The sequence below is a fragment of the Cellulomonas sp. URHE0023 genome (genome assembly GCF_000688475.1).
GTDB lineage: Bacteria > Actinomycetota > Actinomycetes > Actinomycetales > Cellulomonadaceae > Cellulomonas.
This window is the reverse complement of the sequence record NZ_JIAN01000009.1, coordinates 115343-230685: the sequence shown is the minus strand read 5'-3', so window position 1 is coordinate 230685 and position 115343 is coordinate 115343. Positions and strand designations below refer to the sequence as shown.

Sequence of the window (115343 nt, the reverse complement as noted above, 5' to 3'; positions counted from 1 at the left end):
CCGCGACGGTGGCCAGGCGCAGTTCGTCGACACCCCGCTGCCGTGCGATGCGGACACGCTCGCACCGCTGCTCGCCTGGATGGTCGAGAACCTCGAGACGGACCTCACCGTCCCGGACCTCGCCGCTCGGGCCTTCGTCTCGGAACGCACGTTCGCCCGCCGGTTCCGCGCGGAGACGGGAACCACGCCCGCCGCATGGGTCACCCGCCAGCGGGTCGTCCGTGCCCAGGAGATGCTCGAGCGCTCGGACGCGAGCATCGAGGAGATCGCGCGACTGTGCGGCTTCGGCACGGCGGCGGTCCTTCGCCACCACTTCGCCCGCACGCTGGGCACGAGCCCGCAGGCCTACCGACGCACCTTCGCGCTGAGCCCGGTGCGGTGAGCACGACGAAGGCCGCGCCCGGAGGGGCGCGGCCTTCGTCGAGCGGTGGTCAGCGTCGGAACGCGGTCTCCACCAGGGTGGCCTGCTGGGCCTGGTGCTTCTTGGCCGATCCCGCGGCCGGTGACGCCGACTCCTTGCGCGAGATGACACGCAGGGTGCGACCGAGCAGCTGGGGCAGGTGCATGGACAGGAACGTCCAGGGCCCCTGGTTGCCGGGCTCGTCCTGCACCCAGACCAGCTCGGCGTTCTCGAAGGGAGCGATCGCAGCCTGGGCGGCCGCGGCGTCGAGCGGGTACAGCTGCTCGAACCGGACGATCGCGGTGCGCTCGTCGCCCGACTTCACGCGCTCCGCGAGAAGGTCCCAGTAGACCTTGCCCGAGCACAGCAGCACGCGGTCGACCTGGCCGGCCTTCGCGGCGGCGAGGTCGTCGCCGATCACGGTCCGGAACGTCCCGGACGTGAAGTCCTCGATGGCCGACGCGCCGGCCTTCAGCCGCAGCATCGACTTCGGCGTGAAGACGACCAGCGGCTTGCGCGGGCGGTCGTACGCCTGACGGCGCAGCAGGTGGAAGTGCGACGCGGGGGTCGACGGCTGCGCGATGACCATGTTGTCCTCGGCGGCGAGCTGCAGGAACCGCTCGATGCGAGCCGAGGAGTGGTCGGGTCCCTGACCCTCGTACCCGTGCGGCAGCAGCAGCACGACCGACGAGCTCTGCGCCCACTTCTGCTCGGCCGACGAGATGAACTCGTCGATGATCGTCTGAGCGCCGTTCACGAAGTCACCGAACTGGGCCTCCCAGAGGACCAGCGCGTCGGGACGCTCCACCGAGTAGCCGTACTCGAAGCCGAGGCACGCGTACTCCGACAGCGACGAGTCGTAGACCCAGAACTTGGCCTGGTCGGCCGACAGGTACAGCAACGGCGTCCACTCGGCGCCCGTCTCGCGGTCGTGCATGACCGCGTGACGCTGCACGAAGGTCCCTCGACGCGAGTCCTGTCCGGCGAGCCGGACGGGGGTGCCCTCCAGGAGGAGCGACCCGAAGGCGAGCAGCTCCCCGAACCCCCAGTCGATCCCGCCCTCACGGGCCATCTGCTCGCGCTTGGAGAGCAGCTGGGCGAGCTTCGGGTGGACCGTGAAGCCCTCGGGCGGACGCACGTGCGCCCGACCGATGCGCTCCAACGTCCCGGCGTCGACCGCGGTCTTCCACCCGACCATCACACCGGCGTCCTCGAGCTGCGACTCCGGACGCTCCAGGCCCTTGACCGCCTCGGCGGGCGGCGCGTAGCCGTCGTCCCGCGTCTCGGCGAACACGCGCTCGAGCTGGTTCTGGTAGTCCTGCAGCGCCTGCTCCGCGTCGGAGATCGTGAGGTCTCCGCGAGCGACCAGCGTCTCGGTGTAGAGCTTGCGCACCGAGCGCTTGGCCTCGATCAGGTTGTACATGAGCGGCTGCGTCATCGACGGGTCGTCGCCCTCGTTGTGACCGCGGCGGCGGTAGCAGACCATGTCGATGATGACGTCGCGGTCGAACTGCTCGCGGTACTCGAACGCGAGCTCGGCGATCCGGACACACGCCTCGGGGTCGTCGCCGTTCACGTGGAAGACCGGCACCTGCAGGCCCTTGGCCACGTCGGTCGCGTACTGCGAGGAGCGCGACGACGACGGACCGGTGGTGAAGCCCACCTGGTTGTTGATGATCACGTGGATCGTGCCGCCGGTGCGGTATCCGCGCAGCTGCGCCAGGTTCAGCGTCTCGAACACGACACCCTGCCCCGCGAACGCGGCGTCGCCGTGGATGAGGATCGGCAGCACCGAGAAGCCGTCGCCACCGAGGTCGATGCGGTCCTGCTTGGCGCGGACGATCCCTTCGAGCACCGGGTTCACGGCCTCGAGGTGCGACGGGTTGGCGGCGAGGTAGACCGACGTCGTCGCGCCGGACTCGGCGGTGAACGTGCCCTCCGTGCCCAGGTGGTACTTCACGTCGCCCGAGCCCTGGACCGACTTGGGGTCCTGGTTGCCCTCGAACTCACGGAAGATCTGGCCGTAGGACTTGCCGGCGATGTTGGCCAGGATGTTCAGGCGGCCGCGGTGGGCCATGCCGATGCCGACCTCGTCGAGACCGTTGTTCGCGGCCTTCGACAAGATCGCGTCCAGGAGCGCGATCACGGACTCGCCGCCTTCGAGCGAGAACCGCTTCTGGCCGACGTACTTGGTCTGCAGGAACGTCTCGAACGCCTCGGCGGCGTTGAGCCGGCGAAGGATGCGCAGCTGGTCCTCGCGGGGCGTGCGGCTGTACCCGGACTCGAGCCGCTCCTGCAGCCAGCGGCGCTGCCGCGGGTCCTGCAGGTGCATGTACTCGATGCCCACGGTCCGGCAGTACGAGTCGCGCAGCAGGCCGAGCACGTCGCGGAGCTTGGCCCGCGGCTTCCCGGTGAACCCGCCCGTCGGGAACGTGCGGTCGAGGTCCCACAGGGTCAGGCCGTGCGTCTGCACGTCCAGGTCGGGGTGCTTGCGCTGCCGGTAGGCCAGCGGGTCGGTGTCGGCCATGAGGTGGCCGCGCGAGCGGTAGGCGTGGATCAGCTCCGCGATGCGGGCGGGCTTGATCGCCTCCCCGTCGGGGTCGTTCGACTCGCGGACCCAGCGCACGGGCTCGTACGGGACGCGCAGCGCGGCGAACACGCGGTCGTAGAACCCGTCCTCGCCCAGCAGCTTGCGGCCAATGATCCGCAGGAAGTCGCCGGACTGGGCTCCCTGGATGATGCGGTGGTCGTACGTCGAGGTGAGCGTCAGGACCTTGGACACGCCGATCTTGTTCAGCGCCTCCTCGGACGTGCCGGCGAACTCCGCCGGGTAGTCCATCGCGCCGACGCCGACGATGGTGCCCTGACCCTGCATCAGGCGGGGGACCGAGTGGACCGTGCCGATGGTGCCCGGATTGGTCAGCGAGATCGTCGTGCCGGCGAAGTCGTCGACGGTCAGCTTGTTCGCGCGGGCACGGCGCACCACGTCCTCGTACGCGGTCCAGAAGCCGGCGAAGTCGAGGGTCTCGGACTTCTTGATCGACGGGACGAGCAGCTGGCGGGTGCCGTCGGGCTTCGCAAGGTCGATCGCGATGCCCACGTTCACGTGCGCGGGCGTCAGGATGCTCGGCTTGTCGTCGGCCAGCGTGTAGGAGGCGTTCATCGCCGGCATCTCGGCCAGCGCCTCGACCATCGCGTAGCCGATGAGGTGCGTGAAGGAGATCTTCCCGCCGCGTCCCCGGGCCAGGTGGTTGTTGATGACGATCCGGTTGTCGACCATCAGCTTCGCGGGAACGGCCCGCACGGAGGTCGCGGTCGGGACCTCGAGCGACGCCTCCATGTTGGTGACGACGCGAGCGGCGGGCCCCCGCAGCTTCTGGATGTCGTCAGCGGCCTCGGTGACGGTCCCGTCCTCCTGCTGGGCGCGCTGGGCGACCTGCGCGTACGGAGCCGTCGACGGCTGGGCGGTGGCGATCGGGGAGGTCGTCGTCGGCGGCTCGACGAACGGGGCGGGTGCGGCGTGGGCGCCCTGCGGTCGCGACGGCGGGATGGGCGCCGGCGCCACGAGCGGGGTCGACTGGGCCGTGGCAGGTGCCCGAACCTCCGGGGCGGCGGAGCCAGCTGTGCCGTTGGCGGCACCTGGACGCGCGGGAGAGCCGTTCGTCGTCGGCGAGGTGGACGCGCCGTTCGTGGTGGCCTCGTCGGGCTTGTAGCCCTCGAAGAAGTCCCACCACGCGGGGTCGACCGCGTTCTTGTCCTTCAGGTACTGCTCGTACAGCTCGTCGACGAGCCACTCGTTCGCACCGAAGACGGCGCGCGCTGAGTCCGGATCGGCCTTCTGGGTCACGCTGGGATCGCCCACTTCCGCTGCGGTCTGAGACCGCGACTCTGCTGGTTTCAGGTGCTACTTCTGTTGATGACAACACTACGGCCTGGAGGCCCCCCGGCCTGCCTCAGGACCCCTCTGGGGACCGGATCCACACCCGTCTTCACCTCGCTGACACAGCCGGGTCAACGCGGGGCAACGAGGCAGTTCGGGGGACCTCAAGGCGAGGTTGTCGGCGGCCCTGCCAGGTCATGCTTCTCCTCGAGCGCGCGAACCGGCGAACCGGGCGGACTCACCCCTGCTTCGAGGGCAGCGTGACGCGCATGATGCAGCCCACGTCGGAGTCCGCGACCTCGATGCGCCCGCCGTGCAGATCGACCGCCCAGCGCACGATCGCGAGCCCCAGACCGGTCCCGCCCGTCGACCCCTGACCCGTCAGCGCCGGGCTGTTCCCCCGCACGAACCGCTCGAACACGTGGGCCCGCTGGTCGCGTGCGATGCCGGGTCCGTGGTCGACGACGTCGATGCGCACCTCGCCCCCCACGACGGACGCCTCGAGCCGGACCTCGTCGTCGACGGGCGAGTGCCGCACCGCGTTGTGGAGCAGGTTGGCGACGACCTGGTGCAGCCGGTCCGGGTCGGCCGGGACCGTGAGGTCCTCCGGGACGACCCGCACCGGGAACCGCAGGTGCTTGGCCGCTCCGACGAGCATCGCACCGTCGGCAGCCTCCAGCAGGAAGTCGTGCAGACGCAGGTCGGTGACCTGGAGGGTGACGTCCCCGGCCTCCAGCCGGGACAGGTCGAGCAGGTAGGTCACCAGCCGGCCGAGCCGCTCGGTCTGTGCGAGGGCGGCCTGCATCGTCGCCGGGTCCGCCTCGCTCACCCCGTCGACGATGTTCTCCAGCTGCGCCTGCAGAGCCGTCACCGGGGTGCGCAGCTCGTGGGAGACGTTGGCGACCAGCTCCCGACGGAACGTGTCGGCCTGCTCGAGGTCGTCGGACATGGTGTTGAAGGCGCTCGCCAGCTGACCGACCTCATCCATGCTCGTCGCGCGCACGCGTTGGCTGTAGTCGCCCGACGCCATCCGCCGTGCCGCCTGGGTCATCTCCCGCAACGGCGAGGTCATCCCACGAGCCAGGACCTGCGTCACGACGAGGGAGACGATGATCGCGAGCGGCAGCGTCCGAGAGGGTCCGAGCGTGAAGTAGGTCAGGCCGATCCAGGTGATGAACGCCGCGAGCGTGACGGTGGCGGCGACCAGCACCCCCAGCTTGATCTTGATCGAGCGGAACCGGTCGAGCGGTCGGACGTCGCGGATCCGCGACCTGCCGCCCTCGCCTCGTGCGTGTCGCGGTGCGTTCACGCGCCCTGCGTCGCCGGGTCGCCCGTCGCGCTGCCGTCGATCGGCTCGAACGCGTATCCGACGCCGTGCACCGTGCGGATCAGGTCCGGTCCGAGCTTGCGGCGCAGCGCCTTGATGTGCGAGTCGACCGTGCGCGTCCCGCTGGCGTCGACCCAGTCCCACACCTCCGCGAGCAGCCGCTCGCGGGTCAGGACGGTGCGCGGCGAGGCTGCGAGGGCGAGCAGCAGGTCGAACTCCGTCGGCGTCAGGTGCACCTCGGTCTCGCCGCGCATGACACGCCGCTGGGCGCGGTCCACGGTGACGTCGCCGAACACCAGCGGCGGGTCGGGCTGCTCGGCCGCCGCGATCTCGACCGCGCGCGCTGCCCGCTCGGTGCGGCGCAGGAGCGCCTTGGTCCGCGCGACCAGCTCGCGCATCGAGAAGGGCTTGGTCATGTAGTCGTCCGCACCGACGCCCAGGCCGATCAGCATGTCGGTCTCGTCGTCGCGTGCCGTGAGCATCAGGACCGGGACCGGTCGCTCCGCCTGGATCCGTCGGCACACCTCCAGCCCGTCGATGCCGGGCAGCATCACGTCGAGCACCACCACGTCGGGGCGGATCCGGCTCGCCGCCGCTACGCCCGCCAGACCGTCACCCGCCGACTCGACGATCCAGCCCTCCGCCGAGAGCCGGTGCACGATCGCCTGCGCGATCGCGGGCTCGTCCTCCACGACCAGGACGGTCGTGGTGGTCTCGCTGCCGGGTGCCGTCGTCGGCCCGCCGTTCACGTTCGCCATGCCGCCAGCGTGGCACACGGCATGGTGAATGACGCGTCCACCTCGCCGTTCGGTGCCGTCCCCACGCTGCCGTGCACGGGCAGCCGCCCGTATGATGTGGCGCACCATGAGCAGCTCAAGTAGCTGCCGGCGTCTCCATCGGGTCAGACCCGACGAAGACCTTGCCGGCCACCTTCTGTGTCGTTTGAACGGCCCCTCCGACGCCGACCCGCGGGTCGGCGTCGCGCGTCGTCCGGGGGTGAGCGCGTGAGCGCCGAGTGGCTCCTCGTCGCTCTCGGCGTGCCGCTCACGCTCGGTACTGCGGTGTTCGTCGCCAGCGAGTTCTCCCTCGTCACGCTCGACCCGGGCGTCGTCGAGAAGCAGACGTCCCCCGACGACCGTCGCTCCCAGTCCGTCCTCAAGGCCCTGCGCCGGCTGTCGACCGAGCTGTCGGGCGCTCAGGTCGGCATCACGCTCACCACGGTCCTGCTCGGCTACACCACACAGCCCGCGGTTGTGCGGCTGCTGCGCGGGCCGCTCGAGGACTCGGCGCTCGGTGAGGTGGCCGGGGCGGTGGTCGCGGCACTCGTCGCGATCGTGCTCGTGAACGGCTTCTCCATGGTCGTGGGGGAGCTGATCCCGAAGAACCTCGCCATCAGCCGGCCCTTGGCGACCGCGCGCGCGGTCGCACCGCTGCAGCGCGCGTTCACGAGCGCGCTGCGGCCGCTCATCATGTTCTTCAACGGGAGCGCGAACACGCTGCTGCGCCGGGTGGGCGTCGAGCCTCGCGAGGAGCTGTCCGGCGGTCGGTCGCCGCAGGAGCTTGCCGCGCTGGTGCGCCGCTCGGCGGAGGTCGGCACGCTCGACGAGTCGACCGCGACGCTGCTGACCAACTCCATCGACTTCACGGAGCTCACCGCGGTCGACGTGATGACGGACCGGCTGCGGCTCGTGGTCGTCGGGCGGGGCGACTCCGCCGCCGACGTGATCGCGCTCGCCCGTCAGACCGGGCACTCCCGCTTCCCGGTGATCGGTGACGACAGCGACGACATCGTCGGGCTCGTCCACCTGCGTCGGGCGATCAGCGTGCCGTACGAGCGCCGCGCCGACGTGCCCGCCGGCGCTCTCATGGTCGACGCGCCGCAGGTCCCCGAGACGGTCCACCTCGGTCCGCTCCTGGTCGGGCTGCGCGAGCAGGGCCTCCAGATGGCCGTCGTGGTCGACGAGTACGGCGGCACGTCGGGCGTCGTCACGCTCGAGGACGTCGTCGAGGAGCTGGTGGGGGAGGTGTCCGACGAGCACGACCGGCGCCGCGCGCCCGCGGCCCGCACTGCCGACGGGTCCTGGCTGCTCGCGGGCGTCCTGCGGCCCGACGAGCTGACCGAGACCACGGGGCTCGAGGTGCCCGCCGACGGGCCGTACGAGACGCTGGGCGGCCTCGTCATGTTCGTCCTCGGCCGTATCCCGGTCGAGGGCGACGAGATCGTCGTGGACGAGGTCCGGCTGCGCGTCGACGCGATGGCGGGACGTCGCGTCGAGCGCGTCCTCGTCCGAGAGGTCGCACCCGTCGACACCGAGGGCGACGAACGATGAGCCTCGGCGTGGCCTTCACCCTCGTGGCACTGCTGCTGGCGGCGAACGCGTTCTTCGTCGGCGCCGAGTTCGCGATCATCTCGGCCCGGCGGTCCTCGATCGAGCCGCTGGCCCGCGCGGGCGACCGTCGCGCCGGAACGGTCCTGTGGGCGATGGAGCACGTGTCGCTCATGCTCGCCTGCGCACAGCTCGGCATCACCGTGTGCTCGACCAGCCTGGGCGTGGTGGCCGAACCGGCGATCGCTCACCTGATCTCCGAGCCGTTGGAGTCGTGGGGTGTCAGCGCCGACATGACGCACGTGATCTCGTTCTTCGTCGCGCTCGCGGTCGTCGTCTACCTGCACGTGGTGCTCGGGGAGATGGTGCCCAAGAACCTCGCGGTCGCCGGTCCCGACCGGGCTGTCCTGTGGTTCGGACCGCCGCTCGTGTGGATCGCCCGCGTGGTCCGGCCCGTGATCACCGTGCTGAACTGGCTCGCCAACAACGTGCTGCGTGCATTCGGCGTCGAGCCCAAGGACGAGGTGGCCTCCGCGTTCACCGCACAGGAGGTGCACTCGATCGTCGAGCGGTCGCAGGCCGAAGGTCTTCTCGACGACGAGCAGGGCCTCCTCACGGGCGCGATCGAGTTCTCGGACCGGACGGCAGCCGACGTCATGATCGCCCCGGACGAGCTGATCACCGTCGGGGCGGGCAGCACACCCGAGGACATCGAGCGGCTCGTGGCCAAGACCGGGTTCAGCCGGTTCCCCGTGCTCGGCGTCGATGGTGTGCCGGCTGGCTACCTCCACCTCAAGGACGTCCTGTACGCCGATGGGGCCGACCGGTCGCGGCCCGTCCCCGGGTGGCGTGTCCGGCCGCTGGCCGTCGTCGGTCCGGCAGATGAAGTGGAGGAGGCGCTCGCCGCGATGCAGCGCTCCGGCTCGCACGTGGCGCGTGTGGACGCAGCCGGCTCGACCGTGGGCGTCGTGTTCCTGGAGGACATCCTCGAGGAGCTCGTCGGCGAGGTCCGTGACGCGATGCAGCGCGAGCAGATGGGCTGATCTGGGCACCTCGTCGGCGTGTCTCCCCGCGTGTCGCACCGGATTGTCCCGATCCCTCGTCTGGACACCCGTCCAGGGACTTGGATGCCCTGGAATCACCCGTTATGGTTTCGTGACCGCGGTCGAACAGGGACGTCGTTGCGGATCGGAACGACAACGCACGGTGGACAGGAGGTGTCGTGGGATCGCACAGCGTCGAGCCGTCGGCCGCCCCTCTGACCCGCCGCCGACTGCGTGAGGCCGAGCGCACCACCGACTCCCCGACCGAGGCCCAGCCCGGCCTGAAGCGGCCGGATCCTCACTCGCCCGTGTCCGTGCGCAGCGGGTCGACACCGGCCGTCGCTCCGCGCACCGGTCTCGCCGCCGCCGCAGGTCCGCAGTCGACGCCTGCCGCCGCCCCCCGTGGCGTGCAGACCCCGCCCGTCCAGGCCGAGCGGTACGTCTCGCGTCCGTCGGGCGAGCCCACCGGTGTCGCCCCGGCCCGCGCCACGCGCCCGCAGCCGACGCCCGCCCCACAGACGTCCCAGCCCGCTGCGACCGGTCGACGGGCTGCCCGCGCCGCCGCGGTGGACCCGGCGGCACCCGCACCGTCTCCCGTAACGCCTGCGACCGAGGCTCCCTCCGCGGTCGGCTCTCCCTCACGCCGCGACGCGCGGGCCCCGCAGAGCTCCATGGAGCCCGCAGCCGCACCCGTGCGCCGCGCGCGCCCCCGGGCACAGTCGTCGGTCGCGGTACCGGCGCTGCCCGACCGGGTGACCCCGAGCGCGGCCGTGTCAACGAGCGCCCCCGCCCCTCAGCCGACGCGCCCGACGGCTGGCCGCCCGACCAGCGTCCTGCTCTCGCGCACTGCGCCGGTCCCGGACGGCGCACGCGTCCGAGTACCCGAGGCCCCGGCCGTGGCCGTGCCCGCCATCGCGCCGCAGACCGACGTCGCGCCGCAGACCTCCATTGCGCCGCAGACTGACGTCGCGCCGCAGACCGAGGTTGCGCCGCAGACCGCCGAAGCGGCCCCGGAGCGCGCGACTGCGGCGTCGCCCGAGCACCGCGTCCACCAGCCGAGGCGCGTGGTCTGGACGACGAGCGCCGCCGACGAGACTGCGATCGTCCCTGCGATTCCAGCGGCCGAGCAGGAGCCGTGGGAGCTGGCAGAGACGGCACCGGTCGCGACGAGCCAGGACGCCGTCGCCGCCACCCCTACCCACACCGCATCAGCACGACGCGTGGGACGGCCCACCCGCGCCGCCGCGAGGCTCGGGGTCCTCGGCGTTCTTGCCGGCATCACGGTGATCGTCCCCGTGAGCCAGGGCGTCATCCCTGCCCCCGTCGCGTACGGCTCCGACGCGCTCGCGGACTCCACGCTGCCCAGCACGGTCACCGCGCTCGCCGGTTCCGACCTGTCCGTCCTCCCCCCCGCGTCGCTCGTCTCGGCCGACGGGGCACTGGCGGCGCGCGAGGTCACCACGGGCGCGAGCCGCAACGACATCCGCTCGAGCCTTCCCGGCTGCGAGGGCTCGGTGCGCGAGGCGGGCCAGAACGGCCAGCTCAAGGAGGCCGACCTCTGCGTCTTGTGGGACAACCACACCGAGCTGCGAGCCGACGCCGCCGTGTCTCTGGCCGAGTTCAACCAGGCGTTCGCCGCTCGGTTCGGCACCGACCTGTGCCTCAGTTCCGGCTACCGCACGCTCGCCGAGCAGAGGGCCGTCAAGGCGCAGAAGGGTGGCCTCGCCGCTGCACCCGGCAAGAGCAACCACGGCTGGGGCCTGGCGGTCGACCTGTGCCAGGACCAGACGTCCGGCGCGAAGTGGGCCTGGCTCAACGAGAACGGTCCCGCGTACGGCTGGGCCAACCCCGAGTGGGCCAAGCCCGGTGGCAGCGGGCCGCACGAGCGCTGGCACTGGGAGTACGTCTCGGGCGTCAAGAGCGACGGCGAGTACTACGACGGCTGAGCCGAGAGGCTGAGCCGACGGCCCGCACCCGCGGACCGTCGAGCCCCACCGTCAGACCAGCTGCAGACCCCACGTGAGCTCACGGCTCTCGCCCGGTGCGAGCCTGATCAGGTTCTCGCCCGTGCGGAACGCGTCGGCGATGCACGTCATCGGCTCGACCGCCACACCACGACGCTTGATCGCGGCCACGAAGTCGCCGGTGCACACCTGCCACGCCTCGAAGCCCGCGTCGGCCCACATGCTCACCGTGCGTCCGTCCGACCCCCCGAAGTGCACCCAGCTCAGCCCGTCCTCGTCGCGGACCAGCTGGAGCCAGGCGTCGTCGAGCGCGATCCCGCGCAGCAGCGTGGCTGACCGCAGGTCGAACCGGCCCGCGAGGGCCTCCGAGCCGGTGGGGAGCAGACGTGTGTCGACCGTGACGTGCCGCGTGGCGTCGACACGCAGCGTCGCCTCGTCGACGGGACCGTCACCGGGCGACAGCCACGGGTGGAAACCCAGTCCGAACGGGGCGGTCGACGTGCCGAGGTTGGTGACGTCGGTCTGCACCCGCAGGCCGGTGCTCGCCAGGGCGTACGTGACGCGCAGCCGAACCGGCCACGGGTAGCCCGACGTGGGAACGACCACGAGCTCGAGCGTGACCGAGTCGGAGCCCGCGTCGACGGTCGAGAAGGTCTGGTGCGCGACGAGCCCGTGCAGAGCGGTCTGCCGGTCGTGCTCGTTGAGCGGTACGTCGTAGGTCACGCCCTCGAACTCGTACAGGCCGTCGCGCAGCCGGTTCGGCCACGGCGCGAGCACCGTGCCCGAGAACGCCGGGGCCATGGCGTCCTGCGGGTAGGGGAGGACGACATCTCGGCCGCCCACCGTGTACTCACGCAGGCTGGCGCCGACCGCAGCGACGACGGCGCGCTGGTCGCCGAGCTCCAGGACGTGCTGGCGACCGGTCGGCAGGGGAGGCAGTGGAGTCGAAGTCACCGGGCCACGCTAGTGCGCCGCGGGTCCCGCCCGTAGCACCCAGCCCTCGGACGGGTGAACGAGTCTCGTCTGTGGACAGCCGGCTGCACGATGCGCGTTCGATCGCCTATCGTTCCGGCCATTCGTGCAGTCGGACATTGACGGACGAACCGGGCACGATGACAGCCGTCGAGGGGGCACTCGTTGGACAGTGTGGCGATCCTCGAGAACGAAGTGCGGGAGCTCATCCGCCGCCGGGGAATGGACCCCGCGCGGGACCGGCCCGGTGTCGCGGCCCTGGTAGCGGACGTGATCGCCGACTACGACGAGCGATCCGTGGTCGGTGCCGTGCCGCCGCTGATCGACCCTGCTGCCGCGCACAAGGCGGTGCTCGATGCCGTGGCCGGGCTCGGCCCGCTGCAGCGCTACCTCGACGACCCCGAGGTCGAGGAGATCTGGATCAACGGACCGACGCAGGTGTTCGTCGCGCGCCGCGGTGAACCCGAGCTGACCACCACGATCCTGACCGACTGGCAGGTGCGGGACCTCGTCGAGCAGATGCTCAAGGTCTCGGGACGGCGGCTCGACCTCAGCAGCCCGTTCGTGGACGCCTCCCTGCCCGGCGGTGAGCGTCTGCACGCCGTGATCCCCGACGTCACCCGCCAGCACTGGTCGGTGAACATCCGCAAGTACGTGGTGCGGGCGACGAACCTCGACGACCTCGTGACGCTGGGGTCGGTCACGCCGCACGCGGCCGCCTTCCTGCAGGCTGCTGTTCGGGCGGGCCTGAACGTGCTGGTGTCCGGCGCCACCCAGGCGGGCAAGACGACGATGCTCAACGCTCTGGCGGGCGCGATCCCGGCGCGTGAGCGGATCATCACGTGCGAAGAGGTCTTCGAGCTCCGGCTCGTGGCGCGCGACTGGGTGGCGATGCAGTGCCGCCAACCGAGCCTGGAGGGCACGGGCGAGATCCCTCTGCGGCGCCTCGTCAAGGAGGCGCTGCGCATGCGCCCCAGCCGCCTCCTGGTGGGCGAGGTCCGTGAGGCCGAGGCGCTCGACCTGCTCATCGCGCTGAACGCCGGCGTGCCCGCGATGTGCACGATCCACGCCAACTCGGCGCGCGAGGCTCTGGTCAAGCTCTGCACGCTGCCTCTGCTCGCGGGCGAGAACATCTCGGACCGTTTCGTCGTGCCGACTGTCGCGTCGGCGGTCGACCTCGTGGTGCACCTCGACGTCGACGCCGGCGGCCGGCGCGCGGTGCGCGAGATCGTCGCGGTCCCCGGACGCGTCGAGCAGGGGATCGTCGAGACGGCCGACGTCTTCGTGTCACGCAACGGGCACCTCCAGCGGGCAGACGGGTTCCCGCCGCACGCCGAGCGGTTCGCCCGGACCGGCACGGACCTCGCGGCGCTCCTGCGTGGGCGCGGCTGATGGGTGTCGTGGTCGGGCTCCTGCTGGGTGCGGGTACGGCCTGCGTCTGGTGGTCGTTCTGGGACCGGCCCGCCGGTGTCGGCATGCGGAAGCAGGACGGCTGGCACGCCAGGACCCGGGACATGCTGGTGCAGGCGGGGGTCGCCGGCGCGACGCCGGGTGGTCTGGTGGCTGCGTGCGCCGTCGTCTCCCTCCTGGTGCTCGTCGTCGCGCTGGCACTCACCCGCACGCCGGCGATCGCGCTGTGCTTCGCCGCGTTCGCGGCCGGAGGACCGTGGGCGCTGGTGCGGGGCCGCGCCCGGCGTCGCCGGACACGGTTGCGGCAGCTGTGGCCCGAGGTCGTGGACCACATGGGCTCGGGCATCCGCGCCGGGCTGGCACTGCCCGAGGCGCTCGCGCAGATCGGGGAGCGCGGGCCGGTCGAGCTGCGGCCCGCGTTCGTCGCGTTCGCGCAGGACTACCGCGCGACGGGGAGGTTCGGTGACTGCCTGGACGCCCTCAAGGCCCGGCTCGCCGATCCGGTCGCGGACCGGATCATCGAGGCCCTGCGGGTGACCCGGGACGTCGGCGGTACCGACCTCGGACGGCTCCTGCGGACGCTCGCGACGTTCCTTCGCGAGGACATCCGCACTCGCGGCGAGCTCGAGGCGCGCCAGAGCTGGACCGTCAACGCAGCCCGCCTCGCGGTCGCCGCACCGTGGATCGTGCTGGCCCTGCTCTCCACCCGAAGCGTGGCGGCTGCTGCGTACAACACGCCGGCCGGTGTCGCGGTCCTTCTGGGCGGTGGCATCTGCACGGTCGTGGCCTACGTGCTCATGCTCCGGATCGCCCGACTTCCCGACGATCCGCGGGTGCTGCGATGAGCCCCGTCGTGCAGGGTGCGCTGATCGGGCTGCTCGGAGGGCTCGGCGCGCTGCTCGTGGTCGCGCGGCTCCGCGCCCGGCGCGTGAGCCTGGACGACCGGCTCGCGCCCTACCTTCGTGCGCAGCGCACGTCGTCGGGACTCCTGCCCCCGACGACGGTCCGCGGCCCGTTCGCGACGATCGAACGCCTCGTGTCGCCGCTGATGTCCGATGCCGTGCGGCTCGTGACCCGCCTCGGGTCGCCCACCGCCGAGCTGCGTCGTCGGCTCGTGCGGGCTGGACGTGCGGAGTCCGTCGAGCAGTTCCGTGCCGGCCAGGTCGTCTGGGGGGTCGTGTCGCTCGCGGCCGGTCTCGCCCTCGCGCTCGCGATCGCGACGATCCGTGGCGGGAGCCCTGTGGGCCTCGCGCTGCTCGTCGCCGTCTGCGGTGTGTCCGGGGTGCTGCTGCGCGACTGGATGCTCTCGCGCGAGATCCAGGCCCGGGAGGCTCGGATGATGGCGGAGCTGCCGACCGTCGCCGAGCTCCTCGCGCTCGCGGTCGGTGCGGGGGAGGGGGCGATCGGGGCGCTGGAGCGCGTCGTCCGGACCACGCACGGCGAGCTGACCGGCGAGCTGGAGCGGACGCTGGCCGCCGCGCGCGCGGGCAGACCGCTCACGGCTGCGCTCGACGGGCTGGCGGACCGGACGGGGTTGGCTCCGCTCGCCCGGTTCGCGGAGGGCGTCGCGGTGGCGGTGGAGCGCGGAACGCCCTTGGCCGACGTCCTGCGCGCCCAGGCGCAGGACGTGCGAGAGGTCGGACGTCGCGAGCTCATGGAGGCGGGCGGTCGCAAGGAGGTCGCGATGATGGTGCCGGTGGTGTTCCTGATCCTGCCGATCACCGTCGTCTTCGCCGTCTTCCCGAGCATGGTGGTGCTGCGGGTCGGCCTGTGAGCCGTCCGGACAAATACATCCGCACGGCGATGCCGCAGCGGGCCGAGATCGACGAGAGGACAACGGATGAGGACCAACGCGGGGGGCCGGGCGCACCGTCTGATGGGTGCTGTGCTGGGGAGCGTCGCAGGAGCGGACCGCGAGCGAGGCGACGTGCCCGGCTGGGTCCTCGTCACGCTCATGACGGCCGGGCTGGTCACCGCGCTGTGGCTCGTCGCCGGGCCGACCCTGTCGGACGTGTTCGAGAGCGCGATCTCGGGCGTCACGGGCCCCTGACCGGTTCCAGGGCTGACCGCGGGTCGGCGGTCGTCGACTTCGTGCTGGTCGGTGCGCTGGTCACCGTGCTCTTCGTCGGGGTCGTGCAGCTGACGCTGGTCCTGCACGTGCGGAACACGCTCATCGACTCGGCGTCCGAGGGGGCGAGGTACGCGGCGCAGTCCGGCCACGGACCCGCCGACGGCGTCGCGCGCACACGCGAGCTGGTCGGCCAGTCGCTCGCCGGCTCCTACGCGCAGGGTGTGACGGCGAAGGCGACGCGTATCGACGGGCTCGACCAGATCGAGGTGGAGGTCGTCGCTCCGCTGCCTCTGCTCGGGCTGCTCGGTCCTGCGGGGTCGCTCACGGTGCGCGGTCATGCCCTGGTGGAGACCCCGTGAGGACGGTTCTGGACCTCGGCCGACGGGTGGCGCGAGGGCAGGGAGACGACAGCGGGAACGCGGTCGTCGAGTTCCTGGGTCTGGCACTCGTGCTCATGGTGCCGCTGGTCTACCTCGTCCTGGTGCTCGGCCGGTTGGAGGCGGCGTCGTTCGCGGCCGAGGGTGCGGCGCGTGAGGCGGCCCGCGCGGTCGTCGTCGCCGACACCTTCCAGGAAGGAACGGTGACCGCGGGCGCCGCGGCGGGCATCGCGCTGCGCGACCAGGGATTCGAGGACGACCCGATCGACGCGCTGACCCTGCGGTGCTCGTCGACGCCCTGCCTGGAACCGGGTAGTGACGTCTCCGCTCGCATCGACCTCACTGTGCCGCTGCCGTTCGTCCCGGGGTTCGTGCGCCACGTCGTACCGCTCGAGGTGCAGGTGAGCGCGGAACGTGTGGCACCCGTGGACGCGTACCGGGCACGCCGATGAGGCGGGCACGCGCCGGGGCAGACGACGGCCAGATCATGATCCTGACGCTCGGGTTCGTCGTGGTCGCGCTGCTCCTCGTCACGGTCGTGGCCTCGGCCGCCCACGTCCACCTGGAGCGCAAGCGGCTCCTCGCGCTCGCGGACGTGCTGGCGCTCGAGGGGGCGGACGCCGTCGCGAGCGACCGGTACTTCGCGCCCGGGTCGGACGAGCAGCCGGGTCTGCCGCTGACCGACACCGCGGTGCGGCAGGGGATCGAGGAGTACCTGCGTGACAACCCGGACGTCACGGGGCAGTGGGACCAGCTCGTCGTGCTGTCGGCGACGACGCCGGACGGGGCGTCCGCGCGCGTCCACCTGGGAGCGGTGACGCACCCGGTCCTGATCAGCTGGGTGCTGTCGCCGTGGCAGGACGGGATCGCGCTCGAGGCGGAGTCGGTCGCTCGAGCGTCGTGAGGGTGCAGGAGTGCAGGGGCGGTGCATGAGCGCACAGGCGGTGGGCGAGCGCAGGGGCGGCGTCGTGCCCCGCTCCGGTAGCCTGGACGGTTGTGGCCACCACCGACTTCAGCACCGCGATCCATGACTTGCGCACCACCCTCGGCACCATCCAGGCGGTGAGCGACCCGACGGCGCTCCAGGCGAAGGTCGCGCAGCTCTCGGAGCAGGCGTCCGCGCCCGACCTGTGGGACGACCCGGACGCCGCGCAGAAGATCACGAGCGCACTGTCTGCGACGCAGGCCGAGCTGGACCGCATGAGCAAGCTCGACGGCCGCATCGACGACCTCGAGACGTTGGTCGAGATGGCCACCGAGGAGAACGACGAGGACACCCTGGCCGAGGCCGAGGCGGACCTGCTCAAGATCAAGAAGGACCTGGGCGAGCTCGAGGTCCGCACGCTGCTGTCGGGGGAGTACGACCAGCGCGAGGCTGTAGTCACCATCCGGTCGGGTGCTGGTGGTGTGGACGCCGCCGACTTCGCCGAGATGCTGCTGCGCATGTACCTGCGCTGGGCCGAGCGGCACGGCTATCCGACGACGGTGCTGGACACCTCCTACGCGGAGGAGGCCGGTCTGAAGTCGGCGACCTTCGAGGTGAAGGTGCCGTACGCGTTCGGCAACCTGTCCGTCGAGGCCGGCACGCATCGGCTGGTGCGCATCTCGCCGTTCGACAACCAGGGCCGACGCCAGACGAGCTTCGCGGCCGTCGAGGTGATCCCGCTCATCGAGTCGAACGACTCGATCGACATCCCCGAGTCCGAGATCAAGGTCGACGTGTTCCGGTCGTCGGGCCCGGGCGGCCAGTCGGTCAACACGACCGACTCGGCGGTGCGCATGACGCACATCCCGACCGGGATCGTCGTCTCGATGCAGAACGAGAAGTCGCAGATCCAGAACCGCGCAGCCGCCCTGCGCGTCCTGCAGTCCAGGCTGCTGCTGGTGAAGAAGGCCGAGCAGGACGCGAAGAAGAAGGAGCTCGCCGGCGACGTGAAGGCGAGCTGGGGCGACCAGATGCGGTCGTACGTCCTGCAGCCGTACCAGATGGTCAAGGACCTGCGCACCGAGCACGAGGTGGGCAACCCGGCTGCGGTGTTCGACGGTGACATCGACGACTTCATCGAGGCGGGCATCCGCTGGCGGCGCTCGGCGGAGAAGTCCGCGTCCTGACCGCCGAGACCTGATTGTTGCCGGATCGAACATTGTCGCGCAGCGGCGCACACAACCCGCCGCCCGGCCGGTCACGGAAGAGTGACAAGGTCACGGTTTGACCACGAAAGACCTTTCTGACCTTGTGACAGATCGCGCGCCGGTCATATGTTGTCGCCCGCAACATAGTCCGAGCGCCCGTAAGCGCCGGGTGGAGACGAGCGCAACGGAGCGTCGTCACGAGAGGGAGCACAATGCGACGGAGCATGATCCTGGCGTCGGCGGCCGTGATGGCCACCGGACTCCTGCTGGCCGGTTGTGGCAGCAGCGACGAGCCGAGCAGCAACGACACGGCAAGCAGTGGTTCGAGCGACGCGGGAGCCAAGCCGAAGGTTGGCGTGATCCTGCCTGACACCAAGTCTTCGGCCCGGTGGGAGACTGCGGACGCGAAGTACCTCGAGGAAGCCTTCAAGGCTGCCGGCGTGGACTACGACATCCAGAACGCGCAGGGCGACAAGGCCCAGTTCCAGACGATCGCCGACGGCATGATCACCGAGGGCGTCAACGTCCTCATGATCGTCAACCTGGACTCGGGCTCCGGCAAGGCTGTGCTGCAGAAGGCACAGGCCCAGGGCATCGCGACGATCGACTACGACCGGCTCACGCTGGGCGGCGGGGCGGACTTCTACGTCTCCTTCGACAACACCAAGGTCGGCGAGCTCCAGGGTGAGGGCCTCGAGAAGTGCCTCACCGACGCCGGCAAGTCGACGGCGAACATCGCCTACCTGAACGGCTCGCCGACCGACAACAACGCGACGCTGTTCAAGGCCGGTGCCGAGAAGGCCCTCAAGGCCAAGGAGGACGGTGGCGAGTACACGCGCGTCGCCGACCAGGCCGTTCCCGACTGGGACAACCAGCAGGCGGGCACGATCTTCGAGCAGATGTACACGGAGACCGGCGGCAAGATCGACGGTGTCCTCGCGGCCAACGACGGTCTCGGCAACGCCGCGATCGCCATCCTGAAGAAGAACGGCGCCAACGGCACGGTCCCGGTGACCGGTCAGGATGCGACGGACCAGGGCCTGCAGAACATCCTTGCGGGCGACCAGTGCATGACCGTCTACAAGGCCGTCAAGAAGGAGGCCGACGCCGCCAGCGCGCTCGCCGTCGCGGCCGCGAAGGGTGAAGACACCTCGAGCCTCGCCACGGGCGACGTCGAGGACAGCGAGTCGAAGAAGAAGGTTGCCGCGGTCCTGCTGGACCCGCAGGCCATCTACTTCGACAACGTGAAGGACGTCATCGCTGACGGCTACACCACCAAGGAGAAGGTCTGCACGGCGGACTACGCCGAGAAGTGCACCGAGGCCGGCATCTCCTGAGCACGGAGCCGGGGTGGCCGATGCTGGCCACCCCGGCGCACAGGCGGGGCCGGCCGCGTGAGCGACCGGCCCCGGCCTGGTGCCTGCACGACCGCACAGACCCGCGACGGTGCGGGGTGAACCGAGTGACACGACGAGGTGGACGATGACCCAAGCAGCGCATGCCGCACCCGACCTGGCCCCGCCCCCGACGCTGGAGGTGCGTGGCGGCCGCAAGAACTTCGGCGCGGTGCACGCGCTGCGAGGTGTCGACCTGGTCGCCCGAGCCGGTGAGGTCACGGCACTCGTCGGCGACAACGGCGCCGGCAAGTCGACCATGATCAAGGGGATCGCCGGGATCTTCCCGTTCGACGCGGGCGAAGTCTTCTTCGAGGGCAAGCCGACGCACATCGCGTCGCCGGTCGACTCGAGCGCGCTCGGGATCGAGGTCGTCTACCAGGACCTGGCGCTCTGCGACAACCTCGACATCGTGCACAACATGTTCCTCGGGCGGGAGATCAAGAAGGGCTTCCGCCTGGACGAGTCGGCCATGGAGACTCGCGCAGCCGAGGTCCTCGCATCGCTGTCCGTCCGCACCGTCCGGTCCATCCGCCAGCACGTCGCGAGCCTGTCCGGCGGCCAGCGGCAGACCGTCGCCATCGCGCGAGCGGTCCTGTGGAACTCCAAGCTCGTCATCCTCGACGAGCCCACCGCCGCCCTCGGTGTCGCGCAGACCGAGCAGGTCCTGCAGCTGGTCCGTCGGCTGGCTGACGCCGGCCTCGCCGTGGTGCTGGTGTCGCACAACATGAACGAGGTCCTCGAGGTCGCGGACTCCGTCAACGTCCTCTACCTGGGCCAGACGGCCGCGCAGGTGCGCGCCAAGGACACGTCGCGCAGCGAGATCATCGAGCTCATCACCAGTGGCTCGGCCGCCCTCGCGCCGGCGGTCGCGGGCGCCTCCGCTGCGACGACCTCGACCACCATCGACGCACCGAACGGGAGCACCCCCGCATGAGCACCCCCACTGTCTCCCGCAGCGAGCGCAGCGACCGCAACGACGCCGCGCCGTCGCTCCTGGCCGGCTCGGTGGAGCAGCCGACGTTCGGCGAGGCCGTCAACAACTACGTGAGCAAGGTGCGCGGCGGTGACATGGGGTCGCTGCCGGCCATCCTCGCGCTGCTCGTGCTCCTCGCGATCTTCGTCATCATGAAGCCGAACACGTTCCCGTCGACGCTGAACATCGCCAACCTGTTCCAGCAGGGTGCCGTCGTCGCGACCATCGCCATGGGCCTGGTCTTCGTCCTCCTGCTGGGCGAGATCGACCTGTCGGCCGGCTTCACGTCCGGGGTCGCCGGCGCCGTGCTGGCCACCCTGCTGACCAAGCAGGGGGCCCCCTGGTACGTGTCCGTCGGCGGTGCGATCGTCGCCGGTCTGGTGGTCGGCCTGGTCAACGGCACGCTCGTCGCCCGGCTCGGCATCCCGTCGTTCATCGTCACCCTGGCGATGTTCCTGGCCCTGCAAGGTGTCGTGCTCCTGATCATCGGCACGGGCGGCAACATCTCGATCACGGACCCGGTGATCGTCGCGATCCAGAACAAGAACGTCCCGCCGCTGCTCGGCTGGGCGATCGGGATCCTGGCCGTCGTCGCGTACGGCGTGTCGAGCCTGCGCACCTGGCAGCTGCGTCGCCGACGCGGCCTGCTCGCCCCGCCGGTCGGCGTGATCGCCATCAAGATCTCCGCCCTCGGTCTGCTGGTGCTCGGCATGGTCGCGATCCTGAACCAGGAGCGGAGCAACAACCCGCTGCGCACCTCGATCATCGGCGTCCCGATCGTCGTCCCGGTGATCGTCACGCTCGCGCTGGTGCTCGGCTTCGTGCTCACGCGCACCGCGTTCGGCCGGCACATCTACGCAGTCGGTGGCAACGCCGAGGCGACGCGCCGTGCGGGTATCAAGGTCGCCCGTGTGCGGATGGCCTGCTTCATGATCTGCTCGGTGCTGGCCGCGATCGCCGGCATCTTCGCGGCCTCGCGTGCCACCTCGGTGGACCCGAACGCCGGTGGCTCGAACGTCCTGCTGTACGCGGTCGGAGCGGCCGTGATCGGCGGGACCTCGTTGTTCGGTGGCAAGGGCCGGATCATCGACGCCCTCATCGGTGCCGCGGTCATCGCGGTCATCGACAACGGGATGGCACTGCTCGGGTACTCCTCGGGCGTCAAGTACGTTGTCACTGGTGCCGTGCTCGCGGCTGCCGCCGCGGTGGACGCGATCTCCCGGCGACAGGCTCGGTCGACGGGTAGAGGCTAGAGGTACTGACAGCAGGGGGAGGCACTCGTGCGGCTAGGTGCTGGTCCGCCCGTGCGGCGAGCCGATGCCTCCGCGCAGGACGATGTCCGGCGGGCCAACCTCTCGGCCGTCCTGCGGCTGCTGCACTTCCACGGACCGGCCACCCGGTCGGACCTGGTGGCCAGCACAGGGTTCAACCGCTCGACCGTCGGGTCGCTCACGTCTGAGCTCGTCAAGCTCGGGCTGGTGCGTGAGCGACCCGGCGTCGTGCGGGGCAAGGGCCGGCCGTCGAACGTCGTCGAGCCGGTCAGCACCAGTGTTCACGTGCTCGCGTTCGACGTCACGGCGTCGAGCGTGGGCGCCGCGCGCGTCGGCCTGGGCGGCTACCTGCTGCAGGTCCGTCGGCGGCTGCACAGCACGTCCCCGCACGACGTGTCGGGGGTCGTGAGCCTGATCGCGACGCTCGCCACGGAGATGCAGGCGAAGGCCACCCCGGGCTCGATGTGCCTGGGGCTGGTGGTCTCCGTGCCCGGCAGCGTGCGTCAGCCTGACGGGCTCGTGCGCCGCTCACCCCCGCTGGCCTGGTACGAGGTGCACCTCGCGGAGCTCCTCCGGGAGGCGACGGGCGACGAGTTCCCGATCACGATCGGCAACGACGGCGACCTGGGCGTGGTCGCCGAGTACCTGCGCGGCGCGGCCCGCGGCTCGCAGGACGTGCTCTACGTGCGTGGCGAAGCGGGCGTCGGCGGCGGTGTCGTGGTCGACGGTGAGTTGCTCAAGGGCTCCGGCGGCTACGCCGGAGAGGTCGGGCACCTGCTCGTGAAGCCGGGCGGTCGCGTGTGCTCGTGCGGTGCGCGCGGGTGCTGGGAGGCCGAGATCGGCGACGCCGCGATCATCCGCTCGGTCGGTCGCGACCCGCGCGAGTCCGACATCGAGGACGTGGTCAGCGACGTCGCGATCGGCAACCGTCGCGCGATCGCGGGCGTGCGCAAGACGGGGGAGTGGGTCGGCCTCGGGCTCGCCAGCCTGGTCAACCTGTTCAACCCGCGGGTCGTCGTGCTGGGTGGAACCCTCGGTGCGCTCTACCCGACGATGGAGCCGACGCTGGTCCAGTCGTACGCCCGAACGCTCGGGCCCAACCGCGAGCAGGCTCTCGTGGTCCGCTCGGACCTCGGTCCGGACGCACAGCTCGTCGGCGCGGCCGAGGTCGGCTTCGCGGACGTCCTGGAGGACCCTGCGGGTGCCCTCGAGGCACTCCGCGAGCAGCCCGACGCGACCGCGACGGAGCTGGGCGAGGTGCACCAGATCCGGGCCGTCGGCAGCTGACGACGGCCACAGTTGGGGCATTTCGCCCCGGTGTCCGGTTCTCACAGGCACTGGTCGGCGTGTCACCACCGGCTGGTGCGCCTGTCGCTGCCTACTCTCGACAAGGCCAGCGCTTGACCCCTCCGTCGTCCCCGAACACTGGCCACGAGCACCGTGATCAGACTAGAGAACGTCACCAAGGTGTACGCGCGAGGCGCGCGACCCGCCCTCGACCGCGTCTCCTTGGACGTCGAGCGCGGGGAGTTCGTCTTCCTCGTCGGCGCTTCGGGCTCCGGCAAGTCGACCTTCCTGCGCCTGGTGCTGCGTGAAGAGCGCGCCTCGGCGGGGCGGGTCTTCGTCGCGGGCAAGGAGCTCGGCACGCTGTCGTCGTGGAAGGTCCCGCAGCTGCGCCGCCAGATCGGTGCGGTGTTCCAGGACTTCCGCCTGCTGCCGAACAAGACGGTGTTCGAGAACGTGGCGTTCGCGCTGCAGGTCATCGGCAAACCGCGGCACCACATCCTGACGACGGTGCCGGACACGCTCGAGATGGTCGGCCTGGCCGGCAAGGAGAAGCGTCGCCCGCACGAGCTGTCCGGTGGTGAGCAGCAGCGCGTCGCGATCGCGCGCGCGTTCGTCAACCGGCCCAACATCCTGCTGTGCGACGAGCCGACGGGAAACCTCGACCCGACCACCAGCCTGGGGATCATGCGCCTGCTCGACCGGATCAACCGCACGGGCACCACGGTCGTGATGGCGACGCACGACGACGAGATCGTGGACCAGATGCGCAAGCGCGTCATCGAGCTGTCCACCGGTGAGCTCGTCCGCGACCAGTCGCGCGGCGTCTACGGGTCGGACCGCTGATGCGCCTCCAGTTCATCCTCTCCGAGATCGGCCTCGGTCTTCGTCGCAACCTGTCCATGACCATCTCGGTGGTCCTGGTGACGTTCGTGTCGCTCACGTTCGTCGGGTCGGCCGCTCTGCTGCAGATCCAGATCGGCAAGATGAAGGACGACTGGTACGACAAGGTCGAGGTCTCGGTCTTCCTGTGCCCGCAGAACTCGTCGGCGCCGACGTGTGCCAGCGGCGAGGTGTCCGAGGACCAGCGCGCGGACATCGAGGCGGCCCTGGCATCGCCGGAGATCAAGCCCTACGTCGAGAAGATCTACACCGAGTCCAAGGAGGACGCCTTCACGGCGTTCCAGAAGCAGTTCAAGGACCAGGCGTGGACGGCCGCGGTGACCGTGGACGACATGAACTCGTCGTTCCGCATCAAGCTGACGGACCCGCAGAAGTACCAGCTGGTGGCGGACGTGGTGTCGGGGCGCGCGGGCGTCGAGGACGTCCAGGACCAGCAGCGCCTGTTCGACAAGCTGTTCTCGGTGCTCAACCACGCGACGCTGCTCGCGGGTGGTCTGGCGGCGGTGATGCTGCTGGCGGCGGTGCTGCTGATCACCACGACGATCCGCCTGTCGGCGCTCAGCCGCCGCCGCGAGACCGGGATCATGCGTCTCGTCGGCGCCTCGACGTTCTTCATCCAGCTGCCGTTCATGCTCGAGGGTGCGATCGCCGCGACGGTCGGTGCGCTGCTCGCCGTGGGCGGGCTCTGGATCGGTGTCGAGTACCTGGTCAGTGACTGGCTCTCGGAGTCGGTGAACTGGATCCCGTACGTCGACACCGCCGACGTGCTCACGGTGGCGCCGATCCTCATCGTCATCGCCATCCTGCTCGCAGCGATCTCGTCGCTGGTCACCCTCTCGCGCTACACCAAGGTGTGATGTGAGGGTCAACCGGATCTCGGTCGTCGCGATCGTCGCCCTGGTGGTCTCGGCAGTGTTCGCCGGGCCCGCCGGGCCGGCCTCCGCGGACAAGATCGACGACCGCCGCAAGGCGGCCGAGGCCCACAAGGCTGCCGTCGCGAAGGCGCGGGACGACCTTGAGGCCGCGATGGAGGGTGCCGACGCGAGCCTGCAGGCGCTCGCACTGCAGCTCGCCGACACGCAGGCCAAGATCGTCCCCGCCCAGGCGGCGGTGGATGCTGCGCGGGCTGAGCTGGAGAAGGCGCAGCGTGAGGCGGCCATCATCGCCGCACGCCTGAAGGACGCGGAGGACCAGCAGACGACGATCGCGACGACGATCACGACGGACGCGGCGAACGCGGACGCGATCCGGGCGGCGATCGGGCAGATGGCGCGCGAGGCGTACAAGGGCGGCGGCGGGAGCGTCTCGGGTATCGACGTGGTGCTCGACTCGCAGAGCGCGACGGACTTCGCGGAGCGGTACGGCCTCCTCTCGACGGCGCTGCGCACGCAGGGTCAGCTCCTCGATGCGCTCCGGGCCAGCGACGCGCTCAACAAGAACGCCGAGGCGCGGCTGACGGCCGTGAAGGACAAGATCACGCAGCTCAAGGCCGACGCCGACCAGAAGGTGGTCGAGGCGGACGCGGCGAAGGCGGCGGCGACCGCGGCCAAGCAGTCGCTCGACGACCTCCTGGCCCAGCAGGTCAGCCAGCAGCAGCAGCTCGACGCGCAGAAGGCGGCGCTCGAGGCCCAGCTCGCCGCGGCGGACGCCGAGGCGGCGGCCGTCCAGAACGAGCTGGTCGCGGCGATCGCGGAGCAGAAGGCCCGGGATGCGGCCGCGGGGAACCCGCATGGTCCGGCGGGCCCGATCGGCACGGCGCTGTTTGCCAACCCCACGAGCATCAGCCCGATCTACGTGACGTCCGAGTACGGGATGCGCATGCACCCGACGCTCCACTACGTGCGGCTGCACGCGGGCATCGACCTGCGCACGTACTGCAACACGCCCGTCTATGCCGGTCGGGCAGGGACGGTCACCTGGGCCAAGCAGCGCTTCGGGTTCGGCAACCAGGTGATGATCGACAGCGGCTTCGTGAACGGCAACGCGCTGTCCGCGAGCTACAACCACCTGACGAGCTTCGCGGTCGGCTCCGGGCAGCACGTCGAGCAGGGGCAGCTGATCGGGCGCTCGGGCAACACCGGGACGTCCGCAGCGTGCCACCTGCACTTCGAGGTGTACGTGAACGGCGCGACGACCAACCCGCGGCCGCTGCTCGGCATCTGATCGCAGCCCGCTGGTCCACTAGCGTGACCGTGTGGCCACGCCGCCGGCTGGGGGAGCGCTCCGGCGTCCCGGCGTGCTCGCCGAGGCGGTCCTGCTCCTCCTCGTGTTCGTGGTCTTCACGCGGTTGCACGCGGCAACGGGCCATGACCTGTCCGCCGCCGGGATCCACGCGCGCACGCTGCAGACCATCGAGCGTGCCCTCGGGCTGGACATCGAGCTGGCGCTCAACGGGTGGCTCGCCGGGCAGCCGGTCCTGATCACGGTCGCGGTGCTGGTCTACCGCTCGTACTACCTCGCGATCGTCGGGGTGCTCGTGTGGGTGTACGTGCGGCACGCCGAGGTCTACCTGGTGGTTCGTCGCACGCTCGTGGCGATGCTCGTCCTGATCCTGCCCGTGTACTGGGCGATGCCGATGTCGCCGCCGCGCTTCTCCCTGCCCGGGGTGGTCGACATCGTCGCCGAGCACGACCTCGTCGACCGCCCCGCGTCGAGCGGCTACACCGCGATGCCCAGCAACCACGTGGCGCTGTCCGCGTGGTGCGCGTACGCGGTCTGGCTCGCGCTGCGGCCCGCCCACCCGCGCCTGGCGCTGCTCGCGTGGCTGTTCCCGCTCCTGATGACCGCAGTCGTGTTCACCACCGGCAACCACTACGTGCTCGACGTGGTCGGCAGCGCTGCGCTGCTGGGGGCGTCGATCGGTGTCGCCACGCTGTGGGGGCGCCTCAATCCGCTGGCCCCGCACAGGTAGGCTCGGTCGGCGGCACAACGCGTGCCTGTGCAGACGCAAGGAACGGGGTTCGACGACGGTGGCCAAGGAGTCCGGGCGCAAGCTCATCGCCTCGAACCGCAAGGCCCGCCACGACTACGTCATCGAGGACGTGTTCGAGGCCGGGCTGGTGCTCGCCGGCACGGAGGTCAAGGCCCTGCGCATGGGGCGCGCCTCGCTCGTGGACGGCTGGTGCGAGGTGACCAACCACGAGCTGTGGCTCGAGGGCGTCCACATCCCCGAGTACAGCCAGGGCACGTGGACCAACCACGCCCCGCGCCGTAAGCGCAAGCTGCTGCTGCACCGCGACGAGATCGACCGCCTGGAGTCCAAGACCCGCGAGAAGGGTCAGACGATCATTCCCCTGTCGCTGTACTTCCTGGACGGACGCGCCAAGGTCGAGATCGCGCTGGCGCGAGGCAAGCGCGAGTACGACAAGCGCCAGGCACTGCGCGAGAGGCAGGACAACATGGAGGCCACGCGCGCCATCCGCGAGAAGCGCGACCTGTGAGGGCTCGTCTCGCCGGGATCCTGCTGGCGCTGGTGGCCCTGCTCGCGGTGGCGACTCCCGCCCTGGCCGCTCCCGACCAGTCGAGCGGCCAGGAGATCACGCGGTACGACGTCACGGCGGCGGTCGCGTCGGACGGGGTCGTGACCGTCGACCTCGACTTCGACTTCGACTTCGGCGACACCCCCGGGCACGGCCCGTACCTGACGTTCCCGACGCGCGTGTTCTACGACGACGAGCACGACCGCTCGTTCGAGTACTCGGACGTCACGGCGTCGAGCTCGACCGGTGCTCCGGCGCAGGTCAACAAGGAGACCACCGACACCGCGCTCATCCTGCGCATCGGTGACCCGGACGTGGACGACGTGTCCGGCGTCCAGACCTACCACGTGCAGCTCACGGTGAACGGGTGGCTCAACCCCGCGAACTCCCTGCACTCCGGCGACGAGCTCTACTGGAACGTCATCGGCGCAGGCTGGACCATCCCGATCGGCGACGTCACCGTGCAGGTCACCGGCCCGGCCGCGGTGCAGGCGCGGTCTGCTTCGCCGGACCGAACGGGTCGACGAACCCGTGCACCTCGGCCGTTCCCGCGGGCAACGGCGCCACGTTCACGCAGGACCTGGTGCCCGTCGGCGACCAGCTCACCACCGTCACCGGCTGGCCGGGGGGGACGTTCCCCGGGGTGGAGCCCATCCTCGTCGGCAAGCCCGACCCGCTGGCGCCCGTGCAGCCCGTCTCGCCGCTGGGCGTCGTCGCGCTCGTCGTTCTCGTGGTCGGGACGTTCCTCGCGGTCCGACGCGTGCGCAGGGCGGGGCGTGACATCGCGTACCTCGGCCTGACGCCTGGGCTGCGGCCCGCCGACGGCCAGCCCGGCAACACGGGCTTCCGCGACAAGCGGGGGCCGGTGTCGGTGCAGTTCCAGCCCCCGAGCGGGATGGTTCCCGGCGAGATGGGCACGCTCATCGACGAGAAGGCCGACCCGGTCGACGTCACCGCGACGCTCGTCGACCTGGCCGTGCGGGGGTGGCTGCGCATCGAGGAGGTGCCGCGCGACAACCCGAACAAGAAGGCCAAGGACTGGACCCTGGTGCAGCTCAAGAACCGCGACGGGTCGTTGCTGCCGTTCGAGGACATGTTGCTGACGGAGATCTTCGCGGGTCGCACGTCGGTGAGGCTCTCCGACCTGAAGACCACGTTCGCCGCGTCCATGGCCAAGGTGCAGACCGGCCTCTACGACGAGGTCACGAACCGTGGCTGGTTCCGCGCCAACCCTCACTCGGTGCGCTCCACCTGGAGAGTCGCCGGCGTCGCGCTGGTGATCCTCGCCGGGCTCCTCGGCATCCTCGCGTTCAACGTGCTGTCCGACGTCCGCGGCAGCCTTCTCGTCCCCATCGCGATCGGGATCATCGGGGCCGCGGTGTTCCTGATGTCGAGCGCCGCCCCGGCCCGCACCGCTGACGGCACCGCCGCACTCGCGCAGTCGATGGGCTTCCGCCGGTACCTGGCCACCGCCGAGGCCAACCAGCTGAAGTTCGAGGAGGGCGAGGACATCTTCAGCCGGTACCTGCCGTACGCGATCGTGTTCGGACTGGCGGACCGCTGGGCTCGCGTGTTCAGCGAGCTCGCCGCGCAGGGCCGTGCCGTGGCGCAACCCGGCTGGTACGTCGGCGGCTACTACCCGGGCTCCAACATCTACTGGGCCTCCGCGTTCGCCTCGTCTCTGGACCGCTTCTCCAGCATCGCCACCGAGTCCATCTCCGCCCCCACGCCCGGCTCGTCGGGCGGCTCGGGGTTCAGCGGCGGGTTCTCCGGGGGCGGCGTCGGGGGCGGCGGCGGTGGCGGCTGGTAGGAGACGTCAGCGCCGCAGGCGGTAGACGTGGAGGTAGTCGAACTGCGAGGTGGCACCTACGCCACCGAGAGACAGCAGCCCGACCTTCAGGTCGGATCCCGCGGGGAAGGTCCACACCCCTCCGGCCACCCAGGTCTGCCCGTCGGTACTCGTGAACGCCTGCACCTCGTGCTCACCACCGTCGTCGGTCCGGTGCACCAGGCGTAGCCACGTGGTCTCGTCGGGCGGTCCGACGATCGTGCCCCCGAACGAGAGCCGGCCGGCGAACGGCTGCTCGTGGCCGAACTCCGTCTGGCGGGTGTTCCAGATGGCCACGTGCGACAGCCGCGACCAGAGGTCGTCGTCGACGTAGGCGAGGATGCCGCCCTGCTGGTAGTTGCGGACCGTGTCCGTACCGAGGTCGATGGTCAGCCGCGTCTCTGCCACCCACGGGGTCTCGGGCACGTCCTGGAGCAGGAGTCCCGCGTCGTTCCCCGTGCCGACGATGTCACCGGCCTCCGTCGGCCACCGAAGGAACCCGCCCTCCACCGTGACCTGCGGGTCGCGCACCGTCGTCCACCGCGGATCCAGCGCGGGGCCGTCGAACTCGTCACTGAAGGCGGGGTCGATCGGGCCCAGCAGCGGCTGACGGATCCCCTTGTCGACGGGCCGGGCTGCCGGCAGCGCGCTGAGGTTGTCGACGTGCACCCCCGGACCGCCCGCGAAGGCGCCGGCACTCCGACCGGCCCCGGTGCCGCCGCGCACCTCGAGCGAGACCACGGCGAGCGGATCACCGAGACGTGCGTTCGTCAGCTCGGCCGTCGCGACGCCGTCGCGGACCGTGAGAGCCAACGAGTGCCACGCCGACAGGTCGACGTTCGCGGGCACCGCTGCAGAGGACCTTCCGGATGCCGCCTCCACGACGAGCTGGCGTGCCGACGGATCGACGGTGGCCGTCACGCCGTGCCCGCGTCGGCCCGTGTCCCAGCCGCCGCGCTGCACCTGCGCGCCGGCGACGAGACCGAAGGGGGAGGTTCCGCCGGGGTCGAGACGCAGGTCCGACTCGACCCGGACGTCCCGGAGAGAGGGTGCGCGGGTGGTCAGCGCGCCGGCTCCTTGGGACACGGCGTTCGACCCGGCAGCGGGGTCGGACGCGGTCGTCCACGGCCCCGTCGTCGTCCATCCCCGGGGGATGCCCTGCTCGAACCCGGTGACCCCGCCGGTGCTCGGACCGTCCTCGCAGCCCTCCGACGCCCAGGCCCCGGCGCGCACCGTGGGCCAGCCGTCGATCCAGTCGAGCCGGTCGATGAGCATCGGGCGCTCGTTGATGCCGTCGGTACCGGTGAGGTACGGGTCCTCGCGGTCGATGGCGTGGTAGACCATCCAGTCCTGGCCGGCCAGGTCGGTGACCACGGCGTTGTGGCCGGTCCCCACCCACCGGTTCCCGTTCGGCGCGAGCACCGGTGTGCCGCCCGCCCGCGACTGGTCCAGCGGGACACCTTCCCGGTCGACGTACGGGCCGGTCAGGTCGCGCGAGCGGCCGACATGCACGCTGTACCCCGTGGTCGGGCCGGCGCAGCAGTTGGCCGACGACGCGAACAGGTACCACCAGCCGTCACGCTGGACGACGTACGCGCCCTCGTACTTGTTGTCGATCGCTACCCGGACCGGGTCGCCGACCGCCGTCCGGCCGTCCTGCGACAGCGCCGTGGCCCAGATGCCGCCGTAGTACGACCCGTAGAACAGGTACTCGGCGCCGTCCGGGCCGACGACGTGCGACGGGTCGAACGTCCACAGGAAGTCGCCCGCTCCGCCGCCCCCGTGCCGCGGCCCGACCACCGGCGCATCCGTCGGCGTCCACGGCCCGGTCGGTGTCGGCGCCGTCGCGACGCCGACCGCGTTGTCGTTCGGCTCGCCGGTCACGGTGGTCTCCGTGACGACGAAGTACATCCGGTACTCCCCGTCGACGTACCGCACGTCCGGCGCCCACAGCGCCGCCCCTCGGTCACGGTCCGCCCACGCCGGGACCGCGTCCTCCGCGAACGCATCGCCGACGTACTCCCAGTTCACCAGGTCCGCGGAGCGGGACATCGGCACCAGGTGGCGGGTCGCCTCGCCTTCCCGCAGCGGGTCGGTGGTCCCGTAGGCGTACCACCACCCGTCCTTGCCGCGGATCACCGATGGGTCGGCGAACGTGTCGGCGAAGCCCGCGCTGACCGGGTTCGTGTACGAGGTGGTCGCGGACCTGTTCGGTTCACCGCCCGCCGACGCCGGGCCGGCGAGCGCGAGGCTCGTGGCGAGCGCGAGGGTGAACGCGACGGGTGCGCGGTGGACGGTGAGAGTTCGCATCCGGGTGCCGATCGTCGTCGAGTGGCCGTGGGTCTTTTGTACGCTGACCGCTTTTCTGCCGCACTTTTTCTGCCGCACGCTTTTGTCGCACGCCCCCGCGCCGCGGCGACCCGACGGGGGACGTCGGGGGCGCCTGGTAAGACTGGGTGCCATGACGCTTCCGGTGATGCCGCCCGTGGATCCCATGCTCGCCAAGTCGGTTCCCAAGATCCCGGCCGGCAAGCTGTACGAGCCCAAGTGGGACGGCTTCCGGGCGATCGTGTTCCGCGACGGGGACTCCGTGGAGATCGGGTCTCGCAACACCAAGCCGATGCAGCGGTACTTCCCGGAGGTCGTCGAGGCGGTCCTGTCGCACCTGCCGGAACGGTGCGTCGTCGACGGGGAGATCATCGTGCCGTCGTCGCGGCACACCGGGCTGGACTTCGAGGCCCTCCTGCAGCGGGTGCACCCGGCCGAGTCGCGGGTGCGGCTGCTCGCTGAGACCACCCCGGCGCGGCTGGTGCTCTTCGACCTCCTTGCTCTGGACGACGAGGACCTCACGGGTCTGCCGTTCGCCGAACGCAGGGCGCGCCTGGAGACGATCGTCCGAGGTTCCGGTCCGGTGTCGGTGACCGCCCAGACCTCCGACCTTGAGGTTGCGGAGCGGTGGTTCTCGCAGTTCGAGGGCGCCGGGCTGGACGGGATCGTCGCCAAGGATCCGTCGGGCCTGTACGAGCCGGGCAAGCGGACGATGCAGAAGATCAAGCACGAGCGGACCGCCGACTGCGTGGTCGCCGGCTACCGGCCGCACGCGTCCGGGCCCGATGCGGTGGGGTCGCTGCTGCTGGGGCTCTACACGTCCGAGGGTGTGCTGGCGTCGGTGGGTGTCGCGGCGTCGTTCCCGATGGAGCGGCGCCGGGCGTTGGTGACCGAGCTCGCGCCCCTCGTGACCTCACTGGACGGTCACCCCTGGAACTATGCCGCCGAGGGGCGGACGCCCCGCGAGGCCGAGGGCAGCCGCTGGTCACGCGGCAAGGACCTCTCGTTCGTGCCGCTGGAGCCGTCGCGCGTGGTGGAGGTGGCCTACGACCACATGGAGGGTGAGCGCTTCCGGCACACCGCGCAGTTCCGCCGCTGGCGCCAGGACCGCACTCCTGAGTCCTGCACCTACGCCCAGCTCGAGGAGCCGGTCAGCTACGACCTGGCCGACGTGCTGTCGGCGGGCTGACGGGGCGGCGGTCTGACGCGTCGGCCGGCGACGACCCGGCCGACGTGCGCTCGGCAGCCGACGGGGCGGCGGCGTGACGCGTCGGCCGGCTACGACCCGGCCGACGTGGTGTCGCTGCGCGGAACCCACCGAGCGCCGAGCTCCGCCGGGGTCGGAGGTGACTCGGGCAGCGGTGCCGGGGAGGCCCGTAGACCCTGCAGGTGGATCTCGACGTAGCGGCGGCGCAGCGCGGCGGTGCGGTCGGCGTCGCCGAGCCGGATGGCCGTCAGCTGCTCCCAGATCATCGCCAGGTCCTGCGGGTCGAGGTCGTCGCGGACCACGCCTGCCGCGTGAGCCGCCGCGAGGATCTCCTCGGCTCGCACACCCGACTCGGCAGCCAGGCGCCTGTGCTCGTCGGAAGGCATGAACCGCCCTGCGAGTTTGACGGTGAGCCCGTGCACGTCAGCGGCGACGATCCCACGGACGAAGGTGGCGAACGCCTCCCACGGGTCGGTCGCGGTCTGCGCCTCACGCGCGATGACGAGGTACTCGTTGAGCCCATCCAGGCACAGCTGCGCCAGCAGTGCCTCCTTGCTGGGGTAGCGGCGGTAGAGCGCGCTGATCCCGACACCGGCGGCAGCCGCGACCGCCGAGACGGCCGCGGTGGGGTCGGCCGTCAGCACCGATCGGGCCGCGTCGAGGATCGTGACGTCATTGCGCGCGGCCTGCCCGCGCCGTCCGCTGAGAGCCGCCATGAGCGCGAGGGTAGCACTTGAACGGAACGGACCATTCCGCTACGGTGTAGATGCGGAATGAAGCGTTCCGTTCCCGAATGGAGGTTTGATCATGAGCACTGGATTCGACGTCCTCGACCGAGCCCACGCCGCGCTGCGCACCACCGCGGCGTCCCTCGTCCCGGCCGACCTCACCCGTCCGACACCCTGCGAGAAGTGGGACGTCGCACAGGTGCTGCAGCACGCGGCGGGGGACCAGCGCGCTTACGCCTTCTTCCTGACGGGTGCCGACGGGCCAACGGGAGACCCCTTCGCACCCGACGGGAACCTCACCGTCGAACCGCTTGCGCTCGTCGGGCCGGCGCTCGACGCCAGCGCGCGCGCCTACGCAGGCGTGGACCCGGACGGCACCGCCCCGACCCCGCTGCCGCAGGGCGTCCTCCCCGCGCAGACCGCCGCCGGAGCAGCCGCTCTGGACGCCGCCGTCCACGCGTGGGACATCGCCATGGCGGCAGGTCTCGGCTCGCCGCTCGACAACGAGCTCGCCGCGATGATCCTTCCGACGGCCCGGGCACTCGTCGAGCCGCTGCGGCAGTGGGGCGCCTACGCCGCCGAGCTCCCCGCGGTCGACGACGGTCCGGCGGCCGAGCTGCTGCGCTACCTCGGGCGCGACCCGTTCTGGGCCGCGCCGACGGCACGCTGACGCCCACAGGTTCCTCTCGGGTGCCCCCCAGCGCCCTCCCCGGAACGCCGGGTTATCTGATCCCAGCAGCCACCACCGAGGCGGCCGCGAAGGAGATCAGGACCATGAACGAGACAACCGCCGACGCCGCTGCAACGCCCACGACCGGGCTCGGTCGCCACCGGCTGCTCCTGGGCCTGGCGGGCGGAACGCTCGTGCTGGGTCTGGTCGCCGGCGCCGGCACCGGCTTCGCCCTCGACGGCCGCACAGCGGCGTCGCCCCCCACCGCCACGGGCGCCCTCGTCCAGGGGGCATCCTTCTTCCCGCCGGAGGCGTCCCGGACAACCCGCGGTGGCGCGACCCAGGCTCAGACTCCGGCGGTCGCCGCGTCGGCCGACCAGCAGGTCGGCGTCGTCACGATCGACACGGTGCTCGGCTACCAGGGTGCGGCGGCGGCCGGCACCGGCATGATCCTCACGTCCGACGGGCTCATCCTCACCAACAACCACGTGGTCGAGGGCTCCACGGACATCACGGTCACCGACGAGACGACCGGTCAGACCTACGCCGCCACGGTCGTCGGGACGGACGCCACCCACGACGTCGCGCTGCTTCAACTTCAGGACGCGAGCGACCTCCAGACGGTGGCGCTCGACGACGACAACGGTGTGACCACCGGCGAGACCGTCACCGCGATCGGCAACGCCGAAGGCACCGGCTCACTCGTCGCCGCCACCGGGACCGTCCTCGCGACGGAGCAGAGCATGACCGCCTCCTCCGACGCCTCCGGCAGCAACTCGGAGACCCTCGACGGGCTCATTGAGTTCGCCGCGGCCGTCGTCGGAGGCGACTCCGGCGGTGCCCTGGTGGACGACGAGGGCGAGGTGGTCGGGATGACCACCGCCGCGTCGACGTCGCAGAGCTCCGTCGTCGCCTACGCGATCAGCATCGAGGACGCCCTGGCCATCGCGATCCAGATCGAGCAGGGCGTCGACAACGCCGACATCGTGCTCGGCTACCCGGCGTTCCTGGGGGTGTCCCTGTCCTCTGACGGCTCCGCCACCCTTGCCGGCGTCCTCCAGGGCACACCCGCGGCCGCTGCTGGGCTGACTGCCGGCGACACGGTCACGTCCGTCGACGGGGTCGCGGTGTCGACCGCGTCCGAGCTGTCCGCCGCCCTGGGCGCCCACGAGCCGGGCGACGCGGTGGCACTGACCTGGGTCTCGGGCGCCACCGGCGCGTCGTCGTCTGCGTCGGCAACCCTCATCGAGGGTCCCGCCGCATGAACTGGCGCACCCGTGTGGTGCTGGGTCGGGCGCGCCTCGAGAGTCGGCCCGGGGTCAGCCGTCTTCGCAGTCCGGCGGCGTCGGTATCGCCGTGCAGAGCTCGGCGACGAGGTGCGATCGGCGTTCCTCGACGGTGAACGCCGCGCTGGTGGCGGACGTAGCCGCCGTGCCGATGACGTCGCGCCACTGCGCGGTGCCGTCGACTCGGTACTTGGCGGTCCACGTGGTGGTCAGCGTGACCTGGCGGGTGCCGAGCCCGGTGTAGACGTGGAACGTGTCCTGGTCCGGGTACGCGTGGCCGGCGCTCCGGGTGACCAGGGGCGCCGTGCCGTCACCCCAGTCGTAGGTGAAGGTGTCGGGCGTCGCGACGACGTCGATCCCGCGCCCGAGCAGCTCCGTGCGAAACGTTTGCTCGGTCTTGTCGGTGGACACGATCGTGTCCATGTTGACGAGGACCCAGCCGCGGTCCGGTTGGAGGTGGAGCGGAGGGGGCGCGAGCGGGAGGCGACGGAAGTCGGCTTCGCTCAATACGGGCTCGAGCGTGGCCGGACATCCACCGGGTGCGACGAATGCGTAGTCGGACCATGGCGAATCTGCGGTCGCGCGGGTTCGCGCCCATAGCGGTTCCAGCGGTGCCTCGCCGCCGCACAGGGCCGGGTCCTCGTGGTAGACCCCGTCTGGGCACGGCCCATTTAGTGGCGTTGTCGATTTAAGGTCGACGGCTATGCACCGCGCGGCCCGTTGCAGCGCCACGAGCGGCGGTCCTGTCGCATGCGCCGCTGCCAGCCTCGCGAGCGCGGCCCCCGCCCGCGTTGCGTTGAGATCGAGCGCGGTGCGGTTGTCGGAGACCTCGCCGCCAAAGGAACCCAGATCTGCGGTGGGCGGTGGCTCGGTCGTCCCGAGCACAAGGGCAATTGCAACGACGAGCGCGACGCTCGTCACTTGGACGGCGTCGCGTTGACGTCGACTGCATCGATCTGCCAACCATCGTTCCAGGAAATGGCGAAGAACAAGTCGTGAGGGCCGCCCCCGCCCTCCGTTAGAACTCGTCCTGACCTATCCGACTCCTGCGATGGCGCCTCGTCGACGCGCAGCGTGGCTGTGTACCACTCTCCAGCGGTGATCTCGGACCCTGCCGATTCCAGCACGGAGACGGTTGCTCCGGTCACGGTGTGTCCAGCGTCTACCGCAGCCTTGACGCTGGCGCTCACCGCATTGCAGAACGTGCAGTCGTCAGCTGCGAGCGCGTTCCATTCTGAAAGATCGCCGGACTGCCGAGCGTAGGTGTAGACCGCCATGAAGTACTTGGCCGCAGCGACGGCTCCGTCGACAGTTGCAGAGTTTCCCGACTCCGGAAATGTAGGTCTTGGGATCGGTGCTGGCGTCGGGGTCAGGCTGTCGGTGACGGTCGGGGATGTGGCTGACGTCGGTTCGTCGGGGGCGACGACCTTGTTGGTGCACGCCGCAAGGGACAGAGCAAGCGCAAGTGCGGTTGCGGCGCGGACGGTGATCGACTTTCGCAGCCGCCTGCTCGTGTGCATGGTCGCGAACCTACCCAAACAGGACCCCGCGCGTGCGTTGGTCGCGGATCTGTGGACAACCGTGATCGGAGCTCTGTTGCTCTGCACGGTCAGATCGTGACCGGTCACTTGGGTCCGGCGATGCTCCAGGCGCACCAGCGAGATCGGGGCCGCATCGCCGGGAAGTTCGAATACGACGGTGGGGCCGCGCGTTCTGGCGGTTCGTGTTCCGCCAGCCGCCTTGATCGGAGGCACGAGCCGTCAGCTCAACGGTCAGGGTGAAGTCTTGATCTTCGGCGGCGTGCGCGGCAGAGAGGAGTCGTCGTTCGAAGGCGCCAGCGGTCTCCGGCGCCCTCAACGACGCGAACGCGGCCTTCCGGGTCCGGCCGGATCGTCGAGCCATCCGATCGTGGTCACGGTGGGGCCGAGGTTGGCGCCCAAGCGCGGCCGCTCCTCACGAACGGCCGAGCGGCGGGAATCTGCACGACGCGGCAGTCGTTGGGCAGTAGGCTGGGCTGTGTCGCCCCCGCCTCGGTGGGGACGGTGTTGAAAACTGAACATGGGGGTGATCGGTTTCGACGGTGATCGTCGAACCAGGAGAAGCGGGTCGAGGACGCACGGTTATCTCGTCAACGCTCCGTGCAAAACCATAGGTGCCAATACAAACCGCACCGACTTCGCCCTCGCCGCCTGAGCGAGCCCCGAAGTCCGTTGGCCTGAGTACGCTCTCGACTCAGTAACCAGCGTCATCTAGAGAGCCACTGCTGGAAATCCTCGTTGGTGGGGTTTCCGGGACTTTTAGCCAACTGAGCCCGTCCACGTACATGCCTGTGTGAGCGTGGGGGCCGAGAAAATCACAGCAGGCTGCACCCGGAGAATTCCTGGTACTGCGTCACCGGACGCGGGTTCGATTCCCGCCACCTCCACTCATCTGACCTGCGGAAACGCAAGGTCATGTTGACAGGAAGTAGCCGCTCGTTGACGCGGGGGGCTATTTTCGTGTCTATGGCCTCCATACGGGAGCGGGTCCGGGCCGACGGGACGCGGTCCTTCGCTGTGCTGTGGCGAGACCCGGACACGAAGCGGCAGAGCTCCCTGACGTATGACGACGAGAACGACGCCCGGGTGGCGAAACAGCTCCTCGAGGTCACGGGTGGCCACACCGACGAGGCCGCGCGAATCGCCGACGCCGTCCGGCACCACGGTCCGTCTGTCGTCGAGGCCGTCTCGGAGCACATCGATCTGCTGACCGCTGTAGGTCCGGACACACGTGCCAGCTACCGCACGCAGCTTCGCCGGCACATCGCGCCGACGCTTGGGGCGTATCCAGTTTCCGTGATCTCATACCGGCATGTTGCTGGGTGGGTTCGCTCGATGAGCGACAGTGGCCTGTCGCCCAAGACAATCGCGAACATCCACGGACTGCTCTCTGCCTCGATGTCGACGGCCGTCCGGCTTGGGTACCGGGCGGACAACCCTTGCGTCGGCGTGCAGCTCCCCAAGTCGCAGCTGACGCAGGACGAGATGACAGTGCTTACTCGGGGCGAGTTCGCCCTCCTGCTGTCGCATGTCCAGCCGCACTACCAGCCATTGGTCCTGCTACTTGTGGCGACTGGCCTGCGATGGGGGGAAGCAACGGCTTTGACCCCAGGAGACCTTGATCTGTTTGCCAGCCCGCCAACGTTGCGCGTCACAAAGGCCTGGAAGCGCGACGGCGACCGTCATTGGTACGTCGGTCCGCCGAAGACAAAGCGGGCTCGGCGGACTGTGTCGCTTCCTGACGAGCTCGTCGACGTTTTGATGCCGTTGGCCGCCGGGAGGGCTTCGGACGCGCTCCTGTTCACAAACACCGTCGGTCAACAGATTTCCTCCTCGCGCTTCTGGACCACGACGTGGACGCCGGCCCTCGACGCCGCGAGTCGTCCGCGTGGCGCCGACGGCACACCCGATCCCGATGCTGGCCGGCTGGTGAGGCGTCCTCGCGTACACGACCTACGTCATACTCACGCATCCTGGATGATCGCGGCGGGCACAGACCTGTTCGTGCTGCAGCGCCGACTCGGACATGAGTCGATCACCACGACGACTGAAACGTATGCGCATCTGTTGCCTGATCAACAGACAGCAGCCGCGGCTGCAGCGAGCCGGGCGCTTGAAGGGCTCGCCTTGCCTTCCTTCGTGCAAACGGACGGTTGATCAAGTAGGAGGACCGTCTCGATCGCTCCGGTGGTCGCGTCCGTCGGCCGTGCCTGATGGTGCTCAGATGCAAGGATGCGCTGTGGGCACCGAAATCACGCTGTCGCTGAACGACATCGACATCGACTGGGGCAAGAACCGCTACTGGAAGAATCACCACTGGCTCTTCCCACCCGGGAGCCTGAGGGACGTCGAGTACCGCTACGCAGGCGGCGTCACCAAGACGAAGCCGGCGTTCGAGACAACCCTGGACGAGGCCTACTTTCGGCTGTGCCACCTCGGCTACTCCAGTCATGAGGCGAAGACGAAGTTCGAAAGCGCGGTCGAGCGCTGGAACCGCACGGCCGAACTGCGGCTCTCATTCGACGAGTTCCGCGACGCCCTGACGAGCATCGACTTTGCGGCGCTGACGTCGGCTGACCTGGAACCCTATATCTGGGACTTTCGCGCCTTCGTCGTGAACCTGCTAGGAGCATGGGGCACGGATGGGTCATTCCTCGAGGACTTCATCGCGGGCCTGGACTTCGCGCTCACACTCCGAGTGCTCGCCGATCGGCCGGAGAGCCGCTCGCTTCCGCTCCGGTGGCACTATCAAGATCTTGTCGAAAGTGGTTGGGCGTCCCTCGAAGACCTCACTGACATCGACCGGCAGGCATTCATCATCAATCACACGGCTCTGTTCGGGCGCCTGCAGGACCACGCTGGTGCGGCCACAGTCAGAGCTTTCGATAGATGGCTCACAGACCGCGGACTAACCCAGGTGACGAACTACGGGAGGACTACGTCGAATGGCGGGGTTGCTCACGAAACGACGACGTTGCCGACCTCCGTTCGCAACATGATCCATCACCCGGAGAACCCGCATAACGTTCTGTCGGACGACGACCTTCGCCAGAGCGTCGAGTGCCTTCTGGAGATTGCACGACTCCTGCCAAGTCCACTTCCCGGGCTGACCTAGCAGGCCGCCGACGGCTACGGCGCGACGCACTGACTGATGCAAGCGAGGTGACGACGACGCCTCCGCATGCAACCTCGGTGGCATGTCCTGGGACGCGGTCGGGCCGGATTCTGACCCTGCCTACCCGCTCCTAAGGTTGTCGACATCTTCAGAAATGGACCTCCTGGTGCGGGCCGAACGTGAGCACGTATCCATCGAGACAGCCAGCTCTTGGTGACGATGCCGGAGGGCGTCGTCCGCGATCGGATGGCGCCCCAGGACGATGACCGAAGCGCTACCCACGCAAGCTAACTTGGCGCGGCGTCCCGTTCACCTGGTCGGCAGGGCGTCATGATTGCGGACATGGCCGGTTTCGACTTCGCGTTCACACTCGACGGAGCCGAGGCCATGGTGTCGACTCGTCCAGTGACGGTTCCAGGCGAGCGCTGTGGACGCGTGGGTACGCGCCGACGGTGTAGATAGGTCCGAGCCGGGCCTCAGGCCGAGCAATGAATGGTGTCGGGATGGCACCGTCGGTGCGAGCCAGGACATGCGTTGAAGGAGACGACAACAGTGCAGTTCGATGCGGATCGGCGCGTGCCCTGGACCCAGCCCGAGGCGCCCGTAGGGATTGTTCCGCGGGCCGTGTTCCTGGGACCCGATCCCGACGGGCTCGGCAGTCTCCAGGTTGCGACGGCGGAGGCGGTCGCTACGCCCTCTCGGACGGCGCTTCGGGAGCTCTACATGGCACGCAGGGGACGCCGTCAGATCACTCTTGTCGTCGCGGTCACTCACGGTGACACTGCATACCTCTTTGGCCCGGACCCGCAGGCCGCCACCGTCGAGCTGCCGGTCGAGGCCGCCCAGCGGCAGCTGCAGTCAGCGCTTTACGAGCCGGACGTCGAGCTCGCGTCCGAACGGCTCGCCAACTTCCGCCGGGCGCACGAGTCGACGGCGCCAGGGTTCACCAACTCTGGGCTCTTTGCTACACACCACGTGATGACGAGCCTGCCGACACGCCCGGACTGGGCGTCCTTGGGCGAGGCCGGTCGAGCGATCCTGGCACAGCGGGACGCCGACCTCATTAAGGCCCTCGGCTTCCGCACAACTCGCCACACAGCGAACGCGCTGCTCCTCGTGAGCGACGGGCACTCGCCGCGGGCCGTGGCGGTCCTCATCGACGCGACCGAGCAGTTCGACCAGAGGACGGCTCGCCTCAGCGGGTCGCCAGTCACGTATGGGCTCGCGATCGCTCTGCAGCAGGAGATCCCGTGGGTAGTGGTCATCCGCAAGGACCAGATCCGGCTCTACCCGGGCCTCGACGGCGTCGGAGTGGGCGCCAAGGGTCAGACGGAGACGTACTTCGAGATCGACCTGGCGACGATCGACGCCGACCACGCCGCGCTGCTCCCGCTCGTCTTCTCCGCCGCGGCACTCGCCGCCGGCGGCAGCACGGACCAGATCCTCGCCGATTCCGCCCGCTACGCCACGGAGCTTGGCAAGCGACTCCGCCAGCGCGTGTACGGCGAGGTGGTCCCGTCGGTCGCTGTCGAGGTCGCCCACCAGCTCGCCAAGCAGGGTCGCGCGCTCGACGCCGACGGCCTGGCGACGGCCTACCAGGTGACGCTCCGCATACTCTTCAGGCTCCTGTTCCAGGCGTACGCCGAGGACCGCGGTCTGCTGCCTGCGGGTCGCAACGAAGGCTTCGACGCCAACTCGCTCAAGAGCCAGGGGCGCCGCCTGCTCGATGCCGGTGCACTCGAGTTCGGTGACGCGGCGATCCTCTGGCGCGACCTGGAGCAGGTGTGGCTCGCGATCGACAAGGGTCAACCGCTCTGGCAGGTCCCGGCATACAACGGTGGGCTGTTCTCTTCAGACGCCGACCGATCGTCGGACGGTGCGCTCATCGCGAGTATCGAGCTGCCCGACCGGGTGCTCGCTCCAGCGCTGCGCGCGCTCCTCGTCGACCGCACGGACGACGGTACGGAGGGCCTCGTCGACTTCCGCTCCCTGTCGGTGCGCGAGTTCGGCACGATTTACGAGGGCCTTCTGGAGTCGTCGCTGTCCCGTGCGGATCAAGACCTCACGGAGGACTCGGAGGGTGCCTGGGTGCCCGCAGAGGACGGCGACGAGGCGCTCGTCGGCGCGGGCGGCGTCTACTTCCACTCCGCCTCTGGCGAGCGGAAGGCGACCGGCTCTTACTTCACGCCCAAGGTCGTCGTCGACCACCTCATCGAGCGATCCGTCGTCCCGGCGCTGTCGAAGCACCTCGACCGCATCGCCGCGCACCTGAGTGCGGGCGACGCCTCGGCCGCGGCGCGCGACTTCTTCGATTTCCGCGTCGCCGATCTCGCCATGGGCTCGGGCCACTTCCTCGTCGCCGCGATCGACAAGATCGAGGCGCTCATGCGCACGTTCCTCACCCAGCACACCGTGCCCGGCGTCACCGAGGAGATGCGTCGCCTCTCCGAGGTCGCCAAGGAGGCGCTTGGAACCGACGACGTCGCCAAGCTCGATGTCGACGAGGTCGGTCTGCTGCGACGCCAGATCGCGCGCCGCTGCATCTACGGCCTCGACATCAACCTCATGGCTGTCGAGCTCGCGCGGCTCGCCCTGTGGATTCACACTTTCGTGCCCGGCCTGCCCATGTCGAACCTCGACCACGGGCTCGTTTGCGCCGACTCCCTCACGGGGATCGGGACCATCGACGAAGCCGTCAACGCGCTCGCCAAGGTCGCCGAGACCACCCTCACGGCGTTTGAGCCCGTCGAAGCTACGTCGGACGACGACGACGAACTCCTGACCCTCACCCAGGACGTTCTCTTCGGCAGTGTCCAGCAGAGGCCCGCTCTCGCCCCGAAGCGCCCGATGGCGAAGGCGAAGCCGAGCGTCGGGTACAAGGCCGCGATCCGCGCGCTGCTCCGCGAGCACCTCGACCGGGTCACTCCGCTGCTGCTCGACGTCGCCAACGCCTCCGAGGCCACGAAGGCCGAAGTAGAGGCCGCCGCAACGCGACTTGCCGCCGCCCGAGAGGCGTCCGCGCCGATCGCGCGACTCTTCGACGCCGCCGTCGCGGTCCGGCTCGGCGAGTGGACGACGAACATCACCAACGAGTCGACGCTCCGCCGACTTACTGAAGCGACTGAGCCGTCGCGGATCGTCGCCCCGCTACGGCCCGCGCATTTGCCCATGCTCTTCCCCGAGGTGTTCGTACGCGAGAATCCCGGCTTCGACGTGCTCCTCGGTAACCCGCCATGGGAGGAGCTTGTGTTCGAGGAGCTGAAGTTCTGGACGCTGGCGTTCCCGGGGCTTAAGAGCCGAGCCGATGGCGAGCAGAAGGCGCTTGTCGCCGCATACCGCGAGTCGCGGCCGGACCTCGTCGCCGCAATGGAGCAGGAGCGCGCGTGGGCCGAGCGGCTCCGCCTGGCGTTGGCTCGTGGGCCATACCCGGGATTTGAGACCGGAAATGCTGACCTTTACAAGGCGTTCTGCTGGCGATTCTGGACCTTGCTTCGGCGCGGAGGGCGCGTGGGCGTCGTGCTTCCCCGCGGGGCACTGTCGGCCCTGGGGTCGGCGGAGTGGCGTCAAGAGATCCTTGCGAACGGGTCGTTCGCCGACGTTTCCTTCATAGTAAACTCCGCTCGTTGGGCCTTCGACATGGAGCCGCGTTGGACCATCGCTCTCACCGTCCTCGAAAAGGGGGAGAGCCAATTCGTTCGCTTCAGCGGTCCGTTCGCCTCCGAGAGTGAGTTCCGTGATGGCGTGGATAAGTCAACTGAGGTAAGCGTCAGCGACTTCTCCGCCTGGACCCCGTCTGCGGCGTTCCCTGCGATGCCCAACTCGGCGAGTTCACAGCCATTCCTTACGATAAGACAGTCGCCGAGTCTCGGCGGAGCCCGTTCGGATCTCTCGGTTCGACCCGCGCAAGGAGACTTCAACCAAACCACCGATGCCGCACTCTGGAACGTGGGGGACTCGACAGGGGATCTGCCGGTTCTCAAGGGCGGATCGTTCAACTTGTGGGACCCCGACGCCGGTCCAGTGCACGGATCGGCTGCGAAGACAACCATCCGGACGCGCGCAGAGGCAAAACTCCGGCGGCAGGTTCGAACCAAGTCGTCTGCGCTCTTTGGGGAGGACGCAGAGGGCCTGATCGAGCGGGGGCGCCTTCCATACCAGCGAACTAGGATTGCGTTCCGGGACGTTGCGCGCGGCACCGACTCAAGGACGATGATTGCTTGTCTGGTTCCGCCTGCTGTGCTGACCAACAAGGCGCCCTACCTGATTGACCTTCACGACAACGCAGCTGAGACCGCCTACCTACTCGGAGTCCTTTGCTCGATCCCGTTTGATTGGTACGCGCGGCGGTTTGTCGAGTTGAGCCTGAACTTCTACGTGCTCAACGCTTTGCCAGTTCCAATCTACGCACCCAGCGGAGCCACCAACATGCGCGTCGTGGAAATCGCCGGGCGACTGGCCGCTGTTGACGAGCGCTACTCGGCATGGGCCGCCGAGGTCGGCGTCCCCGTCGCATCGGTGACGTCCCAGACAATGAAGGACGACCTCATCGCCGAGCTCGACGCGCTCGTCGCGCTGCTCTACGGACTAACGGAGGAGCAGCTCACCCAGGTCTTCGCAACGTTCCACCGCGGCTGGGACTACCAGCCACGCCTTGCCGCCGTCCTCGCCCACTTCCGGAATTGGGGGTCCGAGGCATGACCGGGCTACCCGACTTCGCTACGAATCCGCTAGAGGGCGTCTTCGACAAGACCGTCGCCGACAAAGTCAACGAGCTGCTCTCGTCGGCGCGTGACAACAAGGTGGTCGCGCCGCCGGTCGCGATTGCGACGGCGTACGTCAACCCGGCCGGGTTCGTCCTCATCGCCGACGAGCTGGAGAGGGCGCCGCGGGTTCGGCTCCTCCTTGGCGCCGAGCCGGACGCCGAGTCCGTCCGCTCGGTCAATGCAGGCGACTCCGACGCCGTACAGCGCCGCGAAGCCGCCCTCAGCCGCCACCAGGCGTGGCTCGAGGCCGAGCGCGACACGATGGGCTTCGACTACACGCCGACGCAAGAGGCGCGACGGATGGTCCGGTGGCTTAAGTCGGTCGACACCAGCGGCACCGCGAAGGTTGAGGTGCGCCGGTACACACACGGGTTTCTCCACGGGAAGACGTACCTGGTCGAGGACGGCCCAGCTCAGGCGGCGCTCGCCGGGTCGTCGAACCTCACGTACGGAGGTCTCGCCCACAACGCGGAGCTCAACCTCGGCACGATGGGCGGCACCCACGCTGCCGCCAAGGTATCCGAGTGGTTTGAGCACTACTGGGCCCGCTCCGAGCTCTACGACCTTGCCGGTCTCTACGGTCGCCTGTGGGACCCGCATGCACCGTGGACCATTTACCTGCGCATGCTCTGGGAGCTGTACGGCTCGGCGATCGCCGAGGAGGAGCCGAACTCGCGCACACTTCTCGCGCTGACGCAGTTTCAGGCGGACGGCGTTGCCCGGATGGAGCGACTTCTCGTCGAGAACGGGGGAGTGCTCGTCGCCGACGAGGTCGGCCTGGGCAAGACATACCTCGCCGGCGAAGTCATCGCCCGGGCGTCGGCGAACCGGCAGCGGGTACTCATCGTCGCCCCTGCGGCACTCGTCACCTCGATGTGGACTCCGTTCCTCGACGATCCGCGGTTCTCCCGGTGGGTCGACATCTACTCGTACGAGAAGGTGCGCAACCAGGTCGACCCGACGCTGTCGACGTACGACGCCGCGTTCGCGGCGAAGATGGACGATTACTCGCTCATAGTCGTCGATGAGGCACACAACCTCCGCAACGCTGGAGCCCAGCGCTCCGCCGCGATCGATTCTGTAATCGCCGCGGGGGCGAGCCCGAAGAAGGTCGTGCTCCTCACCGCGACGCCGGTCAACAACTCCCTCGCGGACCTAGAGACCCTCGTCAAATACTTCATCCGGGACGACGCTCGCTTCGCCGGCATCGGCATCCCATCCATCAAGAAGTACATTCGCGCCGCTCAGGACGTCGACCCGGCGAACCTGACCCCGGAGCACCTGTTCGACCTGATGGACCAGGTCGCAGTCCGTCGCACCCGGAAGTTCGTGAAAGAGCATTACCCCAACGAGACGATCACCGGCCCAGACGGCAAACTGACCACCCTGAGATTCCCCCAGGCGAAGCCGCGACGGATTGACTATCCGATCGACGACGAGGGTGCGGCCCTCATCGACGCCATGGTCCAGGCACTCGACGACCCCACGGATCCGCACCAGCCGAACGCGTGGGCGCAGCGCGTCGTCGACCCCGAGCGCCTCATGCTCGCCCGCTACCTATCGAGCTGGTACACGCTCGAACACGACCTTGCGACGTACCAGATCACCAACGCCGGTCTCCTCCGCTCCGGCCTGCTCAAGCGTCTCGAGTCGAGCCCCGAAGCGCTCACGGCGTCCCTGGAACGCATGATCGGCTCGCACGAGGCGTTCCTCACGGCCCTGGCCGGTGGCTACGTCCTTAAGGGCGACGCTCTCGCGGACTGGACTTCGTCCGACAGCGACGACCTCGACGCGTTCGTCGAAACACTCGACGTCGACGAGCGCCCGGAGGCCGCCGCGGGCTACCACCTCGCCGCGCTCACCGCCGACGTCACCTCCGACATCGAGCTGCTGCGTCGCCTGCATGCGCTGGCGCATGGCGTTGTCACCTCGAGCGAGCGCAAGGCGACGGAGCTCACCGCGGCGATCGCGGCAGGCGTCGACACCGTCGACCCCGCGGACCCCCGGCTGATGTCGAAGGTCGGCGCGCTCGTGGTCGAGCTTGCGCGCATGGCGGAGGCCGCGCGCAGAATCGACGCTCGCGGTGTCTCCGGGCGCGACCGGCGCAAGGTGGTGGTCTTCTCGGCCTTCGCTGACACGGTGATCCCTGTCCATGACGCCGTCGTCGCCGCGATCAACGCCGCACCAGCAGGTTCGGCCCTGTCGGACTACCGGGGGCGAGTCGCCGAGCCGATCATGGGTGCCTACGCTAAGACGCTCGCCCGCGGTGCCACCGGCGGCGTCGACCAAGGCGGACGCGCCACCGTGATCGGTAGCTTCGCTCCAGAGACCGCGAGCGAGCGCGTCAACGGCAAGCCCGTCCACGACGACCTCTTCGACATCCTCTTGACCACCGATGTACTCGCCGAAGGCGTCAACCTCCAGCAAGCCGGTCAGATGATCAACTACGACCTGCCCTGGAACCCGATGCGGATCGTGCAGCGTCACGGCCGAGTCGACCGCATCGGGTCCAAGCACGACTACGTTCACCTCGGGCTGTTCTTCCCGGCGCGGCGACTCGACGAGATGCTTCGGCTCGAAGAGACGATCGACCGCAAGCTCGCCCTCGCGGATGCGGCCGTCGGTGTTGGCGACGTGCTCCCTGGCCGCGCGACAGGGCGCCAGATCAACTTCAATGACGCCGCCGCGATGGACCAGTTCGCGCAGCTTCTGGACAACGGTGGCTCCTCGGCGTCGCTGTCCGGAGAGGAGTACCGCCGGCGGCTTTTCGACGCTGTGCAGGTGGATGCGACCATGAAGTCCGACATGCTCGCGCTCCCGTACGGATCCGGCGCGGGATTCGTCAGTGAGGGCGTTCGGGGCAACGGGTACGTGTTCTGCGTGCGGATTGGCGCCGAGGCGAAGCCGTGGTTCCGCTACGTCGCGGCTGACGATGTGTGGAATGTCCGCCGGAGCACCGATGGTGTTCCTCTTGTCTCCTCCGACACGCTCATCTCGCTCCGGGTCGCTGATCCGGGCGCGCCCGTTCGTGAGCGTTGGCTTCCGGAGGACGTGTACGCCCAAGCCTTCGCAGCGTGGTCTGTCGCACGCGACGACGTCCACGCCGCCTGGACGGGGATGACCGATCCCAACGCGTTCGAGCCGGAAGTGCCTGCAGCCTTCCGGGACGCGACCGAACTGATCCGCGCACATGGCCGGTACCTCGACCGGGAGGCGAGAACCGCGCTGTTGCGTCGGCTTCGCAGCGTGCCCCCGGTCAAAGTCGCGAGGGCGGTGCGGCGTGCGCTCGCGGAGGGACGGACCGCCGAGGAGCAGATCACCAAGGTGATCGAGGTGCTCGACGCCGCGGGCGTTGTCGCGGCGCCGCCGCGCGAGCCGCTGCCCTCGGTCGAGAAGCACGAGGTCCGGCTCGTCGCATGGATGGCCGTTAGGGGAGAGATGGCAACGGAATGACGTTCAACGCATGACGCTCGATCGATGAGGGGGGTCCACCTCAGCTTCAAGGTGGCGTGGCTTGCCTCGTAGAGCAGCGATTGCAGTCCTGCCACCGGTCCGCAACGGGCTCGATGAACCCGGCAGCCGGCGTCCCTAGTGATGCTCATGACACCAGCCGCGACGAGGGGATCGACGTCCAAGAGCATACTGGCGCCGCCTATCGACGTCGCCACATACGATCTCGACTATGTCCCTAGATGGCGCCCTCTTCGGGGATGGCGACGCACGATTCTCGGCGCCAGTCGAACTCACCCCGCCCCCACCCCCCAGTGTTCCCGATTGGCTAGTGACTCAACTTCGACGATCACTTGACGCATGTGGAGTGGGCGAGATGGCCGAACGACAGCGGCTGGTCGAAAGCCTGGTGGGACGTCCAGTGCAGTCTCTCCGCGATCTGAACACGTTGGAGGCACAAGGCCTCCTGGCGGACCTGCATCAGCGGGCGTCCATGTCGTCGACGAATCGAGAGAGCCCTGGCTCCAGTTGGGACACCCGAGATGGGGACACTTGGATCGACCGGCTGTAATTCAACTCGGACCGGCTCGTGAGCGACCTTGACGAGCCTCGACCTCTAGGCTCCCTGACATGTTGTCGGCCGGACCCGTAGTTGAGTACTCCGACCTCGGTCCGCTATCCGTGAGGGAGCCACCGCTCAGTGCTCGGTTGCGAGTACACCAAGCCTGGTACCGGCGCACCATTCTCGGTCTCGAACGTTTCGGCGCGTTGCCGCCGCCGAGTGGCCGACCGCTGGGCAGCGTGCTTGCGCCGGCCGACGCGAGCGCGCATCTGAACTTTGTTGCCGAGCATGCGAGCTCGATGTATACATCGCGCAGGCACGCCGGTTGGGGACTAGAGCCATTCCGTTGCACGTCGGTCATGACGTCGAGTCAGACGTTGACCATCAATCTCTTCAGTACGTTGCTAAATTGGCCCGGCTGGACAGAATCGGTACTGTCCGAGGTCCTCGGCCTCCCTGTTTCGTCAATTCTGGATCGAGAGCTCGAATTCGCTCCGGCGCGCCGAAGCGAGTATTTGCACGACATGACGCGTGTGGACTTCCTCTTGCGCGTGCTCATTGATGACACGGAACGGCACATCGTCTTTGAAACGAAATATGCCGACCGACACGTGAGCAGAGTGCCACGCATTGGTTCGGCATACGCGGCACTCGCCGGCCGTCGATCTCTGTGGCGACCCGGAGCGCTGGAGCTCGTCCCCAGACGCCTCAACCAACCGCTGCGTTGCCATGCCCTGGCGGCCGCTATTTCGGAGAAGCTTGGTGTCGTGGCCGAGCCGATCTACGTTCTAGTCGCGCACGGTGCCGACCGCGACGCTCGCCGGATCGTCGATGACTACGCGAGCCTTCTCGCTGATCCGTCACTGGTGCGGCTGCTGCATCTTGACGAGCTGCTCGAGTCCATGGCTCGGACCCAACCATCGTCGGCCGCTGCGTCAGCCTGCGAAGCGCTCCGCCTGCGATACGTCGACCTGGAAGCGAGCGATGCGGTCTGGGCGCAGCGAACGACGACGTGAACGTGGTGGCAGCGTTGCGCCGGAAACTGCGCCCGGCAGTCATCGAGATGCGATGTGGGTCTCCGCTGGTTGACTGCGCGGGTCGCGATGGGTCCGCAAGGTGCCCCGTCGTACGCTGAGCCCGCCGCCGTCGAAGGAGCTTGTGATGTTCACGCCTGACCCCGAGAGCTCGTCGTCTCCCCGACGGTTCCCGGCCCCCCCGCATGGGCAGTCCATCGGTCCCGACGGCAAACTGAAGGACACGCCGGCCAACCGTGCGCTTCGACCAGTCACGGCATCAGCGGAGACTTTTGACGCAGCTTCCAACCTGCGGTCCGTCTCCTACGCCGACTCGAGGTCGATCCTTCTCAACGGCGACGTGGAAGCACGCTTGCAGGATCTCATCGACGTTGGACTGAAGGTCGACACGATCGTCACATCGCCGCCGTACTACGGGCAGCGTGACTACGGGGTTGACGGGCAGATCGGGCTTGAGGAGCACCCTCAGGAGTTCATCGATCGGCTCGCAAACGTCTTCGACCTATGCGGCGAACTTCTGAGCGACACGGGTTCGATGTGGATCAACATCGGAGACACCTACTGGAGCGGGAAGGGCGCTCACAAGAGCGCCGAAGTGAAGCAAGGGGCTAGGCGATTCGGCTTGCGCCCACAGGACAGGCCTGGCGACGGCCAGTGGACGAAGCCGAAGCAGCTGCTGCTCGTTCCTCATCGCCTTGCGATCGCGCTCCAAGACCGCGGCTGGTTGGTCCGGAACGACAACGTCTGGGTCAAGCCGAACCCGGTGCCCGACCAGGTCCGAGACCGCTGCTCCACCTCGCACGAATACGTCTTCCACCTGACCAGAAACCGGTGGTACTACTTCGACCAGGCGCCGGTCGGTCGAATGCAGCCGAGTGGCCGCATCCTGCCGCCCCTGGATACTTGGACCGTGAAGACATCCTCGGGCGGGGGGAGCCATCGAGCGTCGTTCTCGGAAGATCTGGTGAGAATTCCGATCCTGTCAACCACACCCCCGGGCGGTGTCGTGCTTGATCCGTTCAACGGCAGCGGCACATCCATGCTGTTTGCACGGAGGGCCGGATTCAGGTCGGTCGGAATTGATTTGAGCGACGAATACTGTGCCACGGCGGCGGCAGCCTTAAAGGAACTCGATGCAGATGAGGTCCTCGGCGTTAGGCGGGGTGAATAGAATGACCTCCTACTTGTCGGCAGAATCGATAAAGGCGGCACTGGACGCACTCGGAATCTCACGCGCACTGCCCGCCCTAACGGACTACCTGATTTTTAAGCGCGCCGTGGTTATTCAGGCGGGAGATCCAGACTTCGACCTGCCTCAGGAAGTTCGCACGGGGAAGAAATCTGAACCATTCTTGACCGCCGTTCGCGAGATGGCCGCGTGGAGGGATGATCTGGAGGTGGCTCCTGAGGAGGGCTCCCCATATCTCAAGCCATTCGGCTACGACCGAGACAAGACTGGCCGCGGATACGTGAGCCACCGCTACTGGTCAAACGGCCCATCGGACACCGTCAACAGTTGGCAGTTTCGGGAGCCGGGTCTGATCATTCGTGTGGCCGGCAAGTCGCCGATGACATTCACGTTTCCCGAGACCACGGATCCGGAAGCTCTACAAAGGATTCTCCTGCTCGGCAATGCGCAGATCCCCCTGCCGCGCCTGATTGATTGTGCAGTCTGGTGGTTCCGATTCGCGGACCTCGACGCGAAATTCGGCGTTTCGGAGCCAAGTGACGAGAGGCTGGTTGACCAGTTCGTGGCAGACCTCGGCCTCAACGATGTTGAGATCCGCACCCTATTCGATCGGGCTTGAGAGAGATGCCTCAGACTTTTGTGGCGCAACTAGCTGAGCGCGACGACTGGCGGCCCGCGCAGGCGGGCGACGCCGCCCCGCGTCCCGCTGTCGCGGCCGCGGCCGCCCAGCGCGATGCAAGCGCGCTCGTCGAATACTTGCGGGCGAAGGGGTTCGTATTTGAACCATGGCAGATCGCGGCGTTTGTTGCAGCGGTTCGGGCGAAGCCGTTTGTGATCCTTGCTGGCATCAGCGGCACAGGAAAGACGAAATTGCCCGGTCTCCTCGCGGAGGCAACTGGTGGCGAGGCAGTCGTGGTGCCTGTGCGGCCCGACTGGACTGACGGCAGCGAATTGCTCGGCTTTGAGCGCCTTGACCGGAGCTTTCGCCCGGGGGCGCTTCTCGAATTTTCGAAGCGCGCGCACGAGGCGCCCGACGTTGAGATGTTCTTTATTCTGGACGAAATGAACATCGCGCGAGTTGAGTACTATCTAGCCGAAGTCCTGAGCCGCATCGAGCAGCGAGGCGACGGGCGTGACGGATACGCGACCCCTCCGTTGCTTGATGGTGCACCGATCGTCGAGGACGTCGACTGGTCAACGGTCGGCATCCCGCCGAACCTGTGCCTCGTCGGCTCGGTCAATATGGACGAGACGACGTTCGGCTTCTCACGCAAAGTGCTCGACCGTGCTTTCGTCATCGAGTTCAGTAAGATCGACCTCAGGATGATCCCCGCTCTGACCGAGGCCGTCGCCGTCCAATGGACGAGCGATGAGTGGCGGGGCGCTGCGACGACGCTGACGTCGCACCCTGAGGCGCAGTCCCCGGACTTGCTCGAAGTCATCGACGTTCTCGTGCGGGTGAACGAGATCCTCGAGACTGCGCAGCTTCAGTTCGGCTATCGGGTCCGCGATGAGATCTGCCTGTTCTGGCTCGCTTCGCGCGACCTGCACGAACAGTTCGTCACAAGTGGCGGCGCGCAGGTCGATCCGCTGGACCTTGCTGTTTCTATGAAGGTCCTCCCTCGAATCCAAGGTGGCGGCGCGTCGATCGCTTTGGTCTTGGATTCTCTCCACGCGTGGGCGAAGGGTGCCGACCAGGGGGGCGCTGTGCGCGCCTTTCCGTTTGTGGCGGATCGCGTTGAACTGATGCAGAGCCGGCTGAAGGAGTCCGGCTTCACGAGTTACTGGCTCTAGCTCGATGGCAGCCGTCGAGCTTCTTCGAGTTGAGACTGACAGTGTCCTGTTGACGATTGTTGGTCCGACTGACAGTCCTACGGGTCAGTTCGCGGATGGGCCGACGACAGCCGATGCTCCGCTTGTCGTCGATGCGGGTGGCGAGCGGGTCGAAGTCTTTGTCGGCAGCGCCTCGGGTCAGGTTCCCTGGGAGAGGGGAAGTGCAGGTCCGCGGTTCTTCGAACAGACGACCTACAGAGTGCGGATACGGGCCCGCATTGACGAAATTCCCGTGCTCTCGGGCCGGGATCCGGGGCTCTTCAATTCGATTGACGCGTATCCCGAGGACCGGATGCTGTCGGGAACGATCAACTTTCAGAGACAGGTAGGGGCTGCCCAGCTCAGCGTCTCGGTGGGAGCGATTTCGCTCGACATAGCGCTCTCTGTGTTCCCGACGAAGATCGACTACTCCACCGACTACCAGGCGTGCGTTCTCGCGCTGTCGGGGGTAGCTCGTGGACTCGCCCTCGAGTACATGAAAGCGACGCACAGATCGTTGGGCCCATCGAGCGAGGGAGCCCAGCCATCGAACTTGGAGTGGATCACGATCCTGCGCGATCGCGTGCTGCACCTTGAACGTTCGATGCGCTACGTCAACGAACATCCGCACCGGATTCTCGAAAGGGTTTGGCAGCCCGTGCGGGCAGACAGGCTCCGGCGAGCGGCTCCCGCGACCGTTCGTGCGATCGCGTCGGGAAAGGGCCGCGGACCGTGGCAGAGCGTAGATGCGGTCGGTCCCATGCGCGAGCAAGTGCCGGCCGCGACCGTCGAGGAGACACTCGACACGCCTGAACACCGGTTCCTACGTCAGCAGCTGACCAACGCCAGACGAAGGGTCGCGACGATCCTGCAGGAGCATGAGGTGTTCATTGCCGCACTTCGATCCCAGGATCGAGACACCAGTCGTGCCGAGACCGAGGCCGCATCACTAGTCGACATGGAAGCCCGGCTCAACGCGATGGCATCTCTACCGGTCCTCGGTCAGTCAAACTCCCCACCGCCGCAGGGGTTTGCTTCGCTCACGATGCTGCATCGGCCTGGGTATGGAGAGGCGTATGCCTCTCTCCTAGCACTTCGACTCGCCTTGGGGCTCAACGAAGGGGAGATCCGCGCGAGCTTCTCCGACGTTAACGACATCTATGAGGCATGGTGCTTCATTGAGGTAGTTAGGACGTTGACTTCCGTCCTCGGCGCCGTGCCCGACCTCGGTGAAGTATTCGCGATCGATTCGAGCGGACTGCGCATCGGCCTGCGCAAGGGGGTGCAGTCCACCGTCAGCTTCGAAATGGCCGATGGGCGTCGGGGCAGCGTTACCTACAACAAGCGATACCACGGGCTCACCGGCGCGCAGAAACCCGATGTGGTCGTTGGACTTGCCTACGAAGATGGGCTTGAGCTCGTCCTCGTGCTCGACGCCAAGTATCGGCTCGATGCTTCCGGGCCGTATCTCAAGACATTTGGCGTTCCGGGGCCGCCGTACGATGCCATCAATGCGCTCCATCGTTACCGCGACGCGATAACGGTGGGGCCCAGCGGGAGTCGGCAGCGCCCAGTGGTTCGTTGCGCCGCCCTTTTCCCCCTCGGTAGTGGGCCCTCCGAGAACTTCGCCAGTTCGCCGTTGTGGCGCTCCCACTACGAATTGGGAGTTGGAGCAATCCCGTTTCTCCCGAGCAATACGGGCCATCTACAGCGTTGGCTGGAGGACGTGCTCGCGCTTCCACCCTGGGAGTTGTCTCGACCTGGGCCCCGCTTCGCGGGAGAACAGTATTGGGTTACATGACGTGAGCGAAATGCTCCGTTTGAGCTGGGGTACCAGGACTCGAACCTAGACTAACTGAACCAGAATCAGTCGTGCTGCCAATTACACCATACCCCACCGTCAATATGGGTCCTCGGTCCAACATGCATTCCCTTTGAGCGGCGAACCTAGAGTACAGCACGAGTACTGCCGACTCGGCTGCGACGCTTGCGAGGCAGGGCGTCTCGCCAGCGTCGCCTCGGCGTCGATTATCGTGTTCGTCCGATCGAGGATTGCGTCGGCGAGGCGTGCGCTGGCCAAGGCATCGGCGCCCGTTCAAGAGTTGGCCCCTGCTCGACGAGTGCTCCCGGCAGGTGTTCGGGAGCACTCGACGGGACCTTGGTGGTGGCGACATGGACGGTCTTGTACAGCGCGATCGTGTGGGCCCTCGTCGCGGCGGGGGCTTCGACTCGAGTCGCCCGAGGACGTCGAAGCTTCGTCGCCGCGATCTCCGGGCTATCGGTGATCTCGTCGCCGGTGAGGTCGCTCATTCGGACCTGCACCGCCCCGGAGGCGGCCATAGCCGAGAAGGTCGCCGCGTTCCACTCGGCGACCCGCGCCATGCTGCCGACCGCGCCGTTCACGACGGCCGCGAGGCGGCGCGTGACCGCGTCGTGGAAGCCGGACAGTCGGATCGGCTTCTGCAGAGGTAGCAGGTCATTGAGCAGTTGGCGCACTGCTAGGACGTCTTCGCGGATTCCCGGATCGGGTACTGCCGGGGCCAGGTAGCGGTGAAGGTCGGCTCCGACTCGTTGCCAGGCTCGTCCACCCGCGAGGATCCAGTTGGCTTCGGCGGGAGCCGGCGAGATGTCGACGGGCACGTCCTTGGGCCGGGCCTGGGACCGGTTCTGGGGAGCCGTCACATTGATGCCGTACAGGGTCGCAGCGTGCGCGTGCACGGCGACGCCCAGGCCGGCCAAGTCTCGCAGGGTGGCCATGGCGTGTTCCGGTTGGTAGCTCAGCGCCCAAGCCGCGTGGCGTAGTCGTGCGAGACGGTCGGTGAGCTCGTCGATGGGTTGCCCAACGCGCACGGTGTGCTGGTTGAGCGGGATGTCCCACAGTCCGTGGCCGGGGGTTGCCTGCTCGACGAGCTGTCGGAGTTGCTGTGCGCGTCGCAGTGGTTCCTGGATTCCGGGGAGCCAGTCGTGCAGTGTCGACCAGGGGATGCCGGCTTGGATCGCGCGGTGGCCGAGGGGTTGCTGCGCGGCGAGCTGGAGCTCGGTCAGTTCGGCGAGTGTCCCCAGCGCTGATTGGCGGCGCTCGTCCTCGAGGACGAGTCGGGCAAATTCGCTGCGCGGGGACAGGTGCGGGCCGACGTGGGTCGCGAGCAGGTCCGCGGCAGCATTGAGTTTCTGGTTGGCGTCGAGCCAGGGGTGGGTGAAGTCGAAGTCGGGGTAGGGGGTCTCGATCCGTCTCGGGTTGATCGCCCGGATCGAGGTGAACACTCCTGCCGCGTACCGGTCGATGTCGTCCGGCGCTTCTTCTGTCTGTTCGACCAGGAGATTGGTGCGGACGTGCTGGGGGTCGATGAGCGCCCAGGTGTGCGACCGCAGGGTGCACAGGGTGTCGTAGTGGGCGCCGATGACGTTGCGCGCGTGATCGGGTGAGTCGAACCCGTTGATCATGAACTGCAGGAATCCGGTGTGCAGGTCGGCGGCTGCCTGGCTGACGAGGTCGCCGTAGGTCGTCACGGCACTGGCCCGAGGATGGTGGCGCGGGCTGTGTAGACCTTGCCGGCGACGCGGCGAAGGCAGGCGGTCTCGGCCGGCGTGGTGCCGGCGTCGATTAGCGCGTAGGTGCGCTCGAGGATCGCGTCGGTGAGCCTGCCGAGGATCTGGCGGGCGTCGACATGCAGGTCGGTGGGGCGGAGGGGGCCGAGGTCGACGGCGACCGCGCCGGTGGTCAGGTGTTCGTGGAGCCATTCGAGCTCGTCGCGGGCTTCGCGGAGGTCCATGGCCGCGAAGGTCAGGTCGGCGCTGGTGGTCAGCGGGACGCTCAGGCTCAGCTTCACGGTGGCGTGGCTGGCTGCGTAGAGCAGTGACCACAGCCCTTCCCACCCATCCGCGACGTGCTCGATCAGCACAGCGGCCGGTGTGTCCCATGTCGTGCTCATCGCTTGCGCCTCTCTCGTCGTCCTACCGGGTTCGTCCACCGTGCTGCGCCCCTGGTGGTCGATGTGATCGATCGGCCGGATGTGTGGATGAAACTCGGTCACACGACTAGGTGCGCCAGGAGGTGTGTAAGACGCGAGGTCGGTTTCGACGGTGGTCGTTGGGACGGATGAGGGCCATGACACCTCTGGCACCACCGGATTGATCACGCGAGGTTCAGATCGCGTGTTACACGTTTTCGGGCGCACTACTACGCATGAGCGATGGGGCACGGTCGTCAGCGGGGCCGACGCGATGGTGATGACGTTGCACCGGCTGACGGCCGGCGCCGGCTACCAGTATCTGTTGCGCCACACCGCGACCGGAGACTGCGATCGCGCCGGTACGACGTCGTTGACGGCGTACTACACCGAGTCGGGGAACCCTCCTGGGCGGTGGCTCGGCGCGGGCCTGGCAGGTGTCGGGGGAGCCGACGCAGTCGGGCTCGCGGTGGGGGCGCAGGTGGAGCAGGAGCCGATGGCTCGGATGTTCGGTCGGGGCTGTGATCCGCTGACCGGTAGTCCGCTGGGACGGGTCTATCCCGGCTGTGAGCCCGTCGCTAAGCGTGTCGAAGCGCAGGTGCGCGCACTTCCGCCGGAGATGGACGACGCGGCAAGGCATTCGGCGGTCGCAGCGATCACCAGGGTCGAGCTCGCGCGTGGTACGCCGAAGGCGGTGGCGGGGTTCGACCTGACCTTCACGCCGCCAAAGTCCGTGTCTGCCCTGTGGGCGGTGGCCGACGACCGCACGCAGGCGACGGTTCTTGGGGCGCATCGCGCGGCTGCGGGTCAGGCGTTGGCGTTCTTGGAGGCCCGCGCCCTGTTCACTCGGACTGGGCATGCCGGGTGCCGCCAGGAGCGCACCCGCGGTGCAGTCGCGGTCGGGTTCGACCACTGGGATTCCCGGGCGGGCGACCCGAACCTGCACACCCACCTGGTGGTCGCGAACAAGGTGCAGGGTCTTGATGGCGTGTGGCGGTCGCTGGACTCGCGGGCGCTGCACCACGCGACGGTGGCGATCTCCGAGGTCTATGACGCACTGATGGCCGACGAGCTCGCCCGGCGGCTGCCCGTGCGGTGGGGGTGGCGACACCGCGGTGAGCGGCGCAGCCCGCGACTGGAGGTTGAGGGAATCGGCGATGCGCTGATGGGGGAGTTCTCCTCGCGTTCGACCCGGATCGATGAGGCGATGACCGACGAGGTCGTGCGGTTCGCCGCGGCCCACGGGCGCACGCCGAACCGGATCGAGATCACCCGGCTACGCCAGACGGTGACCCGGGCGACCCGACCGGCCAAGCATGTCCGCCCGCTCGGTGAGCTCCTGGCGGCTTGGCGTCGACGTGCATCGGCCCTGACCGGCCGGTCGCCGGAGGAGCTCACCGAGGCGGTCCTGGCCCGCGGACGAGCGGTCCCGCTACGTGCGGATGCGGTGCCCGCGCCGGTGATCGAGAGGGTGGCCGAGGCGGTGCTGGCGGGGGTGATGGAGCGGCGCTCGACCTGGACGCGGTGGAATGTGCTGGCCGAAGCCGCCCGGGTCACCCGCGGATTCGTCATGGCTAGCCCGAACGACCGGCTGGCGCTGCTCGACGCCGTCACGAGCACGGTCCTGTCCGGGGCCATTTCGACCGCTCCTCCTGCACTGTTCGTCCCGGGGCCGGCCTATCAGCGGCCCGATGGGTCGTCGGTGTTCGACCGTCCCGACGAGGAACGGTTCACCGGTCGCAAAGTCCTGGCTGCCGAAGCGCGGCTCCTGGACGCGGCCGGCGTTCTGGACGCACCGGCGACCTCGCCGGCTGCGTTAGTCGCGGCCGTCGCTGGGGAGGGTCAGACGCGGCTCGCGCCGGACCAGGTCGAGGTCGTGCGGCACGTCGTCACCTCCGGGCGTCGCGTGGACGTACTCGTCGGGCCCGCGGGGTCGGGCAAGACGACCACCTTGCGCGGTGTTCGCCGAGCCTGGGAACACACCTACGGACGCGGATCGGTGATCGGACTTGCGCCGTCATCGGCGGCCGCGGCCGAGCTGGCCCGAGCCTTGGGGATCACGTGTGAGAACACAGCCAAGTGGACCTTCGAGTCGACCGGGACCGGCGCCCAGCGGCGCAACCTCATCCGCGGGCAGTTGGTCAGCGCCCGAGACCTCGCCGCACACCGGGGCGACATTTGGGCGGTGCGGACGATCCAGACCGCCTTGACCGGGCAGGACCGAGAAGACGCGCGTTGGGTGATGTGCCCGGGGCAGCTCGTGATCGTGGACGAAGCATCTCTGGCCGGAACCCTCACGCTGGACACGATCGTCACTCAGGCAGGGCTGGCCGGGGCCAAGGTGCTGCTGGTCGGTGACCACGGGCAGCTTTCCGCCGTCGACGCTGGCGGCGCGTTCGCGCTGCTCGCGGAGCGCAGCAGACCCGCCCGACTCACCTCCCTGTGGCGATTCAGCCACCCCTGGGAAGCCACGGCCAGCCTCGGGCTGCGCGACGGCGACCCCACCGTCCTAGACGCGTACATCGACCACGACCGGGTGCACGCCGGAGCGGCCGAAGCGATGCTCGAGGACGCCTACACGGCCTGGGCCACCGACATCGACAACGGCGCCGACGCGATCCTGCTGGCCCCCGACGCCCGAACCGTGGCGGCGCTGAACGCCCGCGCCCACAAGGATCGCGTCGCCGACGGGCTCGTCGCACCAGCCGGGGTGACAACCGTGGCCGGGGAACAGATTGGGCCGGGGGACCGGATCGTGACCCGCCGCAACGACCGCACCCTTCGCCCCGACGGAGCCGGGCGGCACGCCTACGTGCACAACGGGGACCTCTGGACCGTCACCCTGACCCACCCCGACGGGTCGATCTCCGCGACGCGGACGCGATCCGCCACAGGCACCGCACCCGTATCGATCGTGCTGCCGCCGCACTACGTCGCCCACGACATCGAGCTCGGCTACGCGTCCACCACCCACCGCGCCCAAGGCATGACGGTGGACCGGGCGCATGTGCTGGCCCACCCCGGCATGGCCCGCGAGAACCTCTACGTCGCGATGTCCCGCGGGCGCCACGCTAACCACGTCTACGTCGCCCTCGACGCCGTCGACCCCGACTGCGACGACCTACCCGACGTCCCGACCAGCAGCGCCGGCCACGAGGTCGTCGCCACGATCGTCGCCACACCGGGCGCCGAGCAGTCCGCCACCGCGCAAATCGCCACCGAGCAGATCGCAGCAGGGTCCATGCATCGCCTCGAGCCCATCCGACGCACCTTGCTCGCCGAGGCATCCCGCACCCGATGGACCGCAGCGTTCACCCGTGCCGGACTGGACGACCGCGCTCTCCAAGACCTGGCCTCCGTCGAGGCGGGCGGCCTGTTCACGACCTTGGACCGCATCGCCACCCTCACCCCGCAGACCACGAAGGTCCTGCGCGAGATCGTTGACGCGACTGGCGAGGACGGCACCATCACCGAACTGACGAGCGAGGCAAACAAGTGGCTCCGCGCCCACGCCGAGCAGCCGCGAGACGTGCCCATCACCCGGAGCAGCGAGAGCCTCGACGAAGACGGCCTCGCCCTGATCACCACGATCGATGAGCTCATCGCTCAACGCGCCGCAGCTCTGACCAGCGCCGTACTCGACGACCATCCGGCCTGGCTCGATCGCCTCGGACCCGAACCCCGCGACCCGAACGCGCGAGCAGCCTGGCTCGCAGAGATCACCGCCACGATCGCCCACCTCGACCAACAACGACCCCAACACCTTCCCACCAGTCCACGCCAGCCGTACCCCGGCGCCGTGAGCCCCGTCCCGCAAGGAACGTTGATCCGATGACCCGCCCCCGCCGCCGACCGACGACTCAGAAGCAGGCGTTCTTCCCCAAGCGCGTGCTCACAGCGCCGATCGGACCACCCACCCCGATCGTCTGGTCCGCATTCAGCCCAGCCGACCAAGAGCTCCTGCTCGAAGAACTCGACCTGTGGGTCACCTGGCTTGTCGAGCGCTACCGCCTCGACCACCGCATCGTGCCCCCATGCTGGACGCAACACGGCCAACTCATCGAAGAGCTCTCTGCGCTGCAGCTGGCATGGCAGGGCGCGTTCGCATCAAGTGCCGTCGCAGACGCCCCGTTGAACTGGCACGAGCGCTTCGCCGTCGCACGCCAACGGATCGCCGACTGCGTGTCCCGAACGGGGTGCCGACCCGACGCACACCGAGAGCCCTGAGGCTGAACCTTCGTCGGCAGGTCGTGCCACGACGGCGGAGTCGCAGAGGCCCAGGGCGCTCGGGATCGCGTCCGGCGTCCCTCCGCGCTCGAGACGGTGCGCTGGACCGATCGCAAGAAGGTTTGTCGGTGGTCGCATCTAGCCTCCTGACCAGGACGATCGGGGAGGGACGGGGACATGCACGCTCAGCTAAGAGAGGTGCTGAGGCACCGATACGTCTATGTGCCACGCGGCACCGAGCAGGACACTCTCCAGCCGGGCAAGCGGCTCGGCCTGGCGGTGGCGCGAGAGCACGGGGCCCGCCTGACCGTGGTGGCTCCCCGGAAGGACTCGGCCACACACCATCCGGAGCTCGCAAAGCTGGAGATCGTTACCGAACGGAGCGGCTTCCCGCAAGACGGCGGGGTCGTACTCGCCTGGTGTCCGACCTACAAAGTCATGGAGAAGGTGCAGCACCTGGAAGGGAGTGTTGTGGTGCTGGTCGAATGGATCCCGGGAGAGCACACCGCCTGGGCGAAGCTGCACGGGGCGTACAACGCCGTGACCGGCGAGGTAATGGACGCGGGCCTGAGCTCCGAAGCCCTGAATGTGCTTGAAGGCATCGTGCATGAGGGATACAAGGGCTGGCACGACGCCATCGCCGTTGGACTGACGCAGCGCTACCTCGACGACCTGGCCGCGACGGACGCCTACGACCGCGAGATCGTGCTCGCGTACGCACGCAAGAGCAAGTCAGAGAACAGCATCGAGCGTCTCAAGAAGATCCTCGACAAATTCGAAGCGGTGAAGGCGACGACATCAGAGGGTCGAAGTCGTCCGATCCGCACGAGTCGAGAGTGGTAGTTCGAGGCCAAATTCCTGCTCGCCACAGGTCGTCGACGCTGCGCTCCCACTTCAGGTTTGGAGTGTCTTGGCCTGCACGAGCTCTGCGCTCGCGTCACCGCGGCCGAGGCGCGGGTCCAATCCATTTGTGCTGTCGACGTAGACAGACGCCGAGAGGGCACCGGTTGACGGAGCCCAGCCGTCCGTGACGTCAGGGACGCCGATGCCGCGGGCTCCCGTGATCACGTGGGCGGCTGATTCGCGCAGTGCCTCGGGGTGACCATCGGTCCAGCCGGCCAGATAGGGCAGCGAGTAGTTCGCCGTGTCCAGTCCGGCACTAGCCGCGACGAGGTACGCGATCGACTCCGCCTCGACCTCGGCTTGGCCGCGGCATTGCGCGCTGGTGGCGTAGTCGGGGAAACGGTGCTCGTGGTCGGCGCGGATGTGCCCGAGCTCGTGGGCCAGTGTCTTGCTGGCCTGTGCAAGTTCGACGTCGTCTCGCACCCGAACGGTCCGTGAGACGAACGACGTGTACCCATTCACGCCAGGCGGGCACGCACGGCGCTCAAGCGCGTAGGAGTCTGCTGTGACTTGAGCGGCAAGGTGTTCCCACAGGTGGTCGGGCGCGTCGCCGGTCAGCAGCTGTGGTTCGACGGCGGGCAGGGGCGGGCCGTCGGTCTGGCTGACGTCGAAGACGTGGACGACCCGGAAGCCACGAAGTTCGCGCATTGTGACTGACTCGCCGTCCACGATGCTCCCAATCATCGGTGGGTTACCAGCGGTGCTCGAGGCGTCGATGCCGACTGTTGATCGGTAGGTGCAAGGGGCCAGGATGGCGATGCCGTGTTCGCCCTTGATGACGTGGCGTCCCAAGCTGTTCCAGGTCCGGATCCCGGCGACCCGGGTGGCGTCGGGGCGTTGTGTGGCGATGAGCAGGACGTTGGACGGTGAGTAGGTCGGAAAGCGGGCGGCGGCGATCAGCATCTGTCGCCAGCGATCGGCTTCGACAAGGGCCGCGACGGCTGCGACGAGCTGGTCGTGAAGTGCGGCCAGGCGCTCATCTCGGGAAGGCGTGCTTCGGTCGATCATGATCATCGACCCGGAGGAGCGGGGTGGGTTGTGCCTGCGGGGAGCAGGGCTCCCTTGCAGATGGGCTCGGACCAGCCGAGGTAGCCGTGGCCGTGCAGGTACATCGCGGACAGGTGCGCGAAGCTGATCAGGTAGACGCCGCCGTGGTTGCCGGTGGCGGAGTCGAAGACCCCGTTGGCAGTGAGCAGGATCTTGTTGGGGTCGCAGCCGGGGTCGGCTTGCACGACCACGGAGGCGTGGCCGAAGGGCCGTCCGGTGTTCCAGAACGTGAACGCGCCCAGCGGCGGGCAGGGGTCCGCGGGGTGGGCGTATCCGGTGGCGACCACATGGGTCCAATGCGCCTTCGCGGATGGGAACCCGGATCCGACGTACCCGTAGGCGCGGCACGCGAGCCGGTCGCATAGCTGATGCCATCCGGAGGTGACACCGAGGTAGGCCATGGCGTTGTGCACGGCGGTAGCGACGTCCGCCGATGTGCCAGCCGGGACGACGACCTGGCCGTCGCCGAGGGATGGGAGGCAGCCGCGGCTGTCGGGTGTATCGGGCGGTGGGGATGTCGCGGGCTGCTCGCGGTTCGCGGTCTCGGGGATGGCGCCGGAAGTCTCGTCGGCGGTCCAGGTCGTCGCGTGCTGGTCGACATCGAGGACGAACTGGGCCGTGACGGCGGGGATGTTCGGATAGCTCCGAAGCCGGGATTCGCCCGCGTTGTGAGCGATGACCAGGGCATCCAGGATCGGGATGGCCGAGGAGGCCCAGTCGGGATGCTGAGCCCGGATCTGCCGTACGCCGTCGAGTCGGGCGCACAGGTACCGGCCGCCGACCGCGGCATGAGTGTTCGGGTCCTCGATATCCGGGTTGCCGTTGTAGTCAAGGTCGGCGTCCCATGGGCTGCCGTAGTGGGTGTGCCAGATGGCAGCGTTCATCTGCAGCAGACCCCAGGTGCCGCCGTTGGAGTCGTTGGCGTGGGCGTCAGGCCGAAACCCGGACTCCTGGGCCATGACCGCAGCGATCCACGGTTCGGGCAGGTCGGGGCAAGCAGCCTTGGTCTCGGCGACCCAGGTACGGGCGGCGGTCGGGATGGGGGCGTCCTGGGCCAGGGGCCCGCCAGCGGATGTGGCGATGCAGGCGTTGGCCGCTCCTCCGACGGCGACGGCGGTCAGGATCGCGACGGCCGGTACGGCCAGGAAGCCGAGCGCGCCGAGTGCGAGCTTGATCATGCGGGCACCGCCGTCCCGGTGGCGGTCGCGTGCTCGACGGCGCGTTGGTCGGCTCGCAGGTCGTTCGCGTCGCGTCGCGCAGTCCAAGCGGCCAGGTCGATGACGGTGGGTTTGGTTTGCCGCAGCAGCAGGACGCCGGTGCCGAAGGGCAGGGTGCGCAGCACCGAGGCGGTCATCACCGGGACCGTGCGCACAGAGGTCGAGGTGGAGTGGTCGCCGGTGCGGCTGCGGTTGCGGGTTTCGGTGAGCTCGTCGATCTCGCCGAGAAGGCGGGCGACGTCGTCCAGATCGCGGTACTTGGCCAGGCCGCCCAGGACGAGCTTGACGGTGGCGGCGTCCCAGATGGCGTCGGCGGCGTGTTCACCCCAGCGGGCGCGGGCCTGAGCCAAGGACTGCAAGACCGCCAGGGTCGTGATCCCGGAGCCCCCGCCTTCGGCCATCAGCGAGGGCAGTGAGGGCAGCGGGGTGAGGTTGGCGATCTCGTCGAGGGCCAACAGCAGCGGCGGGTCGAGCCGTGCCCCGGGGGAGCGGGCCGCCAGCGCACGAGCCGTCTCGGTGATGTCTTCGACGAACGCGGCCACCAGAGGTGCGCAGGACCCCGATGCGACGGCCGAGGCCAGTAGGTACAACGTTCCGGACTCGTGCAGGAATGCGATGGGGTCGAAGGTTTCGCCTGGCTTGGGGTCGACCGCGGCAAGGACGTCAGGGTCGGCTAGGGCTGCGAGCGATTGGCGCACGCCGAGCCAGATGGAGTCGCGGGTGCGGGGGTCGGAGTGAATGGAGGCTTCCAAGGCATCCGCCCACCCGTCGGCGGCGCCCGAGCTGCGGTTCAGGATGGTGATGGCGTCTTCGGCCAGGGCCGGGTTCAGCGACCACCGGTACAGGTCGACGGCCCGGCGATGATCCAGGGCGGCAGCGTGCAGCAGGCAGCGCAGAGCGGTCTCGGTCTGTCCGGCCCAAAAGTCGGAGTCCGAGACAGTGCGCCCGAACCCGGCGCCGGCGGCCAGGCCGCGGGCACGGACCAACGCAGTGCGCGGGGTCTCACAGCCGCGCACGGGTGACCAGGTCAGCCCACCGGGCAGCCCGGCCAGGCGTTGCGGGTCAAAGATCGCGACCGGACCGCGGGCTCGGCGTGCCCGCATCGTGATTGCGAGCGTGTCGGGGCGGGTAGAGGTCGCCACGACCGGGCCGGGGGCGTCGAGCACCCAGGGGATGACCACGTGCAGGCCTTTGCCCATCCGGGGGGGCCCGACCAGCAGGGCAGAGTCTTCGACGGTGCACCACAGGTCGACTCCGCGCAGCCGCCCGAGCCGGTAGCCGACTTCGTGGGGTCCGGCGGAGCGATCCAACGAGGGTCGAACGACGTTGGCGCGAGCCCGCAGGCTGCGGTGCCCGGCAACGGCGTACACGTCCCGCGGTGCTGCCATCCCGGGCAGGTCACGAAGAGCACGAGCGCTGGTGGTGTCGGGTCGCGTGAGGCGCCGCGACGCCCACCAGACGCCTGCCGTCGCGGCTGCGATCACGGCGATGGCCAACGCCGTCCCGGCCCAGTACGCGACCGGCCCGGGCATCTCCGAGGGTCGCGGCCAAACCGAGGCCGGATCGCGCGGGTGGGCGGCGGCGCGCAGCGCGGTCAGCAGCCCCGCCTCGGGCAAGTCGCGCGAGGTCAGGACGCACGCGAGCGCCGCACCGCACCACAGCACGCCGGCGAACATCAGAACGGCTGCCCCGGCGGTCAAGGCCCATGTCGTCACGTCGGGTGCACCGGTAGGCCCGGGCCGTGCTCGGTGTGGGCCGCTCATCGGGATACCGCGTCAATCTGCGGGGCACGCTGGAGCGGAACGGCGGCGGTGTGGGCCGGTTGGATCGGCATCGCCGTGGCCGTCCGGGTCAGCGCGGCGGTGAGCAGGTGGCCGGTGTCGACGAGGTCGCTGACCAGGACGCCAGGGTTGTTCGCACCGGCGAACAGCTGGGCGGCGCCGGCGTCGGCGAGGTGACGGACCTGGTCGCCGGCGACGGCCTGGATCGCCGGTCCGAGCTGCCTGGACCAGCCCTCATCCACGGCGGCGCGCAGGTCGTGCAGGCCGGGGACCGGTTGTTCGTGATGGGCGTGGACGCGGGTCGCCCAGGCAATCGTGACGACGTCGACGTGTTGCCCGAGCTCTACCTGGTCGAGCACCGTGCCGTAGACGAGGCGCCATCCCGGGTCGGTGATCCGCCTCGGCGGCAGCCACTCGGCGACCGCTGCCGCCCGGTCGGGCTGGGCTATTAGGGCCCCGATCAGTGCGGTGACGTTGCGACGTTCGCTGGCGGCGTCGCGTCCGGGGTGGGCGCTCAGGTACTTGTCCGCACCCGATCGGGCCTCGGTCGTCGGCAGCGAGGCGCGCAGGGCGAGAGGGACGACGACCTCGTCGTGCGGTTGGCCCGTGGCCTTGGCCCAGCGTGCGTCGGCGCAGTCCAGGGCGGCGTCCACGATGGCGCAGGTGGCGGTGATCGGGCGAGACATGCGGTCGGCGGCACACTGGACGGCTGCCGCCCGCAGCAGCACACCCGTGCCAGCGATCTCGCGACGCAGGCCACCGTCGGCAACCATGCGCGCATAGGTGACCGCATCGGGGTTCGGTGGGGTGACGTGCAGCAGGTCCGCCAGACGTGGAAGGTTCGCGCGCCGGACACCGACCCGTTCCACGAGGGCGTCCGCCAGATGGTTGGGGTCGATCGGTTCTCGGGCGACCCGCCGCTCAAGCAGAGAAGTGAAGACCTGCGCGTGCCACGTGTCGGCGAAGTCGCCCGCCCGCAACCAGCGTTGGACCTCGGCGAGAGCGGCCGGGTGCAGCAGGAGCGCGCCGAGCGTGGCTTGCTCGGCGAGCCGCGTGATGTCGTCGCTCATCCGGACCACCCGCCTGTTCTTTGGTTGGTGTCGTCTCGCATGGCCGCGTCCGTGTCGACCACGTCTGCTTCGAGGGGGTGCAGGAGGTGGTGCACGACGTGGGTGCGGCGCGGCATCTTCCACAGCCCGGTGCCCCGCGGCAGGACCGGGAGCAGGTCCTGCTCCGGTCGGGTCAGCCCGAGCAGAGCCGCGGTGCCGGCCAGCTGGTCGGCCTCCTGGCGGTAGATCACCCGGGTCGAGCAGTCGGCCAACAACCCCTCGGCCAGAGCGCGGGCCTCCGAGCCGCGATGCCCGATGGCGTCCAGGTCGGACAACCGGTGCAACACCATGAGGTTGGCGATGCCGTGCGCGCGGGACAGCTTCCACTGCGACTGCATGCGACGAACCAAAGGAACGTGCCGCAAGACGCGCCAGGCCTCGTCGTAGACGACCCACCGCGGCAGGGCGCTCCCCGCGAGCGTGCCCTCGAGCCAGGCTGACCCACACGTCATGGCCAGCGCGAGGGCGTCCTCGTCAGACCCAAACAGGGACAGATCCAGCACGACTATCGGTGCGCTCGGATCCAGCCGCTCGGTGGTCGGCCCGTCGAAAAAACCGGCCAGGTCGCCACGGACCAGGCGCCGCAGCCCATGGCTGACCTCACGGCCCTCCAGCTTGCGGTCCTCGACCCGGACATGGTCGTCGTGCGACGCCCGCGCGTCCGGAGTCACCAGGGCCTCGAGCACGGCGGCAAGCGTCGGTACGGGCCGCTGACGTTCGGCCAGAGCCAAGGCGGCGTCCAGCGCACCGTGCTCGGCTGCGCCGAGCTCGCGATGCAGCGTCAACGCCGCCACCGCAGCCAGCAGACGGACCCGAGGACCGTGCGAGTCAGTGCCAGCGGTGACGTCCAACGGGTTCAGCCGTGTGGACTGTCCCGGCCCGAGTCGCAGCACGGTGCCGCCAACGGCCTGCGCGACCGGTGCCCACTCGCCCTTCGGGTCGCCCGGCACGTACACGGAGCGCCCCGCAGTGATCGAGCGCATCGCAATCGACTTGGCCAGCGAGGACTTGCCCTGCCCGATGACCCCAGCCAGCAGAACGTTCGGGTTGGTCAGCTCTCCGGACCCGTACAGCGCCCACGGGTCGAAGCAGAACGGTGCACCCGTCAGTGCGTCCAACCCGACCGGCACCCCCAGGTCGCACGGCCCGGCCGTCAGGAACGGGTAGGCACCTGCGAGCGTCGCCGAAGACGCCCGGTGCGCCGGTAGGCGCAGCCGAGGCCCCGCCAGGTAGCGCCCCGCGCGGGTGCGCATCCGCGTGTCGCCGCCGCTCTTCACAGGACACCTCGCGCGAGCGGGAGCATCGCCGCCAGGTGCGCGTGCCCCTGCTGGCCGACCAGGCGCCGCACGTCGCACATCGCCTGCGCCGCGGCGCTCTCCATCGCCGCCGTTCGCTCGTCCAGGGTCGCGACGTCGGGGGCGGAGACCGTGATTAGGCCGGTGAAGCGCAGGTCACCGTGCCCGGCGACGAGCTCGGATTCGCGCCGGTCCAGGTCCGCGATCTCGGCCCGGGTCGCCTCGGTCTCGATCTGCCCGATCCGTGCGCGTTGCGCCGCGTCGGCGACATGCTCAGCCTTGGCCCGGCGGATCTCCCGCAACGCCTTCCCTGTGCCCACCGGCTCGGCGCTCACGGTCAGCGTCCGCGCGGTGGCCTCACCCAGCAGCAGCGGCTGCAGGAACGCGGGCTGCACCTCCTGGCGTGGCCACTCCGCCACCCAGTAGGTCGCATGCGCGGCGGTGTCGGTGCGCAACCGTGACCACTGCTCACGGATCCCGACCGGCCCCACCAACCCGCTGGCGCAAGCGAGGTCCGCGCGACCGGCTGCATCGGGGTCGTACGCGGACCGCACCACGCCCGCCAGGTCGGCCCGGTCGAGCCAGCCGTCCGTCGTAACGCCGGCGGCAGCTAGCGACGTCGCGACCGACTCGAGCTGCTTCGCGACCACCGCGACATCGGCGTCCGAAAGGCGGCGGCGAGTGTGCGGCAGGCGAACGGCTACGGCGAGCAGGGTGTCGCGGACATGCGGACGCCAGAACCCGGCGTCGAGGATGCCCGCGAGTGCAGTGGCGAGCTCGCCGGTCGGTGCACCGCAGTGCTGCCGCCACCATGTCCTTGCCGGAGCTAGCCCGCCCGGCGTCGTGCGCATCATCAGCTGTACCCGCACGATCGAAGGCTGCTGGCACATCCCTGCCAGGACTCGAGCCCACCCGGCGACCTTGTGTTCCTGCGAGCCGAAGTCGTCCAGCACGAACCCCGAGCCGGCCGTCCGCACGACAGCCGTGGCCGTCCCCGCACGGCGATCGACCAGCAGCACCGCACCTAAGGCCTCGCATGCCACTAGATCCATTGGGTTCGCCATCCCCGGCAGCCGCAGCCCATCCCGCTGGCCACGAGTCGAGGCCACAGCGGTCGTGGAGCCGATGAGCTGGCGCGCTTTCCACTGCGCCAGGAGCGGCACCCAGCTCGCCACCGGACGGCCACCGACGCTCACCGTGCCCGCCACGAGCAGCAGGACCCACACTGGAGCAGCCGCCACGAGACCGGCCGCACCTGCCGTGTAGACGACCGCGACTGCGACGGTCGCGGCGGCGGCGACCAGGGCGAGCTGCGCGGCGGTCAGGCCGAGAAGCACCCCGCGACGCTCCAATCTCCCGAACCGTGTCGTAGGACCGGTCGCGTCGATCGGCCCGCTCACGGGACCTCACCACCCCGCGTCGTGCGGCCGGGGACCGGCACCTGAGGCGGCAGCGGGCTCGGTTGCCGTCCGGTCCCGGTCCCGGTCGCGGCCTTTGCGGTGGTGGCGGACCGCGCGGCGGCCCCGACACCGCCTGTGACGCTGCTCATCACGGCCTGCTGGGCGGCGTAGCGGGTCGTGTTCGCCGTGCTGCGTGCGACCTTGCTCAGTGGGTTCGCTGCCACGTTGGCGTGCATCATCCCGGCGGCTTCCATCCCGGACCAGTGCACGAACCGCCACGTCAGCCACGGCGCCCACACCGCGATCGCCAACAGCAAGATCCCGACCAGGGCATCCGAGAGCCCCGCCACACCCTCAGCGCGCGTAGTAGATGCTGGCTCACGAGGGGTAGCCGGGCCGATGCCTGTGAACGCGGACGCGCCCACGACGAACGCGACGACGATCACGATCTTGGAGAACACCAAGGCGGCGACGATCTCGATCCACCGCCGCGTCCAGATCCGGGTCTGGTCCCACGCCGATCCGGCGAACGCGATCGGTGCGAACACCGCCACCAGCACGAGGGCCGCCTTGCGGAACAGCAGCACGCCCCACATCAAGACGAACCCGAGCATGAGCGCGAGCCCGATCAGGATCTGCAGGGCAGGCGAGATCGAGGCGAGCGCCGAGAATGCGAAGAATTGCGCCGCTGCGGCGGTCACCGTCAGTCCAGCCGTCGAAGCGATGTACTCGCAGATCCCGTCGACCGCGGTCAGTGCGAGCTGCGTGAGGCCCAACGCCACGGCTGAACCAAGCATGGCCTTGCCGACCCCGAGCACCCCGCGCAGCAGCCCACCGGGCTCTCGGCGCAGCACCGAGGTCAGCACTTGGACCACGAACAGCCCGACCACGACCGGAAGGGCGATCGCCGCGATGATCGCCACGTTGGAACGGAACCAGCCGACACCCAAGTCCACGGACGTGCTCGTGTCGAGCGCGGACAGGGCTAGCTGACCGATCTGCTCTGCGCCGGCCAAGAACGCGGAACCGAGCCCTCCGAGCACGTAGTCCGACGCCGCGCCCTGCATGGATCCGGCGGTCTCGCATGCGATGGCCACTGGGCCGAAGCACGCATCGAGCGTGGGGACCGGCATCTCAGATCGACCCGCCGAGGCCGGAGAAGAACGCCACGATCGCGTTCGCCCCACCAATCAGCAGCGCGCCACCGGCCGCTACCAGTACGCCCGTCTTACCGCCCGACGCGGCACCGTAGTTGCCCTGCTGGCGGCCCACTGCCCACACGATGACCGAGATCACCAGGCCGGCGACACAGGCAACCAAGCCCCACGTCAGCAATGCCCCGACGATCTGCTTGACCACCGCCAGGCCCGGCAGGCCATCGTGATTCGCGGTGATGCCCGGATCTTCTGCGCTGAGCCGACCCAGGCTGACGGACGTGTACCGCATGGCGACCTCCGGACTCCGTGCGTCGACCAGGTGCCGACGGCTTCGCGAGTAGGTGCGCCAGAAGGTGCGTAACACGCGAGCACAAACTCGACGTGTTCGGTTCTCAACGGCGAGCACGGAATCGCGTTCGCGGCCGCGACTCGTTCGCAGACTGAGTGCAGCTTGCACTTGACACGGTTCGTGTGACGTGGACGAGCCCTTAGTCCAAGGGCGCTGGCGCACGCGCCCGTCGTGGATCTGTCGCACGGCGATGTCTGTGGCCAGACTGCAGCCCCGCTGTGTCGGCCACGTGGCGAAAGCCTTGTCGGTCGAGTCCGCAAGACCGCACGTCGGGCGGGAGTGCTCCGCTATGTTCGGTCGGTGCCTTCAGAGGAAGAGATCGACGCGGCGAAGTCGCTGGCTGGCGGTTGGAGCAGGACGCAGCTGGCCGCGGGGCCAACCGGCCGCCTCCTCGCGGATGGAGGGAACGGATCATCGGCGAGTCGTCTCGGATATCAATGCCATCGAGAACACAATGGGACGACGCATGCGCGAGGGCGTCGTGCTCGAAATAGAATTGAGGGGTAACGGTGCCGCCAGGCGTATCTGAGACGCGTCGCACTGTCCAAATCCGGCCGTACGCCCGCTTGCTAACGATGCTCGGCGATCAGCTTATTAAGAACGATCGGATCGCGCTAGCAGAGATCATCAAGAACGCCTATGACGCGGACGCGACATTGGTAGAAGTAGATTTCGACAACTTCGCCAGCGCTACGATGCGCGCACGACCGGAATCCGGGATCTCGATTCAAGATAACGGCGACGGAATGAGCGCGGCGATCGTACTTGAGCACTGGATCAACCCCGCGACACCTGGAAAGCTCGAGCGCAAGCAGGTCGTGCCCACCACGCCACGGGGCAGAGTGCTTCAGGGTGAAAAAGGCATAGGCCGCTTTGCAATCTTTAAGATTGGAAGTCGAGCAAAAGTTATCACTAGACGCCGCGGCGAACCGAGTGAGCAAGTCGTCACCTACGATTTGCGATTCTTGGATGAAGGTCAGGCGGGCGGTGAGGGCAACCTGAATGAGAGCCAGTCGGAGGCTGCCGCCTCGGAACAAAGCGAAACGCTGCCCCCGCCGAGGTTTCTAGATCAAATTCCCGTCGAATATCTCAGTCGAAGCCCCGAGGTCTTCGTTGGACCGGGAGCGGGTGGCACACGCATCGAGATCAGCAGTCTGCGATCTGGCTGGGGCGTCGCGGACATTCGGCGGGCACGGCAAGACGTATCTCGACTACAGCCCTTAACTATCGATGCACTCAAGTCGCGGACCTCTTCCACGGACAAGTTCGATGTGCACTTTCTGGCCAGCGGCGAGGAAATGAGTTTTGCTGCAGATATCGATGCGACGCGGAACGATTTGTTCGAAAACCGCGCCGTGCTTCGAGTGCGCGCTCATTTTGACGATCGAACTTCGACTTTCGATCTGACCGTAAACGGCGAACGACGCCAGGTTCGTCTTGACGATCCTGCGGTGGCCGGGCTTCTGCTGTTCCGCGAGTACTTCGGGTCCGTCGAGGGGAGGCGGGGGCCGCAGGATGTCGAGTGCGGACCGTTTGACGCTGATTTTTTCGTTTTCGATTTTCGACCATCGGCTCCCATGGAATATCGCCTAGACAAGGCGGATCGCGAACTCCTGCGCCAGCATCGTGTCTACTTGTACCGCGACGGAATTCGGGTAATGCCGTATGGCGATCCGGAAGACGACTGGCTGCGCCTGGACATTATTCGCGGCACCAAGGCTGCGCGCCACATATTCAGCAACGACCAGACTGTTGGGTTTGTGTGGATAACGCAACGTTCGAATCCGGACCTCCGGGATAAGACGAACAGAGAGGGCTTGGTCGACGCGGGCAATGCGTCAAGAGATTTCGTTGCGTTGCTAACCGTCTTGGTCAGTTATCTGCGGACGGCCTACTTCCAGTCTTACCTCGCTGCCGGAGAGCGACGTGAGGTCGTCGCCACCAATCGCGTGAGCAGCGCGCGGAGCTCTTTGACGTCCCTAGCTACCGACCCGCTACTACCCCCGGCTCGGCGGGCCGAAGTTCGAGACGCCGTCGGCGCTCTTGAGGTTCACCTCGCCGAGCTTGAGAGGCGCGTGCGGCTGACGGAAGACCTTGCAGGGGTGGGTATGTCGGTTGAATCCGCATCCCACGACATATTGGCGGCGGCGGGTCGCGCTGTGCGACTCGCTCACTCGCTTCGCGAGAGAATCGAAGACTTGGTGCCTGGCAACATGTGGCTGTTCAGCCAGATGGATGCTTTGATCGAAGACGCAACCTTTGTGAATGAACGCCTGACTGACGTGCAGGGACTGTTTGTATCGACGCGAAAGCGCCCCGGAAAGATGTCCGTGATTGACTACGTTAAGAGGACGCAGCGAATCTTTGCCGGCGCAATTGGGCGGGATCGCGTTCGAGTCCTTATTGAAGAGCCGTTCGGCCCCTTGGTGGTGAAGTCAACCGACGCGGCCCTGCTTCAAGTCTTTGTGAACTTGTTTGATAACGCGATTTACTGGCTGCGCGGCGAGGAGGATGAACGTCGAATTCATGTGCGAATAGATGCCAGTCGCGAGTGTGTGTGGTTCGGTGATAGCGGGCCTGGAGTTGCGGCTGACTATCGAGAGTTTATTTTCGAACCGTTCTATTCTGGTAAGGGTGATGACGGCAAGGGTCTCGGTCTTTACATCGCGAGGCAAGTTGGCATTCGCTCCGGATTTACAATTGCATTGTCCAACGACGCGCCACTCGATGTGAAGGGTGCGGTCTTCCAGATCTCCTTTGGAGAGGCGATATAGCGGTGGCGGAGGAGCTGCGTGACCTACTTGTTGGCCCAGCTGTAATTGTCGACGACGAAGTAAACGACACGGCGACAGAGATCGGTGCCATCCGTGCGGAGATCGAGAGGCAGCAGATTCCGGTGGTGGCGTACGTCGCGATACCCGACGACAACGCATTGCGCCACTGGCAAGTGAGTTCCATGATAATTGTCGACTGGGATCTGACGGGCGAGGAGCGGCTCCCCGGCGTCTCGACGCCGTCGGTGCTTGAGACGGGCATCGCGCAGTTCATCAAGAGATTGGTGGACAGTGTGTACGCGCCGGTCTTTATCTTTACCCGCGAGGACGTTGAGCTCGTTTGGCAGATACTGGAGGCGGAGTTTGATGCCGAGCGCGCCGAGCTGCAGCGCCGCATCGAAGTCCGAGCGAAATCTGCCGTAATCGCGGACGTTCTGGCGGCAGTTACGGACTGGTGGGTTAAGCACCCTGCGATGTACGCGCTAAAAGCATGGGACAGGTCGTATGCCGCTGCCCGGGAATCGACATTCCGTGAATTCGAGGAGTCGTCACCTTCTTGGCCGGGCGCGTTATGGGCGGCACTCGAGGCCGAGGGATCTAGCCCCGGTCCAGAGTTGGCTGATGTGATTGGTAGGAATGTCGTCAATCGATTGCCGTCCGATCTCTTCAACCCCGCGCATCTTCACACCGCCATGGACTTGGACGGTGCTTCGCTTCGCCGCATTTTGCACCGACAGGCCGTGATCGATGAGGTGTCGTTGGACGGTTCGACTATCTCGCCCGGCGACTTCTTCTTTGAGGAGGTTGCGGGTGATCGACCGCCGAGAATCCTGATCAATGTTTCGCCCTCCTGTGACACCGTCGCCCGTGCCGGCGAATCGCTTGATGATGTGCGATTGCTGCTGCTGATCGCGGAACCCATGGCGCCTGAGGTTTTGAAGCGAGCTAGGAAGGTTCATGAGTTGTATAGGGCGCAAAAGACGACCGAAGCGATTATCTGGCACGTCGATCCGCTGGGTTGGCCATACAAGGTTAAGTTCTCGTCTTGGAACACGCTTTCGTGGTCGGAGGTGAAGGAGATGCGGCGGGGCCGCTTGTTGGATCCGTACGCTACGCAGTTGCAGGAGCAGCTCGGGCAGTACCTGTACCGCCGCGGTTTCATGGCGCTTCCCGAGAGGGCGTTCGAGGGCCTGTCGTAGTGATCGCGTTGGGCGACCCGTCTTGTCCACGCGTGTGAGAGAGGACGACCCTCGCCTCGAGTGATCGATCTGCGCTCAGTTCCACCGATTTTGGGGGTCACCACCTTCCCCCCTTGCGCATGGGAGCGCGTGCGCAGTGCTTCCGAACGGCTCGGCGCGTTCGTGACCCGTCACAGTTCGAGGTCCGGATCCAGTGCCTCAAGTCGCACCTGGAATCTGTGGCGAAGGCGCTGGTACTCGCCGTCGTCGCCTCGTGCCGAAGCGGCCGCCAGCGCGTCCCGTTGCAGAAGCGCTGAGAGTGGATCGACGTCCAGGCCGAGGGTGGCGACTTGGATGGCTTCGACATATCGGCCGGCTTCGTGATGGGTGCGGGCCAGCAGGTGGGCGGCGTCCGCAATGGCGCTGACCATGTTCTGGATCTCGTGCTCGGCCCACGCGTAGTTCGCGTCATCGATCCCGAAGAATGGTCGGTTCCGCACGAGAGCCAGCGCGGCGGTGAGGTTCTCCACTCTCTCCTCCTCGTTGGAATCCAGCGCTCGTTGTGTCAGGGCCTGGAAGGTGGCCCAGTCGGTGACGACGTCATCCGTGACCCTGAGCGGTTCTCCGCGGCGGACGGGAGGCAGAGCGTCGTCTCCGACGAGTTGGCGGGTTCGGTACACGAAGGTGTTGCGGGTGCCGGTGACGTCTCGTTTGCCTGGCCAGAAGATCTCGTCAAGTTCGGGCCCGCTCGCGGAGCGTCGCAAGGCAAGGTAGACGAGTAGCTCGGTGGCGCGCGGTGGTGGTGCCGAGTGGGGCTTGGTCAGGCCATCGATCTGGATTGGGCCGAGAACATTGACGCGGATCCGTCCCTCGCGGGTTCCCGGAACGGTCGACCGCGTCTGCGCCGCGGCGCGCATCGCCTCCGCGACCTCGTCGGAGGTGGGCGAGTCCGCATTAGGGGAGTCGTGGTGGAAGTTCGAGCTCAGCGGTACGACGACTGGTGGTTGTGCCGTTTGTAGGAGTGAGGTCACGTGCTCGAGATCGGTGTCGCTGAGCCGCTGGGCATGCAGTGTGAGGCCGAGCGGGTCGAGTGTCGTAGCGCCGTCCCGGCCGACGGTGAGCGTCCATCCCTCGACTGCCTCGCGGGTGATCAGGACGGACCCAGTCCAGGGTTCGCAAGGTGGCGCGGTGCTCGGTGAGCGTTCGAGGTAGACGACCGGGAGCCAGGTGTCCTCGAGGACGCGGTCGGAGCGGGCTTCGAGGGTGTCGGCCAGTCCGGCGTCGTCAAGTGCCTGGGCGATCGCGTGGGTGCGGACGGCTTGTGGGCGAGTGTGGTCGGGTGCGCTGTGCATGCGGGCAGGCTCGAACGCCTCGGCGAGGTCGGCGAGCGACTCGTCGGTGACTAGGGCGACGCGCCCGGTCAAGTCGCTGGTCACGACCTCGACGGCGAGGGCGCGTAGCACGTCGTCTGCCGCGTGCTCGTCGCCCAAGACGCTCAGGGTGCCGGCGGCTTCCAGGTTGAGTAGCACGGTGGCGTCGGCGGTGTGGCCGAGGGGGACGAGGGCGGGGTACGGCTCGGAGCGACCGGGATCCTCGATCAGTTCGTCGGCGGCGAGGTCGCTCGTCGAGGCCGTCCAGCGGTCGCCGTCGGCGGTGAAGGGCGACACGGGGTCGGGGTCGTCATCCAGAAGGTGCAGGGTGAGTGTCCGTTCGTCGAGGCTGACTGCGGCGATCCGAGGCAGGTCGCGTTCGGCGGTGTAGCAGCGGGTGTCGATGTTCTGCAGGGCGTTCTTGAGCTGGGTCGCGGTCAGGGGTGTGGCCGCCCGCCGTAGTTCTCGCTCGACGGCGGCGGCCTCGGTGCCGGACTCGGGCATCGGGATGGACTCCCCGACGCGTCGTGCGCGGTGTTGCAGGTGTCGGCGGCGACCAAGCTCACCGACCACACCCGCGGCCGCCAGAGTGGTCAGACCGACGAACAGCGGTGCGTGGCTGCCGGTGTCCGTCGTACCGCTGTCGGCGCGCGAGGCCGAGGCCGCATCGGAGTTGGGTTGCGTCTTCGGGGAGGCGCTGGGCGTAGGTGCTGCCGGTTCCGGTTCCTGGGTATCGCTCGTCGGTCGTAGCTCAGATGTTGTCTGCGGCGGAGCAGGAGCCGGTGCTGGCGGCGCGACATTGAGCGCGGGAGGTTCGAGAACGGTGGTGTCCTGCGTCGGCAGGTCGAGTCGCCACCCGGGTTCGAGCGCGTTCGGGTTGGTGAGTGTGGCGCCGTCGGGCTGTGGCTGGCCGGCGTTGATGGCGTAGATCTCGGGGTAGCGGGCGCCGTCGCCCAGGTGTTCGTCGGCGAGTTTCCACAGGCTGTCGCCCGGTTCGACCACCACCTCGTGGGGAGGTTTCGGCGAGAGGACGCTGGGATCTGAGGGTATGGGGGGCGGTGCGAGGCCGGCGGCGTCTGCGGGGAGCAGGAGAGTCCAGCCGGGGTAGATCCAGTGGGAGTCGTTCAGTGCGAGCCCGTCGGGTTGGATCCGGTCGAGGTTGAGGGTGCTGATCTCGCTGAAACGTGTGCCGTCGCCCAAGTGCTGCTCGGCGATGTCCCACAAGGTGTCGCCGCGCTGAACCACGACGGTGGGCAGCGGCGCTGTTGCGGCGGGCGGGGTCTGCGGGGCGGTGGGCGCCGGTGCGGCGGCGTGGCGTGCAGCCTGTGGCGCGGCGGCTGGAGGGTCGGCCGCTGCGGGCGTGGCCGTGACGGTTGCCGCCGCTGCGGGAGTCGGGTTGGCGACGGTGGAGGACACCGCGAGCAGGATCCCCGCGGAGGCGATGAGTCGGGCGGCGGCCCACTGTGCTGAACCGAGCAATGGGATAGACGGTGTGGAGACGCGGCGCAGCCCGGCGATGACCTCGACCACGACGCTGGTGGTGAAGGCCGCCCACGCGACCCATCCGATCAGCGCGAGTGTTGCGAGCAGCAGCGATCCGTCGTCGGGAGAGGTCAGGGCTGTCCCGATCTGGTTCCACCTCGGCAGGTCGTCGGGCAGGTAGAGCGGTGCCAACGCGACCAGGGCCACTGGTGCGCCGACGACGAACGCCAGCAGCGCGAGCAGCGCTGCCAGCGCGTGTAGGACCTCGGGGCTGTGGTGCGTGCGGTGCAGGGTCGTGGTCATGTGCCACCTCCGGTGATGCCTTCGACGAGGTTCGCTTCGGCGTGCCCGGTGACCGTCAGGGCGCTGATGCCGATCAGGGACAGGAACGCGGTTGGTTGGGTGTCGGTGACGTCGACCTCGAGTCGGGTGCGGTCGTCGCTGATCGTGACGGTGCCGGTGTGCCCGGACTGGCGCAGGTAGGAGGTGGCTGCCGCAATGGCCGTGCTGCGGTCGACGCGGGTGCCGGAGCCGGCGATGCCGCCTGGTAGATCGAGGGCTTGGCCGCCGGCGCGGGCGGCCTCTGCGGCGACGGCATCTGCGCGTTGGGTGGCGCGCAGCTTGGCCCCGCCGTCGGCGACCAGCCCGATCAGCACTAGAAGCCCGAGCACGCTGATCGCGAGGAAGACCGTGACCGACCCGGCCTCCGGGTCTCTCGCGGCGGCGGGGCGTAGGCGGCAAGCGCGTGTGGTCATCGGGTGCGGTACCTGTCCAGCGGTGAGGTTGCGTGCGCGGTGATCGTGCGGGCGCCGGGCAGTCCGGGGATGGCCAGGTCGGCCATGCTCAGGGTGCAGGTCACGGTGGCCGTCACGGTCCCGTCTTGTCCGACGCGTGCGGCGAAACCGGTGGTGTCGATGGTGATGGTGGTGGCCGCGCACGACGTCGCGGTGAGCTCGCGGGTCGCGGCGGCTTGCCCTGCGGCGCGGGCCGCGTCGGGGGTGCGCGCGAGGGAGGCGTCACGGGCTGCCGAGCGGGCGGCCTGCTCGACGGCGCTGGCGGAGGTCTGGACGCGTCCAGCCAGCGCGAGGGTGCCGAGCAACAGGATCAGCGCCGGAGTCAAGATGGCCAGCTCGATGGTGATGGACCCGCGATCACCGTCGGGGTGCAGTCGCGTTCTCATGGGGCCTCCGTAGTGGTGAATCGCTCGAGGGGCCCGTCGGCAGACTGGGAGATTTCGATGCCCGGTGCACCGGGCAGGACGGACAAAGAGCGTCCGGAGACGACAACCTTCACGCTCTGGGGATCGGGTGTGGTGGCGACGGCGGCGGCGCCGGTGAGGGTGTCGGCGCCGTGGTCGCGGATGAACGCGAGTGCGGTGTCGTGGCCGGCTTGGGGGCTCGACCCGTAGGCGCGGGCCACGGCGACGCCTTCCTGGGCGGCGGCCAGGGCCAAGGAGCGGGCGTGGAACCACAGGCCGTACTGCACGAGTGCGGTCACCACGAGCAGCAGGGCCGGGAAGAGGATGACCAGCTCGATGCTGGCCGACCCGTCCTCCCGCCGGAGGGTGGGCATGGTCAGGTGATTTGGTCGACGCGGCGCTGGACGGCGGCGGTGATGGCCACGACCAGGACTCCGGCGACCCCGATCAGTCCCAGGATGATGATGACGAGCTCGAGGGTGGAGGCCCCGTCCTCGTCGTGCACACGCTCGCGGATGTGGTGTCGGGCGGTGATCAGGTAGCTGTTCAGGACGGCCAGGATCACGAGGGTGTTCATGGCGGGTGCTCCGTTCGGGTGTTGGGTTCAGCTGAGCAGGATCCGCACGAAGGCGGGGTAGCCGAGCAGGGCCATGAAGCACAGGCCGAGCAGGGAGACGGGGACGACCATGTGTTCGGAGGCGGCGTTCGCCTTCGCGGTCGAGGTGGCGAGCAGTTGGGTGCGTAGTGACGCGGCCCGGGCGCGCAGGGTGGCGTAGATTGCGGCGCCGTCGTGGCCGGCGATGCGCATGATGTCGGCCAGGTCTCCGAGCTCGGTGACCCCAGTGGATTCGGCTAGGTCGGACAGACCGGTCCAGGAGGGTTGTCCGGCGAGCTCGGCGCGTAGGAGGGCGTCGCGGATGCGCTCGAACTCAGCCGATCCGCCGATCGCTGCGGCCCGGTCGAGGGCTTCGGTTGGTCCGGCGTCAGCGAGGCGTTCCATCGCGACCAGCTCGAGGAACACGCACGTTGCGGCTCGCATCGACGCCCGAGCCGCGCTGGCCTGGGTGCGCAGGGTCAAGTCCGGCAGCCAGAAGAACATGGCGCCCAGGACGAGCCCGGCCACGGTGGGGATGGCGAACGGGAGCCGGACGCCAGCGACGAGCATGAGGGCGGACATCAGGGCGGGGAACGTGAGCCCGAGCAGGCCGTAGCCGATTTTGCGGGCTGCCAGGTCTTCGGGCTGCTGGTCGAGCACGTGCAGGTCCGCGGCGTATCGGCGCAAGCCGAAGCTTCTGACAGCCTGAGGCAGCACGGATCGCCGGACCCCGTCCCACCGCCCCGCCGGCGGTCCCGGGTTGGCGGGCCGCGATGCTGCCGAGGTGGGCAGGAGGCGGTCGATGGTCGCCGCGAGGTGGGGTCGGGCTGGGGCGAGGCCGGCGAGGGTGACGACGACTCCGGCTCCGACGAGTGCGCCGACGAGCAGCACGGTCCACAGCGTCATGGCGTACCCCCGGTGGTGGGTGAGGTCAAGAACCGCGGCTCGGGGGAGGTCAGGGTCAGGGCTCGGATCCACAGGAGGCATCCGGCAAACGCGGCCGCGATCGCGGCCAGCACCAACTGCCCGAGCCCGTCGCCATAGGGCTGTAAATAGGCGCCGTTGAGCATGAGCAATGTCGCGACACCCAGGGTGATCAGTGTGACCAGACGGGCTGTGGAGCGCGGTCGGGCACGTTCGGCTTCGACCTTGCGCCGGACCGCGACCTCGTCGGCCACCGAGCCGGCCACTGCGGTGAGTACGCCGGAAAGGCCAGGGCCCCGCCGTCGGGAGGCCAGCAGCAAAGACGCGACGACGAAGTCACCAGCGGCGTCGTCCAGGTCGTCGGCGAATGCGCGTAGCGCTTGCTCGGTGGGCCATCGCGCCGAAAGGCGTGCCGCGAGTGCGCCCACCTCGGTCGTCAACGGTGCGGGGCAGGTGGACAGGGACGCGAGGATGCCCTGCTCGAGGCCGACACCCGTGGCCAAGACGTCAGCCAGCCGCCGCGTCCATTCCTCGATCGCCTCGACCCGGTCGATGGCCGTGGCGGCGACCTTGGCCGAACCCAGCAGGTACGGCAGTCCGACGACGGCCACCACCACGACCAACGCGGCCACCGGCCACCGCGTGATCGCCCACGCCAACAGACCTGACGCCGCGGCCACGCCCCACCGCCAACGGCCCCACCACCCGACCGCCGGCCGCCGCCGCATGCCCACATGCGTCGGACGGACGGGGCGCGGTTCGGTGCGACGCAGACCGGCCACCATCACGAGCAGTCCGGCGACGAACAGGGCACCCACCAGAGCCGCCAGGAGCGCGGTCATGGCTGGCCCCCAACGACGGGTTCGGCCCAGGTGCCGGCTCGACGATCCAGCAGGCTCGGATCGAACCCGGCGCGCACGAGGTCGGGCAGGCACTGCGGACGGTGCAGGGGAATGGCCCGTCCGTCGCTGGCCGGCCCGAACACGGTTGTCGTTGCGGGACGGTTGGTCTCGCCCAGGCCGACGATCTCGACGACCTGGGACACGAACCGGCGCCGAGCGCCGCCGGTCGCGGTGTGGTCGAGGAGCTCGATGTGCACGAACAGGTCGACCGACCCGGCAAGCAACCGGTACGCGAACGCGTCGGTCATCGAGACGCCAGCGGACAGGCACAGGGTCACGATGCGGTCGACGGCATGCTGGGCCGAGCGCGAGTGCAGGGTGCACAAGGACCCGTCGCCGGTCGACATGGCCTCGAGCATCGGCAGTACCTCAGGTCCGCGGACCTCCCCGACGATGATCCGGCGCAGGTTCAACCTCAGCGCGTCGACCACGAGGTCCGACAACGTGATCTCGCCGGCCCGCCGCCCCGTCACGTCCTTCTCGGCGGAGCCTTCGCGTGCCTCGAGGGCAACGACGCGCTGGTGCCGGTGGGGCAGGTCGTGCAGGTGCAGCTCGTACTCCTTCTCGATCGTGGCGAACCGCTCCATGGGCGCGAACTCGTTGGCCAACGCCCTGATCAGGGTCGTCTTGCCGGCGTTCTGCAGCCCGGTCACCACGATGTTCTTCCCAGCCTGGACCGCGGCCCGCAGGAACGCAGCCAGCACGGTGTCGAGGGTCCCGAGGTCGATCAGGTCGTCCAGGTCGACGTCGCGGACCCTGTGACGACGGATCACCACGTGCGGCTTCGGGGTGGTCCACGCGACAGCGGCGAGCCGGGACCCGTCCTCGAGCCGCAGGTGCAACGCCGGGTGGGCCGAGGAGAACGTGCGTTCGGCGTTCCCGGTCCGGGCGGCGAGCAGCTGCAGGATCTCGATCAGCTCGGCGTCGGACTCGGCGATGGGCGGCATCTGCTGGTCGCGTCCGTCGGCATAGGACACCCAGACGTTGTCGTGCCCGTCGACCTCGATGTTCTCCACCGCAGGGTCCTCGATCAGAGGCTGCAACCGGCCGAGCCCGAACAACGCGGCCATCACGGCCCGCGAGGTCACCATCTCCACCTCGAGCGGCCAGGGGTCCTGCCCGCGACGCACCCGATTACGACCCCGCTCGGCCAGTTCGGCTGCGACCAGCGAGCGTGCCAGCTCGCGGCGGGCATCGGGGGAGTCGACCGTCTGCTTCCGCAACCGCTCCGCCAGCCGCTCGGCGACCAGACGCCGCACGTCGCGCACCACGGCGACATCCGGCGTCGGCAGCACGGGCCCGACGCCGTTGGCAAGACGGGTGGAGGTTGCACCAAACCCGTGAGTGCTCGCCGGCATCGCGGGGTCGGTCCAGGTGGTCTCCTCGACGCCGGTCACGATGACACCGCCAGGTCCCGGCTCGGAGCCAGCTGGGCGAAACGTTCGACAACGGCACGTGCCGTCCGCAACAGCGGGGACCGGTCGAATCGCCAGCCCAGTGCCCCACCCGTCTCGAACCGCGACGCGGCCCACACGTCCAGAGCCATCGGCAGCACGTGCGTCACGCCGAGCGCGGTCGTGATCTCGCTGGGGGAGTAGCCATGGCCGATCACCAACGCCACCGGCCCCGTCCGGCTCGCCCGCTCCGCTCGCAGCCTCCGCACTGCGGCGGCCGCCGGCACGAAGGAGGCCACGTCGCAGCGAGACGTCACGGCCACGACGTCGGCGGCCTCCAACAGGGGAGTCGCTTCAGACCGGTGCCCGAGCCGCCCGAGATCGACCACCACGTCGACCCCGAGGCCCCCCAGCTCGTGGCTGGCCTGGGCCAGCGCCGCCCAGGTGGGGGCCAGGGGCCGTGCCTGCACCGGGTCGGCCAGACCGGGCAGCGTCATGCACGCCGAGTCAGGGTCGATCGCGACCGCGCACTCGATCACCTGCTCGACGGACAGTCGCGCCCGTTGCGCGGCCAGGGCCAACACCCCGCTCGTGTCCGGCACACCGGACTGCAGGTACCCGGTCAGCAGCCCGGAGCCAGCCGGGTCAGCATCTACCAGGAGCACCCGCCGGTCTGGGTGCACGACGGGCCACATCCAGGTCAGCGCGAGCGCCGTCGTCGTGACCCCTGGCGCGCCATGGGCCGAGCACAACGCCACGACGCTCACTTCGACCCCTGCGGCGGAAGGACCACCAGGGCGAACCGTCCCGTCGCCGCGCGCGTCGCCAAGACCGGGCCATCCTCGGTCGTGGCGACCACGTCCGCCACGACCATGCCGTTGATGTCCGGTGCACTGACCCGAACCACGGTGGCCGCGGTCGAGGTTGGGGTGCCCGCGACCGGGTCGGCACCCTGTGCAGGTGCGTCCACCACGAGCACCCGGTCGCCGCCGGCCAGCCCGCCCGCAGGGACGCGCTCGGCGCTCAGCGGCAGCGGCACGAGCACTTCGTCGGCGCCCACGACGCCGTCCGATGTCAGGTCGGCACGCGCGAGCAGTGTTCCCCTGGGCAGCGACGTCACCGCGACCTGACCCACGAGGTCGCCCGCCTGTGCGGCGGGGATCGTGGCGACACTCGGGTCGACCGCGACCGCGGTCGTCGTGAGGTCGGTCGCGCTGATCGGTGTGCCGTAGGCGACGTCCCGGGCCATCACGACAACATGTGTGCGATGGCCGCTGCTGGACACCAACCACACCGCGGCCAGTGCGCCGACTACGACCATCACGATCCCGGCGATCACCAGCATCGGCCGTCGCCGACCCCGCGGGGACGCGATGCTGGGCGCATGAAGCGCGGCGCGGGCAGGCGCACCGTTCAGCGTGGTCTTCTGACTCGTTGCCGTCATGGCAACCTCCCCTGCAGGCGGGCAAGCCGCCGGGTGACTACTCCTGGGTGATGAGCACCTGCATCTCACCGATGCGCACGCTCGCCGTGGCCTGCCGCGTGACCGTCAGCGCGCCCGAAGCGCCACCACCCGTCCACGTCACGTCCCACGTCGTCGTCGCGGTGACCGGGAACGCCTCATTGGCCTGCCCGGCGGAAGACTGCTCGTAGATGTGCTGGCACGTCGGTGACGTGACACCACCGGTGTAGTACGGCGTTCCTGGGTTCTTGCACGTCTCGGCGCGCCCGTCGCCCATGTCCCAGACGATCTGGCGCGCCTGCGCCGAAGCGGTCACCGATAGCCCCGGAACCGCCGCCGTCGCGGAGTTCGGACCCCACGTCGTCGGCCCCACCTCGGTCCACAACCACAGCGGCAGGCCGACCAGGCCCATTTCGTCGCCCTCGATCGTCATCCGGATCGCGGGTCCGGTCAGCGCCATCCTGGCCAGCGCCTGCTGCGCTAGCTGCGCCGGCGTCACGCCGGTCCCTCCATAGCCCGGCGGGTCAGTCGGAGCCCAAACCCACCCATCGGTGCCGCCGGGATGAGTTGCCGCGCACGAGACCGCATAGATGGCGCCGTCGGGGTAGTGCCCGCCCCAGATCACGTCGGTGTCCGGCGGCTGCTGTTCGAGCTTTCGCCAGTAGCAGTCGTCCCTGTCGTTGAACCAGCCGAGCGGCCCTTGGCACGGAACGACTCGGCCGGTGCTGGACACGGTGCACTCTCGTACGACCACGTCGTGCCCAGTGCTGTCTGGGGGCGGGGCCGGCTGACCCGGCTGATCAACCTCGATGATGCAGAACGTCGTGTTCGGCGCACACGTCACGCCCGACGGCATGAGGGTGGTGACACTCATGCTGGCGATTACTGCGGCAACTCCGATGACGGCCGTCAGCATGGCGCTTCGCGATCGACGTTGGACGTTCGAATCGTCCAATGGTCCACGTAGTAGTAAGCCGTCGACGTCGTCAGCAGTCTCACAGCCTGTCCGGTTACTGCGGCCGACTCCCCACTCGCGGTGTAGATGGGCTGCCACCCCGTTCCGTCGACGCAGTCGACGATGGTGGCCGATCCACTGTCGCCTGTCACCACGTCGGAGACGGTCGGACTCAGGACGGGTCGACCGGTAACCGAGACGCCAGAGTCGCGGAACGTGAAGACGCTCGACGCGACGTCCGCGAACGCCTTGTCGACCGCGAACCTCTCGAGCTCGGGGCCGGGGTCCTTTGTCGGATCGGCGAAGGCGGCCACCTTGGCATCCCAGTAACCCTGGTAGGCCTCGAGGATCGCAGCCTCAGCTTGCGCGACGGTCGGGTCGATCGAAGGCGTGGGGCTGGGCGTCGGAGACGGCGTGGCCGTTGGCGAGATCGACGGACTCTGCGTGCGAACCGGAGCCGGGTCGGTGCACGCGGCGAGAAGAGCCGCGACGATGATCAGCGCTGTGGCCGCCACGGCCCCCTTGGTGATCTGTCGACTTCTCATCGGCAAACACCCGCCCCTGCGCGGAACCCGCAGGCGCAGGGACCGCTCGACGACAGCGTCAGAACACCCATTCCATACCCGAACCGGTGAACCGCGAAAGTCCTAGCGGTCAGGTGATTCGTGACTCGCTCGATTTCCATGCCCATAGGTGTGCCACAGAGTGCGTAACACGCGAGCAAGGTTCGACGAATCTGTGGACAGAGCTCAACTTGCATGGCGCTGTGGACAGGCGTCGGTGAGTTCCTGCTCGGCGCGACGTGCTGCGAGGACCGGGGAACGGTCCGAGCGGCGGCGGGTGGCCATCAACGCTGTGCGCACGATCGGGGAGTCGATCACCGACGGCCCCTCGGCGATGATCCGTGCCATCACGCCTGGCCAGTCGCTCGTTCCGCGCAGCGCGATGGTCAGTCGACGCGCTTGCCACGGCGGGATGCCGAGGGCCGCTGCCATGAGCCGCCAGCCCGGGAATTGGGTGCGCTCGTCGAGCCTGGGCACCGGCGCGTCGAGTACGGCCGCAAGGATCGCCGTTGCCTCCGTCTCACTCCACCCGACGAGGCAGAGTGCGCGACGTGCCGCCTCGACTAGCCCGGCTGTCTCGGGAGGTTCGCCGAAGGTCAGATCGTGGCTCTCCGGTTCCCAGCCGATCTCCAGGAGAACATCGAGGCTTACAGCGGGCCCGATCACGCCGTCACGCGAGGCGACCTCGAGTTTCCATCCGCGACGGCCGTTCGTCGCGAACCGGGCGGCGACAATCTCCCCGAGCAGCTGTCGCCGCGCGATCTGTCCGAGCACACCCCAAGGTGAGGCGACGGTGCGGAACGTCGGCTTGGTGAGCTCCATCCACAGCGCCTGCCACGCAGTGGCTTCGGCCTGCGATGCGGCAGCTCCGCGGAGGCCGACGCTGATGGCGAGTGGCCGCACGACGCGTTCGCGGAGGTACCTCAGGAGCACCGTGGCCGTCGGGCTGTCCCAGCCCTCACGATCGATCACGTCGAGCATCCGAAGAAGAGTCGCGCGGTTTCGAACGATGCGGGTTTCGTCTTCGGGTCCGCCGCCGGGTGCGGGATCCGGTGTCGTCGTCATGCTCTCCTCCGGTGCCGTAGGTCAACGGCACCGAGGCTGCTCAGACGCGATAGACGGATCGATTACAAAGTCGTTGACGCCGCGATGTGATCCGTTTGTCTATCGATGGATCACATCCGCGCCGCAATCGATCACCCATGCGCTGGCATGAGGCGGCGCCTGACGGTCGCCGCGCGAGAGCCCCGGGCGGGTAGGCACTAGGTGTGCGTGCAGTGCAGCAATCAGCCGTCGTGTGATTGGTGTGTCTATCGGCTGGAGCTTTGATGCGAATCCGGCCACGAGCTCTGTGGGCGGGTCTACGCCCGACGGGGATCGTCGAGGAGTGTCTTCCGCGCGCGGTCTCAGTAGCTGCAACGCGGCTACGATTCGAACGTGCGTTCTAGTCACAGCGTCGAACGAGTGCCAACCCACGAGCAGCCCGTCGATGCGCCCGCCGAGGCTCGCGCCGGCGAACGTATGGTGCAGCCCGAGTCGCCGCTGGCGGTCGTCGTGTGGGTGACGAGCGGGCGCGGCAAGTCATTCGCGGCCGACGGGTACGCAGTCGCCTGGACGAGCTCGCAGGTTCATGTGCGCTATGTCGACCCAGGCGGACGCGAGGGGTTCGCGTGGGTTTGGGCATCGGCCGTCGGCCGCCGATAGTGGCAGCCGGGTCGTCGATGAACGTCGGCGGGAAGGCTGCGACGGCACCTAGACCCGCGCTAACGCGTTGGCTGAGACTGGTTGCTCTCGGCTGCGACGGCAATACGCCTTGGGGTCGGCATCATCGGGGGCGCCTGGAGAGTTGGGCGCGTCCGGATCTCGAACCAGTGCATGACGATCTCAGCGGTCTCGGTGGGTTCGAGCAGGAGCTCATCCCGGGGGTTCAAGTGCCGTGAAGCTTGTGGGTGCGCGTGCGACTCTAGATGCCGTCGGCCGAGCGTTCGTCGGCATCGAACGCGTGCAGCGCGTACAACCGTATCCGGTCAATCAGCTCGCCCACATCGACGGCATCGCTTGCAACGGTCTCCGTCCAGCCGCCCTTTGGCATCTCCGTCGGGCCGACGTGTGGTGGTAGTAGGAGATCAGTACGCCACCACGTCAGGACGTCGCGTTCGACCGTCGCAGCAGTCTCGCCGCGCTCGAATCGCTCGATCGTGACGACATCCCAACCGAGGCTCCGGAAGGATGCGAGCCGCGTCGAGTGCTCGGCGGTCACGCCAATCTTCAGACACCCGAGTCCTTCATGCTTGAGCAGGTACAAGTGAGCAGGCACCGCGAAGTTGAAGCCACTGGTCTTGCACCAGTTGCATCCGCGCGTGGCGGACGACCCCTGTAGAAGATTCGACCACCGGACTGCAACCTGTCGGCCGCAGCGGCAGGTGCAGTTCCAGGGCTCGACCATCCCGGGGTACGGCTCAAGCGGTTCATAGCCGAAGCCTCGCAAGAGAACCTCGGCCATCTCGGCAAAGTTTTCTCTCTTCGCTCGGCCTTGCGCGGCGCGCCTGCAGGTTTCGCAGCCCCGACCGCCCGCCTTGACGTTGCTGTATCTCGGGGCACCAGCGCTGCCACATCGTGTGCACAGGCATGACCAGGGCTTGTTCGCACCAGGGAACGCTGCAAGTGGCTCGAGCCCTGCTGACCTCATGACAGCACAGGCGGTCGCCTCGAATCGCTCTCTGCGCTGGCGTCCGTTCGCCCGGGCTGCGCAGATTCGACAACCCGAACCCTTGCTCTTGACGCTCTCATAGCGCGGATTCGCGACGGCGCCACAGGTGGTGCAGCGACTCGGCCAGGGTTCCCGCGGCCCGGGGTACCGCGAAAGAGGCTCCCAGCCCGCAGTCAACAGGGTCGCTCGGGCGTTGTCGTCAGTGACATGGCGACGCTTGCCGCTGCACGTTTCACACCCGCGGGTGCGCGGGAGGTCCGCAACGCGGGTGCTCCCTTCCGTGCCACAGCGAAGGCACACGGCACGCCAATACGAACCGCTGTCGACGTAGGGCTCCAGTGGCTCCCAGTCCGAAGCGCGCATCTTCTCAACTGCAGTGGTAGCCATCGTCTGTCGCCTGGTCTCCACCATCCGGCGCGCGCGCCGTTCTTCGAGATCCTTGCACTCGCACCTAGGACGGTTGCGCCGGAGGGCGTGAAGCCGGGCCTGGACGTTGACTCCGCAGCCGTTGCAACGGAGCCACCAGGGCTGGTGGCTGCCTGGGTAAGTCTCCAGTGCCGCGTATCCGTAGTGCGCAAGGAGCGCAGTGGCCGTCTCGTTCGTGAACCGCGACGGCATCTATGTCAGGCTCGTCACGGGGTCACTCGCCACGAGTCGCCAGCGTCGAGCACCGCAAGCAATCGCTCCGCATGAAGTTCGGCGACGACAGTCGCCTTCAAGGGCTCAAGCATCGTCGCAGCCAGTCGACTCTCGAGAGTCATGGCTCTGCGCGATAAGTGTCCGGCGCCAGCCCGTTGGGGGTGGCCAGGTCACGCCCCCGTCTGCCAACTGGACGGGAGTCCATCCCCCTCCCGCAGGTCTGGCGGCTTCGATCTCCTCTGCTGACGGCACGGGCCGAAGGTATCGCTTAACCCCGCTGCGATGAGCGACGGATTTTGGACACCGGGCCACGCGAGTCGCGCCAATGTGTGATCGAAAGGTCTATCGCTGCCGCGGATCGTCGCAGACGCGCGCGAATTATCTGGCGTCGGCCGTGCCACGACGACCATCGGTCGTCGTGGTGGATGGGTCTACGTGTGATCGGTTGGTCTATCGCCTCGGAAGATCGTCATTCGTGTCATCTGCGACTTGCGCCTGTCGGACCGCGACAGGGTCGCGATGAGGAGCGGGGAGCGGCATGTCTATCCAATACAAAACCGTGACGCCCGAGGAGGTCGCGAAGTCGCTCGGCGCGTCGCCCTGGTGGGTCCGCGAACAGGTAAGGCGGGGCCGAGTGCCCCATCTCCGATTCGGTCGCGGCCGAATCCGGTTCCTCCCCGAGCACGTTGACGCTCTTGTGCGCCTCGTCACCGTTCAGGGGCGAAAGCCGGCCGATGATGCGCCGGCAACGTCCATGGTCGGTCTTCGGGCGCTCGGCGCGACCGCAAGGTCCATCGGCGCGCACGAGCGCCGGCCGCATGTCGAGGGAGATTCGTTGGGACAATGAGGTCGTCAGGATGCAGTTCTGGTGCTAGGCCGAACGCAACACATCGCAAGCCACTGCTGGACGGGTGAAGCACGCCACATGCAGCCGGCGATGGGCCTGTGGCAGCAGCTGGCCGAACATCGGGTGCGGCTACGCAGCGCCCTCGATGCTATTTGGGGCTGGGCGGCACCGCGCGGCGTGAAGCCGCCCGCACCGTTGCACTCGCGGTCGACATCGCCGGTGACGGTTTCGAACCCTCCGCGCCGGGCCTGCGCGACACAGGCCCGTAGGCGACGGTGTTGTAGCGGGCGAATGGTGGCGAAAGTCGCACCTCGCCAGGGCAGTGCGTGTCCCTCACACTGGGCACGTGGGCACAGACGGCACGGAGCACGCCAGCGATGAGCAGTCTCTGCGGACCCAACGAGGCCCTCGGTTCGAGTTGGGTGACACGTTCCGCGAGGTGCGCCTGGAGGACGCGACCCGGCCCGGCCCTGCGCCCGAGGACGGCGTGAGCGGTGTGCACATTCACGCAGAGCAAGCAGCCCGCAGCGCCCTGTCCGCCGAGTTCGGGTACGTGTCCCTGCTTCAGCTCGCGAACCGGGTGTCGCCCGGTGCACCTGAGATCTGGTACCCCGAGATCGTCAAGTGGCCTGAAGAGAAGAGGATCTTCAGCGTCAACCTGCTCGGCGTCGCCGAGGTCTTCCCGACGTTCCAGTTCACCGACGATGGGCAGCCGCTACCTGTCATCGAGGCCGTCATCCGGGCACTGGGCGAACCCCTTGGGGACACCTGGGCGCTCGCATTGTGGTTCACCACACCGTCGGCGACGTTGGACGGGCGTCGACCCGTCGATCTACTCGAGACCGACCCAGCTGCTGTCATCGCACGGGCAGAAGCGTTCGCCGACGATCTGCGGTCCGACCGGTGACCCCGGCACCGCCACCGCCACCACCGACCGACGAGCTCGACCCGCTGACCTACGACTGGCCGGCCGAGCGCCCATTCGTGCGGGTGTACCGGTCCCCACGTGACGTCGGCGCGTTCTGGCACGGCGCAGCCCCAGGGGTCGCCCCCACCAGGTTCGGACCAATCCTCGACGGCACCGGCAGCCCGGTGCCGCTGCTGTACGCCGGCGACACCCTCCTGTCCGCACTCGCAGAGTCCGTCTTCCACGACGTCCCAGTCGGCGGAACCAACAAGCGCGTGTTCTTCGCCTCGCTAAAGAGGCGCCTCGCTGGGGCCGTCGCACCAACCCGGGCACTGAAGCTCATCGACCTGACCTCCACCGGGCTGCACCGACTACGAGTTCCACGCACCACACTCATCGAGTCCGGGTCCACCCACTACGCCGACACCGCAGCATGGGCGCACGCCCTCCACGCGCACCCGGGGAACTTCGACGGGATGCTGTGGGTCTCCCGTCAGGAGGACACCACCCGGGCCGTCGTGCTGTGGGGTGACCGCATCGCCGACCGTGAACTCCCCCAGATCCCGCTCCCACCCCAGGACGGCGGCGGGGACGCAACCGCAGCCTCCTGGCCACTGGACTCCGGCCCCGGGCTCGAAGCGGTACTAACCCAAGCGCAACGTGCCGGCATCACCGTCATTGGCGTCCCGAAGCCCGCACCGACCAGCGCGACCGCGACCGTTACCGCCGGTGCGTCACTACAGGCACCACCGCCCTGAGCCCACGAGCACGAGCACACCTTGCCGCTGACGTCACCGAGTGCCGACCGTCACCCGGCCAAGCGTCGGCACTGACCGGTCACAGGCACGCGCGCTGGTCGACGAACGACCCCACCACAGGATGTGGCAGGGCCGTCCGGCGGTTGGCTGGGGTCAGGGCTGCGGGGCGTCCAGGCACGCCTTGGCAAGGTCGACGCTGTGGTCTGCGGTCGAGATCTTCGCAGCGGTCTCATCGGCGTGCGGGGCGACGGAGAACTCCTGGGCGAAACCGTCGACCGCCATCACGACACCCTGGTCCGGGCTGAGCGAGTTGGTCGCCCACACACCGACCTGGTCGTCCACACCGGTCGCGGAGAACCGCATCGCCACGAAGTACACCTCGGAGAAGTCAGGGGACAGCACCGCCGCAGCCGAGACACCCTTCATGCCGGTCCCCTCGACCGCGAAGTACACGAGCTTGTCGATCAGCGGCTGCTCGACGGGCAGGCACCCGGCCGGTGTCTCGTCGGCGACGGGTTCGGCCGACGCGGTGGCCTTGTCCGGCTCGGGGGGCTGCGGCGCGGAAGTCGAGGCGGCTGGTGCGGAGGGTGCGGAGGGTGCGGCCTTGGCGGGCTCGGTGTCACCGGAGGCGGCCGACGCGATCGCCCCGACGAGCAGCACGACGGCAACCCCAGCGATGACCTTGTTGCGGCGCGGCGCGAGCAGACGGGCGACGGTTTCCTTCACGGGTGGCACTCCTGGCGTTCGTTCGTGGATCCGGCCCGTACGGGCGGCGACCTGGATGGTGCCAGTCGCAACCCACACCGCACTCACCACGCCCACGGGCCGGTCGCCCGGCATGCGCCCAGGTCACGACCCTTCTGGTGGACTTGCGCCGGTTCAGCAGACCAGGCGGCCGCTGTTCGACAAGGGCGGTTGTCACTTCGTTGCTCCACCTGGGCGACAGGTGCACCGCACGGTCCGCAGACGGGTCGCAATGCCTGCCGATCGCCCTACCGTGCAGAGCGTGGCCCACGGACGCGACCTCATCGCCGACTTCACCAACGGCGAGACCCGCATGCTCTACGCCGGCATCAAGGACGCACCACTGGGTACCGACCTCGTCTACCTCGTCGACGGCACAGCAACCGAGCAGCGGCCCTACACCAAGGAGTTCCTGCGCTGCCTTGTGCCGACCTGTCCAACCCCTGCCATGAACACCGTTGCCCGCGCCCCGCGCGCCCGTGACGGGTTCCGCCACGAGACCGGCCGCGTCGACGACAAGGATCACCGCGAGGGCGCGTTCCACATCCAGGGCAAAGCCACACTGGCCCGCTGGGCTCGCGGCCAACACCCAGACGCAACCATCACCATCGAAGCAGTCCTACCGGGCCGCGAGCGCGTCGCGGACGTCCTTGTCACGTTCGCCTCGGGGGAGCGGGTGGCGTTGGAGGTTCAGTACGCAGGGCTGAGCGTGGCCGAATGGCAGGAACGGACCGAGTCCTACGAGCGGCTCGGTGTGAAGTGTGCGTGGCTGTTCGGGCACTTCGGTGAGCAGCTGAACCACAAGGACGATCGGGCGCACCTGAACGCGATCCAACGCCAGCTCGCAGAGGCCGGTGATGTGGTGCTGTGGTTGAACCCGTTGACTGAGCAGGTCGCGGTCGCGTACACGACGACCCGGGTCTGGCCGACGATCCCTGGGGTCGACCTGGGGGACGGGGGCCGGTACGACGACGTGACGTTCTACGTGCCAGCGACAACGATCGGGCGCCTCGAGGTGGAACCGCTCAGCGATGCGCGTCTGACCCCGGACGGGGTCTCGACGGTCAACTCGCGCAACCTGGTGCGCCAGCGAGCCCGTTGGGAAGCCGTCCAGGCTGGGCGCGCTGCTGGAATCGTCGAGCACGAGGCGCGTGAGCGTGCCCTGATAGCGATCAAGGTGGCCGAGCGCGCGGCCGCCGAGCAAAGGATGCGTGACCATCACGCGGCGATCGCGGCACGCCGTAAGGAGCTGCGCGCGCACCGGTACGCCGAACGTGGCAAGGCGCTCGCGGGTGTGCTGATGGAGCGATTCCCGGGTGGGCCGCCGCACTTCTTGACCGTGCCGACGGAGGTCACTCCGACGCAGCCGGCCGATCAGGCGCGGGTCTGGCAGGGGCATCTGTGGTCTCAGTGGGTGGATGTGCCGGTGGGGACGCAGGCGAAGGTCAAGTTGGTCGTGAAGGACCTGGACCGGTTAGGGCTCATTGACGAACGGCACGTCGGGTATGCGGCTGAACAGTGGTTGGCGTATTTGCACGCCCATCACATGGTCAGGCTCGAGGGAAGTCTGTTCACGATCACCGACCCAGTCGCGGAGGAGCCGGAGCGTTTGGCTGCTGTGGCGAGGGACCGGCAGGCACGCCTGAACGCTGTCAGTTCCGCACCCCCGTGGCAGCTGAACAAGGTGCAGGCCGCTGCGCCTACGGCATCGCAACCGTGCCGGCTGTGCGGCGAGCTACTCGCAGGGCTCCTCATTGACGGGGGCGATGAGTGGCATCCGTCATGCGCGAACAAGTGGTAACCGCGCCTCTCGTACGGCGGGCTCACGGACTGGGCGGTCGCGATGCAGGAGCGAACGAGACGACGTCGGACACGACGGGCGCCACCGAAGCCGAGCCCAGTTCGACGCCACCCCTCCCGCCGCTGAAGTGCGACCACGACGCGATCATCCGATCAGCCGTAGCCGCATTTCGCTCCGACTACCGGCGATGGCCGGACCCAGCCACCGACGGGCCGCACGACGACGTGCATGTCAGTGGTCGGGTCCCGTGCTCAGGAGTACATGGGATGCCACGTGGGGTACGGCGGACGAGTCCTCTGAGATCCGAACTCTTCGGCTGGCAGCATCCGAGCCTCCGGTCTCGGACCGCTCTCGAGGAGCGCCGCGCGGTCGGCGGCCGCGAGCCGCGCCAAGAGACGCATCCGAACCGGGCCGATGACTTCATCAAGCCCGTCAATGACCACCTCGACCAGGTCGATGAAGTCGCGCACTTGCTCAGGTGGCATCGTGCTGGAGACGTTGGGCGCGGAGACGTCGACGACCTCAAGTGTGTCGGCGTCGAGCACACCGATCGCGTAGGTGACCGACAGGTCTGACTGAGAGTGCGCGATCGTCCGATTGCGAAATTGCACGACGAGTTCGTGCGTCGCGGAGACCTGATCCGGGATGTCGACGAACGTGGTGATCGGTCGCCGCACCTTCGAGAGGAAGAACGTGCGGCAGTAGGCCATCGCCGCATTGGCGATGAGGGAACTCTCGGCGCCCTCGACCGGCGAATCAGCGACCTGGACGCTCTGCAGGGCCAGTGTGAGTGCGTGGTGGGCCTCGAGCAGGTCAACCGCGTGGCTGGACAGCTCGATGAACAAGCGCGCATCTGTGGAGTCCTCGACCATCACCAACTCAAATCGCCGCTCAGGAGACATTGCTCGAGTATGCGGGCAGTCCAAGGGCGACGAGGGAGTTCGATGGTTGCTGACTACCGAAGGGACAGCATCGATTGGTTTGACCCGAACGGCTCCGTGCAGCCGTGCTGGCCGGTTCCGGGCGGACCCGTGTCGGAGACGCCCGCTACGCTCCGGCCGTGTTCATTCTCGACGGGCAGACGATCGTCTACAGCGCTTCTGATCTCGCGAACGCGGCGGCGTGCGAGTTCGCCGTGCTGCACGCCCTGGACGAGAAGCTCGGCCGCATCCCGCTGGCCGGTCGCGCGTCGGACGCCATGCTCGAGCGGGCGGCGCGGCTCGGTGACAAGCACGAGGCGCGGGTGCGCGCGGACCTGGTCGCCAAGCACGGCACCTACGACCCCGCCACCGGCCGCGGCGTCCTGAGCATTGAACGTCTGGGGCGCCTCACCGTCGCGGGCCTCGAGGCCAAGAACGCCGAGACGCTCGACGCCCTGCGATCGGGCGTCGACGTGATCTTCCAGGCGGGGTTCTTCGACGGTCGCTTCTCCGGGTGGGCGGACTTCCTGGTCCGCGAGGGTCGGCACGCCCCACATCCGCCGCGGTACTCCGTCCACGACACGAAGCTCGCGCGGCACGAGAAGCCGACCGCCCTGCTACAGCTCGCTGCGTACGCCGACCAGCTGATCGCCGCCGGGATCGAGACGTCCGAGCAGGTCCACCTCATCCTCGGCACGAACGTCGTCACCTCTCACCGCGTCGTCGACCTGCTGCCCGTCTACAGAGACCGTCGGATGCGCTTGCAGGACCTGCTTGACGCGCACCAGGAGTCCGGCGCTGCGGCCGTCTGGGGTGCACCCGGCATTCGGGCGTGTTGGCGGTGCGACGTCTGCGGGCCGCAGCTCGAGGCGAGGCGGGACGTGCTGCTCGTCGCGGGCCTGTCGACCAACCAGCGGGCGCGCCTGGCCGTCGCCGACATCGCCACGATCGACCAGCTGGCCGCGTCCACCGGGGCGGTCGACGGCATCGGGGGAGCGACCCTCGAGCGGCTCCGGTCGCAGGCCGCGCTCCAGGTCGCGCAGGAGGCGGGCGACGTCGTCCAGTTCGACCTGTTCGACCCGGGCGCGGTCGCCCGGCTGCCGCGGCCCGACGCCGGGGACATCTTCTTCGACTTCGAGGGTGACCCGCTGTGGACCTCGGGCCACGACGGCGCCGACGCGTGGGGGCTTGAGTACCTGTTCGGCGTCGTCGAAGCACCACCGAGCACTGACGCGACGCCGGCGTTCGTGCCGTTCTGGGCGCACGACTGTGCCCAGGAGAAGCAGGCGCTGGTCGACTTCCTCGCCTACGTGGCCGAGCGCCGCGCGAAGCACCCGAACATGCACGTCTACCACTACGCCGCCTACGAGCGGTCCGCGCTGCTGCGCCTGGCGGGGCGGCACGGCGTCGGCGAGGACGTCGTCGACCAGCTGCTGCGCGAAGGCGTGCTGGTCGACCTGTTCGCGACGGTGCGTCGTGGGTTGCGGACCGGGCAGCGGTCGTACTCGCTGAAGAAGCTCGAGCCCCTCTACATGCCCGAGGCCCGCTCAGGTGAGGTCACCACCGCCGGGGACTCGATCGTCGAGTACGCCAACGCGTGCGCGGTGCGCGACGAGGGCGACCTGGACCAGTGGGCCACGCTCCTGGGGCAGATCGGGGCGTACAACGAGACCGACTGCGTCTCCACCCTGCGGCTACGGGACTGGCTGGTCGCCCGTGCCGCCGAGAAGGGCGTTGCGCCCGGCGACCCGGTCGACACCGGCGACGTCCCGGCGACCGGCGACGAGGCCGCCCCGGAGCAGGACCCGCTGGTCGGGCAGCTGCTCGACTTCGCCGGAGAGGACCGGGCGGACCGCACCGACGACCAGCAGGCCGTCGCGATGCTCGCTGCGTCCCTCGGGTACCACTGGCGCGAGCTGAAGCCGTTCTGGTGGGCGCACTTCGATCGGCTCATCTCCGACCCCGCCGACTGGACCGACCCGCGCTCCACCCTGATCGCCGACGGTGGCGGCGTCACCGTCGTGCAGGACTGGCACGTGCCGCCAGGCTCGAGGGCGCCACGGCGCGTCCTGCGTCTCGTGGGCCGGCTCGAGCCGGGCAGCGAGCTGCGCACGGGCGCGAAGTGCACCCTGATCTACGACCTGCCCGCACCGGAGGGGGCCACCGTGCCGCGCACCTCGGGGGTCCGTGGGGCGACGATGTCCGGGTCCGTGCTGTCCGCGACGGTCGAGGTCGTCGGCACCGCGACCCGAGATGAGCTGCTGGTCGAGGAAAAGCTGAAGGTCGGGGCCGACCAGCACCAGTACCGGCCGATGGGTCTCGGCCCCGACGCCCCGCCGAACACCGACGGGATCGCCGCGGTGCTGCACGAGCTCGGCACCACGGTCGCGGCCGGCCTCCCGGCGCTGCCGAACCACCCCGCGCTGGACCTCCTGCGCCGGGTGCCACCACGCACCGTCTCGGGGAACGCGCTGCCCGTGCCCGAGGACCACGACAACGGCACGATCGACGCGATCGTGGCCGCGATGCGCGACCTGGACGGGTCCTACCTCGCGGTGCAGGGCCCGCCCGGCACCGGCAAGACGTACACGGGCTCGCGCGCCATCGCGGCGCTGGTCGCCGGCGGGTGGAAGGTCGGGGTCGTCGCGCAGTCGCACGCCGTCGTGGAGAACCTGCTGACCACCATCGCGCAGGCAGGCGTCCCCAAGGAGCAGATCGGCAAGAAGCCCGTGGGGGATCCGGACCCCGCGAAACCGTGGACCGAGTTGAAGCCGAACAAGTTCGATTCGTTCATCGACACCCAGTCCGGCGGGTTCGTGCTGGGCGGGACCGTGTGGGACTTCACCAACGACAAGCGCGTCCCAGCGGGTCTGCTCGACGTCCTGGTCGTCGACGAGGCCGGACAGTTCTCGCTGGCGAACACCCTGGCGTTGTCCCGCGCGGCCCGGAATCTGCTCCTGCTCGGTGACCCCCAGCAGCTCCCGCAGGTCTCCCAGGGCACCCACCCCGAGCCGGTGGACCGGTCGGCGCTGGGCTGGCTCACCGAAGGGCACGACACCCTGCCCGACCACCTGGGCTACTTCCTCGCCCACACGTTCCGCATGCACCCCGCACTGTGCGCGCCTGTCTCCCGGCTGTCCTACGAAGGCCGGCTCGTGTCGGTCGACAGGACCGCGGATCGGGACCTGGACGGCATCGCGCCGGGCGTGCGGTGCGTGATGGTCGAGCACGAGGGCAACGCGGTCTCCTCTATCGAGGAGGCGGCGGTCGTCGTCGAGCAGGTCCGACACGTCGTGGGGCGCCGGTGGGTCGACCCGGACGGGGGCGCGGACCGGTCGCTCGAGCCGGCCGACGTCCTGGTCGTGGCCGCGTACAACGCGCAGGTGTGGACCATCCGGCGCGCACTTGAGGACGCCGGGCTCACCGAGGTGCGCGTGGGGACGGTCGACAAGTTCCAGGGCCAGCAGGCGCCGGTGGTGATCGTCTCGATGGCCGCGTCGTCGCCCGAGGACGTGCCCCGCGGCATGGAGTTCCTCCTCAACCGCAACCGCATCAACGTCGCGGTCTCCCGCGGACAGTGGTGCGCGATCATAGTGCGCGCCCCCGGGCTGACCGACTACCTGCCGAACAGTCCGGCCCGCCTCGAAGAGCTGGGTGCGTTCATCGGCCTGTGCGACGCGCTCTGAGATCAAGAGGGCGCGACGCGCCCGGTTCGGCATGAATGTCCGCGAGGCGCGTAGCGAGCCTGGTCAGAGTGCCGCGCTCATGAGCGAGTTTGGTTGCCGTTTGCTGTAATCGGCAATCACGTTGGTGACGGTCCGTGACGAGATTGACCTCATCGACGCCTACGCCACCGCAGCACCGAATGCCTGGTAGAGATCGCCGGGGAGCGGCGTCTGCAGTTCCCACGTAATCGCCATCGGTCGCTCACCTAGGTGTCCTCGGTAGGTGGCGGGGCCTAAGAACCAGAAGGCGCGGTCATCCGCGCGAAGCCGGGCGAAGAGCAGGATGGATCGTCCGTCGCGCTGGTGGCGCTGATAGCGCAGCCCCGTGGGTCCGTCGGCGCGTGTGCTCGACTGGCTCTCCCAGTGGATCAGCGACCGGTTGATCGCGTAGTCCCGGTACCTCGTCGTCGGCGAGAACCCACCGCTGCTCTTGTCCAACGTGAAGGCGAGGAGTTCAGCGTCGGCCGCCTTCGCCTCGAGGACGCCGCTCTGCCAGGCGAACGCCTTGGCGCCCGGAACGAGGCCTAGGGCAGTGAGGATTTCGATCCGGGAGTAGCGGGCGTGTACCTGGAGCGGCGAACTCACGTGTGTCGCGAGCGGCGTGTGGACGTGGTCGATCCCCGAGTCGAGCAGCTCGGACAACTCTGCAACCTCGGCGAGTACCTGTGGGTGCGACCACAGGAAATCGACGGCTTCCTGTAACGACGTCGACTTCGTGATTGCTTGGTCCGTGAGGACCGCGACCAGCATGTGCAGCAATCGCCGATCCGACTCGGTTAAAGAGGGAACGAGCGGAGCGCGGGCCTCCGAGGCCAACCGTCGATAGCCCGACGTCCGTGTCCGATCGTCGACGTGTAGAAGGCGCCCGACCGCGCGACGCAGTGCCTTCTCGTTGGGTCCTCCGGCGAAGCACGGGGCGCCGGACGCCGTCCGGAGGTCTGACCAGGAGTGACCACCGTCGTAGACGTCCACGAGGTCGAGCCCCGACTCCTCGAGGAACTGGGCAAGGCTCAGGTCTGGCTGCTGCCTGCGCAATGACCGCAGCTCCTCGACTTTCGCTGGCCAGCGCGACGGGAGGGCTTCCCGCAGGCTGCGCAGAATGATCTCCGACGACTGATGGTCGAGCTGCATGTGGCAGCCGGCTGGCAGGAAGGGAAACCCATTCGTGACGGCGCTCTCGATGTCTCGGCGGGAACCACCAAGGAGGGCGCGATAGCGGCGGTCGAATCGGAATTCAGCTCGGTGGGTGCCCACGAAATCGAGAACGGTGCAGGCGCCCTTGCCATGCGTCTTGCGGAGGCCGCGTCCGAGTTGCTGTAGGAAGAGCGTCGGACTTTCGGTCGGCCGGAGCATGACGATCGTATCGACGTCGGGAACGTCAACGCCCTCGTTGAAGAGGTCGACAGAGAAGACCATCCGAACTCGGCCGGCTGCGAGATCTCGCAGCGCCGCCTCACGTTCGTGCCGCGGGCTGTCGCCCCAGATCGCGACCGCGGTGATGCCGTGGCGGTTGAAATGCTCGGCCATGAACCTGGCGTGCTTGATGCTGACGCAGAAGCCAAGGCCCCGCATTGAACTCGTGTCTACGTGCTCGGCGACTTCCTTGATTACGGTCCGGGCCCAGGCATCGGAACTGGTGTAGAGGTTGGTCAGTCCATCGACGTCGTACCCTTGCCCCCGCCTCCAAGGGACGCTTCTGAGGTCGAGACCATCGTGCACGCCGAAGTAGACGAACGGGGCGAGGTGCTGCTGGTCGATGGCATCCCACAGTCGTAGCTCGGCAGCAATACGATCGTCGAACCAGTGAAGGATCGGGAGCCCATCACTGCGCTCCGGTGTCGCAGTGAGGCCGAGCAGCTGCTTCGGCCTCAGAAGGTCCAACACGCGGTTGTAGGACGTGGCAGCGGCGTGGTGGAACTCGTCGACGATCACGACATCGAAGTGATCCGGGTCGAGGGCGGCAAGGCCGTTGGCGTTGAGGCTCTGGATCGAGGCGAAGACGTGCTCGAATTCCCGCGGCCGCGAGTTTCCGACCCACTTCTCGCCGAACTGAGTCTCTCGGAGAGTGTGGCGGAAGGTGGCGATACTCTGATCCAGGATCTCTTCGCGGTGGGCGACAAAGAGCAGTCGCGAGCGGTCGAGCCGTTGTCGGAGAGCCGCGTAGTCGAGGGCAGCCATCACCGTCTTCCCGGTCCCCGTCGCCGAGACGAGCAGGTTCCGGTGATGTCCTTGTCCTCGTGCAACCTCCAGGAGTTCGAGCAGCCTCGACTGGTAGGGGTGAGGTCGGACTTCGAGCGGGCTCAACATGATCCTGGGACCCGGGTCCGTTCGACCGGCACGCTGTTGCTCGGCTTGGAACTGGTCCGCGTTGTACGGCACGAAATCGCCGCTCAACCAGTAGCTCTCGAAGACCGCCTCGAACTTGGCGATGACGTCCGGGTTGCGGGCGGCGGAAAGCCTGACGTTCCACTCGAGGCCCGTGACCGCCGCGGAGCGAGTCAGGTTTGACGAGCCGACGTAGGCGGTCGAGAACGGGCGCCGGTGGAAGACCCACGCTTTCGCGTGCAGACGCGTTGAGCTGAGGTCGTACGAGACCCGTACCTGGGCACCGAGATCGGCGAGCTGCTCGAGCGCCTCACGTTCGGTGGAGTCGGTGTAGGTCGTCGTGAGGATCCGCAGTGCGCGACCGCGCGCGCAGTGTCTTCGGAGTGCCGCGAGCAGGGGGGTGATGCCGCTGCGCCGGATGAACGCCATCACAAGGTCGATGGACTCCGCTGAGCCAATCTCAGATTCCAGCTGGCTCCAGAGCGTAGGTTCGCCCGGCGCGTTGGTCAGGAGCGTCGTGTCCAGCAGCGGGATCACGGGGGGGCCGATGTCCTCGACCTGACCATCCTGACGCCGTCGCAGGATCGCATGAAGAACGGACGCAGGCTCCGCGAGGTGAGCGCTCCCGTCGACCGGTACGAAATCGCCGAGGCGACTCAGAACTGCCTTCGCCACTCGAAAGGCGACGTCGACTCGCTCCTCTTCGCTGACATCCAGCAAGGCGCGCTCGATCTGCTTGCTGACGTGCCAAGAGATGCGGTCCGCGGCGTCGGCGCCGCTGAGGCCGCGATCGCGTTGGACCAGAGTGCCGGGCAGGTCATCGAGCTTCTCCCGCAACGCTTGCGTCACGAGGAGTTCGTAGAGTCCCGGCTCGAGGTCGGCCACGAGCTGGACAGTACACGCGGGGATCCGACCCACGAGCCGTTTCGTCCGGGCCGGTAGGCCGCGCCGGCGGTGTCGGGTCACGGCGTTGACGCCGTTGTGTCGATTGACGCAAGGCGCGTCGGATTACGATGAGAACCAGAAGGTGTCCGCCGCCCTCCAGGCGACCGGCACGGGAGGCGGGACCGAATCACTACTCCGGAAATTCAACGGGTGGTTCGGCCACTGGAATTCGGTCCGGCCGAAACCGATTTCGTCGGACCAGGAGATGCCTCACGTGGCGCGTGTTGATCTTGTCAACGGCCATGCCCGAAGCGACGAGATTCGCCTCGATCGGTCGAGAGTAAACCCGCAGGTGGCAGCCCCGGACCGACGGTTTCCGAAGGGTCCCGGCGCTTTCGATTCCCGCCACCTCCACCAAATAGTGCCCCTGACCCGCGCAACCTCCATCTCCCGCCCTGCCCGTCGAAGCGCCTTCGATTCCCGGCGCATGCATCGACGCGACGGAGCCTCAACGCGAGGGCATTCGATTGACGCCGTCCCGACCGCGGTCCAGCTTGCCTTCCGTAACGGCGAACGCCAGAGCCGAGGCGAGGCGCGCCTTAATGGAATCGGTTCGTCGTCGGCCTCCGAACATCTGTAGGGCGGCGAGCATGATGTCTTCGTCACCCATCCCACCGGACTCCTCCGCGGAGATTCGCATGGCGTTGACAATCTCGTTGAGCGAGATCTCCTCGAGGGGCCGGATCTCCCCAGGTGTCGGCACGCGCGCGAATGCCCACTCTGTAGGGTCGACGCCGCTCGGCCAGTAGAAGCCGTCCCCGTGTGCCGGCCTGTGCTCAGACGGCACGACGTGAAGGATGGCGCGCTTTCGGTCGTCGTTCACGCGGCTCAGCTGGAACGCGCTGGCGACCAGCTTGGCCAAGCGATCCGGCTGGATCGGGCCTTCCGTCTCGATAGCAGCCTGCGCGGCACGCGCGACTCGGCTCGCGGCACTCCGGTAAGGAAGTTCGTCGAGCACCGAGCGGTCCCCCAGTCTTTCGGGAACCCATTCCGCATAGTCACGTACGAGCGGGTGGCGCGTGTAGACGGGACGCGACGATGGGGCCGGCTGAGCTCGGAGAAGCCGGGGCGTCTCGATGTCTTGAACGAACGGCGCTGCCGAGTCGTCTGCGGTAGGCGCTGCCGACACCGCCTCGAGTGCATGCGTCTTCGCGTCTCGTGCGGCCACCATCGACGCTCTCAGGCGGTTCAGCGTGCCCTCGCGGTCCTGCATCCACTCCGGGAGCCAGAGCCGCTCGACGCCGGGCCATCGCATCATCGCTTTAAGGACGTCGACGGGCAGTCCATCCCGGTCAGCCACGGTTCGTCGAGCACGCCAGTTCGGTCCGTCCAGGAGGATCGCCAGCAGCGGCTGGTCCGGGTGGTCGGCGTCCGCGACCGAGATGTCGACGCGGAAGTCGGAGAGGCCGACGTCGGTGCGCGCGGCGAAGCCGGCAAGACGCAGCTCGTGCGCGATGTCGTCTCGGTGTCGGTCGATAACGGACTGACGGCGACCGGAATCCTGGACGGCGTCGACGCCACGGGCCGCGAGCTCGAGGTACGCCTTCAGATGCTTGGTGCCTACTTGAGTCGTTTCTTCGGCGCGGAGGTGGCCCGGATCGAAGCTCGCGTACAGCACGACCTGACGACGAGCCCGTGTCACCGCGACATTGAGGCGACGCTCACCGCCAGGCTTGGACAGCGGACCGAAGTTGAGCGGGACGATTCCCTTGTCGTTGGCGCTGAACGCTACGGAGAACAGGATGCAGTCGCGCTCGTCGCCCTGGACGTTCTCGAGGTTTTTCACGAATAGGCCGTCTGGCGTGTCGAGAGCGTGCACGATTCGGTCGTCGCCGCTGTCGCGCAGCAGGTTCTCGATCAGGTCGCGCTGCTGGGCGTTGAAGGTGATGACGCCTACGGACGGGACGACGTCAGGGGAGGCCCAGAACCGCTGACGCACGTCCTCGACGATTGCTTCGGCCTCGACCCGGTTGGTCCGCAGCGAACGGCCGCGGCCGCCGCGCTCGAAGGTGCCGTTGACACGGACCAATGAGATTCCGTAACCGTCGGGATGATCGCGAGTGTCGCGTGGTAGCGGGGCGGGAAACGAGGACAACCGGTTCTCGTAGTAGCGCTGGTTGCTGAACGCAATGAGCGACTCGTCCTGGCTGCGGTAGTGCCACGAGAGCCACTTGCTGGGCACGCGCGCCTGCACGCACTCGGTGAGGATCGACTCTTCGTCGACCACGTTCTCCGGCAGGTACTCCTCGTCGTCGTCCGCGCTGGCGCTCGCCTCGGCGAACTGTGTCGGCGGCATCTGCTTGCTGTCGCCGACCACGACGACAGATCGTGCGCGCCCCATCGCGCCAACTGCGTCCGCTACCCGGATCTGCGACGCCTCGTCGAATACGACGATGTCGAACAGGTCCGCGCGCGCCGGGAAGAAGCGAGCGACGGACTCGGGGCTCATCAGGGTGCACGGCATGATCTGCGTGATCAGCTCCCCGAAGTTGTCGAGCAATGCACGCACACTCATCCCACCTCGCTGGCGCTCGAGCTGGCGGCGTAGTCCACCCATCTGCCCGGTCGCAGCACCGGCGCTGAACCGGCGCGCTTCGAGGATGGCCTGGGGGAGTGCGCGCGGGAGCTCGCTTCGGATGGTCCGCGATGCGGTCGTGAACCGGTCGATGGTCCGGTTGTGGCTGGAGATGTCGAAGTCACCGAGGGCTGTCGCCTCGGTTCGCTCTTCGAGAGACGCGAGCGCGATGCCACGATCGAACGCGATCACTGCATCATCCGGTGAGGTCACCGTTGAGCAGCGCCTCGCGTGCAGACGTGAGGCCGTGAATGCGGAGCGGCTCGACGGCCCGGATCAGGTCGAGCCAACGCTGTAGAACCGTCGACGTCCCCACGTTGCGCTCGGCTCGGGTCTGCCACCACGTCGCCAGGAAGCCGGACGTTTCCGCCCAGTCCCCGGCCAGACTCTCGTCGATGGCACCGGTGCGCGTAAGTGCTGCCCATGCCGCGGCGAGCGCACTGAGTTCGGCGTTCAGCGCGCCGCGCTGCGAAGTCGCGTAGTACGTGCGAAGCGCATCTCGCCTCGGGGTGCCGTCGGCAACCAAGACGTCGCCTGTCCACGTCAGCCATGCAATCTCGTCGCGTACGCGCGCAGCCTGCTCGTGGACGGCCGGGTTCCAGGATGGATCGACAAGTGGGATCGGAACCTGCCGGGCAGCGTTTCGGGCAGCCGAGACGCGGGCAAAAGTGCTCGCCATGTCGGCCGTGAGAGTCGAGAGCGTCTTCACGTCGACAGCGGCCGCTGGGACTCGAAGCAGGTCGGCAAACTGCGCGAGTACGGCCCGACGTCGCTTCTTACGCCCGAAGAAGCCGGAGGCGTCGGCGGCGAGTGAGGCCTGGTGCAACGAAGGCACATCACGGTCCATCACCTCGGCACTCACCGACTGTCTCCAGACGCTCGCGTCTGCGGCCAACGCGTCGAGGTCGTGGTGCAGAGCGTCGAGATGGCTCCGCCAAGCCGGTGAATGCAGGGCGTCGATGGTGTCGATGGGATGGCGCGGCGCGCTGGCGAGCCGTGCCCAGGCTTCGCTTTCCTTCGGCGATGTGATGCTCTGCAGAAGGTCGACGACCGAAGCTCCTGTCGCCTCGATCCGCGTGAGTGCGTCGTCCAGCAGTCGTCCGGCGGTCGACACCGCCTCGGTATCCACTGGCGTCGCGCGCTCTTCAAGGAATCGCCACGGGTGCTGTCGCCGTGGGCGGGCGAGGTCTGCGTACTCAGGGACGCGACGGAGCGCCGTTCGGATCTCGTCCACCTGCTCGGCCGTTCCAGACGCGACGAGCGCGGGGGGCACGTTCATCGGGGGCACGCTGTGATCCGACGCGAGATCGAAGGCTCTCGCCGAGTAGAGGGAGTGTCCGACGCCGTTGGTCTCGTGCAGACGCTCCGCGTAGATGCTGAGCCGGCGGCGCGAGGCATCGACGGTCTCGATACCGGACTTCATGGCGTCCGCGTCGGCGCGCACCTGCAGCTCGAGCGCTGCGCGGATCTGGCCGCGGACGGCCGCGGGTCGGGCACCCTTGTCGTGCAGGTCGAGCGAGAGCTCGGCAAGACCGACTTCGCACAGCCTCTTCTTCACGACGTCGAGTGCGGCGCGCTTCTCGGCCACGAACAGGACGCGACGCCCGGACGCGACTGAGCGAGCCAGCAGGTTGGTGATCGTCTGCGACTTGCCGGTACCGGGAGGGCCCTCGAGGACGAAGGTCTGGCCCTCCACTGCGTCATGGACGGCTTCGAGCTGTGAGCTGTCGGCCGGTACCGGCACAAGCGCGCCGAGCTCGTCCAGATCGACTGCCGTTCCAGGTTCGACGGCGTCGACGAAAGGCTCGAGCGGCGAATAGATCAGGTGACGCACGAGCGGATTCGTCGACAGCGTGCGCCAGTGCTCGTCGAGGTCCTTCCACAACGGAAACTTGGCGAACTGCAGGATGGCGAGATCAACCGTCTCGTCCACGCGGAACGGCAGACCTGCGCGGACGACCGCTTCGCGCAGTGCCCCGAACGCAGCAGCGAGGTCGATGCCTGACGCGTCTTCCGCCGGGTTCTCGAGCGCCGGAACGTCAAGCCCGAAGCTCACTCGGAGTTTTTCAAGCAGGCAGTAGTTCGGTGTCGACGCCCCGGACTCGTCGATCGTCAGGCGGTACGTCTCACCGCGGCTCGTCGTCGACAATGTGACCGGCACGAGGATGAGCGGAGACCGCAGATCGCGTTCGGCGAACCGCCACCGAAGCATCCCGAAGGCCAGGTAGAGGTTGTTCGACCCCGTCTCTTCGACGATCGTCTTGGCCTTGTACGCCAGGTAGCGCAGCTTGGCCTTGTAGCTCGCCGACGTGATGTCAACGAATGCAGCTCGCTTGTCCGCGAGCATGACCTCGCGGTCACGTTCGGGCAGGTCGCGTCCAAAGCGGATCCCGCGCGCGGCGTCGACAGAACTGACTGCGTCGGATGCGACGAGGGTGATGGGCGTATTGGCGTTGACCTGGTCCTCAAGACGATGGATCGCCGTGCCGGGGACCTCGAGGTGAAACCCCGAGCGGTCGGTGTAGTTGATGAGCTTGTTGCGCAGGCTCAGGTCGAGCAGTGCGTTCTTCCATCGGGCGACGCGTGGCGGTTCCACCTCGCGCTCGTCGGCAGTGCGGTTCGGGGACGCGCCCCCGAGATAGGGCGCGATCACCGGCCCAGAGCCCGCCTCGTACACGGAGACCACGAGCTGCCCGTCCGGACCCGTGGAGCGGCTGGGCAGCGGGAAGATCTTCGCCAGCCGTGCCTGCCGGATGTCGGTCACCCCCAGGACGTTGGCAAGTCCGTCCTCAAGGCGGCGACGCGGGGAGCGGGTCGCGTCGGCGAACGGCGCGGCATCAGCGCCTCCGGCAAGCATCGTCGTCTCCACCAGAGCGATGTGCCCGAGATCGACGAGATTGACGATTTCGTCCGGATCCACCGACGTGACGGCCGGAAGGCTCGAGTCGACCCGCCAGTAGCCGATGAAGCTGTGCCCCTTGAGCAGCCAGAGCGTCGAATTGATGCCCGCGTGCTCCAGCGCAGCCGCGAGGGTCACAGTCGTGTCGAGGCAGGTGCCGAGGCGCCCCACGAGTACCTCGTACGGCGTCCTGACCTTCTGCCCTGTGTCGCCCCAGCTCGCTGGAGGCTCCGCGTAGCGGATGTCCCGGGCCGACATCGCCTCGTACACCGACTGGACGATCGCGTCGACCCGCTCTGGGCTCTCGCTCTGGTAGCCGTTCAGCGAGGAGTCGCCCGTGATTGAGCGGAGGCGGTCGGACGCCTCAACGAGGAGTGGTGCGACTGCGGCGGAGTTTGGTTGGACGTGCGCAGCGAGCATCTCCATCGCGAGCTGCACTGGCTCGGCCATCCACTGCGAAGCGGCGAGCACCTCCACGTCGGACGAGACGGTGGCGAGTGCCGCGCCGGCAGCGTCCCGCAGCGTCGCGACGACGCGCCCGGGCTGCTGCTCTTCAACCGCGAGCATGCGCCCAGGGTCGAGCACGAGATCGATCGTGCGCAGCGTGGTCGTCTGACCGTCTGCGAGGTCCAGCAGCAGCACCTTCGGACCACCGAGAGAGCCACCTGCGCACACCACGTCGATCTCCAGCGTGGCTCCGCGCACATCCGGCCCTGCGTGCGCAACCGCAACCTCGTCGATCACCAGGACTCGGCAGTGCGCCATCGCGTAGCTCAGGACGGGGAGGGCGCCAACGGTGATCTGCGGGCCGGCCGCGTTGCCGGCCGCCGGAAGCTGGGGGGCGGTACCGCCCGCTGCTGCCTCTGGCTCCGGCTCGTCAACCGAAGGATCAGCCTGCAGCGCCGGGGCCGGAGCCGGGAGGAGCCCGGACTTCAGCAGTGCGACTTCCCCTGCCTGCGACTGGGCGCCGACTTCCCGAAGGAGCAACTCGGCCGAGTCGAGCGCCCGGAATGCACTCGCAGCGCTGAAGTGCTGGTTGTGGGCCCACTGGTTGCGGATCTGTCGCAGCTCGCTCGCGTAGTTCTGCCCTTGACGGGAAACCGACCTGCTGAACGGATAGCCGAGGTCCCCAAGGCGCTCCGTCATGGCGCGCAGCAGCAAGGAGAGGTCCCGCTCGGTGTAGACGCCACCACGTTTGCCGGCCAGCGCGTCCTTGCGCCGGAGCACCTCGGTCCACGGCAACTCGGCGGGCAACACCTCGGCAAACGTGCGGTCGACGAAAGGCGCGAGCCCATTGATCAACAGCGCGAGTGCGTCGCCGACCTGGGAGTGGTGGTCGACGTCATCCAACTCACGTACCTCGTCTCTACTCGCGCCGTGCTGCGCGGTCTCAGGATGATGCCTACCACTGACGCGACCCTGCAGGTCAGCATGCCCCATCGTCGCGGCGAGACGCTTGAGAACTAAGCCGGCTCGGCTCCTCGGTGGACAAGGTCGCGCGCTAGGCGCGACGTCGTCGTGGCGATGTCGAGGTTCGCGGTCGGCAGCGCCGATGCACCGTGCGTCGCGCCGAGGAGGCCGATTGCGAGTGCCGCCACGGCTGGGCGGGCTCCGGCCGCAGACGCGAGTGCGCTCGGCACGTCTGGGTTTGTGCGCGTCAGGTCGAACGCGTCGGTGGTCGTGCGCAGGACGGTGCCGGGCGTTGAGTCGACAGTGAGCGGGCCGCCGTACACGAGTGCGCGGTGCATCGTCTCGACGACGTCGGGATGCGGCGGCCAGCCGATCAGCGAGTCGAGGCCTGGGTCGGGGTCCTCGAGTAGCCGGCGCGCGAGGTTGCGGACCACCGCCCGAATGACGCCAAGGTCCTGAGACCCGACCGACGGGTCGACCGCGGCGTTGACCATGTAGTCGAGCCAGCCGGCGTTGACCGGTGTCAGCTCAGGTCGTGGATACAAGAAGCTCGGGGTGTGCGGCCGCCATGCGATCGCGGCCGCGATCGGCAGCGCCATGGCCAGGAGAACCTCCGGGGCGTCGTCGGGCGCCAGGTGCCATGGCTCGCGGGTCTCCGCCGACGACGAGAGGCGCTCGGCAGATGCGAGCATCGCGCGGGCCGAGCGGCCAAGGTCGTCTGCACCGCGAGCGGCGGAATCGCCCAGGCAGTAACCGGCGAGGAACCCGGCGATCCGGTTCTCGATCAAGCGCCGGGCCGAAGCGCGTCCTCGACCGGCACGAGGATGAGCGAGACATCGAACGCGCCCGCGACGGTCTTAAGCCGTTCCTCGGCGGCGGCGGACATACCTTCCGGCACCACGACCGCGGCCTCGCACTTCTTATGGTCTAGCTTGAACCGGTCGAACCAGCCGGAGAGCGGAACTGCGCCTCGGATGAAGTCCCGGTAGAGGACTGCCTGGTGGACAGCGTGCCTGAAGTAGCGCTCACCTCCGACACCGTCGACCTTCATCTCGACGGCCCATGGCGTTTCGTCGACGTGGAGCATGCCGTCCAGGTAGCGGGCGGCTCGTGTGCGTACGCCCCATCGGGTGGGGAACTGGCTGCCCCAGTTCACGACGGGGTGCGACCTGATGAGCTCGAGCGACTGGCCGTCGGGTGTGAACAAGGGGACGGTGCCGCGCAGGATCCGTGACTCGAGGGCGTGCTCGTCCTGCAGCCCGATCGTGGCACGTGACGATACGGGGGACGCCGCGAATGCCCGCAGGACGGAGGCTGCCTCCTCGATCGACTCGTCGGTCGCGTTCACGACCAGGGGCGCGATGCCGGCGGCGGCAACCCAACGGTCCCGGTGGTGACTAGGGCGCCCGTCGGCACGCTCCTTGCCTACGGTCAGCACGCCCCCGGTCGCGGAGCAGACCGCGACCTGAAGACCCTCGAACCGGATGGACCAGTTCTTCCCGTGCGACGAGAGCATCGGGTAGGCGCGGTACTCCGGCCTGCGGGTGGCAACGATCAACTTGGTGACGAGGCTTGGTGGCTCGTCCGGGAGTTCCGCCAGGAGCTTGGCCCATTGGCCGTACGAGTAGTGCTTGTCGTCCTCCCATGGGACCTGTTCGCCGTCCAGCTCGCGCAGCATCCCGTCGGACGTGATCCCGCGCAGGTGCACGCGGACGCCGCTCACGTTCCTGGCGAGGGTCCGCATGGCGACCTCGGTCTCGCCGTCACCGGAGCGGTCCGCGAACCAGAGCCAGACATCCTCTCGAGCGAGCGAAGCCTCCGGGTAGTTCAGGTGCAGAGCGAGGAGGTCGGTGAATGCGTCGATCTGGTGCTTCACGTCTGCACCGACTGCTACGCCGCGTCGACCGTCCTTGACGAACCGGACGATCTTCGAGGAGATCGACCGTGGGATGTCCTGCTTGTACTGGATGGACTCGGGCTGGGCACCGAGTGCCTCAAGCACACCGGGCAGGTCGCTGGTCGTGATCACGCTGGCTCCGCTCATACCGACCACCACACGCCGTCGTGCTGCGGAGCAGTCCGTGGAAAGTGCCTGGCGAACTCGTCGGCACCATCGGTATGTATCGGCACTACCACCGCGGGATTGACGGCTTCCACAAGGCGACGCAGATCCTTCACGGATGCGTGACCCGAGGTGTGGTGCTCGACAAGGGGGACACCGGCCAGGCGGGCCGCGTCCCGGAGCCGGACTCCCGAAGGTTCGGCCAGGTACCCAGACCACATCGACCACACGAGTGTGCCGCCGGCGGTCAGGGCACCGTCGCGCAACAGCTCGTGCGCAGCCGAGGATCCCCCGAGGACGACGTAGCGCTCCGGATGGGCGACGAGCTGCTCGGTGAACGCGCGGTAGCGCCGGACGGCCGCCGTGCGATGAAACTCGCCCGACTCCTTGACCTGCACGCGCTGACGGCGCGGTGCCCAGACGCCGAGGCCGGGGAATCCGGGGCGAGGGATCGTCGGCCGACCGGTCGCTTCAGCGACAGCCGCCGAGTACAGGTCAACGAGCAGAGTACGACCGGCCCGCCGGGCAGCCCGGTAGACCGTAACCAGCCTGTCGACGTTCTGTGCCGAGCTAGCGACGACGGCCAGGCCAGCCGTCGAGCGGAAGGAATCGGCGAGATCCAGCTCGACGTGCGTCTCCGTCCGAGGCTCGGCACGCTCGGACCCGACATGCGTCCCCTCCATGAGCAGGGTGTCGATGCCAGCCGGCGGCGTCTCGAGCATGCTCGCGAACGACCGCTTGCGCCCGTGACCCCGCAGGTCGCCGGTGTACATGAGGCGTCGGCCAGCGGCCTCCACGACGAAGGCGTACGCGTCGAACGCACTGTGGTCCACGAGGTGCGGCGTCACAACGAACGGGCCGAGCTCGAACGTCTGCCCGTCGACGAGATAGCCCGACGGCCGAAGCGCTGGTCCGCGCGGCGAGAAGAAGCGGGCTGCCTCGACGACCGCGGAGGCGGCCTGCCCGGCGTACACCGGGACCGACGGGTGCACCTGGTCGATCAGGCCGTAGTGGTCCAGATGTCCGTGCGAGATCAGCACGCCGAGCAGCGAAGGGTCCGAACCGTCCGCGAGCCCCGGGACGTCAGGCAGGGCGATGGTTTCGTCGGTACCCGAGGTCAGTGGTCGACCCACGTCGAGGACCAAGCGTGACCCGCCGGCTTCCACCTCCACGCAGGTGCCACCGACCTCGTGACAGCCGCGGTGCACCCGAACCCGCATCTGGGTCGTCATTGTTGTCATGTCGTGGACGGTCCCAGGCGGGTCCGACACGCTCACCCGTCCGGCGGTACGCGCTACCTCGTTGGCAGAATGAACGGCCGAGTCCCGCTGTTGATCACGTCAACGGACCGGTCCGATCGTCGGCATCGACGGACCCGCGATCACGGACATGCAGATCAGACGTTCGCCATCGTCGCCGAGACCCGCCGAAATACCTTCGAGACCGCCACCTCCGCAACTGGTCGCGGAAAGGGTGCCCTTGTTGATCAAAATAGTCATCGGTTGACACGCATGGCTGTTCTCGCCCAGGGCGAGCATTCGTGAGCGACGCCATCGCCTTGGCGCTTGTCATGGTGCGCGTAGCGACGTTCCGCTTGGGCCGGCCCCGGAGGTGCACCGCCTCGAGCGCATCACCTCAACCGCGGTGCCCTCGCCGACGTGCCATCCGAGACTCGTTCGTTTTCACGCGCGAACAGCTCGGAATCCGACAGAATGGCGAGAGGATCTCCGGTCCAGGGCGATCCGTCCCAGTTGAACGACGCGGCAGTCCGCGGCGGTGCCCAAGGGAGCAGGTCCTGGTCGAGTTCGGTCCAGGCCATCGGCTGATCGTCGGGCACGAGATTGAGGCAAGCGTTCCAGCGACTCTGTCTCAGGCCGAACGGGCTGAGCTCGCCCCGGCGCTCCCTCGGTCGGTCCGTTCTTTCGGCGTCGCCGACGATACGTGTCTCGCGGTCGTCGCGGATGCGCTCCTGTTCTCGACTTCGACGGCGCACGGTGACGTCGACTCTGTGGTTGCGGAACATCCGGAAGAGCGAAAACACGTCGTCGTCCTGACGTCGCTTGAGTTCGACGGTGCGGGAATCGAGCGTTGCCGAGACACGGTCAGGGCTGTTCGTAGCGACGCGGCAGCGATGCTCGAGCTCGTTCGTACAGGCCAAGAGGAGCGCGAGCGGTTGTGAGCCGCTCCGAATGGCGATGACCTCATCCAGTTCCTGGCCGTCGTCGTACGCCGCCAAGATCAGTACGGCCGAGCTGGAGTCCGCAGCGAGTCCGACGATCGACTCCCGGATGCCGTCCGAGACTCCTTCGAGTTCCCGAGGAGTGGCCGCTGGGGTGAGGTTCAAGCGCCGAGCGATCTCCGCGAGCTCCGGGAGAGTCACGGTCCACCGACCCACCGGCGTGGGAGCAGGACGTGACGGAACTTCTAAGAGGACGCGTGCCTCGAGATGGTCCAGCTCGCCGAGAGCGTCGAGCGCCATGTCTGGGATCGCAAGCTGGTCGGTGGCGTCCCCAAGGCGGTGCCTGGCGCGCTTCGATGCTCGCCCAGCGGCATCGACCTGCTGCTTCGCGGAGTGCTGCACGCTGAAGGTCGCGCTCACGCACCCTCCCCACACTCGATCGACAACGTTTAGATCGGCGCATCGGGTGGGAATCTGAGAAAGCATGCGTGCCGGGCGCGGTTCTGCGCTATCCCCGAGCACCGGGTCGCGCGAAACTCAGAAATTGGCGACGAGGCGTTCGGTTCGATCTCGCTGGGCCGCTCGGCAGCGAATGGCTGGACCCACCGCCGTCCTCTCCGCAGAGCCTTGCTCGACGTCTGGTCGCTCATCCGGACAACACCTTTCGGACTGGCCTGTGTCTTGGATCGAATGCTGAGCAGTTGGCGCAGTTCGCCGCCTGACCGCCGTGCCGCGGCTCGGCACCCGTGCCGGGGCCATGGTGGGTGCGCTCAAAGGCGCTCACCGAGACCGTGACGGTGTAGTCACTCCTCGACGGACGCGTCGCGACGTTGGGCGAGCCCCGCATGGACCTCTTGGTGGTCGGGCTCCACGGGGCGGGTTTGCTCACGCTCGATACCGATGGCTTCGTGGTCCGCTACGCCACCCACTAGCCGAAGTTCCACCGCCGAGCCGCGTGACGGTACGTGGCAGAAGGAGGGCGGCAGGCCTCGTTCCGGCTAGCAGCCAGGCCGAGCCATCGAGCGGAGTCCGTCTCGCGCGGTGGCTGGAGCCGGTGCTCGCGCGAACTGTGCTGTGATGGCCAGGCACGATGCCGTGCCGATCCGCTCGGAAGGTCGCCATGTTGGACGTCACGACAACGCCGTACGGTGCTCCGGCGTTGGCCGCGCTGCGGGGGCTCGTCGCGCACCTCAAGCGCGACGATCCGATGGCTCCTGTCATCCTCGCGGCACCCAGCCAGCTCGCGGGGACGGTCGCCCGCCGGCACCTTGCAAAGCACGGGTCGACGTCACCCGAATCTCCGGGGATCGCCGGCATCGAGCTCACGACGCTCGATCGGCTTGCCGAGCGGCTGGTGGCGCAGAGCCTCGCGCCGCGGAGGCCCGCGACCAGGCCGGTCGTCGCGGCGGCTTGGCGGCGAGCGTTGCGCGACGACCCGGGAGTCTTCGCGGAGGTCGCGGACCATCCCGCCACAGTCCGGGCGCTGGCGAGGGCCCACGGTGAGCTGCGGAACCTGTCCGACGACGAGCTGGAGGCCGTCTCGGCGGCGTCGAGCACGGCGCGGGACACCGTGCGGTTGCACCGGGTGGCGACCCAGACCCTGGCACGCGGCTGGTACGACGTCCGCGATCTGCTCGACCGCGCCACCGAGCGCGCCACCCGAACCGCCCCTGTCGTCGTCTACCTGCCGCAGGATCTGAATGCGGCGCAGCGGCGGTTCCTCGGGGCGCTCGCCGACGTGGGCGATGTCCACGTGCTGGTGGGAACGACGCACACCGAGCGGGCAGATGCGGGAGTGCGGTGGCTCCTCGATGCGCCGGAGACGAACGGCACGGTCGCGACCGCCACCCGCGTGCTCAACACCTCGGACTCCGACGACGAGGTCCGCGCGGTCGTCCGGGACGTCGTCGAGACCCTGAAAACCACGCCTGCCGAGCGCGTCGC

At 68.5% G+C, this 115343-nt stretch carries 87 protein-coding genes, 1 tRNA gene and 1 other RNA gene (2 of these 89 running past the window's edge); 47 read left to right on the top strand and 42 right to left on the bottom strand.

What is annotated here, in order from left to right:
• Positions 1 to 382, top strand: the end of a protein-coding gene (locus N553_RS0117835) for a GlxA family transcriptional regulator (protein ID WP_028047659.1). It extends 575 nt beyond the left edge of the window; the window shows 382 of its 957 coding nt (coding positions 576-957); the start codon falls outside the window, past its left edge; the stop codon is at positions 380 to 382.
• Between the two features lie 49 nt (positions 383 to 431).
• On the opposite strand, the gene N553_RS0117830 is transcribed toward N553_RS0117835, so the two are convergent.
• From N553_RS0117830 to N553_RS0117820, 3 genes are all read right to left on the bottom strand, one after another.
• A complete protein-coding gene (locus N553_RS0117830; protein ID WP_028047658.1) occupies positions 432 to 4247 on the bottom strand; it encodes a multifunctional oxoglutarate decarboxylase/oxoglutarate dehydrogenase thiamine pyrophosphate-binding subunit/dihydrolipoyllysine-residue succinyltransferase subunit in 3816 nt (1271 codons plus the stop codon).
• Positions 4248 to 4518: 271 nt separating this feature from the next.
• Positions 4519 to 5589: a cell wall metabolism sensor histidine kinase WalK gene (locus tag N553_RS0117825; RefSeq protein WP_028047657.1), complete on the bottom strand. Its 1071-nt coding sequence runs from the start codon at positions 5587 to 5589 to the stop codon at positions 4519 to 4521.
• Entirely contained in the window at positions 5586 to 6365 is a 780-nt protein-coding gene (locus N553_RS0117820) for a response regulator transcription factor (RefSeq protein ID WP_034623282.1), read from the bottom strand. Before N553_RS0117820 ends, N553_RS0117825 begins: the two co-directional genes overlap by 4 nt.
• A 246-nt stretch (positions 6366 to 6611) precedes the next feature.
• Between N553_RS0117820 and N553_RS0117815 the strand changes: the two genes are divergently transcribed.
• The 3 genes from N553_RS0117815 (at position 6612) to N553_RS24500 (ending at position 10923) form a co-directional block, all read left to right on the top strand.
• The gene (locus N553_RS0117815; protein ID WP_028047655.1) at positions 6612 to 7937 is read left to right on the top strand and encodes a hemolysin family protein; all 1326 of its coding nucleotides are present in this window, start codon (positions 6612 to 6614) and stop codon (positions 7935 to 7937) included.
• Positions 7934 to 8977 carry a hemolysin family protein gene (locus N553_RS0117810; protein ID WP_028047654.1) on the top strand — a complete coding sequence of 348 codons (1044 nt, stop codon included), beginning with the start codon at positions 7934 to 7936 and terminating at the stop codon, positions 8975 to 8977. Before N553_RS0117815 ends, N553_RS0117810 begins: the two co-directional genes overlap by 4 nt.
• A gap of 179 nt (positions 8978 to 9156) precedes the next feature.
• Positions 9157 to 10923: a M15 family metallopeptidase gene (locus N553_RS24500; RefSeq protein ID WP_051640329.1), complete on the top strand. Its 1767-nt coding sequence runs from the start codon at positions 9157 to 9159 to the stop codon at positions 10921 to 10923.
• Positions 10924 to 10974: 51 nt separating this feature from the next.
• Here N553_RS24500 and N553_RS0117800 read toward each other — a convergent pair whose 3' ends face one another.
• A complete protein-coding gene (locus N553_RS0117800; protein ID WP_028047653.1) occupies positions 10975 to 11895 on the bottom strand; it encodes an aldose 1-epimerase family protein in 921 nt (306 codons plus the stop codon).
• A gap of 183 nt (positions 11896 to 12078) precedes the next feature.
• Here N553_RS0117800 and N553_RS0117795 point away from each other — a divergent pair, with 183 nt between their 5' ends.
• From N553_RS0117795 to N553_RS24830, 19 genes are all read left to right on the top strand, one after another.
• Positions 12079 to 13305, top strand: coding sequence for a CpaF family protein (locus tag N553_RS0117795; RefSeq protein WP_028047652.1), 1227 nt, complete (start codon positions 12079 to 12081; stop codon positions 13303 to 13305).
• On the top strand, positions 13305 to 14168 hold the full coding sequence (locus tag N553_RS0117790) for a type II secretion system F family protein (protein ID WP_028047651.1): 864 nt from the start codon (positions 13305 to 13307) through the stop codon (positions 14166 to 14168). The genes N553_RS0117795 and N553_RS0117790 overlap by 1 nt, the downstream gene beginning before the upstream one ends.
• Positions 14165 to 15097 (top strand): type II secretion system F family protein, encoded by a 933-nt coding sequence (locus tag N553_RS0117785; protein WP_028047650.1) that lies wholly within the window; start codon positions 14165 to 14167, stop codon positions 15095 to 15097. The genes N553_RS0117790 and N553_RS0117785 overlap by 4 nt, the downstream gene beginning before the upstream one ends.
• A 66-nt stretch (positions 15098 to 15163) precedes the next feature.
• Complete coding sequence (locus N553_RS25725; protein WP_051640328.1) at positions 15164 to 15373, top strand: hypothetical protein; 210 nt, start codon at positions 15164 to 15166, stop codon at positions 15371 to 15373.
• Positions 15304 to 15753 carry a TadE family protein gene (locus N553_RS25720; protein WP_369796722.1) on the top strand — a complete coding sequence of 150 codons (450 nt, stop codon included), beginning with the start codon at positions 15304 to 15306 and terminating at the stop codon, positions 15751 to 15753. Before N553_RS25725 ends, N553_RS25720 begins: the two co-directional genes overlap by 70 nt.
• The gene (locus N553_RS0117770; RefSeq protein ID WP_051640327.1) at positions 15750 to 16223 is read left to right on the top strand and encodes a hypothetical protein; all 474 of its coding nucleotides are present in this window, start codon (positions 15750 to 15752) and stop codon (positions 16221 to 16223) included. The genes N553_RS25720 and N553_RS0117770 overlap by 4 nt, the downstream gene beginning before the upstream one ends.
• Positions 16220 to 16675: a pilus assembly protein TadG-related protein gene (locus N553_RS0117765; protein WP_028047646.1), complete on the top strand. Its 456-nt coding sequence runs from the start codon at positions 16220 to 16222 to the stop codon at positions 16673 to 16675. The genes N553_RS0117770 and N553_RS0117765 overlap by 4 nt, the downstream gene beginning before the upstream one ends.
• Before the next feature lie 92 nt (positions 16676 to 16767).
• Positions 16768 to 17883, top strand: coding sequence for a peptide chain release factor 2 (prfB, locus tag N553_RS0117760; RefSeq protein WP_028047645.1), 1116 nt, complete (start codon positions 16768 to 16770; stop codon positions 17881 to 17883).
• A gap of 233 nt (positions 17884 to 18116) precedes the next feature.
• Positions 18117 to 19241: a sugar ABC transporter substrate-binding protein gene (locus tag N553_RS0117755; RefSeq protein ID WP_028047644.1), complete on the top strand. Its 1125-nt coding sequence runs from the start codon at positions 18117 to 18119 to the stop codon at positions 19239 to 19241.
• A gap of 145 nt (positions 19242 to 19386) precedes the next feature.
• Positions 19387 to 20235, top strand: coding sequence for an ATP-binding cassette domain-containing protein (locus tag N553_RS23500; protein ID WP_051640325.1), 849 nt, complete (start codon positions 19387 to 19389; stop codon positions 20233 to 20235).
• The gene (locus N553_RS0117745; RefSeq protein ID WP_081844745.1) at positions 20232 to 21527 is read left to right on the top strand and encodes a sugar ABC transporter permease; all 1296 of its coding nucleotides are present in this window, start codon (positions 20232 to 20234) and stop codon (positions 21525 to 21527) included. Before N553_RS23500 ends, N553_RS0117745 begins: the two co-directional genes overlap by 4 nt.
• Before the next feature lie 51 nt (positions 21528 to 21578).
• Positions 21579 to 22832, top strand: coding sequence for an ROK family transcriptional regulator (locus tag N553_RS23495; protein WP_051640324.1), 1254 nt, complete (start codon positions 21579 to 21581; stop codon positions 22830 to 22832).
• A 153-nt stretch (positions 22833 to 22985) separates the two neighbouring features.
• Complete coding sequence (ftsE, locus tag N553_RS0117735; protein WP_028047642.1) at positions 22986 to 23675, top strand: cell division ATP-binding protein FtsE; 690 nt, start codon at positions 22986 to 22988, stop codon at positions 23673 to 23675.
• Positions 23675 to 24589 carry a permease-like cell division protein FtsX gene (gene ftsX, locus N553_RS0117730; RefSeq protein WP_028047641.1) on the top strand — a complete coding sequence of 305 codons (915 nt, stop codon included), beginning with the start codon at positions 23675 to 23677 and terminating at the stop codon, positions 24587 to 24589. The genes ftsE and ftsX overlap by 1 nt, the downstream gene beginning before the upstream one ends.
• A 1-nt stretch (position 24590) precedes the next feature.
• On the top strand, positions 24591 to 25895 hold the full coding sequence (locus N553_RS0117725) for a M23 family metallopeptidase (protein ID WP_028047640.1): 1305 nt from the start codon (positions 24591 to 24593) through the stop codon (positions 25893 to 25895).
• Between the two features lie 31 nt (positions 25896 to 25926).
• Positions 25927 to 26643, top strand: coding sequence for a phosphatase PAP2 family protein (locus N553_RS0117720; protein WP_034623278.1), 717 nt, complete (start codon positions 25927 to 25929; stop codon positions 26641 to 26643).
• Positions 26644 to 26701: 58 nt separating this feature from the next.
• Positions 26702 to 27172, top strand: coding sequence for an SsrA-binding protein SmpB (gene smpB / locus N553_RS0117715; RefSeq protein ID WP_028047638.1), 471 nt, complete (start codon positions 26702 to 26704; stop codon positions 27170 to 27172).
• Positions 27169 to 28011, top strand: coding sequence for a DUF2207 domain-containing protein (locus N553_RS25940; RefSeq protein ID WP_028047637.1), 843 nt, complete (start codon positions 27169 to 27171; stop codon positions 28009 to 28011). The genes smpB and N553_RS25940 overlap by 4 nt, the downstream gene beginning before the upstream one ends.
• A 95-nt stretch (positions 28012 to 28106) precedes the next feature.
• Positions 28107 to 29021 (top strand): DUF2207 domain-containing protein, encoded by a 915-nt coding sequence (locus N553_RS24830; RefSeq protein ID WP_369796726.1) that lies wholly within the window; start codon positions 28107 to 28109, stop codon positions 29019 to 29021.
• A gap of 6 nt (positions 29022 to 29027) precedes the next feature.
• Here the strand turns inward: N553_RS24830 and N553_RS0117700 are convergent, their stop codons facing one another.
• Complete coding sequence (locus N553_RS0117700; protein WP_028047635.1) at positions 29028 to 31349, bottom strand: family 43 glycosylhydrolase; 2322 nt, start codon at positions 31347 to 31349, stop codon at positions 29028 to 29030.
• A gap of 151 nt (positions 31350 to 31500) precedes the next feature.
• On the opposite strand from N553_RS0117700, the gene N553_RS0117695 reads away from it, so the two are divergent.
• Positions 31501 to 32556 carry an ATP-dependent DNA ligase gene (locus tag N553_RS0117695; protein WP_028047634.1) on the top strand — a complete coding sequence of 352 codons (1056 nt, stop codon included), beginning with the start codon at positions 31501 to 31503 and terminating at the stop codon, positions 32554 to 32556.
• An 89-nt stretch (positions 32557 to 32645) separates the two neighbouring features.
• Here the strand turns inward: N553_RS0117695 and N553_RS0117690 are convergent, their stop codons facing one another.
• The gene (locus tag N553_RS0117690) at positions 32646 to 33290 is read right to left on the bottom strand and encodes a TetR/AcrR family transcriptional regulator (protein ID WP_028047633.1); all 645 of its coding nucleotides are present in this window, start codon (positions 33288 to 33290) and stop codon (positions 32646 to 32648) included.
• Positions 33291 to 33381: 91 nt separating this feature from the next.
• Here N553_RS0117690 and N553_RS0117685 point away from each other — a divergent pair, with 91 nt between their 5' ends.
• Positions 33382 to 33972: a TIGR03086 family metal-binding protein gene (locus N553_RS0117685; protein ID WP_034623274.1), complete on the top strand. Its 591-nt coding sequence runs from the start codon at positions 33382 to 33384 to the stop codon at positions 33970 to 33972.
• A 104-nt stretch (positions 33973 to 34076) separates the two neighbouring features.
• The gene (locus N553_RS23490) at positions 34077 to 35237 is read left to right on the top strand and encodes a S1C family serine protease (RefSeq protein WP_051640322.1); all 1161 of its coding nucleotides are present in this window, start codon (positions 34077 to 34079) and stop codon (positions 35235 to 35237) included.
• A gap of 54 nt (positions 35238 to 35291) precedes the next feature.
• Here N553_RS23490 and N553_RS25715 read toward each other — a convergent pair whose 3' ends face one another.
• Positions 35292 to 35669 (bottom strand): hypothetical protein, encoded by a 378-nt coding sequence (locus N553_RS25715; protein WP_231505312.1) that lies wholly within the window; start codon positions 35667 to 35669, stop codon positions 35292 to 35294.
• A gap of 506 nt (positions 35670 to 36175) precedes the next feature.
• Positions 36176 to 36778, bottom strand: a complete 603-nt coding sequence (locus tag N553_RS25195) for a DUF6318 family protein (RefSeq protein WP_156043897.1) — start codon at positions 36776 to 36778, stop codon at positions 36176 to 36178.
• A gap of 540 nt (positions 36779 to 37318) precedes the next feature.
• On the opposite strand from N553_RS25195, the gene ssrA reads away from it, so the two are divergent.
• From ssrA to N553_RS24495, 10 genes are all read left to right on the top strand, one after another.
• Positions 37319 to 37686: a transfer-messenger RNA gene (gene ssrA, locus N553_RS24825) on the top strand.
• 76 nt (positions 37687 to 37762) lie between these two features.
• The gene (locus N553_RS23480; RefSeq protein WP_051640321.1) at positions 37763 to 38953 is read left to right on the top strand and encodes a site-specific integrase; all 1191 of its coding nucleotides are present in this window, start codon (positions 37763 to 37765) and stop codon (positions 38951 to 38953) included.
• Between the two features lie 82 nt (positions 38954 to 39035).
• Positions 39036 to 39911: a HEPN/Toprim-associated domain-containing protein gene (locus N553_RS0117665; RefSeq protein WP_028047630.1), complete on the top strand. Its 876-nt coding sequence runs from the start codon at positions 39036 to 39038 to the stop codon at positions 39909 to 39911.
• 1014 nt (positions 39912 to 40925) lie between these two features.
• Positions 40926 to 44609, top strand: coding sequence for a hypothetical protein (locus N553_RS25460; protein ID WP_197030125.1), 3684 nt, complete (start codon positions 40926 to 40928; stop codon positions 44607 to 44609).
• Positions 44606 to 48127, top strand: a complete 3522-nt coding sequence (locus N553_RS0117655) for an SNF2-related protein (RefSeq protein ID WP_028047628.1) — start codon at positions 44606 to 44608, stop codon at positions 48125 to 48127. The genes N553_RS25460 and N553_RS0117655 overlap by 4 nt, the downstream gene beginning before the upstream one ends.
• A gap of 627 nt (positions 48128 to 48754) precedes the next feature.
• Entirely contained in the window at positions 48755 to 49702 is a 948-nt protein-coding gene (locus N553_RS25190; RefSeq protein WP_231505311.1) for a hypothetical protein, read from the top strand.
• A gap of 145 nt (positions 49703 to 49847) precedes the next feature.
• Positions 49848 to 50891: a site-specific DNA-methyltransferase gene (locus N553_RS23475; protein ID WP_081844756.1), complete on the top strand. Its 1044-nt coding sequence runs from the start codon at positions 49848 to 49850 to the stop codon at positions 50889 to 50891.
• Between the two features lies 1 nt (position 50892).
• The gene (locus N553_RS0117635; protein WP_028047626.1) at positions 50893 to 51528 is read left to right on the top strand and encodes a hypothetical protein; all 636 of its coding nucleotides are present in this window, start codon (positions 50893 to 50895) and stop codon (positions 51526 to 51528) included.
• Positions 51529 to 51533: 5 nt separating this feature from the next.
• Positions 51534 to 52703, top strand: a complete 1170-nt coding sequence (locus N553_RS23470; RefSeq protein WP_051640320.1) for an McrB family protein — start codon at positions 51534 to 51536, stop codon at positions 52701 to 52703.
• Between the two features lie 4 nt (positions 52704 to 52707).
• On the top strand, positions 52708 to 54522 hold the full coding sequence (locus N553_RS24495) for a DUF2357 domain-containing protein (protein WP_081844742.1): 1815 nt from the start codon (positions 52708 to 52710) through the stop codon (positions 54520 to 54522).
• 24 nt (positions 54523 to 54546) lie between these two features.
• On the opposite strand, the gene N553_RS0117620 is transcribed toward N553_RS24495, so the two are convergent.
• The 3 genes from N553_RS0117620 to N553_RS0117610 form a co-directional block, all read right to left on the bottom strand.
• Positions 54547 to 54618, bottom strand: a tRNA-Gln gene (locus N553_RS0117620).
• 131 nt (positions 54619 to 54749) lie between these two features.
• Entirely contained in the window at positions 54750 to 56231 is a 1482-nt protein-coding gene (locus tag N553_RS0117615) for a hypothetical protein (protein ID WP_028047624.1), read from the bottom strand.
• On the bottom strand, positions 56228 to 56755 hold the full coding sequence (locus N553_RS0117610) for a hypothetical protein (RefSeq protein WP_156043895.1): 528 nt from the start codon (positions 56753 to 56755) through the stop codon (positions 56228 to 56230). The genes N553_RS0117615 and N553_RS0117610 overlap by 4 nt, the downstream gene beginning before the upstream one ends.
• A 196-nt stretch (positions 56756 to 56951) precedes the next feature.
• Between N553_RS0117610 and mobF the strand changes: the two genes are divergently transcribed.
• The 3 genes from mobF (at position 56952) to N553_RS23450 (ending at position 61741) form a co-directional block, all read left to right on the top strand.
• Positions 56952 to 60506: a MobF family relaxase gene (gene mobF, locus N553_RS23460; protein ID WP_197030124.1), complete on the top strand. Its 3555-nt coding sequence runs from the start codon at positions 56952 to 56954 to the stop codon at positions 60504 to 60506.
• Positions 60503 to 60898, top strand: coding sequence for a hypothetical protein (locus N553_RS23455; RefSeq protein ID WP_051640318.1), 396 nt, complete (start codon positions 60503 to 60505; stop codon positions 60896 to 60898). Before mobF ends, N553_RS23455 begins: the two co-directional genes overlap by 4 nt.
• A 177-nt stretch (positions 60899 to 61075) precedes the next feature.
• Positions 61076 to 61741 carry a hypothetical protein gene (locus N553_RS23450; RefSeq protein ID WP_197030123.1) on the top strand — a complete coding sequence of 222 codons (666 nt, stop codon included), beginning with the start codon at positions 61076 to 61078 and terminating at the stop codon, positions 61739 to 61741.
• 51 nt (positions 61742 to 61792) lie between these two features.
• Here N553_RS23450 and N553_RS23445 read toward each other — a convergent pair whose 3' ends face one another.
• The 8 genes from N553_RS23445 to N553_RS0117555 form a co-directional block, all read right to left on the bottom strand.
• Positions 61793 to 62815 carry an ArdC family protein gene (locus tag N553_RS23445; protein ID WP_156043893.1) on the bottom strand — a complete coding sequence of 341 codons (1023 nt, stop codon included), beginning with the start codon at positions 62813 to 62815 and terminating at the stop codon, positions 61793 to 61795.
• Positions 62812 to 64026: a transglycosylase SLT domain-containing protein gene (locus N553_RS24490; RefSeq protein WP_051640316.1), complete on the bottom strand. Its 1215-nt coding sequence runs from the start codon at positions 64024 to 64026 to the stop codon at positions 62812 to 62814. Before N553_RS24490 ends, N553_RS23445 begins: the two co-directional genes overlap by 4 nt.
• Entirely contained in the window at positions 64023 to 65435 is a 1413-nt protein-coding gene (locus N553_RS0117580; RefSeq protein WP_231505310.1) for a type IV secretory system conjugative DNA transfer family protein, read from the bottom strand. Before N553_RS0117580 ends, N553_RS24490 begins: the two co-directional genes overlap by 4 nt.
• Before the next feature lie 389 nt (positions 65436 to 65824).
• A complete protein-coding gene (locus N553_RS0117575) occupies positions 65825 to 66916 on the bottom strand; it encodes a DnaB-like helicase N-terminal domain-containing protein (protein ID WP_156043892.1) in 1092 nt (363 codons plus the stop codon).
• Complete coding sequence (locus tag N553_RS23430; protein ID WP_197030122.1) at positions 66913 to 68232, bottom strand: ATP-binding protein; 1320 nt, start codon at positions 68230 to 68232, stop codon at positions 66913 to 66915. The genes N553_RS0117575 and N553_RS23430 overlap by 4 nt, the downstream gene beginning before the upstream one ends.
• Positions 68229 to 69587: an SCO6880 family protein gene (locus N553_RS24485; protein WP_028047620.1), complete on the bottom strand. Its 1359-nt coding sequence runs from the start codon at positions 69585 to 69587 to the stop codon at positions 68229 to 68231. The genes N553_RS23430 and N553_RS24485 overlap by 4 nt, the downstream gene beginning before the upstream one ends.
• A gap of 59 nt (positions 69588 to 69646) precedes the next feature.
• Positions 69647 to 70783: a hypothetical protein gene (locus N553_RS0117560; RefSeq protein WP_028047619.1), complete on the bottom strand. Its 1137-nt coding sequence runs from the start codon at positions 70781 to 70783 to the stop codon at positions 69647 to 69649.
• Between the two features lies 1 nt (position 70784).
• Positions 70785 to 71096 carry a DUF6112 family protein gene (locus N553_RS0117555; protein ID WP_034623263.1) on the bottom strand — a complete coding sequence of 104 codons (312 nt, stop codon included), beginning with the start codon at positions 71094 to 71096 and terminating at the stop codon, positions 70785 to 70787.
• A 635-nt stretch (positions 71097 to 71731) separates the two neighbouring features.
• Between N553_RS0117555 and N553_RS24815 the strand changes: the two genes are divergently transcribed.
• Entirely contained in the window at positions 71732 to 73930 is a 2199-nt protein-coding gene (locus N553_RS24815) for an ATP-binding protein (protein ID WP_081844741.1), read from the top strand.
• Positions 73931 to 73932: 2 nt separating this feature from the next.
• Positions 73933 to 75129 carry a hypothetical protein gene (locus N553_RS0117545; RefSeq protein WP_028047616.1) on the top strand — a complete coding sequence of 399 codons (1197 nt, stop codon included), beginning with the start codon at positions 73933 to 73935 and terminating at the stop codon, positions 75127 to 75129.
• Positions 75130 to 75299: 170 nt separating this feature from the next.
• Here N553_RS0117545 and N553_RS0117540 read toward each other — a convergent pair whose 3' ends face one another.
• The 14 genes from N553_RS0117540 to N553_RS25185 all read right to left on the bottom strand — a co-directional run bounded on the left by N553_RS0117540 (position 75300) and on the right by N553_RS25185 (position 88456).
• Entirely contained in the window at positions 75300 to 78263 is a 2964-nt protein-coding gene (locus tag N553_RS0117540) for a LysM peptidoglycan-binding domain-containing protein (protein WP_028047615.1), read from the bottom strand.
• Complete coding sequence (locus N553_RS0117535) at positions 78260 to 78715, bottom strand: pilus assembly protein TadG-related protein (protein WP_028047614.1); 456 nt, start codon at positions 78713 to 78715, stop codon at positions 78260 to 78262. Before N553_RS0117535 ends, N553_RS0117540 begins: the two co-directional genes overlap by 4 nt.
• Positions 78712 to 79140: a TadE/TadG family type IV pilus assembly protein gene (locus tag N553_RS0117530; RefSeq protein ID WP_034623255.1), complete on the bottom strand. Its 429-nt coding sequence runs from the start codon at positions 79138 to 79140 to the stop codon at positions 78712 to 78714. The genes N553_RS0117535 and N553_RS0117530 overlap by 4 nt, the downstream gene beginning before the upstream one ends.
• The gene (locus tag N553_RS0117525) at positions 79137 to 79532 is read right to left on the bottom strand and encodes a TadE/TadG family type IV pilus assembly protein (protein WP_051640315.1); all 396 of its coding nucleotides are present in this window, start codon (positions 79530 to 79532) and stop codon (positions 79137 to 79139) included. The genes N553_RS0117530 and N553_RS0117525 overlap by 4 nt, the downstream gene beginning before the upstream one ends.
• A 2-nt stretch (positions 79533 to 79534) precedes the next feature.
• Complete coding sequence (locus N553_RS23425; RefSeq protein WP_034623249.1) at positions 79535 to 79735, bottom strand: hypothetical protein; 201 nt, start codon at positions 79733 to 79735, stop codon at positions 79535 to 79537.
• Between the two features lie 27 nt (positions 79736 to 79762).
• Positions 79763 to 80659 (bottom strand): type II secretion system F family protein, encoded by an 897-nt coding sequence (locus tag N553_RS0117520; protein ID WP_028047611.1) that lies wholly within the window; start codon positions 80657 to 80659, stop codon positions 79763 to 79765.
• Positions 80656 to 81519 (bottom strand): type II secretion system F family protein, encoded by an 864-nt coding sequence (locus N553_RS0117515; RefSeq protein ID WP_028047610.1) that lies wholly within the window; start codon positions 81517 to 81519, stop codon positions 80656 to 80658. The genes N553_RS0117520 and N553_RS0117515 overlap by 4 nt, the downstream gene beginning before the upstream one ends.
• A complete protein-coding gene (locus tag N553_RS23420; protein WP_156043890.1) occupies positions 81516 to 82976 on the bottom strand; it encodes a CpaF family protein in 1461 nt (486 codons plus the stop codon). The genes N553_RS0117515 and N553_RS23420 overlap by 4 nt, the downstream gene beginning before the upstream one ends.
• Positions 82973 to 83740, bottom strand: a complete 768-nt coding sequence (locus N553_RS0117505; protein WP_028047609.1) for a hypothetical protein — start codon at positions 83738 to 83740, stop codon at positions 82973 to 82975. The genes N553_RS23420 and N553_RS0117505 overlap by 4 nt, the downstream gene beginning before the upstream one ends.
• A complete protein-coding gene (locus N553_RS0117500; protein WP_081844740.1) occupies positions 83737 to 84417 on the bottom strand; it encodes an SAF domain-containing protein in 681 nt (226 codons plus the stop codon). Before N553_RS0117500 ends, N553_RS0117505 begins: the two co-directional genes overlap by 4 nt.
• Positions 84418 to 84454: 37 nt before the next feature.
• Positions 84455 to 85168, bottom strand: a complete 714-nt coding sequence (locus N553_RS23415; protein WP_197030121.1) for a hypothetical protein — start codon at positions 85166 to 85168, stop codon at positions 84455 to 84457.
• 176 nt (positions 85169 to 85344) lie between these two features.
• Entirely contained in the window at positions 85345 to 85905 is a 561-nt protein-coding gene (locus N553_RS24480) for a hypothetical protein (protein WP_051640312.1), read from the bottom strand.
• A gap of 234 nt (positions 85906 to 86139) precedes the next feature.
• Entirely contained in the window at positions 86140 to 86934 is a 795-nt protein-coding gene (locus N553_RS0117485; RefSeq protein ID WP_028047607.1) for a hypothetical protein, read from the bottom strand.
• Positions 86935 to 87916: 982 nt separating this feature from the next.
• Entirely contained in the window at positions 87917 to 88456 is a 540-nt protein-coding gene (locus N553_RS25185) for a hypothetical protein (RefSeq protein WP_156043889.1), read from the bottom strand.
• Between the two features lie 1384 nt (positions 88457 to 89840).
• On the opposite strand from N553_RS25185, the gene N553_RS25935 reads away from it, so the two are divergent.
• The 3 genes from N553_RS25935 to N553_RS24470 all read left to right on the top strand — a co-directional run bounded on the left by N553_RS25935 (position 89841) and on the right by N553_RS24470 (position 91814).
• A complete protein-coding gene (locus N553_RS25935; RefSeq protein WP_156043888.1) occupies positions 89841 to 90149 on the top strand; it encodes a helix-turn-helix domain-containing protein in 309 nt (102 codons plus the stop codon).
• A 346-nt stretch (positions 90150 to 90495) separates the two neighbouring features.
• Entirely contained in the window at positions 90496 to 91056 is a 561-nt protein-coding gene (locus N553_RS24475) for an antitoxin Xre/MbcA/ParS toxin-binding domain-containing protein (protein ID WP_197030120.1), read from the top strand.
• A complete protein-coding gene (locus N553_RS24470; protein WP_051640311.1) occupies positions 91053 to 91814 on the top strand; it encodes an RES domain-containing protein in 762 nt (253 codons plus the stop codon). The genes N553_RS24475 and N553_RS24470 overlap by 4 nt, the downstream gene beginning before the upstream one ends.
• Before the next feature lie 153 nt (positions 91815 to 91967).
• Here the strand turns inward: N553_RS24470 and N553_RS0117460 are convergent, their stop codons facing one another.
• Positions 91968 to 92540 (bottom strand): hypothetical protein, encoded by a 573-nt coding sequence (locus N553_RS0117460; RefSeq protein ID WP_028047603.1) that lies wholly within the window; start codon positions 92538 to 92540, stop codon positions 91968 to 91970.
• Positions 92541 to 92820: 280 nt separating this feature from the next.
• Between N553_RS0117460 and N553_RS0117455 the strand changes: the two genes are divergently transcribed.
• Complete coding sequence (locus N553_RS0117455) at positions 92821 to 94359, top strand: competence protein CoiA family protein (RefSeq protein WP_197030119.1); 1539 nt, start codon at positions 92821 to 92823, stop codon at positions 94357 to 94359.
• A 251-nt stretch (positions 94360 to 94610) separates the two neighbouring features.
• On the opposite strand, the gene N553_RS0117450 is transcribed toward N553_RS0117455, so the two are convergent.
• Complete coding sequence (locus N553_RS0117450; protein ID WP_028047601.1) at positions 94611 to 95261, bottom strand: hypothetical protein; 651 nt, start codon at positions 95259 to 95261, stop codon at positions 94611 to 94613.
• Between the two features lie 158 nt (positions 95262 to 95419).
• Here N553_RS0117450 and N553_RS0117445 point away from each other — a divergent pair, with 158 nt between their 5' ends.
• On the top strand, positions 95420 to 98965 hold the full coding sequence (locus tag N553_RS0117445) for a bifunctional RecB family nuclease/DEAD/DEAH box helicase (RefSeq protein WP_028047600.1): 3546 nt from the start codon (positions 95420 to 95422) through the stop codon (positions 98963 to 98965).
• A 159-nt stretch (positions 98966 to 99124) separates the two neighbouring features.
• Here N553_RS0117445 and N553_RS0117440 read toward each other — a convergent pair whose 3' ends face one another.
• The 7 genes from N553_RS0117440 to N553_RS23390 form a co-directional block, all read right to left on the bottom strand.
• Positions 99125 to 102214 (bottom strand): DUF3427 domain-containing protein, encoded by a 3090-nt coding sequence (locus tag N553_RS0117440; RefSeq protein WP_028047599.1) that lies wholly within the window; start codon positions 102212 to 102214, stop codon positions 99125 to 99127.
• 508 nt (positions 102215 to 102722) lie between these two features.
• Positions 102723 to 105041, bottom strand: coding sequence for a DUF3320 domain-containing protein (locus N553_RS25455; protein ID WP_197030118.1), 2319 nt, complete (start codon positions 105039 to 105041; stop codon positions 102723 to 102725).
• 4 nt (positions 105042 to 105045) lie between these two features.
• Positions 105046 to 109098: a DUF4011 domain-containing protein gene (locus N553_RS25450; RefSeq protein WP_197030117.1), complete on the bottom strand. Its 4053-nt coding sequence runs from the start codon at positions 109096 to 109098 to the stop codon at positions 105046 to 105048.
• A 113-nt stretch (positions 109099 to 109211) separates the two neighbouring features.
• Entirely contained in the window at positions 109212 to 109946 is a 735-nt protein-coding gene (locus N553_RS0117425; RefSeq protein WP_028047598.1) for a hypothetical protein, read from the bottom strand.
• A complete protein-coding gene (locus N553_RS0117420; RefSeq protein WP_034623236.1) occupies positions 109943 to 111202 on the bottom strand; it encodes a hypothetical protein in 1260 nt (419 codons plus the stop codon). Before N553_RS0117420 ends, N553_RS0117425 begins: the two co-directional genes overlap by 4 nt.
• Entirely contained in the window at positions 111199 to 112461 is a 1263-nt protein-coding gene (locus tag N553_RS0117415; protein ID WP_028047596.1) for an MBL fold metallo-hydrolase, read from the bottom strand. Before N553_RS0117415 ends, N553_RS0117420 begins: the two co-directional genes overlap by 4 nt.
• Positions 112462 to 112850: 389 nt before the next feature.
• Entirely contained in the window at positions 112851 to 113819 is a 969-nt protein-coding gene (locus N553_RS23390) for a hypothetical protein (RefSeq protein ID WP_028047595.1), read from the bottom strand.
• A 700-nt stretch (positions 113820 to 114519) separates the two neighbouring features.
• On the opposite strand from N553_RS23390, the gene N553_RS0117400 reads away from it, so the two are divergent.
• Positions 114520 to 115343 carry the 5' end (the start) of a PD-(D/E)XK nuclease family protein gene (locus N553_RS0117400; RefSeq protein ID WP_231505309.1) on the top strand. The gene runs 2224 nt beyond the window's last position, so the window shows 824 of its 3048 coding nt (coding positions 1-824); it begins with the start codon at positions 114520 to 114522; its stop codon lies beyond the right edge, outside the window.

What these genes read in the sequence shown, in the direction of transcription:
- N553_RS0117415 (WP_028047596.1), bottom strand. Translation starts at nt 112,461, where the DNA reads ATGACAACAATGACGACCCAGATGCGGGTTCGGGTGCACCGCGGCTGT.
- N553_RS0117525 (WP_051640315.1), bottom strand. Translation starts at nt 79,532, where the DNA reads ATGCCCACCCTCCGGCGGGAGGACGGGTCGGCCAGCATCGAGCTGGTC.
- N553_RS0117810 (WP_028047654.1), top strand. Translation starts at nt 7,934, where the DNA reads ATGAGCCTCGGCGTGGCCTTCACCCTCGTGGCACTGCTGCTGGCGGCG.
- N553_RS0117695 (WP_028047634.1), top strand. Translation starts at nt 31,501, where the DNA reads ATGACGCTTCCGGTGATGCCGCCCGTGGATCCCATGCTCGCCAAGTCG.
- N553_RS24830 (WP_369796726.1), top strand. Translation starts at nt 28,107, where the DNA reads ATGGTTCCCGGCGAGATGGGCACGCTCATCGACGAGAAGGCCGACCCG.
- N553_RS24490 (WP_051640316.1), bottom strand. Translation starts at nt 64,026, where the DNA reads ATGATCAAGCTCGCACTCGGCGCGCTCGGCTTCCTGGCCGTACCGGCC.
- N553_RS0117790 (WP_028047651.1), top strand. Translation starts at nt 13,305, where the DNA reads ATGGGTGTCGTGGTCGGGCTCCTGCTGGGTGCGGGTACGGCCTGCGTC.
- N553_RS0117450 (WP_028047601.1), bottom strand. Translation starts at nt 95,261, where the DNA reads ATGTCTCCTGAGCGGCGATTTGAGTTGGTGATGGTCGAGGACTCCACA.
- N553_RS0117635 (WP_028047626.1), top strand. Translation starts at nt 50,893, where the DNA reads ATGACCTCCTACTTGTCGGCAGAATCGATAAAGGCGGCACTGGACGCA.
- N553_RS0117765 (WP_028047646.1), top strand. Translation starts at nt 16,220, where the DNA reads ATGAGGCGGGCACGCGCCGGGGCAGACGACGGCCAGATCATGATCCTG.
- mobF (WP_197030124.1), top strand. Translation starts at nt 56,952, where the DNA reads ATGACGTTGCACCGGCTGACGGCCGGCGCCGGCTACCAGTATCTGTTG.
- N553_RS24495 (WP_081844742.1), top strand. Translation starts at nt 52,708, where the DNA reads ATGGCAGCCGTCGAGCTTCTTCGAGTTGAGACTGACAGTGTCCTGTTG.
- N553_RS23480 (WP_051640321.1), top strand. Translation starts at nt 37,763, where the DNA reads ATGGCCTCCATACGGGAGCGGGTCCGGGCCGACGGGACGCGGTCCTTC.
- ftsX (WP_028047641.1), top strand. Translation starts at nt 23,675, where the DNA reads ATGCGCCTCCAGTTCATCCTCTCCGAGATCGGCCTCGGTCTTCGTCGC.
- N553_RS25725 (WP_051640328.1), top strand. Translation starts at nt 15,164, where the DNA reads ATGAGGACCAACGCGGGGGGCCGGGCGCACCGTCTGATGGGTGCTGTG.
- N553_RS23455 (WP_051640318.1), top strand. Translation starts at nt 60,503, where the DNA reads ATGACCCGCCCCCGCCGCCGACCGACGACTCAGAAGCAGGCGTTCTTC.
- N553_RS23445 (WP_156043893.1), bottom strand. Translation starts at nt 62,815, where the DNA reads ATGATCATGATCGACCGAAGCACGCCTTCCCGAGATGAGCGCCTGGCC.
- N553_RS0117520 (WP_028047611.1), bottom strand. Translation starts at nt 80,659, where the DNA reads ATGACGCTGTGGACCGTGCTGCTCGTCGGCGCACTCGTCGGAGCCGGA.
- N553_RS0117555 (WP_034623263.1), bottom strand. Translation starts at nt 71,096, where the DNA reads ATGCGGTACACGTCCGTCAGCCTGGGTCGGCTCAGCGCAGAAGATCCG.
- N553_RS0117485 (WP_028047607.1), bottom strand. Translation starts at nt 86,934, where the DNA reads ATGCTCGACGTGATCGATCGTGAGGGCTGGGACAGCCCGACGGCCACG.
- N553_RS25190 (WP_231505311.1), top strand. Translation starts at nt 48,755, where the DNA reads ATGTTGTCGGCCGGACCCGTAGTTGAGTACTCCGACCTCGGTCCGCTA.
- N553_RS23470 (WP_051640320.1), top strand. Translation starts at nt 51,534, where the DNA reads ATGCCTCAGACTTTTGTGGCGCAACTAGCTGAGCGCGACGACTGGCGG.
- N553_RS25185 (WP_156043889.1), bottom strand. Translation starts at nt 88,456, where the DNA reads ATGGCCGAGGTTCTCTTGCGAGGCTTCGGCTATGAACCGCTTGAGCCG.
- N553_RS23475 (WP_081844756.1), top strand. Translation starts at nt 49,848, where the DNA reads ATGTTCACGCCTGACCCCGAGAGCTCGTCGTCTCCCCGACGGTTCCCG.
- N553_RS0117745 (WP_081844745.1), top strand. Translation starts at nt 20,232, where the DNA reads ATGAGCACCCCCACTGTCTCCCGCAGCGAGCGCAGCGACCGCAACGAC.
- N553_RS24815 (WP_081844741.1), top strand. Translation starts at nt 71,732, where the DNA reads ATGCTCGGCGATCAGCTTATTAAGAACGATCGGATCGCGCTAGCAGAG.
- N553_RS0117530 (WP_034623255.1), bottom strand. Translation starts at nt 79,140, where the DNA reads ATGAGAACGCGACTGCACCCCGACGGTGATCGCGGGTCCATCACCATC.
- N553_RS23490 (WP_051640322.1), top strand. Translation starts at nt 34,077, where the DNA reads ATGAACGAGACAACCGCCGACGCCGCTGCAACGCCCACGACCGGGCTC.
- N553_RS25935 (WP_156043888.1), top strand. Translation starts at nt 89,841, where the DNA reads ATGTCTATCCAATACAAAACCGTGACGCCCGAGGAGGTCGCGAAGTCG.
- N553_RS0117655 (WP_028047628.1), top strand. Translation starts at nt 44,606, where the DNA reads ATGACCGGGCTACCCGACTTCGCTACGAATCCGCTAGAGGGCGTCTTC.
- N553_RS0117535 (WP_028047614.1), bottom strand. Translation starts at nt 78,715, where the DNA reads ATGACCACACGCGCTTGCCGCCTACGCCCCGCCGCCGCGAGAGACCCG.
- N553_RS0117690 (WP_028047633.1), bottom strand. Translation starts at nt 33,290, where the DNA reads ATGGCGGCTCTCAGCGGACGGCGCGGGCAGGCCGCGCGCAATGACGTC.
- N553_RS0117515 (WP_028047610.1), bottom strand. Translation starts at nt 81,519, where the DNA reads ATGACCGCGCTCCTGGCGGCTCTGGTGGGTGCCCTGTTCGTCGCCGGA.
- N553_RS0117500 (WP_081844740.1), bottom strand. Translation starts at nt 84,417, where the DNA reads ATGACGGCAACGAGTCAGAAGACCACGCTGAACGGTGCGCCTGCCCGC.
- N553_RS0117685 (WP_034623274.1), top strand. Translation starts at nt 33,382, where the DNA reads ATGAGCACTGGATTCGACGTCCTCGACCGAGCCCACGCCGCGCTGCGC.
- N553_RS0117575 (WP_156043892.1), bottom strand. Translation starts at nt 66,916, where the DNA reads ATGAGCGACGACATCACGCGGCTCGCCGAGCAAGCCACGCTCGGCGCG.
- N553_RS23425 (WP_034623249.1), bottom strand. Translation starts at nt 79,735, where the DNA reads ATGAACACCCTCGTGATCCTGGCCGTCCTGAACAGCTACCTGATCACC.
- N553_RS0117560 (WP_028047619.1), bottom strand. Translation starts at nt 70,783, where the DNA reads ATGCCGGTCCCCACGCTCGATGCGTGCTTCGGCCCAGTGGCCATCGCA.
- N553_RS0117785 (WP_028047650.1), top strand. Translation starts at nt 14,165, where the DNA reads ATGAGCCCCGTCGTGCAGGGTGCGCTGATCGGGCTGCTCGGAGGGCTC.
- N553_RS0117700 (WP_028047635.1), bottom strand. Translation starts at nt 31,349, where the DNA reads ATGCGAACTCTCACCGTCCACCGCGCACCCGTCGCGTTCACCCTCGCG.
- N553_RS0117820 (WP_034623282.1), bottom strand. Translation starts at nt 6,365, where the DNA reads ATGGCGAACGTGAACGGCGGGCCGACGACGGCACCCGGCAGCGAGACC.
- N553_RS23500 (WP_051640325.1), top strand. Translation starts at nt 19,387, where the DNA reads ATGACCCAAGCAGCGCATGCCGCACCCGACCTGGCCCCGCCCCCGACG.
- N553_RS25195 (WP_156043897.1), bottom strand. Translation starts at nt 36,778, where the DNA reads ATGCACACGAGCAGGCGGCTGCGAAAGTCGATCACCGTCCGCGCCGCA.
- N553_RS0117420 (WP_034623236.1), bottom strand. Translation starts at nt 111,202, where the DNA reads ATGAGCGGAGCCAGCGTGATCACGACCAGCGACCTGCCCGGTGTGCTT.
- N553_RS0117540 (WP_028047615.1), bottom strand. Translation starts at nt 78,263, where the DNA reads ATGACCACGACCCTGCACCGCACGCACCACAGCCCCGAGGTCCTACAC.
- N553_RS0117755 (WP_028047644.1), top strand. Translation starts at nt 18,117, where the DNA reads ATGCGACGGAGCATGATCCTGGCGTCGGCGGCCGTGATGGCCACCGGA.
- N553_RS23450 (WP_197030123.1), top strand. Translation starts at nt 61,076, where the DNA reads ATGCACGCTCAGCTAAGAGAGGTGCTGAGGCACCGATACGTCTATGTG.